The organism is Bartonella sp. CM86QHHN, from assembly GCF_042194695.1.
Classification (GTDB): Bacteria; Pseudomonadota; Alphaproteobacteria; order Rhizobiales; family Rhizobiaceae; genus Bartonella.
On sequence record NZ_JBHIND010000081.1, the window covers coordinates 1 to 85,398 of the forward strand.

Below are 85,398 nucleotides of genomic sequence, written 5' to 3' on the forward strand. Positions count from 1 at the left end.
CCCCCCCCGTCTCTTTGAGGCCCCTACCTCTGTTGAGAGAAATATTTGAGGGCTTAGTGCTCATGTGTTGACAATATAAAAGCAGACGTGCCGTCTTCGTTTCTCTTTCTTCAGATGATGATCCCAAGCCTTCTGGCGATCTCTTAAAATAAAGCCTCACATCATAATCACTCCACGTTTTTCAAAGAAAAACATGTGTTTCAAGGTGCCATGGATTTTAAAAACTATGGATTTATTAAAACTTATGGGTTTTAAAAAAAAGGCTTTAAAAGGAAATGACTAAAAAAGAAAGCCACTTAAAAAAGCTTTTCCAGTGATTTAAGATGATACCGGGGAAGGTTTTCCGGTTTATCCCGGAGGGCTTGTAGCTCAGTTGGTTAGAGCGCGCGCTTGATAAGCGTGAGGTCGGAGGTTCAAGTCCTCCCAGGCCCACCAATTACTCTATCAATCTATAAGCGCTTGTGAAACGTGCTCAGAGGAAGCTTTCTTTATTAATTTATAAGAACCTTATCAGTTTATAGGAATATTACCGGTGCATAAAAATTTTACTGGTACAAAGAAAAGTGCTTTCTTTGGTTTTAATATCCAAAATTGCAGTGGTCTTAAGGTAAATTTAAGTGATCTTGAGATATAAGGTAAAAAAATGTTTCGAGAAAAGGCAATAAAGCGTAGCAATTTTGAGAAAATAGCAATTTTAAGTGATCTTGAATTTTAAGCGTTTCGAAGGCGTTATATTGTTTTAGGGGCCGTAGCTCAGCTGGGAGAGCACCTGCTTTGCAAGCAGGGGGTCGTCGGTTCGATCCCGTCCGGCTCCACCACTTTAATCGGTCATCATCATGTTGTAAGAACACGGTTTAGTAAGAGGTTTTTAGCCTTTTGCTTGTTCTATTGAAATTGTGAAGAGAAGATATATTCAGACATGTTCCTTTTTAAGGTTCCTTCTGAGGTGCAAGTTTTTTGTTAAGAAAAATACTTTCTTGGGAAAATGCTTGTTGTCGAAAAAAGGTTTTGGAAAACAGATTTTAAAAAAGATCTTGAAAGAAAAACCTTTCTTCCGAAGAGGAAATCTTAATTTAGAAGGAAATCTTAATTTAGAAAAAGAGACATGTGTCGCAAGGGAATGCTCAAAGCCCTTGCTTATGATTGGAAGCTTAACCGCGCCATTGAATATATCTCGAGAAGCTGGTCTTTTCTGCTGATATTTGGTTTGTTTTGCGCTTTATTTTGCACAAGATAAAGAGAAGCAGACAAACCGTGAATGAATATTGGCAATGAGAACGATCAAGTGTCTTAAGGGCATTTGGTGGATGCCTTGGCATGCACAGGCGATGAAGGACGTGATACGCTGCGATAAGCTACGGGGAGGTGCGAATACCCTTTGATCCGTAGATTTCCGAATGGGGCAACCCACCTTTGATGGCTAGAAAAATTAAGCTGTTTTTGTAAAAGGACAGTTTAGTTTTCTAGTCATCTCATAAAGGTATCTACACCTGAATAAAATAGGGTGTAAGAAGCAAACGCAGGGAACTGAAACATCTAAGTACCTGTAGGAAAGGACATCAAACGAGACTCCGTTAGTAGTGGCGAGCGAACGCGGACCAGGCCAGTGGCTTGAATTAAGAAAAGTAGAAACGACTGGAAAGTCGTACCAAAGTGGGTGATAGTCCCGTATACGTAAATCTGATTTAAGTCCTAGAGTAGGGCGGGACACGTGAAATCCTGTCTGAACATGGGTCGACCACGATCCAAGCCTAAGTACTCGTGCATGACCGATAGCGCACCAGTACCGTGAGGGAAAGGTGAAAAGTACCCCGACAAGGGGAGTGAAATAGTACCTGAAACCGAATGCCTACAAACAGTCGGAGCCCAAGATTCGTTCTGGGTGACGGCGTACCTTTTGTATAATGGGTCAGCGACTTAGTCTAACGAGCAAGCTTAAGCCGGTAGGTGTAGGCGTAGCGAAAGCGAGTCTGAATAGGGCGTTCAGTTCGTTGGATTAGACCCGAAACCGAGTGATCTAGCCATGAGCAGGCTGAAGGTAAGGTAACACTTACTGAAGGGCCGAACCCGTATCTGTTGCAATAGATTGGGATGACTTGTGGCTAGGGGTGAAAGGCCAATCAAACTCGGAAATAGCTGGTTCTCCGCGAAATCTATTTAGGTAGAGCGTTAGTCGAATTCTCCAGGGGGTAGAGCACTGGATGGGCTAGGGGTCCTCACCGGATTACCAAACCTAACCAAACTCCGAATACCTGGAAGAACTAACTAGCAGACACACGGCGGGTGCTAACGTCCGTCGTGGAGAGGGAAACAACCCTGACCACCATCTAAGGTCCCCAAGTTATGGCTAAGTGGGAAAGGATGTGAGGATCCCAAAACAACCAGGATGTTGGCTTAGAAGCAGCCACCATTTAAAGAAAGCGTAACAGCTCACTGGTCTAAATAAGGGTCCCTGCGCCGAAAATGTAACGGGGCTAAAGCCATACACCGAAGCTGTGGATTTACTCCTTATGGAGTAAGTGGTAGCGGAGCGTTCCGTAAGCCTGTGAAGGGAGACTCGTGAGAGCTCCTGGAGGTATCGGAAGTGAGAATGCTGACATGAGTAACGATAAAGGGAGTGAGAGACTCCCTCGCCGAAAGTCCAAGGGTTCCTGCTTAAAGTTAATCTGAGCAGGGTGAGTCGGCCCCTAAGGCGAGGCCGAAAGGCGTAGTCGATGGGAACCACGTTAATATTCGTGGACCTGTGGGTAGTGACGGATTGCGTATATTGTAAGATCTTATTGGATTGATCTTGCAGTGAAGCAGTTCCAGGAAATAGCTCCCACATATAGACCGTACCCCAAACCGACACAGGTGGACTGGTAGAGAATACTAAGGCGCTTGAGAGAACTACGTTGAAGGAACTCGGCAAATTGCACGCGTAACTTTGGAAGAAGCGTGACCCTTTAGCGGGCAACCGTTAGAGGGTGGCACAGACCAGGGGGTAGCGACTGTTTACCAAAAACACAGGGCTCTGCGAAGTCGCAAGACGACGTATAGGGTCTGACGCCTGCCCGGTGCTGGAAGGTTAAGAGGAGATGTGCAAGCATTGAATTGAAGCCCCAGTAAACGGCGGCCGTAACTATAACGGTCCTAAGGTAGCGAAATTCCTTGTCGGGTAAGTTCCGACCTGCACGAATGGCGTAACGACTTCCCCGCTGTCTCCAACGTAGACTCAGTGAAATTGAATTCCCCGTGAAGATGCGGGGTTCCTGCGGTTAGACGGAAAGACCCCGTGCACCTTTACTATAGCTTTACACTGGCATTTGTGTCTGTATGTGTAGGATAGGTGGTAGACTTTGAAGCAGGGGCGCTAGCCTTTGTGGAGTCATCCTTGAAATACCACCCTTACCGATATGGATGTCTAACCGCAGTCCGTTATCCGGATTCGGGACCGTGTATGGTGGGTAGTTTGACTGGGGCGGTCGCCTCCTAAAGAGTAACGGAGGCGCGCGATGGTAGGCTCAAAACGGTCGGAAATCGTTTGTTGAGTGCAATGGCATAAGCCTGCCTGACTGTGAGACTGACAAGTCGAGCAGAGTCGAAAGACGGTCATAGTGATCCGGTGGTCCCGTGTGGAAGGGCCATCGCTCAACGGATAAAAGGTACGCCGGGGATAACAGGCTGATGACCCCCAAGAGTCCATATCGACGGGGTTGTTTGGCACCTCGATGTCGACTCATCGCATCCTGGGGCTGGAGCAGGTCCCAAGGGTATGGCTGTTCGCCATTTAAAGCGGTACGTGAGTTGGGTTCAGAACGTCGTGAGACAGTTCGGTCCCTATCTGCCGTGGGTGTAGGAATATTGACAGGATCTGTCCCTAGTACGAGAGGACCGGGATGGACGTATCTCTGGTGGACCTGTTGTGGCGCCAGCCGCATAGCAGGGTAGCTATATACGGAAGGGATAACCGCTGAAGGCATCTAAGCGGGAAACCCACCTGAAAACGAGTATTCCCTGAGAACCGTGGTAGACCACCACGTTGATAGGTCAGGTGTGGAAGTGTGGTAACACATGAAGCTTACTGATACTAATCGTTCGATCGACTTGATCGTTCTCATTTCCCATATTCTTTCAAAAATATAAAAATTCCAGCTTCTCATCATTCATGCTTTTTGCTGACTTGGTGGTTATGGCGGAGTGAACGCACCCGATCCCATCCCGAACTCGGCCGTGAAACGCTCCAGCGCTGATGGTACTTTGCCTTAAGGCACGGGAGAGTAAGTCGCCGCCAGGTCTGCTAAAGGCATGATAGATAACAATTCAAAAAAAATATAACGATAAATATCAATACTCAATACTGAGAGTAGACAATAAAAAAATCTTGTCTTAAAATATATGACGCGGGGTGGAGCAGCCCGGTAGCTCGTCAGGCTCATAACCTGAAGGCCGCAGGTTCAAATCCTGCCCCCGCAACCAAAGTTCCAAAACTAATACTCCCATAAAAATCAAATAACCTCTAAACATGACAATACACCCATAGTATTGCGTGAAAATATAATAATGCACGTCATGAAAAATGTTATAGAATAACTCTTTATTCAAAATTCCCCCTATACTAGGAAAAGTCAGTAATTTACCTACATAAGTTCCCCTTTCTGCTACACTTTTCTCATAGAAACTCATCAAAAAAACTAGTGGCCCGTAAACGCACAAAGACCTAGGAGCGGCTTTGGAGCTGGATCGGATGTCTTCTCAGACCGTAAAAGAATGCAATAGGGACTAATAAAGGGCATGCCACTAATGAAGCAGTGGTAGGCAGAGGCAGGGAGAGAATGCTTTCTTCTCTCTAAACGATAAATCTAAAAGCTCTTCTTAGTACTGCAAAACAAAAATATCATCAATCTCTGAAAATAAAAGCAGGAAAAAACAGATGTAGCGTCTAAACGCATGGAGTAAAATGCTAATCACTCAAAACTCTTCCCACGTACAAAACCCAAATAAAAACTAAAAGGGGCATGCCTACTAATCATCATGCACCTTCGGAAAGCAAGGGGGGGTAAAAGCCATTAAGCTACGTAATGCTACGCACTTAAAGGGCGCGCAAGGACTAAATCTAAACTCAGATTCTCTTGGATTTTAATATCATCTCTCCCTTTGTTCTATGTGTACCTGTATATCGTCATCCTCAAAACAATCTGCTAACTTTTTGTAACAAAAAACTGCAAACAATTCCTTGACCTCCAAACTATCTATACCACTAAATACTAAGGGGGGCGCATAGCTGGCCTAAACTCTCTTTACAGAAAACAAAAAAACAAAACGCTGCATAAGAAAAACTCAAATGCTTGAATTTTTTCTTTCAACGTATGCGCTGATATTTGCTTGCATATCGTCTTAAAAATCCATTTTCCACCAAGATTCGTCTTAATCTCGCAAAATCTAAAGTAAAAAGGCTACATATTTTTGATGTTTCCGTTTCGCGATAGTTTTTCCTATTTTAAATGCTTCTGCAATTTTTGTAAGTATATCTTCTGTTTCTAAATGACGATCGCTAAAAATTTCCATATTTCGTACATTTTTATCTTCTAGCGCTTGCCATAATTTATCGATTGCTTGAAATCCCTTTGTTGTGTTTTGAATAAGACCAAGGTTTAAAAGGCGATTAATAGATTTGTGAATGTTTTTGGTCTCTGAATTGATAAGTTTGAGGATATCAGAAAGAATTTTAGCACCAAGTATAATAACAGTATAGACAGCGCGTAGTGTCGGTGAGGTCATGGCAGAAATGAGCGAATTATAAGAAAAATGATTTGGCTGTATTGCACATGGATATCAATAGAATATTATTCGTGCAGAATGTATCTACCTTACGCTTGTCTACCCCATAATCCTTTAAGCTATGAGACAATTTGCAACGGCGTTTACAGAGCAATCTTTAGAGACCGTTTTGAGCTTTTTTGCCGCAGAGTGTGTTCAAAATCATAATTGAGTGATTTATGGCGAAGTGTTTTGAGTGCTCTTGTTGTGCCACCGGTTGCAAAAACTATATGTGACATGGAAGCTGCTTATTTTTTCGTTTGCATGAGGCAAAGGCAAGAAGCAAAGGCGGAGGCACCAACAATCATGCAAAAGGTGAAAGCGATATGATTGTTGAAATGGCTGATAATCCATCCACTTGTCCATGAGCCGGCGGCTTGGCCAATATTTGAAATAACAAGAATATAACTGAAAAGAACACTGGCAGAGAGGGATGGGGTTGTTTTCCCTGCTTGATAGTATATTTCTGGAATCATGACAGATTCATAGACACTGTAGGCAATTAATGCAGTCACAGCGGTAAAGACCCCACCCATGAGGAAAAATGAGGAGAAACTTCCCATAAGCCATAATAGATAGAAAGTTGATTTATCGGAAAGGCTGAGATGTTTATTGATTATTCCTTGCCAGATACAAATACTGATGCCAACAATTGAAAAGAAAATTCCACTATAAGGGGCGAGATTGCTGTCAAATTTACTGAGAAGTGTTGTGGTGGTGATGAAAATTCCCATGAGGAATGCACAAAGCAAAGCCGTGACCAGCAAATAAGCAATAGAACGATTATGTATTATTGTTTTTAAAGAAGAAAGAAGAGCTTTTTTTGTTTTTTTATTCTTTTCAAGAGATAATGTTTTATGCGGGTAATGATAAACAATTTGAATGGATAGAACACAAAGATACAAACCAATGAGTGCAAAAAAAGCCATTAAGAAGGTTGATGCGTTGTATTTTATGGCACTCGTTGCAACAAGAGGGGCGATAACGACAGCAGCATTTTGAAAAAAAGAATAGAGAGTTAATGCGCGTTTAAGAGCATTTTCATTGAGATGTTCTGATAAAATTTCTCTCAAAAATGGCTTTGAAATTGCTTTCGAAAAAGCCATTAAGGTAAAAAAGATCAACCATGCAGAAGGTGTGAGCGATAGGATAATGCACACAAAAGCGCTACTCCTTAAAATAAAGGCGGTAGCCATTAAGAGTTTACGGGAAAATCTTTCTAATAAACCTGTTGTGGTTACCATGAGAATGCTTTCAAGGATTACCGATCCAGCGAGATAAAAAGCAACATTGGCAGCAGTTATGAGAGAAGAGTTTCCAAGCAGAGGGAGTACAAAGAAAAAGGAAAATTCAGAAAGAAAAACTGTGCTATAGATGAAAAAAGGAATTTTATTTTTGCCCATGGAATTTCCATAGAAGTGTTGTTAAATGATCAAAGACATTTTGTTGTATCTTTTGAGGAAGTTTTGCCAGCCCTATTTCTGCTGTGCACATTTCGTTGAAATAGTATCTTTCTTGATTCACTAGCCAGTCCAATGCAAGAATATTGTTTTTTCTACGATGTTTTTAGAAATATCGAGCATGATTTGGATTGAGCAACAACACTGTGCCCGGATGTTCGTACAACAATCGTAAGGTCATTGAGACCTTGATCCTATATCTTCTCCTGATGGTTTTGACTATTTCTAATTCTTTTTGATAACCACCCAATCCTTTTTGATAACCAATTGGCATCCCGCACTCTTGTTCCTCCCCATTGCATCTCTTGCGAAGAGAGCACGCTAATCTCATCTCCATAGATTGTCAACATATGAATGGGATGAATGATTTTGTAACCTTTTAATGAAATTATATTTTTTTAGTGGAAGGTTATTCATTCTCTTGAAATAGAGAAGAAAAACGATAGAGTTCGCTAATCATTTTTCAATTCTCTTTTAGCGCATGCGTTGATATTTGCCTTCATGGCGTTGTAAAAAACCTCTCTCAACAAGAGTGCGTCGTAATCGGGCAAAGTCTATCGTAAAGAGGTTGCATATCTTGGAAACTTCCGTTTCGCTATAGATTTTTTCCTTCTGAAAGGCTTCACCAATTTTTGATAGCATCTCTTCTGTTTCTAAATGGCGGTCGCTTAAATTTTCCCTATTCCGCTCATGTTTATTTTCTAGCATTTTCCACACTGTCTCTTCGGCTTGAAATCCTTCTGTTGTGTTGTGAATAAGTCCGAGATTCAAAAGGCGATTGATGGATTTGTGAATGTTTTTGGCATCTGAATCGACATGTTTGAGGATATCAGTAAGATTTTTTGCACCAAGGATAATGGCGGCATAAACAGCGCGCAGTGTCGGTGACGTCATGGCAGAGATCAGTGAATTGCGGGTATTGCGTTTGTGAAGGGTTTCTTTCCCCATGGGCAAAAGATCATTGCGAATGGGAATTTCATTGATTTCTATGAGTTCTGCTTGTAGCGATTGTGCGCGTACAATTTGTTCGGCAAAGGTGCGTTTGCGAATAATCCCCAGACCACCCTGGCGATATTTGTGGTTTTCGGGGAGTGTTAAAGCTTCATAGGAGCCATCAAGCCGGTAGAGAATTTCTTCCCAGATGGGAGTTCTGACACGTCGCACCCGCTGTGCCCCATTGAGAGCAACCGTTGTTGTCATTGTTGGTTCATGCAGACATAGATAACCACCCGCGGTGATGTGTTCCCAAAGGGTTATAACAAATCGCACATTATCTGCTGGGGTTCCAGCATCAAGCCAAGCAAAATCTATTGGTCCCCAAGATTTGAGGGTGCTTTCATCGAGAGAGAAGAAATTCTCATGGATAAATGTTACAGTATCTTTTTCAATACCGCTTTGAAGCAGTTCTTGCCATGCTTCTTCGGCTGATTGACCTTCGACTGTAAAATCATCAATGGTGATAAGCCGAGGTTCGTAATTCTCAAGGATTCCTGAAGGATCAAGCAAAGCTGTGCGCTCTTCCCAGGTGGAAGATTCTAAAAGTTTTTTATCTTGTTGCCATGATAATTTCGCTTTTTGAAGTGCTTTTGCGATAAAGCACGTACTATCACCAGCACCGATTTCAATGACTGTGCGTGGTCTTGCCATTTGAATAAGCGCATAAATGAGCTGTGCACTATTTTCTGTTCCCATGCCAGGTCTTATCAGCTGCATCTTTTTATCCTTATAATTTTACCAATCGTAGCATTCCTGCTTTTATAAAAAACTTTATTGAATCCTCTAGCGGATATTGAATACGTATTGGTGTGGTGGCTTGCTTCAAGAGATGTTTTGTTTTTTCATGAAGCCGGATTGTACGCCCATTGAGTTGATTAATGGCAAGACTGCCAAGAGAAGAATCTATGATAATACATGTTGGCTCTCGTAAAAGAGCGGTTGCATCATTTTCTGAAAATGCTTTTTGATCTGTTTCGATGAGACCGTGTTGTAAAAGTGATATCAAAAGACTTCCAGAGGCAAGAAGAGTATCATTGAATTGTATTTCCCTCAGTGATTGGACAAGGCAGCCTTCACGAAGTGCTTCAAATGTGGGAAAGTCGAATCCGCCAAATGCCGCTCCTTTTATAGAAACAATGGTGATGGGTTGTATTTGCCGTTTGCCAATGAGTGCTGGTTTGTTTTTTATTATTTGTACATCTTTTGCCCATTGAACGTGTGATAAAGGATTAAGTTCACTTGGGTAGACAGCGAAAGAATTGATGGCTATGGGCGGCGTTGGTTTTTGCAATTCAAGTATGTGGGAGCTCTCATGACAATCATGTCGCATATAGTTTGCCAGTTGCCACACGTAGCCGCCTGTTCCATTGTAAAAGTTTAAGCCTATAGGGTCTTGTTGCATGATGTTATCGTTTTTTTTTTACTTTAAAATATCAAGCTTTGGGGAGGGTTGTTAGTTGCTCTACATTAAAGAGTGGTTTATCAAAGTCCTATTGGGTTGGTATGGGGTTGCATGGGATACAACGATTTGATAGGGATTTTATTGAAATTTGATTGGGTGGTGATTGTCATGTCCTTTTGGGGTGTATGGTTTGCTTGAGAAAAACGCCACGTCCACTAACCATTATCAAATTCTCTCTGTTTTTTTTGTACGGCACTGTTCACAATAAAACCTAAGATGCCTGTGATCATTGTGGCTATGCCAATGATAAACAGTGTACTTTGGGTGTGATGCACTTTTACAAAACCGGCTCCTAGAAAGCCAAGGCACACCCCTGTTTGTATGATAAAGATATAGGCAGGCATTTGGTTGTTTCGGTGTTCTTTCTGAATGGCTTTCATCATAAAACTTGCCATTAGAGCATTTTGTACGCCGTTTGCACCCCCAAGGATGAAAAATGACAGCATCATCAACCATACAATATGTGTTAAGGAAAAGCAGAAAATTGCAAAACCAATTATTGTAGCGGCAAGTGATGCACCAGCGGCATTGCCAAAGCGATGAAAAAGGCTGGAGAAACAGAGTGGACCAACCACGAGGCCAAGACTTAACATGCTTGTGATTATCCCATAGGTTTCTGCACTGAAGTACAGCTCAGTGCGGATGCGGACAATCGATAAGACGTTGAGAGCAGAGGTGAGGATGATGGTAATGATGAGGGGAGAAAGAGCATAGACAACATTTTTTTTACGCAAGAGACCCGTTAAATCTAGCCCTTTTTTGCTGTTTTGCGTTGTGTTTGTCGTTTGTGTATGAATTTTTAAACTTTTAAAACAGAAGAGAGTGATAAAGGTAGCAAAAAGAACCATGATGGATAGTGCAAAGAGCCCTTTTTGCCCGTTTGAAAGACCATATAGTACACCTCCTAACAGTGGTCCTGCAATGTAGCCGAGATTACGGACTGTTTGGATAATGCGGTTGTTACGGTCTAATTGATGATCATTGGTTGCAAATTCTGGGACGGAAACGAGGATAGCGGACCAAAAAAGTGAACCAGCACAACCTAGTGCGAAAGAAAGTGCAATATAAACCCAAAATTGGTTGGCGATTGCGGCAACAGCTATGAAGAGTGCTTCAAACAATAAAACAATGGGTACTGTTCGCGCTGGTTGGAAGCGATGTAAGAGACGTGGTGCAATGGGGCCTGCACAAATTGCCCCGACAAGCCCTGCAAACAGCAGCATTGAAATAGATGCTGTGCTTTCTGCTAAGTGGAGAGCAAATGTAACTTGTGCTGTTTCATCGGCAAAGCTGCTAAAGCCCAAAACAAGGAAAAGCCCCATTTGGGTGACAATCATGGATTTTTTCTTTGTCACAATGCTCCTCCCCAAGAGGTTATAAGGTACAATTTTCTTCTACGTGTTTATGGTATATCCCATGCTTTGTATAGTTTTTCTTGATGATCAGTTGAGAAAGGAAGTTTTCAGAGCTCTTTTCCAAAACAAGCACAATGCCTATTGGCAGCGATGAGCAACTCCTTATGTTTTTTTTAAGGGGAGTATTAAGGATGATGGGCTGGTGAAGTTGTCTGATATGAGAGACAATGATACAAAAAGACAATCAGAAAATTTTGCAAAAAAGCTGCACTATGCGTGCAGCTTTTTATGTATTTGCTTTAAAGGTAGACGTTTTAAAGCATGAAAGTGTCCTTACGGCTTCTATAACCATAATAGCCAAAAACACTGGAAATAATGGCGCCTACCAGACTTCCTAAAAAGCCCCACCACCCCATATTGGAGGCTGTTTTTGTGGCTTTAGTTGCAGTGTTTTTTGCTCCCTTGATCGTATCCTCAAGATTGTCTGAGAGTGTTTCTGCCCGTTCTTCAAGGACTTTGATGGCTTTTTCGGTTTTTTCCTCTGCGCTTTGATAGAGTTGAACAGCATGGTTGGCTGCTGTTTGTGCATCCGAACGGGACATGCCATCTTTTATGAGCGCGTTGATGATATCACTTCGATCAAATTTTGTCGTGAGATCTTCTACACGATCAGACAGACGCTCACCAAGATTTTTTAAAGTGGTGCGATAGTAAGAAGGATCATTTTTGAAAGCTGTTATCGCAGAACCAATATCATTGAGTGCAGCTTGATAGGTTTGTTTTAAGCGATCAGGGTTGAGAGCAGGAATGTCGCTTTTATTGAGAAGGGTGCGCAATTCACTCGAAAGTTGGTCAAAATTGATGCCATTGTCACTGTTTTTTGCAAAAAACTGTTCAAGACTTTCGCTGTTTAAGTTTGCAAGTATAGGGGAAATATTGTTTTTTAGGCTGTCTACGGTTTGTTGGACCATGGAGCTGTTTTCTAGAGCCGTTTTAGCTCCTATCTTTGCTGTACTAGAAACCACGTGGATGGCTTGGAGGGTCATCAGCAATGTTATGAGAGCCCAGGTGAGAAAGCCATGAAGAATCCCTGAGGTTTCAGCAAAACGTCCAGCTACAAAGCCTCCCAAGGCTAGGCTAATCAGTGTAACGATAACAGAACCCACGCCAAAGGAGAGGAAAGAGCCTTCAAATGGGGTTGAAGAAGTAAAATCCATTTGGCTTAAGCCTAAAGCGGCGACCAGAAAAGAGAGGCAGATTGAGGTGGCAAGAGCCGTCACCAGTCCCGCAAAGATTGCGGACCATGAAATGGGTGTGTGAAAGAGTGAATATTTTTCTTCTAGAGATGTTTCTCCTAGAAAATTCGTCTCAAATGGTGTGTTTTCAGGAATGCGAGTTTCCATGTTTTATCTCCTTGAATATGCTGGAGATACAATGCCTTTTTGCTAATTATGTTCCAAAAGGGATATAGAGCCGCTAAAAAGGAATAGGAAAATACTTTAAACAAATGTTTGTTATGAGAAGTAAAATGTGGCTATACAATCCAAAAGACCTCACTTATGTCTGAAAAAAGGCGGTCTATCCGTATACTATTATCATATTATCATAGAATTTCTCATGAGAGAGAATAATTTAAAAAAACTGGATACTATCGTTTATTGGTTTCTAGCTTATAAAGTAGGGGGTATATCTGCTTATTTTTATAAAAGTGTTACTGTTTTTATGGGAAGAATATTTATAAAATGAGATTAGAAGGCGCATTTGAAGATAAAAATAAATATCAGTAATGTTCAATTCATAGTGTTATAAAAGATCATGGATTAAGTTAAATAAAAAGCTTATTGAATTGTTATGACATCATATTTGTTAATATGTTACACGATAATTTTTTGATATTTATCTTAGATGAAGAGTTTTATGAAATGAGTAAGATATATTTGGTTGTGAGTTGGTTTGCAGAGAAAGCATTATATTTTATGGTATAGGGGATAGATCAAGATTTTTTACACAATTATTTGTGTTGATAGGGGTTTCAAGCTATTGTTGTGTTATGCGCCGTGTTTATACCATAGTGATTTTGGGGTAGAGACGTTAGAGATTGTTTTTCTGCTTTGCGTTTTGTCGATCAACTTTGATGGATATTGTATAGAAAGTGGGACTGTTGCCGTGGAGAGAGAGATTATGCTTTTGCTTATAATATCAATGAAAAAAGCAGCGGAAGATTACGGCAAAGTATTTGTACAGGAGAGCTTAGTTAGGGAATAACTTTTTAGCTCGTGAAGTTTGTAAAATAAAATGCTTTCTATAAGAAAAATAATATTTTTATAAAGTAAAATAATAACACTTTTAATAATTATTATTTGCATATATAAGCATAAAATATAATTATATTTAATTAAATACTATTTAATAACTACCTAAAAAGTGTGACTTTCCTGATGAAACATAAATATACATTACCATTCATTATACTTATCGTATGTTTATCAACAGGAGGGCTGATTTCTACCGATATTTTTTTACCGGCACTGGGCGATATGCGTCAATATTATCAAGTGACACAATCTCAAATTCAAAGTGCAGTGGCGGTTTTTTTGTTGGCATTGGCACTTGGGCAGCTCATTTATGGGCCGCTGAGTGATAATTTTGGGCGTAAAAAAACACTTCTATTGGGCTTATTCTTGTGGTTATTTACGACACTTGGTGTAATTTATACGGTTCATATTCACGCTTTTCTTGTGTTACGTTTTTTGCAAGGTCTTGGTGCTTGTGCGGGACTTGTCTTAAGTCGTGCAATTATCAATGATTTGTTGGATAAAAAAGCGGCTGGAAAACTTTATTTGATTGTTTTCCCTTTTATTGGAATGTCACCAGCGCTTGCACCTTTCATTGGTGGACTTTTGATACAAGCTTTTCATTGGCAGGCAACTTTTATCTTTTTAAGCTTTTTTATATTTTTGACCATTTTGCTATGTTGTTTTGTGCTAAGCGAAACTCTACCCCCTCAAAAACGGCAGCATTTTTCTCCGGTAGGATTGATGAAGGCATATTTAGGTGTTTTCAGAAATAAACAATTTATTTTTTATGCACTTATTCCGTGTTTTTCTTACGCTGCCTATTTTGCTTATATTGTGGAGTCGCCTTTTTTACTCACGACTTTGGGGTTATCACCGATACACATTAGTTATAGCTATATTGGTGTTTCGTTTCCCTATATTCTGGGAAATCTTTTGGCGCGATGGTTTTTTGAACGCGAGTCTATGGAAAAGACTGTGGGCAGAGGGTACATTATTTTTGTGATAGGTGGTGTGCTGTTTGCTTTGCAAATGTATCTAAGCCCATGGCCTCTTGTGACAAGTTTTATGGCTATTGCTGTTCTTACTTTTGGAAATGGTTTTTTATTGCCGTTAGGAACAGCGTTGGCTATTTCATCGCATCCGAAAGCTGCGGGAGCGGCTTCTGGTGTTATGGGATCTTTGCAATTAGGAAGTGCGGCACTCAGTGCAGCGGTTATCGGAAAAATCTCTGGTCATAGCCCACGGGCTATGGCAGCTTTATTAGCTGTGTGTTGTATGATTGGTTTTATCATTTATATTCAGAAAGCGCGTCATTTTATGACTTCAGAAATAAGCTGAGTGAAATGATAAAAAGAAAGCATTATGCGGAAATGCTTTTGATGTTTTACATAAATGGTATATAAAAAGCAAGTAAAATAAAATAGTTATGTCTAATATGGGGGAATAGGTGAATCTTGATTCTATTGAGTNATCTAAAGCTAAGATCGAGATCATCATGGTGGGGCATTTTCTTTTGAAACTTTTGTTTAAAGCGCGTTCATAGAGAGTTTTTGTGGATCATAAAAAAGGGGGGTGAAAACGACAAGGCATGCCTATAGGGCTTTATGAGGTCATTATAATATAGATGCTGTTTTGTTTATATTCTTTCATAAATTTGAATTTTTATCTCATGACAACGTCTTGGTCGATAAACATATGATAAGCGTTACGAATGGGAATATATTTATGTTTCATAAATAAAAGCACATTTTGTATAGAGAGCTCTTTCTTTGTGTTTTCGCTATTGTATTCTTTTGACAAATGCTTTTCTTTTTGATTGTATCAAAAAGTTTAAAGAGAGACCTTGTTAGGATATAAAATGTTTCGTTCAACTTTTTTTAAAAATCGTGAAATCTATGGACCTCTTTGTATTGGATTTGATCCGAGCCATAAAGTTTTGCAATCGTGGAAACTAAGCTTTGATTATAAAGGTCTAAAAGATTTTTGTGATATTCTCTTAACAGCAGTTGTTGGTAAAGTAGGTATTATAAAGCCGCAAGTCGCATTTTTTGAATTATATGGTGTGGAAGGTCTTCAAGCTCTCAAAGAACTGATTGAAAATGCACACGAACAAGGCATATTGGTTCTGGCGGATGCAAAAAGGGGGGATATTGGCTCTACTGCTGAAGCCTATGGTAAGGCTTGGCTTGGTCCAAGTAGTGCGTTCAAGGTGGATGCCATGACAGTTAATCCTTTTTTGGGTTTTGATGCTCTTATTCCTCTGATAAAGGTTGCAGAAGAAACAGGAGCAGGGGTTTTTGTGGTTGTTCAGTCTTCTAATCCAGAGGGGAAACAAATACGAAATGCCCTTATTGGTGACCAGACACTCTCTCTTCATCTTGCACAGTGTATTTGTGATTATAATAGTCAGTCTTCGGTTATTCATCATAATATTGGCCCCATAGGTGCGGTTATAGGAGCGACATTAGGATCTGAATCAAAAGACACAATCGAGCAGTTAAAAAATAGTCTGTTTCTCGTTCCGGGTATTGGCGCTCAAGGTGGAACAATGACACAACTAGCAAATCAATTTCCACAAAGACTTTGGCAGAATGTTATTCCCTCTGTATCACGCTCTATTACAGATGCTGGACGAAATATTGTTGATTTAAAAAATGTTATCAATCATTTTGCAGAACAAGCGCAAAGCACACTGATGTCTTGAGGATTTTTGCATCTGTAATAAATCTGAAGAATTCTGAAAGGGAGGGGTTTTGAGGGGGATGCTTCCGATTTATCAAGAATCAACTGTCGCTTTGAGGTTTCTTTCAACAAGCACAGATGTCTTTTCATTGAATGTTAAGCGGGCATTTCATGTTGAGCGGGAGGCTATGTTCCTATTGAAAGTACAAATATTTTCAGTAGATTGCCTTAAGGGTAAAGGTTTGCATCTTTTAAAAGCAAAAGCTTATGCATATTGTTACCAGTTTTCAGTTGATAAAGTTATTGCAGCGTTTGTTTCTATAAGATAGACACACGTTATCGGTGAATATATATTGTTGTTAGAGAAAAATATGTTATCAAAACAAGAAAAAACCAAAGCCCGTTTACCCCGTGGGTTTGTTGATCGTACAAGTGCACAGTTGTATGCAACTGAAACAATGATTGCGCAAATTCGTGAAGTTTATGAACTTTATGGTTTTGAAGCACTGGAAACACCAATTTTTGAATATACAGATGTGCTGGGTAAGTTTTTACCGGATTCAGATCGTCCAAATGCGGGCGTTTTTTCGCTACAAGATGATGATGAGCAATGGATGTCTTTGCGCTATGATCTTACCGCGCCTCTTGCTCGTTATTTTGCCGAGAATTTTGAAGTTTTGCCAAAGCCTTATCGCAGTTATCGTCTTGGCTTTGTTTTTCGCAATGAAAAACCAGGTCCAGGGCGGTTTCGGCAATTTATGCAGTTTGATGCGGATATTGTTGGAACACCAACGGTAGCGGCTGATGCCGAAATTTGCATGATGGCAGCCGATAGTTTGGAAAAATTAGGGTTTCAGCATCATGAATATGCCATTCGTCTGAATAACCGAAAAATTCTCGATTGCGTTTTAGAGAAAATTGGTTTGGGGGGAAATGAGCAGGCTGAAAAGCGCTTAACTGTCTTAAGAGCAATTGATAAACTGGATAAATTTGGTTCTGAAGGGGTGCGTTTGCTTTTGGGAAAAGGGCGTTTGGATGAAAGTGGTGACTTTACAAAAGGGGCGGAGCTTAAGGAAAAAGAGATTGAGTGTATTCTTACCTTAACTGCTGTTGGAGCTGAAACAGCAGAAGAAACGCTTGAGGCTCTTAAAGAAGTGGTTGGTGATCATGTTCAAGGGCGTGAGGGAATTCGTGAGCTTGAGGAAATGCAAGCAATTTTTGCCGCAAATGGCTTTCAGAATCGTATCAAGATTGATCTATCGGTGGTGCGTGGACTGGATTATTATACAGGTCCTGTCTTTGAGGCTACGTTGCTGTTTGATGTTTTCAATGATGATGGGCAGAAAGTTGTTTTTGGCTCCGTTGGTGGTGGTGGGCGCTATGATGGATTGGTGGCACGCTTTCGTGGTGAAAATATTCCGGCAACAGGTTTTTCAATCGGGGTCTCACGCTTGATCGCTGCTTTGCAAAATCTTGAAAAGTTGCCTATGAAGGAGACAACAGGGCCGGTTGTGGTGCTGATGATGGATAAAGAGCCAGAGGCGGTTGCTGGTTATCAAAAAATGGTGATGCAGTTGCGTGGTGCGGGAATTCGTGCTGAGCTCTATTTGGGGGCATCGGGGATAAAAGCGCAGATGAAATATGCAGATCGACGCCAAGCGCCTTGTGTGGTTATCCAAGGTTCACAAGAACGTGAGAGCGGAAAAATACAGATTAAAGATTTGATTGAAGGGGCGCGTTTGTCTCATGAAATTAAGGATAATCAAACATGGCGTGAAAGTCGACCAGCACAAGTGACGGTTGATGAAGATCAATTGGTCAAAACAGTACAGGATATTTTAGCCGCCCAAAAATGATAATGGTAAAAGTCTTTATCGAAGTGATTGTTCGAAATATTTTGGAAATTTGAAATTCAATTTTTAAAATTTGTGCTTTGCTCGTTTATACGTGTTGGTGCACGCGTTCAAAAGCGGGGTTTTGAAGTGCGTGCGGCATAAAAGAGAGATTTTTTAAGAGATAAATAAGCGCTATTTGCTATAAAACGTGCCCTTCTGAGGATGCGATGATAATGCGTTAAAATGAGCAAAAAAATTGTAACGAACAAAAACTCTGAGAAAATTAAAAGGTTTCACGCAACGCTTTCCCAAAAGTTTATAAAAATATTGACAAGTTCATATTGGCTTCATCTTTGAATTCTCATCTATGAGTATCAAATCCTTTGATGTTCTCTTCTTGGACATTACAAAATTTAGCCTTATTGCAAAAGGAGGGAGAACTAGAGCGTTTTATCCTAAAAGACTTTTTAAGCTTCAAAAAACAATGGAATGACTTAAATCGAACAATTTTTTACAGGAGCATGTTTGGATTAATTGTAAGCTGCCATAATGGTAACTTACTGATAATATGCATTTTTCATAAAGTCAATTCTTTAACGGAGAAATGAAAATGGTCCGATATGATTTTACTCTGCTCTATGAACGAAATCCCTTTATTCTTGAAAGACCTGAGAATATTGGAAAATCATTTAAACTTCCTCCTTCAAATTTCGGATTTGAAGATCTTCCGCAAATTACCTTTTCAGGCGCCTCGTCGTGTCGGCGTATGATTTTTGGGTTATCATTTAGTGGTATGAAAGCATTTTTTGTGATGTTGTGGCAGGTAGGGAAAATGTTAGATGAGGGGGATGATGTGGATTTATGGTTTGATCAGATAACATTGGATCATGATATTCTTGAAGAATTTTTGACTTGCGATCTTTCAATTCAAGAACCAGAATATCTTAATTTTGAAAGTTTTAAAGAAGGTATCAAAGAATTAGAAACAAATAAAATTGTAGCGAAGGGGACAAAAAAAGATTGTTATTTCATCAATCCAGATATTTTTGGTCTTCCTGAATGTGATGAAGATTTTGAGTTCGATGAAGAGGAAGAGATAGAAGCACACTTTACGGTAGAATACCCGAATAAACAACTCCTTTAACCGTTTTTCTCTTAGAGAAAATAAAAGCTTAGAATAAATGGCTATGAGAACAGCAATGAGTCTGTTTATGGTATGTGAATTGGAATGTTTGCGGGATCTGTTTTGATTTAATATTCTCCATGAATGGTTCTTTATGCAGAGCGGTTTTTATGCCATATTTTCTTCTTTTTATGAGACATAAGTTAATTTGAACTGTGCACCTCTTCAAACAAATGTTTGATCTGTATTTTCTTTCTTGGTACTTTTGTGAACTTTGCAGTAATGATGTTCATAGCTCTTGTATTTTGGCGCGTTTACGAGAGGTATTTTTACTCTTTTTAATCGTTTATTCATATGCCAATCCCACTTGCTAATGAGCAAGAAAATAGTTTTAAGGGATTCAATATAAGAAGGGATAAAATGAGACACTCTTATGATATTCGGCTCCTCTCATTCAATATGCAAAATTATAAATTATCTTTATAAATCAAAGTATTGTTCAATACAAAGTTTTTCTCAGTATGAGAAATTTAGCATTGATCTTGCATATTTCATCAATACGTTAGTTCTTGATGTTTCTGAGAGAGTTTTGCATGAATTTGCGCATTTGGCAATTGCATCCCCATTTTTTGATAGCGTGCAACAGCTTTTAACTCTTTGATTTTTTAGCTCCACAACGGGTCCAGATTTTTCATCAGCAATTTTTCAAGTTTTTTCAAAGCAGTTAAAACATAAAATATTTATTGAAAAAATTATTGCTGTAATCTTTTTTCACAGAAGGCGTACACTCAACTTATCGTGTCTGCTTTCACGAATAGATGTTGTAAAAAGTAAACGACACAAATTTTCCTGCTCAGGAAATTTGTGTCGTAAAATTTTGTTTAAATAGACGATTGGGAGAATTAGCTTTTCAAGGCTTTTAAAACATGTTGTGGTGAAGAAACTTCGTAAGGATCTGTTGCACAATTATCTGAAAAACCTGCTTCTTCAAACCATTTCTCAACCACACCATCATTAATAACAGCTGCATAGCGCCATGATCGCATGCCGAAACCAACATTGTCTTTTGCAACCAGCATACCCATTTTGCGTGTGAATTCACCAGAGCCATCGGGAATTAATTTCACGTTTTTGATATTTTGTGCTTTTCCCCAAGCATTCATGACAAAAGCATCATTGACGGAAAGACAATAAATTTCATCAATACCCGCTTGTTTAAATTCATCATAGAGTTTTTCAAAATCAGGCAGCTGAAAGGTTGAGCAAGTAGGGGTAAAAGCTCCAGGAAGAGAAAAAAGAATAACACGCTTTCCTTTAAAGTAAGCATCGCTGTTAACTTCTTGCCACCGATAAGGATTGTCTCCATCCACTGATTCATCGCGTAGGCGTGTGTGGAATGTTACATTGGGAACTGTTTTTTTCATCATCATGATGCTCCTGTATTCTTTTACGAAAATTTTGTTTTAAAACAGCCTTCGTATTTAAAAACATATGGCAAAAAGCGTTTTAAATAAAAGGGCTTCTTTAAAAATTCTTACTTCTAACGAGTGTGCAAATATTTCACACTTCCGTCAAGTAGAATTAATGGTCGACTTTGGATACTCTTCACCTTAAAATTATAGGAAAGAATATAAAGGTATTGATATGACCATAAAGACAGTTTTAACCACGGCTTTTGAGGGGCAAAAACCGGGAACGTCTGGTTTGCGCAAAAAAGTGTCTGTTTTTCAACAACCCCATTATGTAGAAAACTTTATACAATCTCTTTTTGATAATATTGGACCTCTTGAAGGAAAAATGTTGATTCTGGGGGGGGATGGGCGCACTTTTAATCGTACTATCCTTCAGATTGTGTTGAAGATGGCAGCGGCGCATGGTGTCTCTCTTATTAAAATGGGAAGGGGCGGTATTCTTTCTACACCTGCTGTTTCGCATCTTATTCGTAAAACTCATGCCCATGGTGGACTTATTCTTTCTGCAAGCCATAATCCTGGTGGTCCAGAGGGAGATTGTGGTATCAAATACAATGTTTCCAATGGTGGACCGGCTCCTAATTCTTTATGTGATGCTATTTTTGCAACATCGCAACGTCTTTCCTTTTATAAAATTCTTGAAGCACCAGATATTGATTTAGATAGGCAAGGTACGGTCTTTATGGGAGCCATGCGGATTGATATTATCGATCCTGTCGCTGATTATGTTGCTTTGATGCAGGAGCTTTTTGATTTTGACTGTATTGCCAAGGCTGTTGCTCGAGGTCTTACTTTACGGTTTGATGCCATGCATGCGGTAACAGGGCCTTATGCCCATGAAATTTTTGAAAAATGCTTAGGATTTTCTGAAGGGACGGTGGTTAATGGTATTCCTTTGCCAGATTTTGGAGGCGGTCATCCAGATCCCAATTTGGTTTATGCTAAGGATCTTTATGATTTATTGATGTCAGAGCAAGGACCAGATCTTGGCGCCGCCTCTGATGGTGATGGAGATCGTAATCTCATTATTGGACGTCAACAATTTGTCTCGCCTTCGGATTCTTTGGCTATTATGGCTGAACATGCACACCTCATTAAAGGATATCGAAAAGGTGTTGTGGGGATAGCACGTTCTATGCCAACGGGGCGTGCTGCTGATCTGGTTGCGGAAAAACACGGATTAAATTTTTTTGAAACGCCAACGGGATGGAAGTTTTTTGGAACCCTTTTGGATGCGGGAAAAGTAACCTTTTGTGGTGAAGAAAGCTTTGGAACGGGCTCTCATCACATCCGCGAAAAAGATGGTTTATGGGCTGTCCTATTTTGGTTAAATCTTTTAGCGGTAACAGAAAAAACTGTCGCACAGATTGTTCAACAGCATTGGTCCACCTATGGGCGTTTTTACACGTTACGGCATGATTATGAAGAAGTCGAAGCAGATAAAGCTTTGGAAATTATAGAGTATTTGCGTGCGCACTTACCACATGCAGGAACTGAAATTTCTGGATTTTTCGTCAAAAAAGCAGATGATTTTACATATCATGATCCCGTTGATCAGAGCGTTAGCACGCGGCAAGGTATACGTATTTTTTTCGAGAATGGAGCACGGTTGGTGGTTCGTTTGTCGGGAACAGGGACGCTAGGTGCTACTTTACGACTTTATTTTGAACAGTATGAAAGTGATCCGCGCAAACACAATTTTAATCCGCAAGAAGTTCTCCAACCTTTGCAACAGGTGGCATTAAAACTGTTAAACATACAACAAGCATTGGGGCGAGATCGTCCTGATATTATCACCTAAGATCATTGGAATGTTTTTTTGTAAAGGTATGATGATTGATCACATGGATGTGATTTTAGGGGTGTGATTTTATGTGCATAAGGGAGAGCTTAACTCTATTTTTAGGCGAGACTTGTTTTTTCCACCTTTCCATATCAATCGGATTCCTAAAACTGCGGGATTCTTAAAACTAAATGCTGTAGGAAATTATAATCGAGCATAATCGGATCATTTATGTCCAATGGGTTTGCTCAATGGCTTGATAGAAATTTTTGTTTAATAGGGGAATGTTTCTCATACAAAACAAAATACGATCATTGTTGCACATTTCATATGTTTGTTTTAAAGAAGCTTCTCTCTCAAGACGCTAAAAACGCATCTTATGCGTGTTGCTTTGAAAGGTATAACCGGCCATCCATTGAACAGCAGCATTTTTACGCTTATGAGAGAGTAAGACGGCACCATCATTCACTTTGCCCGCTTTCAATGTTGGCTCTTATATTTGAGAGTGTTTAGTATTTTGGATAATCGTTTTACACGGATTTTCCTACTTGTAACATGCAAACAAAAGGCTTTGGTTGTTTCAATGTAAAAGGGGTTGAGAGAATCTCAGCTTATTTATCGGCTCTCATTCAATATACAAAACCATTAACTATGATTATAAATCAGTCTGTTCTCTAACATTATGACTGTTATCTTTACTTAAATAAAAGGTTAAGTTGGGGACATCATTTTCTTGTTTCTCAATGCTGCAATAGTTTTTAGCTCTCTGAGAACGTTTTATTCAAAGATGTTCCTTTTCTAATTGTTTTGTTATCCATTCGTTAATTGCATTGGTGATGTATAAGAAAATGATTTTGATTAATTTATTAGAGAGAATGAAGTGCGTAAATTTTATGATATACGGGGGGGTTATTTGAGTTGTATAATGATCAATCATTTTTATAAACTTGTGTATAGTATGTGATGATAGCATTCATGAACACAGTTGGCAGATGAGGATTGAAACAAAGGGAAACATTTTTCTAAAATAATGGACAATAAGCACTTCTTGCTTTATGACCAGTCATAATGAATGTTTTTTCTAAAAAAGGGGAATTTATGACCCAATATCCCAAATGTTCTCGTTGTGATTGTCTTTATACTTATGAAGATGGTGAAAATTTTGTGTGTCCTGAATGCGCACATGAATGGCCGCAAAAAAACGATGATACGGTTCTTGTCAATACTGTTTATGATGCCAATGGTCAGATTTTAACAAACGGAGATACCGTTATGGTGATAAAAGATCTGAAAGTAAAAGGCGCTTCATCTGTTTTAAAAGGGGGGACGAAGGTAAAGAATATTCGCTTGGTGGATGGGGATCATAATATCGATTGCAAAATTCCTGGGATCGGTCAGATGAGTTTAAAGTCGGAGTTTGTGAAAAAAGTTTAGGCATTTATCTTCTTGCAATTGTTTTTGCATTTCGTTGGTTTTCTATTTTTACATTCTTCTCTAATTGGGCATATTTTTCTCCAATGGGCTTCTTTTCTTGTTTCATAGATTGCACCAATCAGATAGGAGCAATATGTTTTCCTTTATTGCAAAGCCATGTATCGCAGAGAAATAGCGACTCTTTCTTTTCTTTTAATATGGGGTTATGAGGGGACTGGATGTTGACTCATAAGCAACAATAAAAGTGTGCGCTTTATGAGAAAAACAACGCCGTAAAGTAGACAAACTTATTTCTGCTGAATTGAAAAAATATTCTCATTTTTTTATCAGATAATTTCTCAAACAACCATAATAGATCTGGCTTCAATGTATTTATTTTTTATGGGTAGTTACACCTTTTGCGTCATATTTATGGAAATGAGATTGAAAATGATAGAGGAAATTCTTGATTTTAAGAATGGAAAAAGGACGCTATGACCTTGACAAGATCGTACTGTCATTCATTTTCCAGCTCTTAGTGCTGCAACAGTTTCTTATAAAAGTGTACATAAGAGCTATTAAAAATAGTTTTTGTTATTATCCAGTTTGTGCTGTGTAAGCGGACGATTTTGATTGATGCAATAAAAACAGAATTGAAATAAGAAAAATGTCAGAATTCTCATTCAAGTTGGAAAATATGATCTTTGTCGAGTGGCTGAAACAACATATTGATTTATAATAATAAATTAGCGTTATTCATATTGAATTAGAACTCCGAATAACGTGGGATTCTCTCATTTCAAATCTGTTCCATGTTGAATCAATTAAAATCACTTGCTTGCACACCACAAGCGGGGCTGGCGTGTGGGTAAAAATGAGGAAAGAAAGGATTAAAAATGACTCTTATGAATCGTCTTAATGAAAGAGCTGTCGCATCATTAGGGGCTGGCAGATATGATGATGGTGCCGGCTTGCTACAAGAAGTATTTTGCGTGATTTGTCGTTGGAAGCACTGAGAAAGATGAAGCAAATGGGCACTCTATCTTACGATGTTTTCTTTTTTGGGTTTTCTTTTTTGTAACGAGGTCGTGTTTTCCTCGTTAAAATTGCATGACAAGATTATAAAACAAAATAAATTTAAAATGTACGCCCATGCGTTGTACTTCTGTGTACGTAAATTGGTTTGTTGAAACAACGTATGTTTCCTAAAGGGAGCTTTGAAAGCTTTTTAAGGTATATGTGGAGGTGAAAGGTGAGTGAAGGTATCATTATTGGACAGATTTTTTTAACAGTACTCTATTTTTATGGCTGCATAGCTTACTTCTAAAATTTCAGGAATAAAATGACGTAAGATCTTTACATTCCATGTTTGAGCGCTGTTGAAGAGGGGCAATCGGTGTGGTTATTTTACCTATTGAGGTCAATATTTATTGTGGCATGGCTTCAACGCCTAAAACTTCAGGGATAAAATGGCGTAAAAGGTTTTCAATACCATGTTTGAGGGTTGCCGTTGAAGAGGGACATCCAGCGCAGGAGCCGCGCATATTGAGATAAACAATACCATTTTCAAATCCACGAAAAGTAATATCTCCACCATCGTTGGCAACTGCGGGGCGGATACGCGTTTCAAGGAGCTCTTTAATGGTTAAAACAATATCAGCATCTTTTTCGTCATAAAATTCTTCGTTAAGGGCATGGGTTTGTGCTTGTGTTGTAGCGTTGGTGGTGATCACTGGCTCATTGGATAGAAAATGTTCCATAATTGTGCCTAAAATGACGGGCTTAAGATGTTGCCATTCCCCTTCTTTTTTGCTTACGGTGATAAAATCATAACCTAAAAAGACACCATTGATATTGGGAATATTAAACAGTTTAGCCGCTAAAGGTGAGTTTTTAGCTGCTTCTTCACGGTCACGAAATTCTAATACGCCCTCAGAAAGAACCACGCGTCCTGGCAGGAATTTAAGTGTTGCAGGGTTTGGGGTGGTTTCAGTTTGAATAAACATAGATTCTCCTTTTATAATGAAGGCTTGGGAAGATCTTACATTGTAGAATATTATATTTTTTAGGCAATAGATCTAATATCTTCATCGGCAAGATTGCTAGGAATAACAATGACAGGGATTGAAAAAGCTGTTCCTTTATTCCCGATTAATTGAACAAGGGGTCCTGGTCCTTCTGTATGTCCACTGGCTGCTAAAACAATCAGTGCAATCCTTTTATCTTCGTCGATCAGTTTAGAAATCTCATCAATTTTTTTTCCTTCACGCACTACTATTTCTGTTTCAAGCGCATGGGTGGTGCGGACTTCACTGGCAATGTCTCCTAATATTTTATGAGCACTTTGCTTTGATTCTGTACGCATAACGTTGTTTACACCCAGAAAATGTTGAAATTCTACACTATCAACGACACAAAGTAATACCAATGTTCTACTGGTATTTTGGGCATGCTGTGCGGCAAACGCAACGGCACGCCGACACTCTGGTGTTTCATCGATAATAACTAAGTTTTTTTTCTTTGGTTCTTTTTTCGGATTTTGGGGTTTGGAAATCATGCACTTTCTCTATTTTGTACAAACGATTTTTTTGCTCTCTACAGTTTTTAGTTTTATTATTTTTATGTATCGTGCAAAAATCCAATAATTTCACGAATTTTTTTCATATTTTCTTCTGCGAGCATACTAGCACGTTTAGCGCCATCATGCAAAACAGAGTCGATATAACCGCTTTCTTGATGAAGGCGACGTAATTCTTCTGTTATAGGGGCAAGCTTATGGACAACAAGGTCGGCTAGAGCTGTTTTAAAATGCGAAAATTGTTGACCAGAAAATTCTAAAAGAATCTTTTCTTTGCTAACTTTGGCAAAGGCGGCATAAATACCAAGCAGGTTATCTACTTCTGGTCGTTCTTTTAAAGTGGCAAGGGTATCGGGAAGTGGAGCCGAATCCGTTTTGGCTTTGCGTATTTTTTTTGCGATAAGATCAGCGTCATCGGTCAAATTAATGCGTGAAAAATCTGAAGGATCTGATTTTGACATTTTTTTCGTCCCATCGCGCAAAGACATAACGCGTGTGGCTGTTGTTCCAATCAGTGCTTCTGGAAGAGGAAAAAAGCCTTGTCTTTTTTCTTCATCTGTTTGCATAGAGATGCCAAAATTTAATTCGGCAATACGCTGTGCATAGTCGTTGTTAAATTTTTGTGCAATATCGCGTGTGAGTTCAACATGCTGTTTTTGATCTTCGCCTACTGGAACATGCGTTGCACGATAGACTAAAATATCAGCAGCCATCAAAGTAGGATAAGCAAAAAGCCCGATGGATGCTTTTTCACGATCTTTTCCCGCTTTATCTTTAAATTGTGTCATGCGTTGAAGCCAGCCAATGCGGGCAACACAATTAAAAATCCAGGCGAGTTCAGCATGTTGAAAAACACGTGATTGATTAAAAATAATATGTTTTTGAGGATCAATACCGGCGGCTAAAAAGGCTGCTGTCACTGTTCTGGTGGATTCGCGTAAAGTAAGGGGATCTGGGTTGACGGTGAGCGCATGCATATCCACAACACAATAGAGACAGTGATGAGAGTTTTGCAGTTCAACCCAATGCTGAATGGCTCCAAGATAATTGCCAAGATGTAAATGACCACTCGGTTGTACGCCGGAAAATACAAGTGGTGTGAAGGTATCCATAGGAGTGCTCTTTCTTCAATTAAGGTTATTCATTTTATTGTTTTTGACAAAGTATAGATATTATGAGCGTTTTTTCAAATTTTTAAGCGTGTGAAAAAAGGAACGGGTGTTGAATAAAAAATAGGCACTAAAATAGATCAAAAATATGCCAATCATGATCCCAGCTAAGGTGATCGCGCGCAAGAAAAATGATGCTTGTGAGGATAAAGGAAAAGACAAAAAACCAAACACATTCAATCCGTAATAGAGGGCTAGTGCACTCAAAAGAGTTGCCATCATGAGACATAATATTCGCTTTATCAGTTGGAAGTCGTATTTCCAATAACCGCGTTTGATAAGGACACTCCACAGCAAAAGGGTGTTGGCCCATCCAGAGGTAATTTCAGCAATAACAATGCCTCGTGCAGATAGAATAGGAAATAATGTTAAGGCGAGACTGATATTGATGAAAACGCAAATACCTGTAAAAATCATCGGTGTTTTGGTATCTTCATGGGCAAAAAAATTAGGAATAAAGACCTTAATAAGAACAAAAGCTGGAAGTCCTAATCCATAAAGTTCTAGTAATTGTGCAACATGGTGTGTTGATTGACTGGTAAATTGTCCTCGCTCAAAGAGCAAACTGACAATGGGAGTGGAGAGCAGCAAAAAAGCAATGGATGCTGGAAGTGTTAACAACAATGTTAATTCAATAGAGCGATTTTGTAAATGGTGGGTTTCTTTATGCTTTTTGCTCCGCAAAGCGCGTGTTAACTCTGGTAAAAGAACGGTTGCAACGGCAATGGCGATTACGCCTAAAGGCAATTGATAAAGACGATCAGCATACATCAAAGAAGAGACAGCACCCGATTGACTAGAAGCAATGTTGGTATTAATAAGCAAATTAATTTGCGTGATGCCACCTGTGATGGCTGCGGGGAATGCTAAAGTTAATAGCTTACGAACATTAGGACTTAAATGGGGCTGGCGGAAGGAAATTTTCATTCCACTTTGACGCAAAGCAAGGGCAATTAAGGTGAGCTGAAGAAGCCCTGCTGCCAATACACCCCAAGAGAGATTTAAGCCGATATGCCAAGCGTCAAGTTTATAGATCCAAGCATAGGCAAGCACACCAATCAGAATAATGTTTAAAAAGAGTGGGGCAATGGCGGCAATAAAATAGCGTCGCAGTGCATTAAGCATGCCCCCCATCATGGCAGCAAGCGACATGCAGGTTAAATAGGGAAACATGATTGCAGTAAAGTGAATGGTAGCGTTAAATTTTGTTGCATCTTCGGTAAAACCTGGGGCAATAATGGTTCGTACCAAAAAAGGCATACTCAGTTCCATCGCAATCGTTAACAGTAAGAGCAGCGAAAAGAGAACGCCAAAGACTTCTTCTGCAAATTTGCATGCCGTTTCGTGACCTTCTTCAGTGATTTTTTTTGCAAAAAGAGGAATGAAAGCAGCGTTAAAGGCACCTTCAGCAAAAAAACGACGAAATGTGTTGGGAAAACGAAAAGCAGCGTTAAAGGCATCAGAAACAGGACCTGTCCCTAGGGCTGCGGCCATAAGCATTTCGCGTACGAAGCCAAAAATACGGCTCATGAGGGTTCCGGAAGCAACTGTTGCAATTTTTTTAATCAATGTCATAAAGATATATCAGCTTTGTTGTAAAAGAGAAGCGATGACAGGAGAAATAAAGCGTTTTAAATCGTAAAATCTGAACTCTATCCTAATCAAGGATACTTTTTGAAAGCGTTTTACGACGGTGTTTATCTTTCTGTCAACAATGGTGCTTGAAGACTTTTTTATGCTCCTTGTTTACTGTTGTATTAAAATTTTTATTGTTGCCATAAAATAATTAAAATTTCTTTTTCAAACTGAAATATGCGAGTGATATCATAACAGTTTGAAGGGATATATAATGATAATTTCTCTTTATGGGTGATGTCGTGAATAGTGCAACCCAATACCGTTCTGTTTTATGTGAGGGGTGTGACCCTATTAAAGAACGCAAATAAAATAAAAGCGTGGAGCAATACGCAATTTCCATTATTTATTCATTATTAAAAAAAACAGCGCTTTAGATGTTTTAAAAAGTCGTAAGGCTGAGCTAAAAGGTGATGGTAAAGCTGGTGATTGGTTTTTACTTTTACGACTTTATGTTCTCCCCAAATGTGGCAGCCTTCCCGTTTTAGAGATTACATAAAAAAGAGGATAGAAAGACATGATCTTTCAACAGCATTTTTCCTGTTCAGGTTTCTTTTCACAGTTGATGAGGATAAAATCTGAGGAAATAAGATAAAATTACTCTCTCATGGTTTCCATTCTCGTTGAGGTGCAATTGATTTGCCGATGAAGGCAGAGGGGGGGGTAAAGGCTATCATTTTTACCAGAGGGGGCAAAAAAGTTAAAGTTTATGAACCTTTTAGATATTCATTGCCATTGCTTTTATGTGCTCCGTTTTGTGAGGTTGAATATTTTCTTGTCTTTTGGGACTCTGATTGACGATTTCTATCATTTTTTGCACTTTAATTGCTTCTTTATCAAGGGTGTTGGAACATTTTTTTTCATTATTTTTCTTTATAGATTGATGCTGGATAGATTGATACTGGTTTGGTGCGAAGCGCTCATCGAATTTATGGTTATAAAAATACATGGGTTGTATATGCGGTTCTATCTCTTTTATCTGCTTGACTATTTCCATAATCTCTTTTGCTTTGATGGTTGATGTGCCAAGACTCTTCGCAAGTCTTTCAGGATTATTTTCTTTTATAACTTCATGCTCGTTTGAAGATAAGCGCTCATTGATTTTTTTGATATAAGTCCTTATCTCCCCCCTTAATTCAGGAGAGTTTGATAACATTTCTTGCTGTTGTGCTTTTGACAAGGAAAGGAGATTTTTCATCCAAGCCTTAGGCATTTCTACCGACTGTTCACACCGCCTTTGTTTTACATGATGGGTATGGAGAATGTTTCTTTCTGTTTGTTTAGAAATATTGATATAACGATCAATGGCTCTACAGAGGGGCAAAATATTTTCTTCAGCATTGGCGCGCGCGTTGTTTTTTATGCCAAATACATTGCTACCAGAAAGCTTCGAAATCGATTGGGGAGAGGTGGTAATTTGATAGGTGAGCTGTTCTCCCACAGTATGATTTTCATGGATCATCTCAATTCTTTCCCGCAAAATATGACGATTGCCATAAATGATTTGGCACAAAGTTTCTATTTCTTTTCTTCTTGCTTGAATGGATGCGTTGTGTTTTATCCTTGTGGCAATTTCATTGTTGGTAAGGGGGGCTATTGTTTGTGCGGGGATAAGCACTTCTTGCTGGTTTTGAATTTTTGGTGCTGTAAAGGAGAGGGCGTCACCAATTTTTAATGTCTGTATTTGCTCTGGGGTGAGATCTTTTTTATTTCCCAAGATGAAAATTCCGTTAGCATCAAGCATAAAGCCATTGGGTCCACTGCCTCTGTAAAAGCCTTTATAGGTATGACCTTCTTTTGCTGTTATAATAAGATGATGATGAATACTCTCAAGCCCGATATGTTTCATACTGTCCATGAATTCTTTTAAAATAAGTATTTTTTCTGGATTTGAGATATCTTCAAGCAGATGTTTCATTTCTTCTTTATCGTTATGTTTTAGCGATGCAATGCTGGCAAGATTCATACGTTTTTCTGTTACAAGAGAAAAGTCGAGTGTGTGGCCAGCAACTTGCCCAAGTTTTTCAAAAAACATTCGTTGCGTGCGTCCATTGCCTTCTCTGAAAGGATGTGTATAGTTGAGCTGTATCAACATTTCAGTGACATGTTCAACAAATGTTTCGCGGGTTAAGCCTTTTAAACTATTCGTTTCAGCAAGTATTTTATCTAAATTTTCTAGTCTCTCTTGTATCTGTTTTGCTGAGGCAAAAGAAATCCCAGCTTTTTTCATCATTGGCATATAAGCAACGGTACCATCTTCAAATGTAAATGGTTTTTCGCGTGTTTGTCCGGCCCATTCAAAAGTATTTTTAAATAGGGTGTGATGAATATATTGGAGATATGTGGAAGTTAGTTTTTGCGGTGGCGCTTCTTGGCGTAGATGAATGATTGCTTTTGTTGTATCATGGGCACATTGCACTTTTAATTTTTTATAGTCTTTTATACCATATTTATTTTTTAAGGTGATACTATTAGGGCAAAAGAAATTACGGTACATTGTCTTATTTTCTTCGGTTTCAGGCGGTGATGATAATTTCTCCTGTAAGGTGAGAGGGACGGTGTTCGTTTTTCTTGTACCAGTATCCCAGTATGCCATTGCTTTTTTGGGGGGCTGTTTTTCTATTTCTTGATGATCAGAGCGTGTTTCCTTTGTTATTTTGACAGATATTGGATCATTTGTCGCTGTATTACTGCTCTGTAAAATGTTTTTTTGAAAATCTTTTTGCATTTGCCTCATAGCGGAAGCAGATTGAGCAATTGGTTGTGCCATTTGTTCTTTTTCTTGTTCTTGCAAACTTTTGGGCATAGCTTCAACGCTGTCATGTAAAGTATGAGGGGCAATCCATGGTGAAAAATAGGATTTTCCCTTTTTCTTTGTTTGAATGGATGCGTTGTCTTTGCTCTTTTCAGTTATTTCATCGTTTTTAAGAGTGGCTCTTTTTTCTTCTGGAAGCAATGTTTTTTGCTGGGTTTTTTCTGGGTTTTGAATTTTTGGTGCTGTAAAGGAGAGGGCGTCACCGATTTTTAATGTCTGTATTTGCTCTGGGGTGAGATCTTTTTTATTTCCCAAGATGAAAATGCCGTTGGCATCAAGCATAAAGCCATTGGGTCCACTGCCTCTATAGGTACCATGATAGGTTTCTCTTTCTTTTGCAACGACAGCGAGATAATAATTTTTTTCATCCAATCCAAGCTCTCTCATAGAGTTGGTGAATTCTCGTAAGAGGAGCAATTTTTCTGGATTTGAGATATCCTCAAGCAGATGCTTCATAGGCTCTGGGTTACCATGTTCCATGGCAGCGGCGCGGACAAAGTCTTTACGCTTTTTGCTCACAAGAGAAAAGTCTAGCTCATGTCCTGCTGCTTGAGAGAGTTTTTCAACAAACAGTCTCTTTGTGCGCCTATTGCCCTCTCTGAAAGGATGCAAGTGGTGCAAATCTATCATTATACCAGCTGCTTGTTCAACGAATTCTTCGTGCGTTAAGCCTTGTAAATTATTCTTTTCAGCAAGCGTTTTATCTAACTTTTCTAGTCCCTCCTGTATTTTTCTGCCAATCGCAAAAGGTTTTGTAAATTCTTTTCTTTTCAAAATGGGCATAGAAGCAACAGAGCCATCTTCAAATGTAAAAGGCTTTTCGCGTGTTTGTCCGGCCCATTCAAATGTACGGGAAAAGAGGCGTTGATGAAGGTATTTTAGATAAGAGGCATTAAACTGCTCTGGTAGAGGTTCTTGATGCAGTTTTATCATTTCTTTTTTTACATCATTAGAACAGCATTCTTTTAATATTTCTTTATCTTTGATGCGGTATTTATTTTTAAGCACTTTGCTATTGGGGTAGAAAAAATTTTGCGCTTCTTCATTGATTTGCTTTGAAATGGCTGCATTAATTACAGAGTGTTGTTCTTGCAATTCTTCCTGTGTAGAGGAGGCACAATGTTCTGTGTTTTCTTTCATGCATATTTCCTTTCAAATGGTAACATTATTTTTTGAAATCTTCTTTGTTTACATTTTTTGCCTTATATTATTTTCATAGCGTTTTCTTCAAAGAAGAATGCCTATTTGAATGATTGAAAAAATTGACCTTATTCGCATGGAACAAAGTTAAAGTTTATAATTTTGAAGTATTATCGTGAAATTTTATCAATGAATTCTGTAAAATAATGGGGTGCCTTATTCAAAGTTTTCTGTATTTCATACACCGTCTTTGGTGCAATCTTGGTAAGATGATTGCACCAAAGACGGTGTATGAAAAGTCAACGATGATTATACTGTCACGACAAAGCCATTGCTTTTGATGTTTCGGCTCTGCGCGGTCGAACATGCGGTTGATTTTCTTGTCTAGAAGTTTCTGCAACTTCTTGATGTTGCTTTATTGTTGAGCGCTCAGGTAGCTTCGGGGACTGCGATAAGTTTTGCTGCTGTTGCAATTTTTTATCGAGATCGTTAAGCGGTTGATGACGTTTTTGTTGTTCTGCCTGATGGTTTTGCACAATGGCTTCTCTTAACTGTTTTATCGTATCAGCATAATCCTTAATGGCGGTACAAAGGGTAGGAAGATTTTCTTCAGCAGCTTTTCGTGCTCCGTTTTTTAAGCCAAGGACTTGCTTACCAGCAAGAGGAGCAAAAGATGTACAATCCTTTTCAATTTGAAATACAATTTCTTCTCCTATCTCTGGAATTTTGTGCATATCTTCCATTCTATATTGCAAAATAAATGGATCCTTATAAACAATTTGGCACCAATATTGGATCTCTCTTTGACCATATTGAACCGATGGATCTTGTTGAACTCTGCGAGCAATTTCCTGATTTGAGAGAGGTTTTATTTTCTTTTCTGAATTGAGCGGATTTTGTAAATGTTGATTTGTTAGCTCTTCCTCCTGTGCTTGTCGCTGATGTTGTTGTTCCGTGTGAGGACCTTGAGAAATATTTTCACTTTTTGTATATTTTGAAGTATACACATAACCGTTAATAGCAGCACATAGGGTGGGAAGAGTTTCTTCAGCTTGTTTGCGCGCATGATTTTTTATGCCAAGAACTTTTCTACCAGCAAGCTTAGAAATAGACTTAGGCCGTTCTGTAACATCCCATAAGAGCTGTTCTCCCATATCGGGGTTTTCTTTGATTGCTTCTATTCTTTCACTTAAAATAAGCCGTTCGCCATAAACCTTTTCGCTCAAAAATCGTATTTCTTCTTGATATGCTACGAGCAATAGCTCTCTTTCCATTGTATTAATAGATGGTTTTTGTTCGTGAGACGGTTTTGGTTGTTCAATTGCTGTGTGTGGAGAGGAAGTTTTTGGGACGACAGTATCGCTTTGTTTTCTGTTTTGTATACGGTGCGTTTTTCTTGAAGGCGGGACGGCATATGTTCCACTGTCTTGTGATGATGAACTGCTTTGCTGCCTGACTTTCATATGTGATGATGTTTTGGGTCTAACACTTGGTTCGTGTGTTTCAGGATTTTGAATTTTTGTGCCGTTTTGTGCTCTTTCTCTCATGCGTGGGGGAAGGGGCGGAGCCACTTTTGTCTGTAGAGAAGGGGATTCTTGAGCAGTTGGTTTATTTTGTTCTCTATCTTTTGCACGCGGTGGTCTTTGTGGGGCCATTTTTATGCGCGTGGAGGGGCTTTCTTGGGTTTCATGCTTTTGGATTTTTGCGTTGGCTTGTGTTTTTTCTCTCATACGTGGGGGCGGGGGCGGAGCCATTTTTTTTTGCGGGGAAGGGGACTCTTGAACTGTTGGTTTATGTTGTTGCCTCTCTTTTGCACGTGGAGGTCTTTGTGGAGCTGTTTTTGTGTGCGGAGAGGAGTTTTCTTGGATTTTTGAGTTGTAGATTGTTGTGCTGGTTTGTGTTTTTTCTCTCATGCGTGGAGGAGGGGGTGGAGCCACTTTTGTCTGTAGGAAGGGGGACTCTTGAACTGTCGGTTTATGTTGTTGTCTCTCTTTTACACGCGGAGGTTTTGGCGGAACTGCTTTTTTTTGTGGGGGAGGTGTCTCTTGGTTTTTGGCGTTAGGAGGCATTGTGCTGGTTTGTACTGGGCTTTTCATACGTGGGGGAGGTGGTGGAGCAACTTTTGGGTGGTGGGATAAATTTTCTGGGCGTTTTTCTACAGTTGCTTTTGGCAAACTTTGAGAAACTTGGGAAGGAGGGGTTCTGGTGGGGGATTGTTCAGCCTGTTGTTGAAATTTTTCCATCATTTCGGTGATAAAAGGGGAGGGATTTCTTTTTTTCATGCATGTTCCTTTCAAACTCTTCCAATATTGTTTTTAAATACTATTTAAAAATGTACGTTGGTTTTTATTCTGTTTTATGCTTTTTCATTTGCTTTTATGAGAGAGGATATGAAACTGAATGGTTTCGTATGATTTGACTCTCTTGGCTCAGATCATATTCATTCTCTAAAGATTGTTTTCTCCAGTGTTTGGGTTAAGGGACGGAAAAATAAATTTTGTTTCAATTTTCTCTCTTTCTTGGCGCAAACACCTCTTTCCTGTGTTGCGCCAAGACGTTAGATTTAATGTGAAAACTTATGTCTGTTTAGCTGGCAAAAGCCATCGCTTTTGGGGCGGCAGTTTTGCGAGGACGAATATCTGTTTCTCTTTGTTGCGTAGAGATTGTTGCTCCTTCATGCGTTACTATTGAAGGCTCAGGGCGTTGAGCAGACTGTGAGACGCTTTGTTGTTGATGCAAGTTTTGCGCTCTGTCAGAAGATGCTTCATTGTGTTCTTGTTTTGCCTGCTGAGTTTTTGAAAGGCTCTCTCTTACTTGTGTTACAGCTGTTGCATAATTGTCAGCGGCGTCAATGAGGTGAGAAAGACCCGCTTCAGCATGTCTGCGTGCTTTATTTTTAAAGCCACAAAAGTTACGACCAGTGTATTTGTTAAAAGACTGAGGATTTCCGGCAAGTTGCTGTGCCAGCTGTTCTATTGTTTCAGGGTTTTGGAAAAGCTCTTCTGTTTGTGATTGCAAAATGTTTGCGTTACCAAAAACAACAGTGCACCAATATTTGATTTGGGCATGGTGTCTTCTGACTTTTGAATGTTGGTGAATTTTGGTAGAAATTTCTGTCTCTGAAAGCGTTTCTTTTTCGCGTTGATCTGGTTTTTGCAGAAGTTTAGCGACGGCTTCCTTCCCCATGAAGCGTTCATAGTTTTTGAGTTCTTGCTCTGGAGATTGTAAGAGGCTCTCTCTTGCCTGTTTTACAGCTTCTGTATAACAATCAACGGTGACACATAGGGCGGAATAACTCTCTTCCGCGTGTCTACGTACTCGACTTTTGAAGCCCAGCGCGCTGGTGCCGGAAAGTTTAGCAAAACTTTCAGGATATGCTGCCATGCGCCATGAGAGCTCTTCTCCTGCAGCGGGATTTCTTTGAATTTCCTGCATTTTTTCTTGCAAAATGTTTGGGTTACCATAGGCACTTGCGGATAAATGTTGGATTTCTTCTTGATATGTTCTAATTAATGAATGGTGTGGAAGCAATAGAATGATTTCTTCCTCTGAGAGAACTCTTGTTGTCCTTTGGGTAACTTGTGAAGTAACTGTTGCGTGTGTCGTTTCAGGTTTTCTCTGCCTTTTGGTAGAGCCGCCTCTTGTTAACGAAGCTGTTGGATTTGTTGATGCATATACAGTTTCTTCTCTTAAAAGAGATTGTCTTTCCTCATCTTCTTCCGGTATGGATGACAGTCTTTTGCTTTTTGAAGGCGTTTCTTTAGGAAGGGGGGCTGCTGCGCCTGAGACTTCTGCCGCTGCTTGTTCATAGAGCTTTATAAGTTCTTGTATTGAAGAGGATGGAAAAGGATGAGGGTGGTTTTTTTTCATGCATGTTTCCTTTCAAAAATTGTTTTAGAAAACCTCTTTGGTGCATTCTTGCCTTTTATGCTTGGATCGCTTTGAGACAAAAGAAATATCGAGCTGAATGAGCTTCCAAAGATCTGCGCTATTTGCAATCAGCTTAATGGACATTTGTGTCTTTTATACAGTTTTTTTGTGAAATATTATCAATAAGTTATCAATAGTTATCGTGAATTACAGGCGCCATTTTTAGGACTATCTTTTGTAACATTCTAAAACAATTCTTGGCGCAATCGCGATGAAACGATTTGCGCCAAGAAACTCACTGAAAAAAAGATTACATGAAAAACAAAAACTATCTGTTTTTATGTTTATGCCCCCTTACATGGCAAAAGCCATTCCTTTTTCTCCATGTCTTTGTCGTTGAGGGCTGTGCTCTGGACTATTGTGTTCTTGTCCTCTTGTGTGATGATGACGATGATGGTGTCTCTCAACTTGCTGAGAATTTTCTTGACGACGTCTTTGTTCTGCCATAGGGGTTTGCGATAGTCTTGTTGTTGCGTCTTGTACAGCTTTTGTATAACCATCAATGGCATCAATGAGCGGTTTAAAACCGTCTTCAGCTGCTTTGCGTGCTTGACTTTTTATGCCAAGTGCGGAATGGCCAGCGAGCTTATGCATAGATTCAGGATTTTCAGCAAGTCGATCTGAAAGCTCTTTTCCTTTACTGGGATCTGTAAGTATTCCTTGCAAGTGTTCTTGGAAAAGCTTGTCATTGCCATAAACAATCTTACCCCAATGCATGATCTCTTCTGCATGTGCTTGGATGTGTGGATTTTTTAAAAGCATGACACTTATTTGTTCCGTTGTGAGGGAAGATGAAGATCTTCCTCTTTGTTGTGGAGAAGCAACCGTTGTATAGTCAGTTTCAGGATCTTCTGTCCTTTGATGTTTACCTCTTAAAGAAGGGGTAACGCTGCTAACTGATGCGTATAGAACATCAGTTTCGTGTCTTGGAGAAGCAACCGTTGTATAGTCGGTTTCAGGATCTTCTGTCCTTTGATGTTTACCTCTTGAAGAAGGGGTAACGCTGCTAACTGATGCGTATAGAACATCAGTTTCATGTCTTGGAGAAGCAACCGTTGTATAGTCGGTTTCAGGATCTTCACTCCTTTGAGCATGATGTCTGTCTCTTGAAAGAGGGGAAGAGGTGCTAACTGATGCGTATAGAACTTCCTCTTCTGGGGTTGGACCGCGCTGGTTTCCTCTGGTTGGTTTATTAACTTTTGCATAGAGGGCTTCTGGATTTGCAGAAGAGCTTGGATGATGTTTTTTCATACATGTTTCCTTTCAATATTTTTAGAAAACCTCTTTGGTGCATTCCCCACTTTTAGTTTTGATAACTTTTATATAAGGAAGATATCCAACCGAATGACCTCCAAAGATTTTGCGCTATTCATATTGATATGTAATGAACATTTATGTCTTTTATACAGTTTTTTTATGAAATATTATCAATAAGTTATAATAAATTACAGAATCCATTTTTAGGACTATTTTTTGTAATATTTTAAAACAATTCTTGGTGCAATCACGATAAAATGATTTGCACCAAGAAACTCACTGAAAAAAAATTACATGAAAAACAAAAACCTATCTGTTTTTATGTTTATGTCCACTTACATGGCAAAAGCCATTCCTTTTTCTCCATGTCTTTGTCGTTGTGGGCTGGGCTCTGGACTATTGTATTCTCGTCCTCTTGCGTGATGATGATGGTGGTGATGTCTGTGTTCTGGGTCTCTTTCTGGACTTTCGTGTCTTTGACTTCTTTCTCTTTCCTGCTCCCGTGTAAACTGTTTATGGAGCTTTTGTGTATTATGTATATGTCTCTCAAGAGCTGAGCAAAGGTGGGTAAACTCATCTTCAGCTTCTCTGCGGCTTGGAGATTTTACACCAAGTATTTTGTGACCTGCAAGCTTACCAGCGCTTTCAGGATTTTCTGCAAGCTCCAATAAGACTTTTTCTGCACCCTGAGGATCATCAAGGATCTTCGCAAGTGGTCCATTCAAAGCATGTTCGTTTTTATAAACAACTCTGCATCGCTCTTGGATTTCTCTTACACCATATTGAAAGTCTACGTTTTTTAAAAGCTTTGTTGTAACCACATCTTTTGGGGTTCTGGGAGGGGAGATTCTGCCTCCGCCAACGCCTTGATAGATGGGATTTTCTAGTTGTTCAGATTCTTGCCCGCCTTCAGCTCCCATGCCAACCGTTGCATAGACGGATTCGAGTGGTCTTTGGGGAGAGCGTCCACCATTTGCACCAAAATCAAGCTCTGCATAGAGATGTTCTGGTTCTTGGGGATGTCGTCCACCCTGTGCACCTCCACCAACTGTGTCGTAGGGTGTTTGCCAACCTTGCGACGCCAGATCCGTTATTGAATAGGGGTTTACGAGTCTGTCGGTGCGTCGCCCATCACTCGGTCTCCCACCAAGTCTGTCATAGGAATTTCCTAGTGGCTTTTGGGGAGCATAGGCCGTTTCTGATGATTGTTGAAGTGTATATTGAGGTGAGGTGCGCTGTTCTTTGGGTGGCTTATTAACCCTTGCGTAGAGGTCTTCTACATTAGAAGCTCCTAGGTTTTGTTGGTCAAGTGGCTTTTGGGGAGCAAAGACCGTTTTTGGTGGTTGTTGAAGTGTATATTGAGGTGAGGTGCGCTGTTCTTTGGGTGGCTTATTAACCCTTGCGTAGAGGTCTTCTACATTAGAAGCTCCTAGGTTTTGTTGGTCAAGTGGCTTTTGGGGAGCAAAGACCGTTTCTGGTGGTTGTTGAAGTGTATATTGAGGTGAGGTGCGCTGTTCTTTAGGTGGTTTATTAACCTTTGCGTAGAGGTCTTCTACATTAGAAGCACCTAGATTTTGTTGGTCAACTTGTCGTCTTAGTTCCTCTACATTGGTAGAAGGGCTTGGGTGATTTTTTTTCATGGCTGTTTCCTTTCAATATTTTTAGAAAACCTCTTTGGCGCATTTCCCACTTTTTGATATTTTTTAAGACAAAAGAAGAATATCAAACTGAATGGTCTCCAAAGACTTCGCGCTATTCATATTGATATGTAATGGACATTTATGTCTTTTATACAGTTTTTTTATGAAATATTATCAATAAGTTATAGTAAATTATAGGATTCATTTTTAGGACTATCTTTTGTAACATTTTAAAACAATAGGTGGGCGCAATGGAGATAAAATGATTGGCGCTAAGAGTTAGTTGGAAGGCAAAAGTTCACGCGTTTTTAGCCGGTAAGAGCAAGCGATGAAGAGCGACTAACTTTCAAGCTGCGGGCTTGACATTGTGCTTCTTGGGTGTTCTTTACAGTATTCGCAATTTCTTTTGCTTTGCTTTCCGATGTCCCAAGGAGGCACGCTAGTCTGGTATGGTCTTTTTCTTGTATGGCTTTACGATCTTCTGAGGATAGACGATTGTGTAGTTGTCGTGAAAAGGTATGGAGTTCTTGTCGCAGTGAACGAGAATGCAATAAAGCTTCCCTTTGTTGTTCTTCTGATAAGGAAAAAAGGTTTTGTAAATTTTTTCCAGGTTTTTCGACAGCGTGACTCAATCGATTTTGTTCTCTTTGGTGTTGCTCTAAAATTTCTTCTTTTGTTTGTTGTGTTATTGTGGCATAATTTTTAAAGGCTTGGCTGAGTTGTGGAACAGTCTGTTCGGCTTGTCTGCGATTTGAACTTTTCATGCCAAGTATTTTACTTCCTGCAAATTTAGAAATTGATTGAGGGTTTTCTAAAATTTCATCGGCAAATTGATTTCCCAAGTTTGGAGCTGCCGTTACGATACCTAATGTTGTCTTTAAGGCGTGGGTTTTACCATAAACAGTCTTTGATAAATTTTCGATTTCTTTTCGGCATGCTTCAACATAAGCGTCATTTGAAATCCTTTCAAATAACTCTTCATGGGTAAGAGGGGCTAATGTTTCTTTTGGGATCAGTATTTCTTTTAAGCTTTGAACGTTGGTTTTTTGAAAACAGAGGCGAGCACCGTTTTGTAATGTTTTGACTTGTTCTGGGGGAAGATCATCTTTGTGTCCGACGACGAAAGCTCCCTCTACTTCCATGACAAAACCTTCTGCTGAAAAACCTCTAAAGATGCCTTCATAGGTTACATCTTCTTTTGCAGCAACAACAACACGATTGTTAATTTCATCCAATCCAGCGTTTCTCATTTGGGAGATGAATTCTTTTAAAACAAGGGATTTTTGCGGATGCGTGATATCTTCAAAAAGATCTTTCATCGGTTGAGGATTGCCATATTGCATGGCTTCAATACAAGCTGCTGTCATGCGTCCTTTTGTGATGAAAGAAAAGTCAATGGTATGCCCTGCTGCTTGTCCAAGTTTTTCCATAAACATTCGATTGACGCGCCCATTGCCTTTTCTAAAAGGATGTGCGTGCTCGAGCGCCATAAAAACTTCAGCGGCACTTTCAGCAAATTCTTGGCGCGATAAACCTTTTAAATTGTTCTTTTCATTAAGTGTTTTTTCGAGTTGTGTGAGTTCTTTTTTAATCTGCGGTCCAATAGCAAAAGGAATTTCATAACCTTTGGGACGCATCGCTGGCATATGGGCAGAGGTGCCGTCTTCAAATGTAAAGGATGTATCACGGGTGTGGCCGGCCCATTCAAAAGTTTCGTGGAAGAGGCTCCAATGGATTAGTTTTAGATAGGAAGCATCAAATTTTTGTGGGGGTGGTTCATGGCGAAAATTGACCGCTTCTCTGGCTGTATCATGAGCACAGCGTTGATACAGTTTTTTAGGGTTTTTGATGCCATATTTATTTTTGAGTGTTTTGGTTCCTTTATATAGATAATTTTGCTCTAACATGTAATCTCTCCTAAGTAGGTAGGGTGGTGGTTGATGAGCGTCTTAAACGCTGCATGTGAAAAATTCCCCTTCGCGTATTCTTTTGAGATTTTGGTTGTTATGAGAGGAAGCACTTTTCCCTCCAGTGTATGGGGTGTATCAATCGTTTTGTGATGCTTTTGAAAAGCTTTTCTGATGTTTCCTTTGTTTATTATCTTGTGCTGTAAAATGCTGGTATTTAGGACGCTGATATGAATCCCATAAGTAGTCAGAAAATGGATTTTCTATAAATTGACTCTGGGTAAAATCTTCGTTCTTTGAGGTGTAAGGAAGAGGTCAAAAAGAAAAATGTTGCTTAAAATTGTTGTTTTTTCCTTTAACAAAGTTGTTTGCAAGAGCGCTTTGATGAGGGGCGTGGATATCGCGGGTGTAATCGCTCTTGGTTAGTGGATGGTGCTGATACTTTTCATACACAGCTCTCAGATTGGTGAATCTATGGGCAAAAGCAGTCATCAAAAATTTTTCTCCATTATGTTTTTCTTATTGCTCCATATGAATATCTTGCCATACGAACATCTTTTTTGTGTATTTTTGCAACAAAATGTTTTTTATTTTTGTATTGTTGCTCTTATTATATTGCGCTGCTTTAAGATCCATAAGAGAGGAAACCCTTTCTTTGGTTGGGGAGAAAAGCCTTTTTCAGCGCTTTATCATTAAAATAGAACACTTTATGATATCGTAAAGGGGGAAAAGCTTGTATAAGAATGATTTATTCATTTTGATGTATATCTTAAATATTTTTTTGGAAAAAATCGATGTTCTTGAGTGTAGGTGTTTTGAGAGTTGTTGTCTCAAAGATCAACCGTTTTTTTTTCTTAAGTCTTGATATTGATGATTAGCGTTGTGAAATGTTTTTGCTTGTTTGTAGGGGATAAATTATAAACAAAAAGCTTTGTAGGAATGTATTTGCAGGACGCTCTCAAGTGGAAATGTTGGTTTGGTTATAGGTGATTTGAGGGGGGGACTTTCTTGTAAAGACGATGGGTATTGGTAAAACGATACACAAAATACAAAAAGGAAAAAACACGGATTTTTTATCATGTTTTCCTTATGTATGAAGAAGCGGTCAAAAACTTTTTGTTAACGGGTTTTTAAAAAATAGAAATGTATGTTGTTTTTGTGGTTGGTCTTTTCATAGTCAAGATCTCATAATAAGAAGTTAGTTTTTCTTTTGTGGAGCAAAGCGGTTTTTTGCAGCTGCGGCTAACATTTCTTTCCTTCTGAAATAGATGGCGCAACCACATCGCGAAGGGGAGCCTTGCATCAGAATAATTTGTTCATCTTGACGCATTTCTCGAATAACTTCGTGGGGTAAAATGAGTGCTCTTTTTAAAATATTCATATAACCACGAAAATCGACTCCATCTAAGACAAATAAAATAGGCTTTTGTAGCTTTCGTCAGTAGTAATCATGACGTTTAAAAGGAATTAACAATTATCCTGTCCAATTGCTTTGGATATGGTGTATATGCTATGTGCAAAATTGGTGGTAGGGCGCTTAAGTAGTCTGTTTTTTGCATGTATGATAAGAATATTAAAATATCTCTTTCACATAGGTGTTTAAATCAAAAAAACAAAGTTTCATATTTTTTAGTTGGCCATAGCAAGTGTATTTGAACGATTTTGTGTGCGTGTGTAGAATTGGCTATGAGTGTTCCTTGCTTTTTGAACAATGTCGGTAATTTCTCGTGCTTTCTGTTCTGATATACCAATACTTTGTGCAAGTGTTTCATAATCTTTGTTTGTGATCGCACTACATTCGTTTGATGAGAGACGATGTTCTAAACTGTTTATAAAAGTACGGAGCTCTTGGTGTAATTGAGGAGATTGAGACAAGATTTCTCTTTGTTTTTCCGGTGATAAAGCAAAAATAATTTGCAAGTTTTGACTGGGATTCTCTACCGCTTTTCCAAGGCGTTCTTGTTTAATTTTATGGTCTCGAGTGACTATATTATAGGTAGCTTCCACAGTATACACATAATTCTCAATTGCAAGAGAGAGCACATCAAGATAATTTCGAGCGTGTACACGTGCCGGATTTTGTAGACCGCATATACTAAAACCTGCAAGAGGAGAAACAGAGTGCGGTGCCTGTTTAATCTGATTAGCAAACTGTCTGCCTAATTCTGGATTTTTAATAATCTCTTCTATCTGTTCGTTTAATACGTTTGCGTCACCATAAACAGCTTTTGCGTAAGCTCGGACTTGCTTTTGAGCTTTGAGAACGTAACTATCTAGCGCAACTGTTTTGGCACATTCACTTTTTGTGAGAGGCGCTAATGTTTCTTTTGGAATAAGCGTGTTTTCAAGCTCTTTGCTGTTGGGGGCGGTAAAGGTAATGATATCACCAGGTTTTAATGTTTTTAATCGTTCTGGTGTGAGATCATCTTTGCTACCAATGATGTAAGTTCCTTGCATATCGAGTATAAAACTTTCTGAATAACAACCTTTATAAGTTCCTATATAGGTTTCTCCTGCCTTTGTTGCTATAACAAGGCGATCATCCACGTTGCGTCCCGTATTGTTTATGTGGTCCATAAATTCTTTTAAAAGACGTATTTTGGGGGGATTGGAGATATCCTCAAAAAGATCTTTCAACAGTTGTGTATTGCTATATTGCATTGCTTCGCTACAGGCAGCCATCATACGTTTTTGTGTGACAAGCGAAAAGTCAAGCTGATGTCCTGCAGCTTTGGCAAGATTTTCAAAAAAGACTTGTTCTGTGTGCTCATTGCCATCTATGAATGGGTGGATTTTGTGAAGAGAATAAAATAGACTCGTTGCTTCCTTGACAAATTCTTCGCGTGTTAAGCCTTGCAAATTGTCTTTTTCGGCAAGCGTTTGATCTAATTTTTGTAAGAGTTCAGGGATTTCTTCACCGGTTGCAAAATTATTGCCCCATTCCATTCTTTTCATTTCTGGCATGGCGGCAATGCTATCGTCTGTAAATGCGAAGGGGATATGGCGCAGATGTCCAGCCCATACAAAGGTATTTTTAAACAATTGTTGGTGGATATGGCATAGATAAGTTGAATTAAAATATTCTGGCAGGGGTTCTGCACGCAGATTGATCATGGCTTTTTGCCTATCATGTGAGCATTTTTCCAGAAAACGTTTTAAATCTGTTTCTCCATATCTATTTTTGAGAATTTGGGTACCAAGATAGATATAATTATGGGGTGAGGGAATTCCTTTTGTTTTTTCTTTTGCTTTGGGCATTGTTACATTCCTTATAATGTTACATTGTCTATGAGAGTGTGTTAAACTTTTTGTTTGAAAATCCCCCACGCATATTGTTTTGAGATGTTGAGACTTGGGTGAGGAAAAAATCCCTCAAATTCGTAGGTGTTTTTGAGTGTATCAATCTTTATCTTGGCACTTTTTTCTTTTACTGAGAGAGAATGGTTCATTTGGGTTGTTTTCATGCATATTGTCTTTTAATTTTTTTGTAGAAAAATTTCTCTATAAAAACGGTGCCTTCAAAAGTTTCCTGATAGGATTCTCAAGGCATAGATATGATTGGTATTTATTATTTGGAGATGAGGAGAGTGCTTTATAAAGAAAATTGGCATTGGTAAGCACAGGTATAATACCATCATTTAAAGACTTTTCCCCATATTTTTCTTGTTGTATCAAGCGGGAATTCCTTCTTTATAGGCTTTTATGAGATAGAATCTCTGCTTTTATCCTTTGATGTTTTTGTTTTGATGCATGGCCTCCATTAGAGGGTGTTTTTTAGTTTTTCTTTTGTGGAGCAAAGCGGTTTTTTGCAGCTGCGGCTAACATTTCTTTTCTTCTGAAATAGATGGCGCGTCCACAACGTAAAGGGGGTTGTCCTTGCATAAGAATAATTTGTTCATCTTGACGCATTTCTTGAATAACTTCGTGGGGTAAAATCAGGGCTCTTTGTTGGTAATTGACGTTGTATGAACTCTTTCCTAAAGATAAACCTCTTGATTTGTTTGTTCCGGTTACTTCAACGGTCATTTGGCCACAGCGTTCTGAAATGTCTTTGGCAGTTTGGAGATCTTTAATGGCAGCATAGCTGACAAAGGAACAACTTTCAAACCATGAACGTGCTCCTGCTTCTCCAAAGTGGTTGACCAACTGGCCAGAGGATTGATAGAAGAGCATCAAGGATGTACCGTATTTACGTCCACGGTCGCGGGCTTCTTCTAAAATATTCATATAGCCTAAAAGATCAACTTCATCTAAGACAAATAAAACACGCTTTTTATAGTTACCGTCTGCTGTAACCATGGCATTGAGAAAGGCGCCAATAATCACACGTCCAATAGCTGGATAACTGTTTAAAATGCTTGCGGGGAGATTGAGAAAAACATCTGTATTGCCATTGGTAATATCTGAGGAAAAAAAATCATCTCCGCAGACAAGATCTGCATAATTGGATAAAGAAAGCCATTGGGTGTCTTTTGAGGCGGTTGTATAGACTCCTGAAAAGGTTTGTTCTGCCATTTCTGTAAAAATACCAACCATTTCACGAATAAAAGGAGAAGGTGTTGTTTCTTGAATCATGCGTAATTGATTAACAACAGCTGTTTCTGATTGAGAGAGAATGCCACGCAATGTTTTTAAATTGCGTTCGCTGTCTTCATATTCATCAGAAAATACAACGTGAGCAAGAAGAGCTGTTAATAAATTATGGGCTTGTGTCGAGAAATATTCTGCTGAAGAATTGTCTGATTTTTTATCTGTAAGAAGCAACTTTGAAAAGCTTACAATATTCGCTTCGCGTTGCGTGCGTGGTACGCTGTCGTCTAAAAGCCAATCGATGACATTAAAGTTTTTTGTTAACAATGAGTTGGGATCGAGAACAATGACATTTCTATTTCCCATTTTTTGACGCGCAAATTTGACCATTGGGGCAACTTCTGTTGAAGGATCAAGACAAATAATAGACCCTGGATAGGTTAAACACGTAGGAACTACTGTACTTGTTGTTTTATAGCCACCAGAACCAGCAAAAAAGATCATATGAGTTGAACCAAAATCAAGATTAAAGGTTAGCAAAGGGGCTGTTCCACCCTTTCCCCATGTTGTTTTATTGCCAGGTGCAAAGGGAATGTTGCACACATTATCTTGATCGACACGGTATCTTTCACCCACAACAATTTGCCCATTGGCAGGAAAGATTTTTGCTGCCTCTCTTAAATTCATCCATGATGCTTCACCAAAAACACCTTTTTTTGCACGCTTGACCTTATTTTTAGGTGGAGAGGTTGTTATGAATTGAATGAGGGACAAAAAAACACCAATGATGATGCCAAAGACAACCATGGGATCCATAAATTGAAGAGCGTAGCTCCACGTTATTCCTTGTTGGCCAACATAGGGACTTAAGCGTTTTATTTCACCACCAATATAGTAAAGAGCGGTTGTTCCAAAAAAAACAACGGAGACAAAAGTGATCATTTTACGTAAGTGCAGTTTTTGCGAGAGACTATACAACAATGAAACAGCAGCTGTTAGTGCTAAGACTAATAAAGGTTCTGAACGAAGAGTCCAATAAATTTGATCGCTCTTTAGTCCATTTGTTATAAACAACAAAAAGTGAGGGACAAGGAATATCGTTAAAGCACCTAAAGCGATAGGGGTTAAAATGAGTACCATTTGTGTTTTGGTATATTTCATTATATTTTACTTTCAATTCTATCAGAATATGCTGCGAAATGTTCTTTTTAGGTGTGTGATATTAACACTCTTTCTTTTTTGCAAAGGTGCAGATAACGCTCCAAACAGTTTTCGTTTATGAGCCTTTCTCATTAAGGAGGAAGCTTTTGTCTATTCTTAGCAGGCCATAGCGAATGCTTTGGAACGGTGCATTGTGCATATTTGTGCTCGTTGATGTACTTCTTTGGTTTGCTTAATAATTTCTGTAATTTGCCTAGCTTTACTTTCTGATACACCAATGCTTTGAGCTAGTGTTTCATACTCATTATTTTGGACTGCTTTATGTTCATTTGGTGAGAGACGGGTATTGATCTTTTTTACAAAGTTGCTGAGCTCTTTTTGACATAAAGGATTTTTTGCTAAAGCTTCTTGCTGTAATTCTTTTGGCAAGGCAAAGAGGTTTTGCAAGCTTTGACTTGGCATTTCTACCATTTTTGCAAGGCGACTTTGTTCTGTTGCATGTTCTTGCGTAATTTCCTTTTCAGCATATTTTACAGCATGCGTGAAATTTGCAACGGCAGTACAGAGCATCTCAAGATGATTTTTAGCGTTTGCGCGTGCCTGATTTTGTAGTCCACATAAACTGAAACCTGCAAGATGAGAAATAGAGTACGGTGCTCTTTCAATCTGGTTGGCGAGCTGCTGGCCTAAGTTTGGATTGTTGATGATTTCTACCATCTGTTTGTCTAATGTTTTTGTACTACCATAAACAATTTTTGACAATAGCTGGACCTGTTTTAGGCTTGCGTGGACACAAGAATCTTCTGCAACCATTTGGGCCGTTTCATTTTTTGTCAAAGGGGCTAATCTCTCTTGTGGAATGAGAATGCTTTCAAGCTCTTTTGTTTTGGGAACGGTAAAGGTAAATCTATCACCGGGTTTTAATGTTTTGAGTTGTTCTGGTGTGAGTTGTTCTTTATTACCGATGATGTAAGCGCCTTTTACATTGAAAGCAAAGCTATCATAACCAGCACCTCTATAGGTGCCCGTGTAGGTTTCACCTTCCTTTGTGACCATAACAGGGCGATCATTCACACTACGCCCAAGTTCTTTCATGTTGCTCATGAATTCCTTTAAAAGAAGTATTTTATTGGGATTAGAGATATCTTCAAACAGATGTTGCATTGGTTCTAGATCACCATTTTCTGCTACAGCAACACTGGCGAGCATCATGCGTTCTTTTGTAACAAGTGAAAAGTCAAGCTGATGCCCTGCTGCTTGAGCAAGCTTTTCAAAAAAGACCCGTTGTGTACGTCCATTTCCTTTTCTAAAAGGATGAAGTTGGTTAAGGGCGTTAAATAAGCTTATTGCTTCAGCGTTAAATTTCTCGCGCGTTAAGCCTTGCAAATTATCTTTTTCGTCAAGCGTTTGATCTAATTTTTGTAAACCGTCTTGGATTTCATCACCGAGTGCAAAAGGATTTTCCCATCCTGTTCTTTTCATTTCGGGCATAGCGGCTATGGTGCCATCTTCAAATGTAAAGGGGAGATGGCGCAGATATCCAGCCCATTCAAAGGTATTTTTAAATAAGTGGTGATGAATAGAGCATAGATAGGAGCTATCAAAATTTTCTGGTAAGGGGGCTTCACGCAGATTAACCATTGCTTCTGCTGTATCATGTGAGCATTTCTCCAGAAAGGATTTTAAATCTTTTATTCCATATTTATTTTTGAGTGTTGTGGTGTTTGGGTAAACATAATGATGGGGAGAAACTGTCTGTATATTTTTTGTCTTTGCTTTTGCTTTTGGCATCGTAGCTTCCTTATAATTTTACGTTATCCATAAGAGTGTTAAATTCCTCGAGTGAAATATTCCCCTTTGCGTATTCTTCTAAAATTTTGAGTGTTGTAGGATGAAGCGCTATTCCCTCTATCGCATGGGTGCTGATGGCTGCTTCAACGGCTTCACGGCGTTTTTTTAATTCTTCTTCTGTCATCGATAAAAGATTTTCTCTATTTTCTGTTTCGTTGGTTTTCATGCATTTTTTCTCTTATTTGCAATCGTTGCTTTAAAAGAGCCTTTGGCAGCCGGTGTGATCTTCTTTTAGTCACCTCCAAAGATGTTTCGTTGTTTGAAGGGATCGTAATAAATTTCTGTGACCTTAAATTTTCCTTCAATCCGTTTGCATTGGATGATGATATCAATCATTGAAATCAACAGGCCTCGAATATCATCACGCTCTAAATCACCACCGCCTTCACTTTCTTTGACCAAAAGGGTCATCTGCTCAAAGGCTGCAAGTGCTGTTGATGCGTGAACCGTCGTAATGGAACCTGGATGGCCTGAATTGACATTGCGGATATAATAAAAGGCTGTACCATCTCGAAGTTCTTGCAAAAGAATACGATCAGGACGCATCCGTAAAGATGATTCAAGTAACTCTTTGGGGCCAACGGAGGCTAAGCCTTGTCCATCTTTTGAATAGAACATTGAGACATGGTTAGGGTGTGGTATCACCAATTCTTGCGTGTCTTCAATGGTGATAATACGCTCTTCTTGAGGGATTTTGGCGATTAATGCTTTTGATAATGTTGTTTTACCCGAACCGGTTTTTCCCGCAATTAAAATATTTTTCTGGCATTCTACAGCTTGATTTAAAAAAGAGACAAAGTCTTTATTACAGTAGGCATTGGCTAATTTATGCTCGATGATTTTGAGTTCGTTAAAACGAGAATGATAGTCATTCAAGGGTGTGAAAGAGATCTGTTCACAGAGCGAGAAGAGGCCCTTATTTGCGAGCTCTTCGAGAGAAAAACTCTGCGATGACGGTTTACGAATTGTCATACTAATCGTGTCTTTTTCGACAGCGGGCGGAATGACAATTTGAATACGCTCATTGCCTGGTAGCGTTGCAGATAATATTGGGTTTTTGTCCGATATGTTTTGCTTGGAATAGGATGCGACAACTTTCGCAATCCCCATAAGCTCATTAAAAGAGAGCCCCGGTGCTTCTATTGTTTTCCATCCATCAAATCCTTCAGTCATGACTTGATAGGGACGATTGATAACAATTTCAAAGAGTCTATCATCTTTCAAAAAAGCACTGATGGGTTCAAGTTTTGTGAGAACAATCGCAACGGTTTCATCGCTCATGGTATGTAAGTTTGAGTTCATTCTAAAGTTACCGCCGAATTTTTGTAAAAGTTTCTTGAAACAGCTCGATTGATAATCTGTTTTTTGTTTTCGATGACTTTCAATTTATAAACGCTGGAAAAATCTAAATCGCGGGCAACAAAGATATTCACCATTTCCCCTTGGTTTTTGGATAATGTTGGAGGAATATTGGCGTAATTTTCTACGAGAATGTTTGCGATGTTTTGTCCTGAAGAGATTGTTTCAGTTTCTTCTTTTTCCTGTTTTTTTGATAAACGTTTATTGGCATAGTGTGTTGCATCTTTTATTAGTGAGACAAGAAGCGCAGACCCAATCCTCTCGAGCCAATGGTTATCAATATCTCCATCCATACCAGAACGCCCTAAAGCATCCGTTGCCGGTGAAGCTAAAGATATAATGATACCATTGGGGGTTTTTGCTCTATTCCATAGTACAAAGAGACGTGTTTGGCCTTTTTTCAATCCGGCGCGATATTCACCAACAATTTGGGTGCCTTTATCAAGAAGCACAACACGACCATTGTCTGATAAGATATCTCTGGAGATGATACAACTGGCAAAACCTTGTTGATCACTGTTGATGGCTGTTTCTAAAATACAAGGAATAGAAGTTCCCATCGCGATGATGTAGTTTCGATTGCCAAGGGTTGAAGCACGAATACCTTCAAGCACTGTGGGTTTGAGAAGATGATTAAAACGTTGTGTCGTTTCATCAGGTTTGCTTTCAAGTTGGTGAGGCAAAGCACCATTATTTGTTTGTGAATCTATTTTGCCTTGTTGTGTACTTGCATAAGCTAATACAGGAGCACGTTGTGCTGCTTCCAGCAGTGAGTTATCAGAATTTAATTGATTGATGTTTGGTGTTGGTAGCTCGACTTTTGGTAATAGAGCGTTATTTCGTTGAGGCTGTTCAAAGGGGGGAGGGGTAGGCTTTGCAGGACGAAAAAGCTCTGTTTGTTTTATAACTTTTCCTTCTTTTGAAGATTCAATTGGTTGCTTTTTGTCTGTAACAAGTGTTGAATAGGCTAAATAAAGACAGACACTGAAAAGAATAATAAGAGCAATAGCTTTCCCCACATTGTTCTGTTGACTTTTCCCTTGAGCATTTTTTATTGTATCGCGATCATTAATGCTTTTTTCATCCACGGTGTTATTCATGGCTGCTTCCTAGGTTCACTTTACGTTGTACAGATGGTGATGTCGTACCTGTTTCAGGATTAATTCCTTTTGGCACGAACCTTTTGTTAAAGATGCACAATACTTCATTCCCACGTCGTAGCGTGAATTGTGCAGCTGTTGCATGAACAATAACCTTGTTGCCTTTAATCGATTTGGGAATAAGCGCTTCTTGCCCATCAGGCGATACAATGTAAATGGCAGGGATTTCAATGTTGCCTAAAAAGGTAAAGGTTGTTGTTTTCCCATTATCATAGACAGAAGCAGGTTCAATAAGAGATGAGCCTTGAGCTTCATAAGCCCAATTGCGTGGTCCAAAATCTTCATGGATATTTAGAATATCATTGACAAAGTTTTCTTCACGTTGTTTTTCTTTTTCTGCTTCGGCTAATTTTTTACGTAAGGCTTCATCTTCTGGATAACGAAACTTTACCAAGAAATACGTCTCATTGCCGGCTGAAACATCGCCTTCACGGACTTGTAGCTCGAATTGATAAGAGCGTTGTGTTCCATCTTGGCGGCTTGTGACAATTTGTAAATTTGTCACAGGCTGAACTTCACGTGGTTTGAGAAAAACAAAGTGTCCAGCCGGTGCAACTTGCCAAGCAACCGAATTTCCAATTCCTACATAGGTTACTTCTTCATCAACGGCAAATTCTAGTTGAACCGAAGAGCGAATGGAGCCAATGATTTGTACGACGTTGTAGGGGTCATAATTGACAAATCTGATGCGGTTATCTTTACGTGCACTGACAGGCGCTGTTTCCGCAAGTGAGAGAGCTGTGTGAAAGCTGACAGTGATCGTAAAAATTAAAGAGATTGTTTGTAAAAGTCTGATCATTTTATCACCTCTGGATCAGATCTATATTCCGATACTTGAAAACCAAGAGGGTTGATAAGACGATCAGACGTTGAAATGTGTGCGTTCACGTAGGAAAAATTTAAGATTGAAATCCAATGGGAAATATTTTCTTTTTCATTCAAGTCTCTGATCGTTTTATAGTAACGAACTTGGATAAGATCTTTACTTATAAAAGAGATTGATTTGATTGTGATCGTAGCAATCATGTTATGATAAATATTTTGCGGACTTTCTGGATTATTGCCCGCGTACCATTTTGCAAAACGGTTTTGTTCTTTTGGAGAAGATAAAAGAGAGACTAAGCGAAAATTGTTTTCTGCTTCTGATGCTTGAAAACCTTCACGAGCGCGAACATATTGGCTGGCAAAATAACGCGTTATCGCTTCATCATAGTCGTTAGGGGATTCTTTTAGGGCGCTTACAGTATCAATAATGCCTGTTGAGTTATCAACGCGGATAACAAAAGGCTCTACCGTTTTCAAAGGTGTCAAAGCTGCGACAGCTAAAGCCAGCGCAATTGTCATCAATCCAAAAAGCACTGTTAAAGCCATGGAGATTTTCATCCGCACGCGCATGCTATGCATGCGATCAATGTCAAATGAGCGCGCTTCTTTTATATATTCTTCAAGGGCATCACTTTTCACGCATAACCTCCACAGTTTTATCAGATCGTGCTTCATGAATAACCGGCTTTAATAAAGCTGAATTGGCTGTTACTTTTTCACTTTCCAAAGTATTGAGAATGATGGGAGTGGTAACAGGCTTTACACTCTTTTCTGGGTAGACAATGTTTTTATTGTCCCAATTCCACTTATCTTTATTTAAAGCGCGTGTATGTTTGCCATTACAGCGTGGTGGTTTTTTAGGGCCACTCAAAGAGGCACAACCAGTAAGAGCGATTGTTAGGACCATAACAAAAGTTATTTTTCGTTTCATTTTTTGAACTCACAAATATCTTGGAATACAATGCATGAGAGCCTTTGTTCTGAACATTTTTACAAGTTTATGTGATGCAAGGTTTTGATTGGTTTTATTGTTAGACCCAAGATGTTAGATCTTATCTGGAACAGGATCATGGCGTGTACGCCAAAGGGCGCACACAAGGCAAAAACAAAAATGCTTATTCTTTTAAAGAGGTGCTTTATCTTAAAATCGACCACGACCGCCTCCAGATTTACCTGCTTTTGCTGCCGCCCCTGCCGCACTTCTAACAGCGTTACCGGCAGCTCCTGAGATTTGTGAAGTGGCACTTTTTACTGCATTGCCACTCGCTCTTGCACCATTGGAAAGCATTGTAAAAATCTGTCCTCCTGAAGAGACACCAGCGTTAAAGTATGGTCCGCCAGAGGCCAGCGCTGTTGCAATACCAGGAAGCGCACGGAAGATAATAACTCCTATGATCGAAATGACGATGACAGGGGGAAAAAGAACATAAATTGATTCATATGAAACTTTGAGAACCTGTAGGATAACTTGACATATAATGGTTCCAAGCATGATTACGAGAACTTGTAAAATGGTAAAATTGATCAAAGTTGTAATCCATGCATCGGAGTATTTTCGCGTTGCATTGAACAAATACAAACTAATGAATAGAGGCCCAAGACCTATAATCATGACGAGTGCAACTTGTGCAAACATTTGCACAATAAAACCACCTATACAAAAAAGAATAACCGCGAGAAGCATGATAGAACCAAGAAGACCCACAATGATCTTTTCAAAAAACCAAGCATTGTATAAGACTTCTTGATAACGCGAACTTGCCTTTAACAAAATATAATCAAAAACATTGGAGCTTGCAGGATTACTGTTAAGCGCATTCCCAATAGCATTGGATAAATCATTGAAGAAAATATCCTTGACATAAGTATTAAATGTATCCGCATTTGTTGCCATTGTTGTAACAACAACGATTTTAACAACATTATTGAGAAGACTATGCATGGAAAGCGCAACGCGACCTGTCATAACATTATAGCCATAAAGAAAGATAAAAATGATTGCGGCGAGATTTAAGGGCGCTGAAATAGCAGAAGATAGCCCACTCACCGTTGTGTCCATCACATTATCAAGGGGTTTTAAAATATACCCAGAAACGCTTTCAAAGGGAGAAAAACTAAAGTCTGACATCTGTACGCGCACTTTCAAGTTTTTCTTTTAATTGTTTTTCTTTTTCTTTTAACTGTTTTTCAATATGTTTATGCTTTTGTTGTTCCTTTTCTTCACGCAATTCGTCTTTTGTTTTCGTATCTCTTGCTTGAATCATATCAAGAGACTGAAGTTTTAAAGAATTCACTTGAAGATCGGCTTGAAGAAGAGAAAGTTTTATTTGAAGCTCTTGTTGAAGGGCTTGCAATTCTTCAGGCTTAGTGTCTTTTTTTGATTGAATATTTTCAAATTGATGATTTATTTCTTTGATTTTATTTGCAGTGTCAGTTGCTGTTTTATAAATAGTTTCAGCTGTTTCTGATTTTGCAGCATTTAATTTTTGTGTGTTCTCGAGTGCTTGTTTATAATATTCATCTACATCGGGTGTCGTTTGTGATATTGCATGAGAAATAAAAGAAAAAGATAACAGTGTAACTAAGCCATATTTTTTCATTGATTTTTTCTCCTTTGATAAAATATGGGCAGCCATTTGTCAGGGTCAGCTCCATATTCGTTGATAATTTCATTCATGAGTTCAATGTTTTTTGTTGTGCCGCTTAAAACGGCGATCTCATCATTCATTCCACGTAAGTTAAGTTCTGCAACGACGGAACTTTGTCCTTGTTTGATGAGAAAACGACGGGATTCTCTGCTTAACTCTGACTGTATCAGTTCAAATTCACGCTCAGTAAGTTTGAAAGCTTCGACATAATCATTGTAATTTGCTTTTTGATTTGGAAAAAATATTTGGGTGGGGCATTGCTCAATGATTGTGTGCGCGATTGTTGAGTTCAAAGCATCTTTAGGGCTTTGTGTTGCAAAGAGCATCATGCCATTTTGTTTACGAATTGTTTTTAGCCGATCTTGCGCAAAAGCTTTAAATGAATCATCTTCTAAAGCTTTCCAGAATTCATCAACGACGATAATGATGCGCCGCCCATCAATCAGATCAAGAATGCGGTGAAAGAGATACATCATTAAGGGGCGCCGAATTTCTTCATTATCTAAGAAATCGGTCATGTCATAGCCAATGAACTGCGCATTTAAATTGAGATCATCTTGGTCATTATCAAAAACCCATCCTAAATCATTGCCTCTAATCCAGCGTTGCAGCCGTATGGCAATTCCTTCTTTGGATGTGTTGTCAAAAAACAGTTGAAGGGCACCAAGAGAGCGCTGGGTTGGGGGTAAGTTTTCCAAGGAATCAATGGCTTTGGCGATATCTTGTCGCTCTTCTTCTGTTACGATTTGCCCTTCAGCGGTCACCAGCTTTAAGATCCAATTACGAAGAAAGATTTTATTTTTTTCGGTGTATTCCATGCCCTTTAAGGGAGCAATACCCGTGGGCTGCCCATTTTTTAAAGGTTTGTATTTCCCTCCTCCAGCCCGTACAAAAATCTCTGCTCCTTGATCTTTATCAAAAAAAACCATTGTTGGATTGTGTTTTTGTAATTGTGCAAGAAGAAAATTAACAATCACTGTTTTACCAGATCCTGATGGACCACAAACAAATGTGTTTCCAAGATCGCCATAATGAAAATTAAAATAGTAAGGTGAACCAGCCTGTGTTTTTAGCAATGCGACAGCAGCTCCCCAAACATTATCGTTCAGTTTGCCAACAGGGAAAGAATGGAAGGGCGATAAAGCGGCAAAATTTCTGCTGGTAATGGCGCCTGAACGCGCACGATAGCTAAAGTTTCCAGGAAGCTGTGCCCACCATGCTGCTTCCAATCCTAAATCTTCTCTGGCAATCACGGCTCCTCCATTGGTTAAATGGGAACGTGCTTTTGATAAGTTTTCAGACAATATTTTAGGATGATCAGCAAAAACAGCTAAAGAAATGTGGTGTTCTCCCAAAACAAAACGGTTTGATTCTAAATCATCTAGCGCTTCATCCAGTGCATCGATTTGTGAGCTAGCACGGTCAGCTGCATTGATCATTTGATTTTGTTTGCGGCTCATAATCGCACTGGCGGCTGCCTTACTTTTAAAGACAAAGGATTGTGTTAAGATGAATTCAAATGGCACCGTAAGCAGACCATCAGTCATACCTGGGCGTGTTTTAGAAGGATACTCTTTCCATCCAAACATGCCCACAAAGCGTTCATTGCTTTCATGGCGAATTTCGATAATTTCTTTCCCAAAAATAACACGATCCGAGTAAATTGTTGAAGCAATAGTTCCAAATGTGAGAGGAATACGCTCACGTCTTCCCCCTACTAGCTGGTGGAGAAATTCACTTTGTTCGGCAAATAAAAGTCCTTCATGTTCATAGATGGATAGCAGACGGACTTCATACTCTTCCAAACCTTGCATAAGATCTTGACTTAACTCTTCGAGTTTACGAATAGCTTCCTCGTCGGGCTCAGATTGTGTTTTCTTGGCTTTGCTCAAGCGCTGAAAAAATGAAACCAGCTTTTCTGTTTTATCCGCGGCCGGATTCCAAAGCAGTGAAATAAATAGATCATTTCTATACAGTTCTTGCGAAACCATTTTCTTTTTATATTTTTCATCTAATGTTGTTGCAAAAGATGAAAGAAAATGACCCTCTGGGTATATCGTTTCACGGCGGCGGATGATGTGAGAATATAAAGCAAGCCGCTCATCTGCGATATTTTTTAAAAGGGTGTTTAATTGGTTGTGTAAAGAATTTAATTGATCAATATCCGCAGTGTCGAAATTTATACCTTCAACAGCCATCACAACCATTAAACAGCGTGAATTTAAAGCAACGACATGTTGGTTGATGTAGCGTATATAGGGAATATATTCTTCAGGCAAAGTTTCCCGTTTCATTATTGACATCTGTTTCACCAGTTTCGTTCCTTCAGCTTAGTTCCTTATACGTGCGGATAAGGCGTAAAGGGGAGGTAGAACCTCCTCCCCATCTGTTGAGGTTTTTTTGTTTTCCTCGGGTATTGAGCCATGCAAATAATACGCGAAATTGATTGTGATCGTACTTTGTCACTTCTCGCAAAATAAAGTGCATCCCAATACCAAGACCAAACATGGTAAAATCACTGCTCAAAATGAAAAGAATGGATGTCGCCATGACATTGAGCGCCATCGCTTCCATTGTAACACCAGCAAACATGGCCGGGCGCGTACAGGCAAGGAAAAGAGTATCTTCGTTCATTTATGTTGTGCCCGCTAATTTGCCGACGAGAGTGGGGGCACCAAAAACAATAGCAATCCCCAGAACACAGTAAGCTGCTTTGCGTAAATCAATAAAGCCGTACATCCAACCAATCCCCACAGCAGCAACACATATAATAGCAATAAGCCTTGCCGTTGGACCCGTCATCATTGTGACAATGTTGTCTAAAACACCATCAAGCTTCCCGAAACCACCTCCACCAGCAGTAGAAGCAGCATAAGAAGGATCTGATACAAGCAATGCTGTAAAAAGCAGCATGGTCACGATAAAAATGATGTTTTGGAATCTATTATCTGTCATTTTACCTCTCTTTAACAAATAATATTTGTTTATATGTCGACATTCCATCGCCTCTAACAAACTGGAGAGTGTTGTCATTTGATGACAGTTTAATTCTTCTCATTTGTTTGTTTTAAAAGCCTTGATCGTGGATCTGTTCACTCTCAAGCTCTTCTTCGTAAAGAGACAGAAGTCTTTTCAAATTGAGATTGTGTTATATGAAAATGGCAATTTTAAGTTGTGTATATTGGTAAAAATAACAATATTAAAATAATGAAAGAAAGAATATCATTCTTTACAAAATGTAGTTAATCTGCAACACTTATATTTGGATTTTTTCTTTAAAAACAAGGGGATTGCTGATCAATAATCTGACATGATAGGAAAAAAACGAATTTTTTGAGCGAGCGTGTTAAGAGATGCTATTTAAATTGATTGTTATTATTTACATTATGGGGGCTACGGTGTGGGGATTAAGCCAATATAAAGATAAAATGGATTTCAGCATTCTTAAAACATTTGAGACGCAAGATATCCAAGATATTGTCGATCTCTATCGAGAAGAAAAAAAGTTGGGTAGATCTATCACCAAACAGCAATTAGAAAAAAATGAACCAGCTCTCGATTTGCAGAAGAGTGTTTCATTAAATGATGTTGCAAATAATGCTGTTGTTTTTCATGGTAAGGCTTCTGTTACAAGTGGGGTTACATTTAAATTACTGACGCCTGCTGCACAATCTTGGCGCTCACATATCTCCCGTGATATTCATCTTTATGGTGTGGACACATGTGCACCCCGTCAAAAAGCAAGATTAAATGATCAAGAATGGCCCTGTGGTGCGGTTACAACGGCTTGGCTTGTCACCAAAACACTTGGGCAGGATTTATCCTGTAAACAGGCTTTGATGCACAATGGTGTTTATTATGCGCAATGTTTTGTTCAAGGGGTTGATTTAGCTGAGGAAGGTCTTAAAGAAGGTATGTTGGTACTCTCAAAAGAGGGGAAAAATCCTATTCCAGCCCAGTATCATCATGCGGAAGAAAAAGCACGTGGCAATAAGATTGGTCTTTGGTCGAGTGATTTCACTGAACCTTTAAAATGGCGGCGAGATAATGGATCCTATAACCCCTTTGCTAGTCCATGATTGGTTTTAACGAACATATTTACTTAAATTTTTATAGAGAAAACTTTATCAATAAAATTGTACCAAATCGTAGAGCAAATTTGAATAAACGGTGAGATTATTTTCGTTTAGGAAGTAAATGGATGGTAATTCCCTTTTCAAGGGAGGGTTGCTTTCAAAATCACTTCTCTATTTTTACTTATGTGTTTTATAAAAGCAGGAAAATGTCATTGTTGGTTGCAAAGCATTTTTGAGTATTTGTGTTTGAAGGAGAAGTGAGGCGATAAAAAACGCTCAAGAAACGGATTTCTAGAGCGGTGTTGATAAAAGTAAAAAATAAACAGACCCAAAAATGGTGTAACGTTTGATATAATGGATAAAATCTTTCACAATGCCTTAAAAGAATTCATAGCAAAAGTTTTTTCATCAGAATTTTGTCTTCAGGATTGGATCACGTTTTTTACTTCTTTAAAAGTGATCAATCTGTTGCATTCCTTGAAAAGCTTTCATAATTATCTGCTTTTAAATTCAGACTTCCAAATGATGGATGGATTTCAAATAGACTCTACACGAAGAAATCTTCGTAAAATGATTTGCATTGCTGATTGTTTTCTATATATCACAAAACGTTTCTATTTAGGCCTCGATGGAGGAACAATAATCAACATACAAATAGGTAAAAAGAGTTCATACTTTTTTGTTATGGCTGCATAGTCCATTGATCGTGAGATTTAAGTATTATAATGCTCATAGGCTTTCTATAGGGTTAGGGGCGATGCCTATTGCAATGTAACTATTTGAAATCAGTTGGACAAAAGCATTAATGCGTCTTCTGATTTCATCATTTGTATTCAGTTTGGGCTCTTTCCCTTCTCATTGTATTTTATGACAAACTCATACGATGGCTATTGTGAGCTCTTCTTGCGTTATTTTACTCAGAGTATTCACTTTAAAAGCAAGCAAGTGATAGTGAGGCTGTATTCTCATACAGTGTGAAAATTCAACCCTCATTTGGGGGGATGATATTAACAGATAAGGTATTTAAAGAGGAGTAAAATGAAAAAAATTATTTATTATGCATGACTCTATTATTCGTCGTGGGGTGTGAAAAACCTATAGCGTAGAAGATTTAAAAAAAGATGCAAAATTAAGAGAAGAATGGGGAACGAAGTGTTCTCTTTCAGGACAAGCTGTTAAGGAATCTAAAAACTGTCAAAATGTTTTACAAGCAGATACTGAAATGTTTTTCTCGCCAAAGCTTGATGTTACAGACCGTGGTCATGCATCTCAACAGTAAAGTGTGATATAAAAATTCTAAAATAAAGAAGTTACGGCTCAACGAATGCTCGCTTCTTCAATTGTTATAGCGGATTTTTTATCATTTTTTATCTTTCAGATGAGCTCCCCAAATCATATTCGCAATCCTATTGTTTGTTTCATCTTTGTTAGATTGAGGATTATGATCATGAGAAAACAGGATAGCATTGTCTTATAGAAATATCTCTCAAGGTATCCAAGCCTATTTTGCGACGCTGTTCGTAAAGGGTATAAGGGTAAATCCATTGAGCCCCCCATCTTTACGCTTCATAACGGAGTAAGCCTTGCACCATCACACAGTTTGTCAGCTTGTGGGTGTTGCTTACAGCTCTTGGTAATTGAGAAGGTTCATTAGAGGCATTTTTAATTCTTACTTAATAGTTTTTATCCATACGCCTCTTCCCACTTGTAAGCTGCAAGAGATATAGTTTTGGTTGATTCAACATGGAACAAGTCTGAAATGAAAGAATCTTACGATATTCTGGATTCTCATTCAACATGTAAAACAATAAATTGTCTTTATAAATCAATGTGTCGCCTTATGATAGAGTTGCTGTAGCATTGAGATTTTAAAGGAAAAATACGCCTTTAAGACTTTATAACAGATATTAAGTCTTTAATAGCAGGTATATTAAATGTACATCATTTAAAATAAATAGAGCGTCCATAGCGAAAAGGGGGCCACTCTTTAAATACGGATAAATACTTATTCTGTTGTGCTGTAAAACGCTATTGTTTGCGGGTGTGGTGATATAAGACATAAAACTTTATACATGGGGTGTTTTGATAAGAGAGTGTGATGAATATTCAAGGGAGGGCTTGTTTATATAATTTTGTGAAAGGAACCATATGAAATGGGAAGCTGAGAAGGAGCTATTTTTGAAAAGGCGGATCGTTTATCAACCGGTTTGAGGAGGGGGGCATCCTTTTGGGGTATGGGGAGAAAGACAAGAATAGGGTGTGTAGCACTTTATAGCTATGCTTTTAAAGCGTTTTAATTTTGATCACAAATTAAGTTTAAAATCGCTTTCTGCTTGACAGATGTGAGGACTCTAAAACTTTTTAAAAGCAAATATTCCTCTTTGCTCGAGGCGATTTCATCATAATGGTACGGGGTGTTGTCTTTTTTGATGATATCAGTGTAAAAAAAGGCAAGTGGAACATTCAAAATATCGGAAATTTCCTTTAAACGTCCTGCGCTCACGCGATTTAAGCCTTTTTCATACTTTTGGATTTGTTGAAAAGTGACACCTAAATGATGCCCTAATGTTTTTTGAGACATTTTTAGCACTTTTCGCCTAAAGCGAATTTTTTTGCCTACAAAAAGATCAATATTAAGATTTTGAGCTTGCATTTTCCCCCTCCAAGTGCGAGCGCCCTCGCATTGGTATTCCGGGAGCTTGAAAACACTGAACCCTAGTCAGCATTTTGCTTTTAGTGCTTGGAGCACCTGGACATAGCAAAATCTCCCGGAATTCCGGGATACCCACATAGTGGGTTTATTTTTACGCTAGGGTTTCGGGTTTTCAAGACCCCTTTTGATCGTTGCGTATGCGATCAAAACATTTTTCGATTCATAAAGTAATTTTAGGAGATTGGCAATAAAAATAGTTTTTCTTGAGACGGATAGATTTTTTTAAATAGGAGGTTGTTTGCCTTTCAAAGTTTTAAGGTTTGCTTACTCAACTCATGACATCAGATATGCATTTTACGAAGGTAAACCTTGGTTTTTAAGCTCAAGTCACCGCTTACGGTGCTGTCCTTAACCAATAATCAAAATGACTTGTTTTGATGCGTCTGAGATATCATGATGATAGGGGAAAGCTTTTATGAGTAAAGAGCCCTCATGCAAAATAAACTCAAAACATTATAGATCTTATTGTTGTATATTCACATGTTTGTTTTAGAAGATATTTCTCAATGTTAGCGCCTATTTTACAATGGTGCTTCGTAAAGTATGTAGCGTAAAAGCCTCTATGAATGGGATAAAAGCTATATTGCTATCGTTACTGAAAAAAAGATGCTCGGACGGCACATACTCTCTGCCAGTTCAAAATATTACGACAGTTTTTGCCTTGAAAGGGAGCATAAGAGCTATTTTTTCTTTCTTCACGTGTTTTTATCTGTACGCTCTCTGCTTATAATGTGTAAGCGAATAGGTTTTGATTGACTCAATATAAACAAATTTGAAATGAGAAAATATATTGGGCTTTCTCATGATGCATGTTTTTAAGAGGGGGATACGTTTATTTTCTCAGTGAAGAATTTGAGTATTTTAGATAAAAAACTCTATCAACGTCGTTGTTGTTAGAATTAAAATTTTTATGAGAAAAATAGCATTGGGGAATGATAAGCTTTTGCTATCAAGCATTTTAGAATTTTGCACAACTTAATGATAACTTAGTTATTTTATCATTTCTTATGATCTCTATAGACGATAAAAAGTTGGGATATGGTTTGAGAAAGCAGATGACACAAGTATTATCTTTCGGTAAGTAGTTTTGAAGTAAAAGACAGCTTTAAATGACAAATAGAGATAGGTGCTCCATGAATGAACTTACCCATATTGAGACTATTATAGCGCATTATGATGCTGTTTTTTGTGATGTGTGGGGTGTTGTGCATAACGGTGTACATGCATTTGAACCAGCGTTGAAGGCGTTGTATAAAATCCGACAAATGGGAAAAACTGTCATTTTATTAACTAATTCTCCTCGGCTACGGGAAGATGTTGCTGCTCAATTACAAAGCATGAACGTTCATAGCGACTATTATGATGCCATTATCACTTCAGGGGATGTAACGCGCGATCTCATTCAGACTGCTCCACGTAAAGTTTTTTTCATTGGTTCACAACGTGATTTGGTGCTGTTTGAAGGGTTAGAGTGTGAATTTGTTGAAGAATGGGAGGCTTCTGTTGTCGTCTGTAGCGGTTTTCTTGAAGATTTTGACGAAGAACCCTCTGCTTATGAGGAGATGTTTCGTCGCATGCGGTCGCGGAATTTACCTTTTATTTGTGCGAACCCAGATGTGATTGTCCATTATGGAAATAAAGAATTTTGGTGCGCTGGTGCATTGGCTCGTCTTTATCAACAATTAGGGGGGGAAGTGCGCATTGCTGGAAAACCTCACGCGCCTATTTATGAATGTGCCTTTGAAAAACTTCAAAAAATACGGGGAACAGTAGAAAAAAGTCAAGTTTTAGCTATTGGTGATGGTCTTTTAACGGATATTAAGGGGGCGGCTCACTTTGGTCTTGATGCCCTTTATATTATGGGGGGGATTCATCATTATGATTATACGCAAAAGGGTGTGGTTGATAAGCAAGCTTTGCATTCTTTTCTTGAACATCATGGTTATAAACCACAAGCAATCATGTGGGCACTTCAGTAATGACTAATTTTTTGCGTCTTCAGGGAATTCATATGTTTCCCTCGGCTTGGCGGGGAGCAGTGTTGGCACTTGGAAATTTTGATGGTGTTCATTGTGGGCATCAGGTGGTGTTGCAAAAAGCACTTGATTTCGCGCGTATAAAAAAGAAACCAGCTGTTGTTTTAACTTTTGAACCCCATCCAAGAAGTTTTTTTCAACATTCAGCTCCTGTCTATCGTTTGACAGAGGCAGTTGAAAAAGCTGAAATTTTTAAAACCCTTGGTTTTGACGGCGTGATTGAACAGCCCTTTGATGCACAGTTTGCCGCTCTTTCAGCGGACGAATTTATTAAGTCGTTTTTAAAGGAAGTTTTTGATGTTTCAGTTGTGGTGACAGGCGAAAATTTTCAATTTGGTCATCAGAAAAGTGGAAATGTACATCTTCTTTGCCAAAGGGGAGAGAAATATGGATTTGAGGTTGTGCAAGTTCCTTGCGTTGCTCGTCCTCAAGAGTCACAATCTTTGATCATTTCCTCGAGTTTTATTCGGCAACTTCTCTCACAAGGAAAAGTGGACAAAGCAGCCCATTTGTTAGGGTATCACTATCGGATACGCTCCAATATTATTCAAGGTGAAAAACTTGGACGTCTTTTGGGATTTCCTACCGCTAATCAAATGTTGCCTCCCCAAGTTCGTTTGGCTCATGGTGTTTATGCGGTACGTTTGCGTCGTGCGAACGGTGTTTTGTATGATGGTGTTGCAAGCTTTGGTTGTCGTCCAACGGTTGTTAAGGATGGGGCGCCCCTTTTGGAAACCTATTTGTTTGACTTTAACGACGACCTTTATGGGGAAAGCTGTATCGTTTCTTTTTTCCAGTTTTTGCGAGGACAAGAAAAATTTGATGGGCTTGAACCTTTGATTGCGCAAATGCATCGTGATGAAAAAAAAGCAAAAGAAATTTTAAAGACAGTACAACCATTATCAACGTTGGATAGGTTGCTTACTTTTAAAAATATGTCCTAAACTGATCTGAAAAAGAGAGAAGAGCTGTAAAAATAGCACTTAAAGTGATTATAATCACAAACATATATTCCAAAACATCGTGGAATATATGTTTTTTCCGTTGTTGAGAGGGAGAATCGAATATCTGAAGATCTGATTTTGGCATCATTTTTTTCAAAGTTAACTTTATGGTTTTTGTTGTCATTCAAAACTTTACTGCTTGTTTCTTTCTGATCCGTTAAAACTCGTCATAAAAGATGCAGTAAAGAATAAGCAACCAGCCTATTTAGCAATAATAGACGTGAAGAAGGAGAAAGGCTGTTTTTAAAATTTCTTGCGATTTTAAGCTTATAGTTTGATAAAATTTAATTGATGACTTTTTTTATTTTAAAAGGTTATTGTTTCTTTTTTCTAATTTGGCTTATTATGTCATTTATGCCGTATCATCGTTTATGATGAGAGTTGGTTCGTGTAACCTTACGCATGTGATATTTTGTATTATGTAATGAATATTTTTACAAAAGTTTTGTTTGTCGAGTCTTGTGAAGAAGATTAGTGGTCAGCAGCAGTTTTCGTGCTAACCAATCACGTAAACGAGAATGAAGCTGCTGGAAAATGCTTTAAGTTTCGTTTCTCTTGTATATTGTGATGGGGAATGCATATTAAGGAGACTGCGATTGATTGTAGATAAAAGAAATCATTGCGAGAAAGCAGGTGTATTGTTTCAAAATTTCTAATGCTTTTGATGGATAAAGGCACAATTTTGTTGTCGTAACACGTCAATCTTTCAGATTTTCAAGTTAAAAACTATCCATATATTTCCTTTGTCTTTCACAAATGTAACGCCTATAATGCAAAGGAAAGACAGTCTTGTAAGGATATGAAAACACAAAGCCAATAATGTTTTGTTGTTTTTTGATAGAAATATTGGATAAAAGTTAGAACATCTTTCCAATCTATGTTCGGTCTATTCATGACTTTATGGTGTTGTTTTTCTCATAAAACTTTTTGTTTAGCGATTCTCAACGCGAGCAGTATGTTTGAGATAAGGATTAAGGCGCTTTAGTGCTCTCTCTACTGTTACAGCTTTTGTATACCAGATGGGGAGAGTCTATTGCTATATTCATTTGGATAATCTCTGAAATCAATCTACAGCCTTATTGGGGAAAAATATGAAGTTATCAAGGGGAAAATCAGTCCAGATGACAGTCTTTTTACATTCGGGTTTGCCACTTTCAAAAGGGTCCAGAGCAATATCTCTTAAATCATGAAAATAACAGCTTCAGGCTTTTGTTGTTCTTTGCATAGGATATCAGGTCCCACAGGTAAAATAAAATGCTGGAATATCCTTGTTTTGCTAATTTATGCACTTCTTTTAAAGAAATATCTCTCAACGCTTCTCATATTCATTTTCATGATGGCTCTCATGAATGGTATCTTGAAAGCTCCGTTGAGCGCTATCATCTTTATGCCTAATAAAAGAGCAATCCGACACCATCCGTTATATTGACAAGCCTTTAGTGTTGTACAGTCTTAGCTATTTGAGAGCGTTTATGAGAGTTTGTTCTTAACTCGTTTTATTTCACACGAATATTTCTTGCTTGTGACATGCAAGAAACACGCTTTTGATTGATTCACTATAAATAGACTTGAGAGAATCTTACGGTATTAGGATTTATCACTCAACGTGCAAAATAATTAATTGTTATAAATCAATATGTCGCAGTTAATCATAGATTATGGCTTACAGCTTTTTTTATAAAATACTCTGCATGCCTTTTATCCGGAATATGGGGTTTCCTTAGTGGTTTTACTATCGTTTTAGGTGTCTGTAGCGTACGAATGAGCTCGTACTGGTAAAGGGAGAGAAAAAGAAGGTGGAGCAGTGATAAAAGGTGAGGTAAAAATAAATTTTCTTGATCATCATATGAATTTTCACGCATTTTTATGGCTTCGGGTGTGTATGCTTGTTGTATATTGAGGAGCAAAGCTTGCTCATAGAGTTTTATGAAATGTGAAGCCTGAGTGGAAAGGTGCAAGACAAAGATTATTGACTGATTATTTTTTTACAGATCGATGTATATTTAAGAATCTTCGTCTTTTAAGACGAGGCGGAAGTGTGCGAACCCTCTGTTTAAAGACGCGCTAAGCGATAAAGATGCAGCGAGCGTGATCCGTGATGACAATAGGCAAGAAGAGGCAGAGAGGCTGTTTTTAAAATTGTTTGCATGGCTTCAACAGCTGACTTTTCTATAGTTGGAGGAGAAATGGGAATGTGATAGGCTTTTATGCCATATTCATTTGCGACCGTTTTAATGCTAGAAAAGTCAGGTTGATGGAGCTCTTCGTGATCGGGGCGGTTACAGATAATTGTTTTAAAACCAGCTTGTGCCAATGTTTTGATATTTTCTATGCTAAGTTGGGCGCTGATAAAAATATCAGGTTCAATTTGTTGTAAATTCATTTTTGTTTATTCCCAATTGCATGATCTTCACGATACCCTCTGGTCTGGTATATAGAAAGAACATAATGAAGGTAAGTTTTTCAGTGGCATCTTAACAAAAATATTCTTTTTGTCGAGAAAATCTATTTGGGAAAAATGAGCTATAAGATGCAAAATATCTCACTCCGCAACATGTTCGTTATGCGATTTATGAAAGACGGATGTTTGGTCTTTATGGATAATCTATAGTGTTTACTAAACATAGACATTTCATTGTGTTGCTTGTTTACGCGCTTGCTAGAGGCCCCCTTATTTCTCTTAAGCCCATTTTACTCTGTCGAGCGTCAAAGAGTATAAAATTCATGGATCACCACCCTTTTTACGCTTATGAAGAAGGAAGTCGGTACCATTGTTATATTTGCCAACCCCCAATATTGTAATAGTTCTTGATACTTGAGATTCTGCATAAGAAGCATTTTAAATCCTTTCTTGTACAGTTTTTACCCACACGCCAGCCCTGATTGTACGTACAAGAGATATGATTTTGATTAATTTAATATAAGAGGCATGAAATGAGAGAATCTTCCTGATTTCGGCTCTCTCATTCAACGTGCAAAACAATGAATTCTCCTTATAGTTTGTTGTATATTCAGAGTGGAGCTTGTTTGTAGAGTTGCATTAAGTGGATTGCATGAAGGGAGAATCCCAAAAGGCCGGTGCAAAATAAGAAGCTGGATCATTTACAGCGCATTGTTTACAGATCGACATGGATTTAAGAATCTTCGTTTTAGGGTGGGGGGGAAGAAGAGCATGCCTCTTTTAAATTTATTTTGTTATTTTCAAGAATATCATCTTCATAATGTTTTTGCTCATGCTAAAAGAATATTATAAAAAATTGCGGGCTATTGTTATTTATCCTAAAAATAGGAGAGATGGTTATTTTGCACGTATTGGATGCTTGTTTCTTTTATTACTTTCTGTATAATCGTAAAAACGATAATACTGAAAGGCGTAATGGATGATCATTGGACTTTTGAATCAAAAGGGAGGTGTCGGAAAAACGACGTTGAGTGTTAATCTTGCTGCCAGTTTTGCACGTACTGGTACACGGGTATTGCTTATTGATGTTGACCCACAGGGAAGCGCATTGGATTGGGCTGCTGTACGTGAAGATGCACCTTTGTTTTCAGTTATTGGTTTACCGCGTGCAACGGTTCACAAAGAGATTACACAGATTGGTCATGGTTATGATCATATTATTATCGATGGTCCTCCGCGTGTGACGGATCTTGCTCGTAGTGCTCTTATGGCTTCGGATTTGGTGCTTATCCCTGTTTTGCCTAGTCCCTATGATATTTGGGCAGCGGATGGAATTGTAAAGCTGATTGATGAAGCACGCGTTTATAAAGAAAATCTCAAATCTGCTTTTGTTATTAATCGTAAAATCGTCAATACAGCGATAGGGCGCGATGTGAACGAAGCTCTTGGCATATACCCTGTGCATGTTCTTTCTTCTAGTGTTGCGCAGCGCGTGATTTTTGCAGAAGCAGCAGCACAGGGGAAGGCCGTTTATGAAGTTGATAAGCAAGGACCCGCAGCGGCAGAGATTGAAGCGGTTGCAGCGGAAATCAAGGAGTTAGCACGATGAGTAAAAAAATTAAAATTGGCACAAAACCAACCAATAAATCAATTCCTTTAACAGCGGATGCATGGATAGGAAGCCACAAAGGGAGCATGAGTGGAGGTATGAAGCGCCTCACGATTGATATACCAGAAAGTTTGCATCGGTTGATTAAGGTCAGTTGTGCAAGTCGTGGAACTAAAATAGCTGATGAGGTCCGCGAATTGCTTTCACAAAAATACGGAAAAGTGTAAAAAATGATACGATAATTTCATTGGTTTGAGTGCTTTTTCTAGAGATGATATCGATTGTTTTTATACGAAGTTAATAATAAAAGTGCTCTTCCTTTTTCACGATGGTTGCTTCATTCAAGTTGTTTTTCATAAGGTTCTGTATCATCGCATGAAAGAGCTATGAGTTTGCGAAAAATTCTCCGTTTCAAACTTTTCCCTATAAATGTGATAATCATCATACTACTTGTGATCTTATCCGCTAGATGAGTAGATAAGTTTATTCTTCCATAAAAATTATCTTGATAATGATTTTAAACATCAGGTTATTTTTTTGTTTATTGTACTTAATACATGCGTAAATAATGTAATTAAGAGTAGCCTTGATTATTTTTTTCTGTTATGCAGCAATCCGTTTTATTAAATTATATTCATTGTTTATAAGGGGGGGATAAAAATAAGTAAAATTTACTGATATTGACGCGCTATAATTTTTCCTAATAAACAAAAGAAGTCATTGAGTATATTATAGAAAATATTTCTTACATTTATATGATTTTATAGTCTTAAATATTTAATGCCAGTTGTAATGGTACGCAAGGCAATAGGCTTTTTTCTGCAATTGGAATGTATAAGATCGCTTTTTTAGCATTTCTATTGGCTTTTAAAAAGTACAGGGGGACTTAAAGCTTTCTTTCTTTTCCGGTGGTTTAGAAATGATAAGAGCGCAATTAGTTGATTAAAAGCTGTATTCTTTCGTTTGCAGAGAATTTGCAATGGGTATAGGCATGACGAATTTTGGGTAAGATATCGTGCTGCTTCTCGTTACCAAAAGGTTCTTGAAGGAAAAGAAATGATTAAAAAGCTTTTTGAGAATGTCAAGATATCAGAATTTTTGCTGAAGTTTTAACACTTCAAATACAAAGAGCTGCCGTGCAGATAATGTTACAAATGCAAGTCTGATAAATGAAAGGCAGTTTTCATGATTTAACATGTTTGCGTTGGAAGTGTACGTATTTGCAAAGGAAAGTAGACGCAAGGTCACAATATAGGAGGGGATGTGAACCCAAAGATATTGTTAATAAAATATTCGCGTACAGAAGTGGATTTTAAAATTTTTGAAAATGCACAATGAACCGAATGTACAATTTTAATCGGGTGCTAAATTATGTCCTAAACTTTGTAAATTTGAAAAAGGGGAATTTATTGATGAATAAAGCCATTATTATAGCATTGCTGGTTTGTACTGGACTTTTCGTTGCTGGTTGCGAAAAAACTTACAGCGTAACGGAATTTAAGAAAGATCCCAAATTACTCAATCAGTGGTTAGAGAAATGTTTTATTGCAGGAAGTTTTGATTCAAAAAATTGTAAAAACGCAGAACAAGCTGAATTAGAAACTCGTAAAAAATGGGGAATTTTTGGCTCTGGAAAGGACGACCAAGAAAAAACTGAAGATAAAAAGGAAGGGAATTAAATTATGAATAAAGTCATTATTACAGCATTGCTGCTTTGTACTGGACTTGCTGTTACTGGTTGTGAAAAAACTTATAGTGTAAAAGAATTTAAAACAAATGAAAAATTATACGAGGAATGGGCAAAGAAATGTGAGAACGATGATTCACCGCTCAAATCCTCTCAAAATTGTAAAAACCTTCGACAAGCATATGTAGAACTTTTTTTAAGGCCCTAAATTGTGTCCTAAACTTTGTAAATTTGAAAAAGGGGAATTTATTGATGAATAAAGCCATTATTACAGCATTGCTGGTTTGTGCTGGACTTGTCGTTTCTGGTTGTGAAAAAACTTATAGCGTAGCGGAATTTAAGAAGGATCCCAAATTACTCGAGCAATGGGCAATGAAATGCATGATATCAGAGGATTTAGATTCTCAAAATTGTAAAAACGCAGATAAAGCGTATCGTGAAGTTCATGCCCGAGATTGGCCTGGTTCAAGCTTTGTACATGATGACGAGAAAAAAACTGAAGAGAAAAAGGAAGGAAATTAAATCATGAATAAAGTTATTATTACAGCATTGCTGCTTTGTACTGGACTTGTCGTTGCTGGTTGCGAAAAAAACTACAGCGTAGCGGAATTTAAGAAAGATAAAACATTACTCGAAGAGTGGGCAAAAAAATGTGAAAAGCTGGATCAATCTTCTATGGAGAAATCTAAAAATTGCCAACATGCCAGACAAGCATATATGGAACTTATGTTTGGCATTAATTAAAAACATACAGTTCAATAAATAAGGAATTTTTTAGTTCTTGATTCTATTGCGTTTTTAGGCTCTCTCTAACTTTTAGAGAGTCTTTTTATGGCTTCAAGAATTAGTCGTTTACGATCAGTACTCTTTGTGTAAACGTATGCTATACTGTCATTTGTTCAGCTCAAAAGTGCTTTCAATTGTAGATAGTATTGCCTCCCAATGAGTTGTTACGTGTTACTGCTAATTTTTTAATGTTTTGGTTACATGTATTTAAAATATGAGATTAAATCTATCTTTGGGGTGTTTTTTTGCGTTTATCACAAATAAATGTTTCATCACACTAAGATCGTCTTTAAGTGTTGCGGCTAATTTCGGAAAAATTAGGAGGAAACATTTGTTTGGAAATTACGTTCTCTGTTTTAATAAAGAGAAAAACATTCTGAATAGAATTATTATCGTTTCATACTCAAATGTTTTTCTCAAACTATTTTTAAAAAATTTCTTTTGATTTGAGAATATTATAACATTAGTTAAGTTGTGAGACAGTTTTGCTAGGACGGTTTTGCTGGATGTGTGAGGAATTGAGCGCTCTCCACATCTTTTCATTTTTCTCCTCTCTTTTCTGAGTTTGCAAGGTTTTTCCTTGTTATTTTTTTATCTTAATTGTGTCGTGATATTATCATGTTGAGCGGTGGAGCGCATATAAAACTTTACGTATGAGGTGTTTTTTGTTCTCGAGTGTGTGATGAATGTTTTTCTGAATAACACTTTGATTTATAAAAATAATTTAATTATTTTATACTGAATAAGGATCTCGAATAACGTAAGATTCTCTTATTCCAAATCTGTTCTCGGTTGAATTAATTAAAACCATCTTCTTGCATGGTACAAGCGGGGAGAGCCGTGTGGATAAAAACTGTTGAAGAAAGACGTAAAAATGCCTTTTATGAATTATCTCAAGTGCTAAAGGTTTGTTGGCAACATTTGGGGCTGGAAAAGTGTGTGATGCTGCTGGTTTATTCTCTCATAAGGGTAAAGATGGTGTTCAATAGATTATCATAAGCTTCATGAAATATTATTCTTTAGAATTGTGATATGCCCTGAAGGGGAAATTTACTCAATAAAGAGACAAATTATTTACAGATCATATCTGATAGAAAATTTCGTTTTTTAAGGTGGGAGTGAAGTTGAGATTCAAGATAGCGTGAAAAGACGGACACTGATGGTTAAAAATGCATACAAAAAGCAGAGTTTATACTCAAATAGTTGCAAGCGATGTTTGAAATTGGGTGTGTGGTTTATCTGTAGAATTAAAATTTTGCTTTGCTCTTATGTGAAATTAAGATGCTCATTTGCACAGATTATAAAAAGCCAAAAGAGTATGCTTAGTATATTTCTATTACGAGAACTAAAATAACAACAAAAGCATTGATGGTGATAATCAAGGTTGAATAAAGCATAGCGGCTTTTACGAGATCAGCCATAAAAACCTCTTTCTGTTCTTTTTGAGGTGATTTTATGAATAACAATATGTTACAATCTGTAATATATGCTGATACAACATATTCGGCAAGCTTAAAATCGTTCCTTTTTTTATAAAAGCTTAAGGAGTTGGAGTATTGTGAATCCTAAAAAAGAAAGCTTTAAAAGGACTATTGATTGATTTTGTAAGTTTTGTGTTGCTGGAAACTTTTTTTATCCTGTTATGCTATAAAGCACTGTCATTTATAACGGTAATATAAGACATATAAGTTTTCTTGGAACGTTTAAGTATTTTTTAGTGTACGATGAATATTCGTAGGTTTATTTGTTGAGTCTTTCGTTTAAGTGAAGCAGATGAGGGGAAAGTCAGGAGAAGATCGTTTGACAAAAATTCGGACTGCGTACAGAGCCGATTGAGTTAAGATCTTAGTCCTTTAAGGTGAGCGGCGGAAGATAAAAATGTTTTCTGATCGTTTATCTCATAGCAAGATTGGTTAATGCTGCTCTAATGGGGCATGTTTTGCACAAAAGTAAAGAACGCTCCAAAAGAAATATACTTATGTTGTATATTAGTATATTTGTATTGCATATTTATGTACTTGTTTTAAAGAAATATCTCTTAACGCACACGAAAGACATTTTACGATGACATTCGTAAATGGTATAACGGTAAATGTGAATAGTATAACAGTAAAGCTCTCATGAAATAATATAAACTTTGAATAATATAAAAATCTATAAAATGCTATCATCTTTATACTTATGAAAGAGCAAGTCACAATCATCGTACGCTTGCTTCCAATGTTTATTATAGTTCTTGGCATTTGCTAAGGTTCATAAGAAGTCTTTTTCTTTCAGCGTATTTTATCAACACATCAGGGCGTTGTTTGTGATGTGCAAGCAAGTGATTTTAATTTATTCAACATGGAATAGATTTGAAATGTGATGATTATGAAAGAGAAGAGCTGCATTTAAAAGGTTGAAAACGAGAGAAAGATCGTAAACAAAAATTGTACCTTGATTATAAAATGATTGTTTCTCTGTTTTTATACCAGTAGCGCATGTAAAGTTGCGATATTAAGAGCAAACTGTGTTATGGAATGAAATAATCTGTAAGAAGATGCTGTGAAAATTCTGAAAATATCAATGGGGGGAGCGTTAAGCATTATGCATTGGATAATATTTTGATTTATAGATGATAATCTATCGTTATTCAACTTGAATTAGATCCCTTAATACTGGAAATTTTTTCATTCCAAATCTGTTTCGTGGTGAATTAACCAAAACAATGTCTTTTGCAGTTACAAGCAGGGAGCTCCCATGCGCAGAGAAATTGTACAAGAAAGGCCATGCTTTATGAACCGTCTCAAGTGCCAAGGGTATCAGAACATAAGGGGTTAGAAAAATATGTGATGGTGCTGGCTTGCTTCTTTTATTAAGCGTAAAGATGGAAAGTGCTCAATGGATTTTATACATGTCATGGAAGATTTATCATTATACCATTGATGGGCCGCGGTGCGAAATAGGCTTGGGTGCACTTAAGAGATATTTCTTTAAAACAAGCGCGTAAATATGCGATTGAAGACGTATCGAACTGATTGGCTAAGAAACTCTTGAAAAGGTTCAAAAAATCTTATATAGTCGTTCATTGCAAAGAAAAGCGAATGATAATTTAAAAAAGGAAGATTGATGGCTGTTTAGCTATTTGAAGATGTCTTTTTTTATATTGCTGTATGGCTGATCTGTTCAAAAGAACATTCTTTTTGTGTTTTATGCAAAATACTGCATGTGTGCAGAAAGAGCATGGGAGAGGGGGGTGTCCTTTTGAATGGGTGCAAACTGATCTTGTCTGGCGCCATCTTATGGGGCGCAGGAAGGTATACAAGTTTAAGTGCAGAGAGAGCCATAAGGTTATGGAGGGTAAAGTGCTTCTATCAGTAAAATGCTGAAATTTTTAATGGGCTTACGTCTTTATATGCTGCAAGATAGGCTGCGGTTTTTTGTCGGCAGATATTTTTTGTGGCTGAAGTTGTCGTGAAAGCATTGTTATTTTCTGTTGAAGATGAGCTCGTGATAAAATCGGCAAAGATAAAATCGGCAAGGCGAAATAGACAGAGCAAATATGGAAATTTCGATATTGCTGTAAGGTTTAAGTCTATAGCGTTTTTATGGATTAGTATAGCCGCAATGATGGTTTTGGAGCAAAGCAAGAAAAATATTTGAGAGAACGCGTTGAAAGTTGAAGTGGTATACGCTTTGAAGGATTGTCGTGCTGTTGTTTGAGCAATGTTTGCACCACGAGCTTGGTTGAGTGTATCAGCATTGAAGAGAACCTGTTTAGTCTCCCTCATTTGAAAGTAAGATTGAACAATAGTGTTGAAGGGGAAGTAAAAATGTCTGTAGTGCAATATGGTGATGATAGTTTTGCGGCAAAAGCAAAAGTTCTTGATAACAACCTTATTGATCGTGATTGGGCGATGACAAAATTTGTTGCTGCTGTTAAAGGATTAGCTCAAGTTGTTGATTATGAAAGCAATATGCTAGAGAGCAGTGGTGTTCCAGATTACGAAGAAATAAATTTGCGTAAAATACGTGGTTTGCGTGATCTTAATAAATCCATGAGTGATGTGAAGCGCTATATGAATCAAGATATTGAGCATGAGGTTGAAAGTTTGTTGTCTGATTTACAAGAAAAATTACAGCGTAATAGTGAATTACTTCAAACACATTTAAATGCAGTTAATGATCTTTCTAGAGCTATACAACTATCTGGACGTGCAAAAGAAATAGAGGAATGATCAAATCTGCTTAATACGGGCTGTTCTAAGTCATGACAATGATTAGGTAGGGCAGTTGATTTGGATAAATAGTGCGTTTAGTGAGTAGACGTGTTTTAAGTGCATTTTGGTATTTAAATTATTATCCTGATGTACTGTAAAACGCTGTTCTTAAAACAATGTCTTTTAAGGTGTCGTGATGTGAACCGCATGCGGTGAGAAGCTGGCTAGAAGAGAATTCAGAGAAGGCGGATTATTTACAGAGAATTGTTTGCAGACTAAGTCAGTAGGGAGCTTCATTTTTTAGTTTAGGGAGAGGCGCGATCAAGAGAATATTTAGACCAGCCTGTGATGCCTTAAAAACAGCTTCCTTGGGGCTGTGGTAATGTAAGGTTTATAATTGAGTCTTTTGCTTGCATTTAGCAGATCTGGCGGCGACTTACTCTTCCTTGCTTTAAGGCAAAGTACTATCAGCGCTGGAGTGTTTCACGGCCGAGTTCGGGATGGGATCTGGTGCGTTCACTCCGCCATAACCACCAAGTCAGCAAAAAGCATGAATGATGAAGAGTATGTGATGAATATTGCCTATAAGCTTCATGGAAATATTGTCCTTTAAAGTGTGGTGATATGACGCGGTTCGTTGTTTAAATCTATATGCTTGAGATAAAAATTAAAGCGGTTTATTATTTCCTTCTGCTGTTTTTAGTTTTTGTATGTCAGATTGGAGAGAGCATCCAGATCTGAGTGGATATAGTGCGTATATCTTTGTTGGCGTAATATTTGAAATGGGGAGGCAATCTCATTGGGAAAGAATAAAGAGGTAGAAATCAGCTTCCCTCTGTTCCGCCGTTCTTTAATTTAGCTTTATGTCTTTCAAAAGTATCTAAAGCACTATCTGTTAAATAATGAAGATTCCGCATTGTTTCACGCTTTTTTTATTGTGTTTTTTACTGCGGGCATGTCCTTCATGCACGACAAAATACTCAAAATAGAATGGATTTGTTATTCCTAATTCACGGCCTTGTTTTAAAGAGATATCTAAGCTCTCAAGTCTATTTCGTGATGGTGTTTGTGGGGCGGCGCAACGACATCTTTGATGCAACGGTGCTTGTGAATGGTATAATAAGAAAGTTCCCATGGAAATAATATAAAATCTATAGGGCGCGACCATCTTTATGCTTAATAAAAGAGCAAGTTGATATTGTTATATTTTTCAACACTGTCATATTCTTTGTTTGATCCCAATGTTGCTACAGCCCTTGGCACTTGAGATAGTTCATTAGAGGCATTTTTAATCCTTTCTTAATAGTTTTTTATCCCTATGGCTCTTCCCCCTTGTCACTTGTAAGAGATATGGTTTTTGTTGATTCAACATGGAACAGGTCTAAAATGAAAGAATCTGACGATATTCTGGATTCTCATTTAACATGGAAAACAATTAATTGTCTTTATAAATCAATATCTTGTCTTATAATGGAGCTGCTGTAGCATTGAGATTTTAGAGGAAAAACTTGCCTTTAAGAATTTATACCAGATACTAGTCTTTATAGCAGGTATATTAAATGTACATCATCTAAAATAAATGGAGCGTCCACAGCGAAGAAGGGGCTGACTTTTTTTAAATCGGCATAAATGCTTATTCTGTTGTGCTGTAAAAACATCATCGCTTGAGGTGTGGTGATAATATAAGACATAAAATTTTATGCATGGGGTATTTTGATGAGAGAATGTTATGGTATTTAGTTTTTTATTCAATATGCAAAAGAAATATTATAAGTCAAAATCTTCTTTGATGTGATAATGATTTTTGAGAATTAAAAAAATATATAAATTTAAATAAAAAAGCAGCACTTTGTGCTACCTTTTTTATTTAAGTTAAAATTAACTTCTGCTTTAGAAACGATAACGTATTCCGCCAGACAAATTGGTGCCAGATACACCGGCTTTTTGCAGTTTTTGCCGATAGCTGATATCGGCGTTTAGTACGATATTTTGAGAAAGATATGCATTCACCCCCATGCCTCCCTCAACTGAAGAGCCGGTAGGATCAACATGAAAGGTATCAGCAATTTTTATTGTTTTACCATCGCCAAAAGTTCTGATAACATTCATTTTACCATAGAAGGAAACAGCCTTGTTTTCTTCAACAGCCATTATCGTTTTTGTTAAACGTCCACCAAAACGGATCAACCATTGATGTGGATTGCCCATGTCTACTTTTAAGCCATTGGTATCTGAGAAAATATCAAACATGAGATTTTGATAAATGAATTGAGCTTGTGGTTCAAAGACAAGCCCTTTTGTATCGGTTGCTAATTTCTGACCAATGGTTGCAGATATATTAAGCATCTTGGTACCATCTAATTTTGCGGCATTCCCAACAAGAGCTGTGGTAATATTTCCTTTTAAGGTTCCGTAAGAAAGAAGAGCGTTGACATATATACCATTGCTATGCTGGATGCCGCTATAAGCGGTAAGTGACCATTTATCAAGCGTTGTCTTTTCAGAATCTTGCATCTCTTTTGGCGTAAAGGCAAGCTTTCCGTACGTTCCTAAAAGACCAAAATATGCGCTTATGTCTTTGCTTTCTAAGGCGGCTAATATGCCTCCTAATTGTAAGGCAGTATAGTTTACATCAGCACCATAACCATAGTGCAGTGGATCGCGGTTGGAAGATAGGGTGACCTTCTCGCCGTAGGAAGAGAAAAAGATACCATTCTTTTTATTGTCTTTTGCCCCAAATACTGTTGTTTGCATATTGTCTAACAACGTGTTTTGATTGTTTACATCAGTAAATCCAGCAGAAAATAAAGTATTAGATATGGTTAAATAGTTTGCTACCTGTGGTAAAAGGGCCCGAACTTTTTTGTCTTTATCAATGTAGGCATTCTGTAAGCGGAAATCCCAGAAATCACTATTCTTCTTGCCAAAAAGATTTTGGCTCTCATGAGATGTTCCAGGCTTATAGCCTGTGAGTACATATTTATAAGGTTGTTTCCCTATTGTCATATAGTTTCCTGCTAACGTGAAGGAATTTTCGTTTGCTTGTCCGGAAACTTGAATGATTGAAATTCCATGTGTCCCTAAAGGAAGAGAAGCCATCTTCTCTTCCCAAACAGCAGAGCTATCGGTTTGGAGATTGATGTGAACAACAGTACTTCCTGAGACATCACCATTAATCACAATGCGATCAGTTTGTTGTTCCGTGATAGGAGAATGTTTATCCCATTGAGTGTTTACATAAATCTCTGCAAGACCCGCTGTACTATAAATCGCTGCTGTGTGAGTTGTTTCGTCTTCTTGCGAAAGATTAGGTCCTATAAACAGAGTTTGATAATGTCCCTCAATGGGCTTGTCAAACATAATGGCACTGTTTGTAAGGTGCAATTCAGAAAGATTAGAGTATGATTTTTCATCAACACCAAACTGTCTATAGTCATTTAAAATATTATCATTATTTGTGGCATTTTTATTCGCCTTTACAAGCCATTTCGTCCTCTCTTTTAGATCAAAAACTGTTCTATTATCTTTAGAAGTTCTTACCCGACCTTCTAAAGAAGAGTGGTCTGCAACTAATGTAATGGTGTTTGTGGAGGCACTTTCGTTCTTGATATTTTTTAATAAAATATCGGCATGAACTTCTGAATTTTTAAGGTTGACTTCCCCGTTTACGCCTGTTCCATAAAGGTTGATACCGCTACCATGTTCAACGAAAAGCTTTGTATTCTCTAGGGTTACTTTATCAGCAATATTGGCTACATCTTGTTCTTGAACGGCATTGGTGTTCCTTTCAGCATTGCGTGTATATCGTTTTCTAGGGGCATTATACGGATTGTTGCGGAAAATAATACCGTCTGCTTCATAATTTCCCGTGACATGGACGCTTGAATCCTTAAGTTTGATTGTGCCCTCCATGTTTACCAAACCAGCTGTTTCTGCTGTTACAGTAATGCCTGTAGCATCAATTTCTCCACCATCTGATACGCTTAGTGCAATAAAACGCGCATCAACTGTTCCCCCTATCATGTTGACTTTTGAATTATTTCCCTCTGCATGTACAGCAAAACCATTGTCTTGAATTTTTTTGTTATGTAGCGTTATGATCTTACCGTTTTTAGCTTCAACTCCAGCGCTTATATCCTCAATTTGTGTAGACTTTTCAGGTTGTTTTATTGGTGATATTGGTTTTTCAATCTCTGATTTTTCAGATATTTTTTGTGCAGATGAAGATTGCACTGGCGCTGGTTTTGCAGATTTTGGTGGTACCAGTAATGTTGGTTTTTCAGTTTCTACTCTTAAAGATATTGGCTGTGCGAGTTCTGGTTCATTAGATGTTGGTATTTGCTCTGTTGTTGGTTTTGTAGGTTCCGTTCTTGTAGGTTCAGACTTTGTAAGTGCTGGTTGTAAATTCGGTGAAGGTTGTGTAGGTTCTGGCTGTGAAGACACAGCAGAATTCGATAGTGTTTTTTCGCTGGAAGAGTCTGCAGAAGAGGAGGGCGCCCCTGAACGTCTTCTAGATTTTGCTTCCATTCCTGTTGTTGAAGATTGTATAATAGGAGTGTTTTGTGTTGTAGGGTTAGATTGTACACCTTCTGTAACTTTAGTCTTTGGTGTTTGTGTACTTCCTTGACTAAGATCAGAGTTTTGTTTTGAAGAAGAAATTATATTTCCAGCTGAATTTCCTTCAAGTTGTGTTTTGGGAGGTAGAGTGCTTGTAGAAGTAGGCGTTGTAAGTTTACTTCCTGTAGAAATAGGGCTTGCGCTCGTTCTTGTGGAGCTAGGTGCTGTAGGGGGAAGGAGGCCATTAGGGGTTGAAGATGGATATGATGGCATAACTTGTCCGATTCCATCATATAGATCTTTATACGGATCAAAAACTCCGGATAGATTTATTTGTGACTTGACACGAGCAGGTTGTAGAGAAGAAGAATCTATCGTTGTTGATGGATTTGTACTATGAATAGCATAAGACATACTGGTGAAAGAACAAAACAGAACTCCAGAAACTGTGTATAGTAAGAAGCTTTTTTTCATATGGATGTATTCCTAAAATATTTCTCCCCTCTCTCATAAAAAATAAAACTTTGGCCTCATTATGTCTCTTTTGTAAGAGACAAAACGAAACATAATGAGAGCGCGTTATATTTCAAGATAGGAATACAAGTATTTTTAAAAGTGATAGCGCATTCCAGCGGCAATATTTATTGCAGAGATGCCAGCTTTTTTGAATTTATGTTGATAGCTGATATCACTATGAAGCTCTATATTTTGCGATAAGTGCGCCTGAATACCAAAACCACCTTCAATTAAAGATTCCATAGCAGCAAGCGAAAAGTTTTCACTAAAAGTTTTGATCATGTTCAGTTTTCCGTAGAAGGAAAGGGCATGGCCTTTGTTTTGTGTCAAACGTCCACCAATACGGAGCAACCATTGATGAGGTTTGCTTATGTCTATTTTAGAGTTATCGTCATCTGAGAAAGAGCTCTTATCTGATAAAGAACCAAGCATGAGACGTTGATAAACAAGTTGTGCTTGCGGTTCTAGGATTACACCTTCAAAACTGGTTGACAGTTTTTGACCAACAGTTGCAGCGGCTCCTAATGTTTTACTATTCTTCACTTTTGAGGTATGTTTGATGAGAGCTGTAGCGTGATTTTCTTTGAAAATTCCATAAGAGAGAAAGGCACTTGCATAGATGCCACTGTCATGCTGAATATTTCCATATGCGGTGAGTGACCATTTATCAAACATATTTTTTTGAAAGCTCTCCTTGTTTTTAGGAGTAAAAGACAATTTCCCATATGTTCCGAAAAGACCAAAGTTGCTGCTGATATTTTGATCTTTTAGCGCTATTAGTGTTGCTCCTGCTTGCAATGCAGCATAGCGAATATCTGCTTGGATACCATCTTGTTTTGCTTGAACCTTAGAAGAAAAGGTGCTTTTATTGCCATAAGAGGATAAGAAAACGCCTCTCTCTGGATGATCTTTGGGTTCAAACATTGTTATTTGCATATTGTCTAACAAGATATTTTGATTGTTGACATCACTAAACCCAACAGCAAACATCGCGATAGGCATGACTAAAGAGCTTTCTTCTTGTGGTGTAAGAATTGTGCTTTTTGCTGTCCCATTAAGAGAAGTAGAAGTTGCAGTTGCTTTATCATCATCTGTAAGTTTAGAGGTGCTCTCTGTAGCCGCGGTAGCAGTATTTCCAACCTTTGGGAGCAAATTCATATGCGCTTTTGCTGATGTATTAAGAGTTGTTTTTGATTCCGAGGAAGTGGTGTTTGTTTGGGGATCAATATCAGATTGCGAATTTTCATTTATTGTAGGCCGTGTAATTCCATGCTTTGTTCTTGTGGATGAAGTGCTCTTTGGAGGAGGGGATGTTTTTTCTTTTCTCTCCACGTTGGTTATTCCATCCGCGTTCAAAGTCTCTAATACTGCTTTGCGTAAAGCATCAGAAAGTTCTTTGTTTTGTCCTTGTAAGGCAGTATCCACTTGTGCCGCCTTATGTAATATTTCTGCTGTATTTTGCAGTTTGTGCCAATCACGATTGTCTTGGCTTACCCATTGTTGGTGTGCAGCATTAACACGCTGTTGGTTATCAGCTTCAAGGATTGCTGCCGCCTTTACGGCATCGGAAACTGCTTTGTCGTAGCCACGTAATAAATTTTCTCTTGTTTTTAATCGATTCTGACGTAATTGTTCAAGTTTTGCTCTGGCTTGCATCATGATTTGCATATCTTGATGGTGTTTGTTTGCCATGGCTTGGGCACGTATATTATCCATTTCACGGTTCACCACGTTTATATGAGCACCAGAACCATAACGACCTGCACCTGCAAAAGAGCTGTTAATCGTATCTCTTACACGATCCATATGATTTTCAAGTGCTTGGTTGAAGTGCGCATTATCTTCCATCATGGCGCCAGAGGCTATCTTCTCAAGATTCTTTTCTGCTTGTGTTGGTGTGTTTATTAAATCAATGGCATGGCGATATTGTTCAGGTAATTTCATAATCCCTTCAATGGCATGGCGTTCCTGGGGGCTTAGAGCAGAGGCGGTGCTGGTAGATGTGAAATTAAAAGAAGAAAAAAATAAAGCACAAGCGGCTGTACATAACAAAAGATTCTTATGCATAGAGATGTTCCTTAAGATATTTTCTTTATTTTGCTAAAAATGAACCACTTTTTGACACATTACGGTTTTTTGTAATGTAGTTAAGCAGCACTGTTTTCATCTCAGCGCTGCTTATGCGTCAAAATAGAGAGCTAAGATTTCTAAAAGCGATAACGCATTCCTCCGGAAAAATTAATTCCAGAGAACCCAGCTTTTTGAAGTTTATGTTGGTAATTAACGTCAGCATGAAGTGCGATATTTTTAGAAAGCTGCGCGTTAATGCCAAGCCCACCTTCAAGGGAAGAGCCCATAGAATCGAGATGGAAAGATTCCATAACATCGATAGTGCGCTCCTCACCAAAAGCTTTGATGACATTCAATTTACCATAAAAAGAAAGAACACGATCTTTTTCAATAGGAAGCATTGTTTTTGTTAAACGCCCTCCAATACGGACCAACCATTGATAAGGGGGCTTTATATTAACTTGGAAGCCATCAATATCTGAAAGAGTGCCAAAGGCAATATGTTGATAAATAAGTTGTGCTTGTGGTTCAAAAGACAACCCTTCAACACCAGTTGCTAGTTTTTGTCCAACGGTAGCTGATATATTTAATGTATCCGTATTGTTTAATTCTGTGGTGTTGCCGATAAGGGCTGTTGTAATATGTCCGTTTAAAATGCCGTAGGAGAAAAGTGCATTAATATAGAGACCATTGTCATGGTGGAGATTCCCATATACCGTAAAGGACCATTTATCCAATATGCTTTTGTCAGAACCTTCCATGTCCTTTGGCGTAAAAGCGAGCTTTCCATATGTGCCTAAAAGACCAAGATTCGCGGTTATATTTTGATTTTCTAACGTTGTTAATGTCATGCCTGCTTGTATAGCAGCATAGTGAACATTAGCACCATAACCATATTCCAATGGACTACGGCTGGAAGATAACGTCATCTTGTTGCCATAAGTCGATAAAAATATCCCTTTTTGTTTATGACCTTCTAATCCAAAAACTGTTGAGTGCATATTATCTAACAGTGTATTTTGATTGTTTATATCAGCCAAGCCAGAGGAGAATATTGCATTATGCATAACCAAATAGCTTGCCATTTGAGGAACAAGAGCTTTGATTTTTCCTTCATCATCAAGAGTCGCATTTTGTAGACGGAAATCCCAAAACTCTTCACTTTCTTGCAAGAGACTTTGCTGTTTGTCAGCTCTCCCACGGCTGGATGTTGGTCCATAGCCATTTAATACATATTTATAGGGCAATCCACCCATTGTAGTGTAGCCATTTGCCAGCGTGAAGGCGGCTTCCTCTGCTTTTCCAGACACCTGAACAAGTGAGAGACCACGCGCATTCAAAGGAATTGAAACTTCATCATTATCGAATGGTTCTGCACGCTTTGAAAGATTGTTGAAATAGATCGTTGTGGTGCCTGAGACATTACCATGAACGAGAACACGGTCAGTTTTTTGTTGTTCTTTTATAAGACCATTACTCCATTCGGTATTAAAGTAAATCCTTGCGTTGCCCAATGCATTGTAAACCGTTGTTGCATCGGAGCTTCTGTTTTGCTCTGCTTTCGCAGCTTCAGCTGTTGGCTGTTTTCCCACATGCAAGGTTTGATATTGATTGTCTGCTAGTTTATGCGGCGCATTAAATATAATAGAGCTATTATTAAGGTTCAATACTGAGACAATAGACTGTGCACGTTGTTTAATATCAGTGAGCAAGTATCCTTTAGAGCTGTCAAATTCTTTGTCTACTTCAAATTGACTAATCTTTAGGGACCACTTGCTGTTATTGTTGAGAGTAAAAATCGTTGTATTTTGAGGTAAAGTCTTTGCTCGTCCTTCTATAATCGAATTGTCAGCGCTTAATATAAAAGTGCGAGGATCGATATCTTTTGAGTTTTCTGGGATTTTATTTTTTAATAATATATCAGAACGAATTTCTGAACTTTTAAGTTCTACCTCAGCAACAGATTTTGCATAATCTGGTCCTAGAATACCAATACCATTTTCAACAAGAAGTTTTGTGTTGGTAAGAATTGCTTTATTGATAACTTTTTCGCCCTCTTTTACTTGGGAACTTGGGATGTAATCAAAAAGGATACCACGACTTTTGTGATGTCCGGAAACATTTATGATTGAATCTTCAATATGGATGATGCCGTTTGAAATTTCTAAACCACGGGAATTTGATTTTCCTACAGTTTTTTTAGCATGAATACGTCCACCTGTTGTTGCGGTAAATAAATTTGAGTCTGAACGCATTGTTGAATTTGTAATGGTGATAAAGGCTTTGTCATCAGCAACCACTGTTGTATATGCGCTGCGGATAAAAACGTTATTAAAGGTTTTTTCTTCTCCTGCTTTATCCGCACGAGCCATAACCATTGTAGGAGCTGATGTATTTGCATAAGTTGAACCGAAATGAGAAAAAATCAAAGTTCCAGCAATTGTACATAACAAAAAATTTTT

General features: G+C 38.3%; 57 protein-coding genes, 3 tRNA genes, 3 rRNA genes and 4 pseudogenes. 25 read left to right on the forward strand and 42 right to left on the reverse strand.

Translation table 11 applies throughout. The annotated features are described in order from the left end of the window. Positions 1-358 precede the first annotated feature (358 nt). The 5 genes from ACFIKX_RS09025 (at position 359) to ACFIKX_RS09045 (ending at position 4,458) form a co-directional block, all read left to right on the forward strand. Positions 359-435 (forward strand) — tRNA-Ile (locus tag ACFIKX_RS09025). A gap of 307 nt (positions 436-742) precedes the next feature. Next, positions 743-818, forward strand: a tRNA-Ala gene (locus ACFIKX_RS09030). A gap of 461 nt (positions 819-1,279) precedes the next feature. Continuing rightward, a 23S ribosomal RNA gene (locus ACFIKX_RS09035) occupies positions 1,280-4,094 on the forward strand. A gap of 67 nt (positions 4,095-4,161) precedes the next feature. Further along, positions 4,162-4,276: ribosomal RNA gene (gene rrf / locus ACFIKX_RS09040) — 5S ribosomal RNA — on the forward strand. 105 nt (positions 4,277-4,381) lie between these two features. Continuing rightward, positions 4,382-4,458 (forward strand) — tRNA-Met (locus ACFIKX_RS09045). Between the two features lie 883 nt (positions 4,459-5,341). Here the strand turns inward: ACFIKX_RS09045 and ACFIKX_RS09050 are convergent. The 8 genes from ACFIKX_RS09050 to ACFIKX_RS09085 all read right to left on the reverse strand — a co-directional run bounded on the left by ACFIKX_RS09050 (position 5,342) and on the right by ACFIKX_RS09085 (position 12,475). Then, the gene (locus ACFIKX_RS09050; RefSeq protein WP_375612583.1) at positions 5,342-5,443 is read right to left on the reverse strand and encodes a DUF2087 domain-containing protein; all 102 of its coding nucleotides are present in this window, start codon (positions 5,441-5,443) and stop codon (positions 5,342-5,344) included. After that, positions 5,422-5,760 carry a hypothetical protein gene (locus tag ACFIKX_RS09055; protein ID WP_375627876.1) on the reverse strand — a complete coding sequence of 113 codons (339 nt, stop codon included), beginning with the start codon at positions 5,758-5,760 and terminating at the stop codon, positions 5,422-5,424. Before ACFIKX_RS09055 ends, ACFIKX_RS09050 begins: the two co-directional genes overlap by 22 nt. Before the next feature lie 143 nt (positions 5,761-5,903). Further along, the gene (locus ACFIKX_RS09060) at positions 5,904-6,038 is read right to left on the reverse strand and encodes a hypothetical protein (RefSeq protein WP_375627877.1); all 135 of its coding nucleotides are present in this window, start codon (positions 6,036-6,038) and stop codon (positions 5,904-5,906) included. Positions 6,039-6,047: 9 nt separating this feature from the next. Then, positions 6,048-7,202 carry an MFS transporter gene (locus ACFIKX_RS09065; protein ID WP_375627878.1) on the reverse strand — a complete coding sequence of 385 codons (1,155 nt, stop codon included), beginning with the start codon at positions 7,200-7,202 and terminating at the stop codon, positions 6,048-6,050. Between the two features lie 531 nt (positions 7,203-7,733). After that, positions 7,734-8,972 carry a DUF2087 domain-containing protein gene (locus tag ACFIKX_RS09070; RefSeq protein ID WP_375627879.1) on the reverse strand — a complete coding sequence of 413 codons (1,239 nt, stop codon included), beginning with the start codon at positions 8,970-8,972 and terminating at the stop codon, positions 7,734-7,736. A gap of 10 nt (positions 8,973-8,982) precedes the next feature. Then, positions 8,983-9,657 carry a hypothetical protein gene (locus ACFIKX_RS09075; RefSeq protein WP_375627880.1) on the reverse strand — a complete coding sequence of 225 codons (675 nt, stop codon included), beginning with the start codon at positions 9,655-9,657 and terminating at the stop codon, positions 8,983-8,985. A gap of 215 nt (positions 9,658-9,872) precedes the next feature. Further along, positions 9,873-11,072 (reverse strand): MFS transporter, encoded by a 1,200-nt coding sequence (locus ACFIKX_RS09080; RefSeq protein ID WP_375627881.1) that lies wholly within the window; start codon positions 11,070-11,072, stop codon positions 9,873-9,875. A 314-nt stretch (positions 11,073-11,386) separates the two neighbouring features. Continuing rightward, the gene (locus ACFIKX_RS09085; RefSeq protein ID WP_375627882.1) at positions 11,387-12,475 is read right to left on the reverse strand and encodes a DUF3792 domain-containing protein; all 1,089 of its coding nucleotides are present in this window, start codon (positions 12,473-12,475) and stop codon (positions 11,387-11,389) included. Between the two features lie 1,035 nt (positions 12,476-13,510). Between ACFIKX_RS09085 and ACFIKX_RS09090 the strand changes: the two genes are divergently transcribed. From ACFIKX_RS09090 to ACFIKX_RS09110, 5 genes are all read left to right on the forward strand, one after another. Next, positions 13,511-14,707, forward strand: coding sequence for a multidrug effflux MFS transporter (locus ACFIKX_RS09090; protein ID WP_375627883.1), 1,197 nt, complete (start codon positions 13,511-13,513; stop codon positions 14,705-14,707). A gap of 520 nt (positions 14,708-15,227) precedes the next feature. After that, positions 15,228-16,073: an orotidine-5'-phosphate decarboxylase gene (pyrF, locus tag ACFIKX_RS09095; RefSeq protein ID WP_375627884.1), complete on the forward strand. Its 846-nt coding sequence runs from the start codon at positions 15,228-15,230 to the stop codon at positions 16,071-16,073. A 49-nt stretch (positions 16,074-16,122) separates the two neighbouring features. Further along, the gene (locus ACFIKX_RS09100) at positions 16,123-16,380 is read left to right on the forward strand and encodes a hypothetical protein (protein ID WP_375627885.1); all 258 of its coding nucleotides are present in this window, start codon (positions 16,123-16,125) and stop codon (positions 16,378-16,380) included. Positions 16,381-16,422: 42 nt separating this feature from the next. Next, a complete protein-coding gene (hisS, locus tag ACFIKX_RS09105; protein WP_375627886.1) occupies positions 16,423-17,907 on the forward strand; it encodes a histidine--tRNA ligase in 1,485 nt (494 codons plus the stop codon). Between the two features lie 589 nt (positions 17,908-18,496). Beyond that, entirely contained in the window at positions 18,497-19,030 is a 534-nt protein-coding gene (locus ACFIKX_RS09110) for a replication protein (protein WP_375627887.1), read from the forward strand. A gap of 881 nt (positions 19,031-19,911) precedes the next feature. Here the strand turns inward: ACFIKX_RS09110 and ACFIKX_RS09115 are convergent. Next, complete coding sequence (locus ACFIKX_RS09115) at positions 19,912-20,436, reverse strand: peroxiredoxin (protein ID WP_375627931.1); 525 nt, start codon at positions 20,434-20,436, stop codon at positions 19,912-19,914. A 217-nt stretch (positions 20,437-20,653) separates the two neighbouring features. Here ACFIKX_RS09115 and ACFIKX_RS09120 point away from each other — a divergent pair, with 217 nt between their 5' ends. The 3 genes and pseudogenes from ACFIKX_RS09120 to ACFIKX_RS09130 all read left to right on the forward strand — a co-directional run. Next, positions 20,654-22,282, forward strand: coding sequence for an alpha-D-glucose phosphate-specific phosphoglucomutase (locus ACFIKX_RS09120; RefSeq protein WP_375627888.1), 1,629 nt, complete (start codon positions 20,654-20,656; stop codon positions 22,280-22,282). A gap of 1,080 nt (positions 22,283-23,362) precedes the next feature. Next, positions 23,363-23,698, forward strand: a complete 336-nt coding sequence (locus ACFIKX_RS09125; protein ID WP_375627889.1) for a zinc ribbon domain-containing protein YjdM — start codon at positions 23,363-23,365, stop codon at positions 23,696-23,698. Between the two features lie 875 nt (positions 23,699-24,573). Continuing rightward, positions 24,574-24,654: pseudogene (locus ACFIKX_RS09130) on the forward strand (DUF4102 domain-containing protein); the annotation flags it as partial. 450 nt (positions 24,655-25,104) lie between these two features. On the opposite strand, the gene ACFIKX_RS09135 reads toward ACFIKX_RS09130, so the two are convergent. The 4 genes from ACFIKX_RS09135 to murJ all read right to left on the reverse strand — a co-directional run bounded on the left by ACFIKX_RS09135 (position 25,105) and on the right by murJ (position 28,999). Further along, a complete protein-coding gene (locus tag ACFIKX_RS09135) occupies positions 25,105-25,683 on the reverse strand; it encodes a NifU family protein (protein WP_375612176.1) in 579 nt (192 codons plus the stop codon). Between the two features lie 59 nt (positions 25,684-25,742). Further along, positions 25,743-26,234, reverse strand: coding sequence for a universal stress protein (locus tag ACFIKX_RS09140; RefSeq protein ID WP_375612177.1), 492 nt, complete (start codon positions 26,232-26,234; stop codon positions 25,743-25,745). Between the two features lie 62 nt (positions 26,235-26,296). Continuing rightward, positions 26,297-27,367, reverse strand: a complete 1,071-nt coding sequence (gene trpS, locus ACFIKX_RS09145; protein WP_375627890.1) for a tryptophan--tRNA ligase — start codon at positions 27,365-27,367, stop codon at positions 26,297-26,299. A 60-nt stretch (positions 27,368-27,427) separates the two neighbouring features. Continuing rightward, positions 27,428-28,999, reverse strand: coding sequence for a murein biosynthesis integral membrane protein MurJ (gene murJ, locus ACFIKX_RS09150; RefSeq protein ID WP_273790944.1), 1,572 nt, complete (start codon positions 28,997-28,999; stop codon positions 27,428-27,430). 311 nt (positions 29,000-29,310) lie between these two features. On the opposite strand from murJ, the pseudogene ACFIKX_RS09155 reads away from it, so the two are divergent. Continuing rightward, positions 29,311-29,555 (forward strand): annotated as a pseudogene (locus tag ACFIKX_RS09155) (integrase); the annotation flags it as partial. A 222-nt stretch (positions 29,556-29,777) separates the two neighbouring features. On the opposite strand, the gene ACFIKX_RS09160 reads toward ACFIKX_RS09155, so the two are convergent. The 22 genes and pseudogenes from ACFIKX_RS09160 to ACFIKX_RS09265 all read right to left on the reverse strand — a co-directional run bounded on the left by ACFIKX_RS09160 (position 29,778) and on the right by ACFIKX_RS09265 (position 58,237). Next, on the reverse strand, positions 29,778-33,014 hold the full coding sequence (locus ACFIKX_RS09160; RefSeq protein WP_375627891.1) for a BID domain-containing T4SS effector: 3,237 nt from the start codon (positions 33,012-33,014) through the stop codon (positions 29,778-29,780). A 317-nt stretch (positions 33,015-33,331) separates the two neighbouring features. After that, the gene (locus ACFIKX_RS09165) at positions 33,332-35,296 is read right to left on the reverse strand and encodes a BID domain-containing T4SS effector (RefSeq protein WP_375627892.1); all 1,965 of its coding nucleotides are present in this window, start codon (positions 35,294-35,296) and stop codon (positions 33,332-33,334) included. A gap of 304 nt (positions 35,297-35,600) precedes the next feature. Then, entirely contained in the window at positions 35,601-36,884 is a 1,284-nt protein-coding gene (locus ACFIKX_RS09170; protein WP_375627893.1) for a BID domain-containing T4SS effector, read from the reverse strand. A gap of 354 nt (positions 36,885-37,238) precedes the next feature. Further along, positions 37,239-38,195 carry a BID domain-containing T4SS effector gene (locus tag ACFIKX_RS09175; RefSeq protein ID WP_375627894.1) on the reverse strand — a complete coding sequence of 319 codons (957 nt, stop codon included), beginning with the start codon at positions 38,193-38,195 and terminating at the stop codon, positions 37,239-37,241. Between the two features lie 341 nt (positions 38,196-38,536). Continuing rightward, complete coding sequence (locus ACFIKX_RS09180) at positions 38,537-39,841, reverse strand: BID domain-containing T4SS effector (protein ID WP_375627895.1); 1,305 nt, start codon at positions 39,839-39,841, stop codon at positions 38,537-38,539. A 308-nt stretch (positions 39,842-40,149) separates the two neighbouring features. Then, the gene (locus ACFIKX_RS09185) at positions 40,150-41,748 is read right to left on the reverse strand and encodes a BID domain-containing T4SS effector (RefSeq protein ID WP_375627896.1); all 1,599 of its coding nucleotides are present in this window, start codon (positions 41,746-41,748) and stop codon (positions 40,150-40,152) included. Positions 41,749-42,063: 315 nt separating this feature from the next. Further along, positions 42,064-42,240, reverse strand: coding sequence for a hypothetical protein (locus ACFIKX_RS09190; protein WP_375627897.1), 177 nt, complete (start codon positions 42,238-42,240; stop codon positions 42,064-42,066). 706 nt (positions 42,241-42,946) lie between these two features. Then, positions 42,947-43,129 (reverse strand): annotated as a pseudogene (locus tag ACFIKX_RS09195) (type IV secretory system conjugative DNA transfer family protein); the annotation flags it as partial. Positions 43,130-43,377: 248 nt separating this feature from the next. Continuing rightward, on the reverse strand, positions 43,378-45,006 hold the full coding sequence (locus ACFIKX_RS09200; protein WP_375627899.1) for a BID domain-containing T4SS effector: 1,629 nt from the start codon (positions 45,004-45,006) through the stop codon (positions 43,378-43,380). 516 nt (positions 45,007-45,522) lie between these two features. Further along, positions 45,523-47,439, reverse strand: coding sequence for a Ti-type conjugative transfer system protein TraG (gene traG, locus ACFIKX_RS09205; RefSeq protein ID WP_375627901.1), 1,917 nt, complete (start codon positions 47,437-47,439; stop codon positions 45,523-45,525). 156 nt (positions 47,440-47,595) lie between these two features. Next, on the reverse strand, positions 47,596-49,230 hold the full coding sequence (locus ACFIKX_RS09210; RefSeq protein WP_375627903.1) for a BID domain-containing T4SS effector: 1,635 nt from the start codon (positions 49,228-49,230) through the stop codon (positions 47,596-47,598). Positions 49,231-49,240: 10 nt separating this feature from the next. Next, positions 49,241-49,456, reverse strand: a complete 216-nt coding sequence (locus ACFIKX_RS09215; RefSeq protein ID WP_375610603.1) for an antitoxin VbhA family protein — start codon at positions 49,454-49,456, stop codon at positions 49,241-49,243. 65 nt (positions 49,457-49,521) lie between these two features. Further along, positions 49,522-50,592: a P-type DNA transfer ATPase VirB11 gene (virB11, locus tag ACFIKX_RS09220; protein ID WP_375627906.1), complete on the reverse strand. Its 1,071-nt coding sequence runs from the start codon at positions 50,590-50,592 to the stop codon at positions 49,522-49,524. Further along, positions 50,589-51,749 carry a type IV secretion system protein VirB10 gene (virB10, locus tag ACFIKX_RS09225; protein WP_375627908.1) on the reverse strand — a complete coding sequence of 387 codons (1,161 nt, stop codon included), beginning with the start codon at positions 51,747-51,749 and terminating at the stop codon, positions 50,589-50,591. The genes virB11 and virB10 overlap by 4 nt, the downstream gene beginning before the upstream one ends. Beyond that, entirely contained in the window at positions 51,742-52,608 is an 867-nt protein-coding gene (virB9, locus tag ACFIKX_RS09230; RefSeq protein WP_375612192.1) for a P-type conjugative transfer protein VirB9, read from the reverse strand. The genes virB10 and virB9 overlap by 8 nt, the downstream gene beginning before the upstream one ends. Beyond that, positions 52,605-53,309: a virB8 family protein gene (locus ACFIKX_RS09235; RefSeq protein ID WP_375610599.1), complete on the reverse strand. Its 705-nt coding sequence runs from the start codon at positions 53,307-53,309 to the stop codon at positions 52,605-52,607. The genes virB9 and ACFIKX_RS09235 overlap by 4 nt, the downstream gene beginning before the upstream one ends. Next, a complete protein-coding gene (locus tag ACFIKX_RS09240) occupies positions 53,263-53,565 on the reverse strand; it encodes a type IV secretion system protein VirB7 (protein WP_375610598.1) in 303 nt (100 codons plus the stop codon). The genes ACFIKX_RS09235 and ACFIKX_RS09240 overlap by 47 nt, the downstream gene beginning before the upstream one ends. 210 nt (positions 53,566-53,775) lie before the next feature. Then, the gene (locus ACFIKX_RS09245; protein WP_375610597.1) at positions 53,776-54,762 is read right to left on the reverse strand and encodes a type IV secretion system protein; all 987 of its coding nucleotides are present in this window, start codon (positions 54,760-54,762) and stop codon (positions 53,776-53,778) included. After that, positions 54,749-55,234 (reverse strand): type IV secretion system protein VirB5, encoded by a 486-nt coding sequence (locus ACFIKX_RS09250; protein ID WP_375610596.1) that lies wholly within the window; start codon positions 55,232-55,234, stop codon positions 54,749-54,751. Before ACFIKX_RS09250 ends, ACFIKX_RS09245 begins: the two co-directional genes overlap by 14 nt. Continuing rightward, positions 55,231-57,585 carry a VirB4 family type IV secretion/conjugal transfer ATPase gene (locus ACFIKX_RS09255; RefSeq protein ID WP_375653204.1) on the reverse strand — a complete coding sequence of 785 codons (2,355 nt, stop codon included), beginning with the start codon at positions 57,583-57,585 and terminating at the stop codon, positions 55,231-55,233. The genes ACFIKX_RS09250 and ACFIKX_RS09255 overlap by 4 nt, the downstream gene beginning before the upstream one ends. Positions 57,586-57,607: 22 nt before the next feature. After that, complete coding sequence (locus ACFIKX_RS09260) at positions 57,608-57,916, reverse strand: type IV secretion system protein VirB3 (RefSeq protein WP_375661244.1); 309 nt, start codon at positions 57,914-57,916, stop codon at positions 57,608-57,610. Then, positions 57,917-58,237 (reverse strand): TrbC/VirB2 family protein, encoded by a 321-nt coding sequence (locus ACFIKX_RS09265; protein WP_375661245.1) that lies wholly within the window; start codon positions 58,235-58,237, stop codon positions 57,917-57,919. 398 nt (positions 58,238-58,635) lie between these two features. Here ACFIKX_RS09265 and ACFIKX_RS09270 point away from each other — a divergent pair, with 398 nt between their 5' ends. Next, a complete protein-coding gene (locus ACFIKX_RS09270; protein ID WP_375638527.1) occupies positions 58,636-59,361 on the forward strand; it encodes a hypothetical protein in 726 nt (241 codons plus the stop codon). Positions 59,362-60,508: 1,147 nt separating this feature from the next. Beyond that, a pseudogene (locus tag ACFIKX_RS09275) lies at positions 60,509-60,637 on the forward strand (hypothetical protein); the annotation flags it as partial. Positions 60,638-61,651: 1,014 nt separating this feature from the next. Here the strand turns inward: ACFIKX_RS09275 and ACFIKX_RS09280 are convergent. Further along, the gene (locus tag ACFIKX_RS09280) at positions 61,652-62,011 is read right to left on the reverse strand and encodes a helix-turn-helix domain-containing protein (protein ID WP_375613566.1); all 360 of its coding nucleotides are present in this window, start codon (positions 62,009-62,011) and stop codon (positions 61,652-61,654) included. Positions 62,012-63,204: 1,193 nt separating this feature from the next. Here ACFIKX_RS09280 and ACFIKX_RS09285 point away from each other — a divergent pair. Continuing rightward, complete coding sequence (locus ACFIKX_RS09285) at positions 63,205-64,050, forward strand: TIGR01459 family HAD-type hydrolase (RefSeq protein ID WP_375612197.1); 846 nt, start codon at positions 63,205-63,207, stop codon at positions 64,048-64,050. Next, a complete protein-coding gene (locus ACFIKX_RS09290) occupies positions 64,050-65,051 on the forward strand; it encodes a bifunctional riboflavin kinase/FAD synthetase (protein WP_375627916.1) in 1,002 nt (333 codons plus the stop codon). Before ACFIKX_RS09285 ends, ACFIKX_RS09290 begins: the two co-directional genes overlap by 1 nt. A gap of 2,113 nt (positions 65,052-67,164) precedes the next feature. Here ACFIKX_RS09290 and ACFIKX_RS09295 read toward each other — a convergent pair. Further along, positions 67,165-67,494, reverse strand: a complete 330-nt coding sequence (locus ACFIKX_RS09295; RefSeq protein WP_375610590.1) for a TIGR01244 family sulfur transferase — start codon at positions 67,492-67,494, stop codon at positions 67,165-67,167. A gap of 997 nt (positions 67,495-68,491) precedes the next feature. Here ACFIKX_RS09295 and parA point away from each other — a divergent pair. From parA to ACFIKX_RS09325, 6 genes are all read left to right on the forward strand, one after another. Further along, complete coding sequence (gene parA / locus ACFIKX_RS09300) at positions 68,492-69,121, forward strand: ParA family partition ATPase (protein WP_375613562.1); 630 nt, start codon at positions 68,492-68,494, stop codon at positions 69,119-69,121. Next, positions 69,118-69,348: a plasmid partition protein ParG gene (locus ACFIKX_RS09305; RefSeq protein WP_375613561.1), complete on the forward strand. Its 231-nt coding sequence runs from the start codon at positions 69,118-69,120 to the stop codon at positions 69,346-69,348. The genes parA and ACFIKX_RS09305 overlap by 4 nt, the downstream gene beginning before the upstream one ends. A 1,185-nt stretch (positions 69,349-70,533) precedes the next feature. Further along, positions 70,534-70,800 carry an EexN family lipoprotein gene (locus ACFIKX_RS09310; protein WP_375627920.1) on the forward strand — a complete coding sequence of 89 codons (267 nt, stop codon included), beginning with the start codon at positions 70,534-70,536 and terminating at the stop codon, positions 70,798-70,800. A gap of 3 nt (positions 70,801-70,803) precedes the next feature. Next, a complete protein-coding gene (locus ACFIKX_RS09315) occupies positions 70,804-71,016 on the forward strand; it encodes an EexN family lipoprotein (protein ID WP_375621543.1) in 213 nt (70 codons plus the stop codon). A 44-nt stretch (positions 71,017-71,060) separates the two neighbouring features. Beyond that, complete coding sequence (locus tag ACFIKX_RS09320) at positions 71,061-71,330, forward strand: EexN family lipoprotein (protein ID WP_375627922.1); 270 nt, start codon at positions 71,061-71,063, stop codon at positions 71,328-71,330. A gap of 3 nt (positions 71,331-71,333) precedes the next feature. Then, positions 71,334-71,552 (forward strand): EexN family lipoprotein, encoded by a 219-nt coding sequence (locus tag ACFIKX_RS09325; protein ID WP_375613558.1) that lies wholly within the window; start codon positions 71,334-71,336, stop codon positions 71,550-71,552. A gap of 3,395 nt (positions 71,553-74,947) precedes the next feature. Here ACFIKX_RS09325 and ACFIKX_RS09330 read toward each other — a convergent pair. Next, positions 74,948-75,364 (reverse strand): hypothetical protein, encoded by a 417-nt coding sequence (locus tag ACFIKX_RS09330; protein ID WP_375621546.1) that lies wholly within the window; start codon positions 75,362-75,364, stop codon positions 74,948-74,950. Positions 75,365-75,406: 42 nt separating this feature from the next. On the opposite strand from ACFIKX_RS09330, the gene ACFIKX_RS09335 reads away from it, so the two are divergent. Beyond that, complete coding sequence (locus ACFIKX_RS09335; RefSeq protein ID WP_273790974.1) at positions 75,407-75,811, forward strand: flagellar protein FlgN; 405 nt, start codon at positions 75,407-75,409, stop codon at positions 75,809-75,811. A gap of 405 nt (positions 75,812-76,216) precedes the next feature. Here the strand turns inward: ACFIKX_RS09335 and rrf (ACFIKX_RS09340) are convergent. From rrf (ACFIKX_RS09340) to ACFIKX_RS09355, 4 genes are all read right to left on the reverse strand, one after another. After that, positions 76,217-76,331: ribosomal RNA gene (gene rrf, locus ACFIKX_RS09340) — 5S ribosomal RNA — on the reverse strand. Positions 76,332-77,683: 1,352 nt separating this feature from the next. Continuing rightward, on the reverse strand, positions 77,684-80,824 hold the full coding sequence (locus ACFIKX_RS09345) for an autotransporter outer membrane beta-barrel domain-containing protein (protein WP_375627925.1): 3,141 nt from the start codon (positions 80,822-80,824) through the stop codon (positions 77,684-77,686). 135 nt (positions 80,825-80,959) lie between these two features. Next, on the reverse strand, positions 80,960-82,933 hold the full coding sequence (locus tag ACFIKX_RS09350; protein WP_375627927.1) for an autotransporter outer membrane beta-barrel domain-containing protein: 1,974 nt from the start codon (positions 82,931-82,933) through the stop codon (positions 80,960-80,962). A 140-nt stretch (positions 82,934-83,073) separates the two neighbouring features. Continuing rightward, positions 83,074-85,398: autotransporter outer membrane beta-barrel domain-containing protein (locus ACFIKX_RS09355; RefSeq protein WP_375627929.1), on the reverse strand; the 2,325-nt coding region annotated here is incomplete at its 5' end.

Coding starts and splice junctions, on each gene's coding strand:
- virB10 (WP_375627908.1), bottom strand. CDS start 51,749: ATGAATAACACCGTGGATGAAAAAAGCATTAATGATCGCGATACAATA.
- ACFIKX_RS09320 (WP_375627922.1), top strand. CDS start 71,061: ATGAATAAAGCCATTATTACAGCATTGCTGGTTTGTGCTGGACTTGTC.
- ACFIKX_RS09240 (WP_375610598.1), bottom strand. CDS start 53,565: ATGAAACGAAAAATAACTTTTGTTATGGTCCTAACAATCGCTCTTACT.
- ACFIKX_RS09115 (WP_375627931.1), bottom strand. CDS start 20,436: ATGATGAAAAAAACAGTTCCCAATGTAACATTCCACACACGCCTACGC.
- ACFIKX_RS09325 (WP_375613558.1), top strand. CDS start 71,334: ATGAATAAAGTTATTATTACAGCATTGCTGCTTTGTACTGGACTTGTC.
- ACFIKX_RS09330 (WP_375621546.1), bottom strand. CDS start 75,364: ATGAGGGAGACTAAACAGGTTCTCTTCAATGCTGATACACTCAACCAA.
- ACFIKX_RS09235 (WP_375610599.1), bottom strand. CDS start 53,309: ATGAAGCACGATCTGATAAAACTGTGGAGGTTATGCGTGAAAAGTGAT.
- ACFIKX_RS09110 (WP_375627887.1), top strand. CDS start 18,497: ATGGTCCGATATGATTTTACTCTGCTCTATGAACGAAATCCCTTTATT.
- ACFIKX_RS09185 (WP_375627896.1), bottom strand. CDS start 41,748: ATGTTAGAGCAAAATTATCTATATAAAGGAACCAAAACACTCAAAAAT.
- ACFIKX_RS09210 (WP_375627903.1), bottom strand. CDS start 49,230: ATGCCAAAAGCAAAAGCAAAGACAAAAAATATACAGACAGTTTCTCCC.
- ACFIKX_RS09120 (WP_375627888.1), top strand. CDS start 20,654: ATGACCATAAAGACAGTTTTAACCACGGCTTTTGAGGGGCAAAAACCG.
- ACFIKX_RS09290 (WP_375627916.1), top strand. CDS start 64,050: ATGACTAATTTTTTGCGTCTTCAGGGAATTCATATGTTTCCCTCGGCT.
- hisS (WP_375627886.1), top strand. CDS start 16,423: ATGTTATCAAAACAAGAAAAAACCAAAGCCCGTTTACCCCGTGGGTTT.
- ACFIKX_RS09090 (WP_375627883.1), top strand. CDS start 13,511: ATGAAACATAAATATACATTACCATTCATTATACTTATCGTATGTTTA.
- ACFIKX_RS09065 (WP_375627878.1), bottom strand. CDS start 7,202: ATGGGCAAAAATAAAATTCCTTTTTTCATCTATAGCACAGTTTTTCTT.
- ACFIKX_RS09335 (WP_273790974.1), top strand. CDS start 75,407: ATGTCTGTAGTGCAATATGGTGATGATAGTTTTGCGGCAAAAGCAAAA.
- ACFIKX_RS09200 (WP_375627899.1), bottom strand. CDS start 45,006: ATGCCCAAAGCAAAAGAAAAAACAAAAGGAATTCCCTCACCCCATAAT.
- ACFIKX_RS09280 (WP_375613566.1), bottom strand. CDS start 62,011: ATGCAAGCTCAAAATCTTAATATTGATCTTTTTGTAGGCAAAAAAATT.
- virB11 (WP_375627906.1), bottom strand. CDS start 50,592: ATGAACTCAAACTTACATACCATGAGCGATGAAACCGTTGCGATTGTT.
- ACFIKX_RS09165 (WP_375627892.1), bottom strand. CDS start 35,296: ATGAAAAAAAGAAATCCCTCCCCTTTTATCACCGAAATGATGGAAAAA.
- ACFIKX_RS09305 (WP_375613561.1), top strand. CDS start 69,118: ATGAGTAAAAAAATTAAAATTGGCACAAAACCAACCAATAAATCAATT.
- ACFIKX_RS09350 (WP_375627927.1), bottom strand. CDS start 82,933: ATGCATAAGAATCTTTTGTTATGTACAGCCGCTTGTGCTTTATTTTTT.
- ACFIKX_RS09310 (WP_375627920.1), top strand. CDS start 70,534: ATGAATAAAGCCATTATTATAGCATTGCTGGTTTGTACTGGACTTTTC.
- ACFIKX_RS09215 (WP_375610603.1), bottom strand. CDS start 49,456: ATGAAAACCAACGAAACAGAAAATAGAGAAAATCTTTTATCGATGACA.
- ACFIKX_RS09075 (WP_375627880.1), bottom strand. CDS start 9,657: ATGCAACAAGACCCTATAGGCTTAAACTTTTACAATGGAACAGGCGGC.
- ACFIKX_RS09070 (WP_375627879.1), bottom strand. CDS start 8,972: ATGCAGCTGATAAGACCTGGCATGGGAACAGAAAATAGTGCACAGCTC.
- murJ (WP_273790944.1), bottom strand. CDS start 28,999: ATGACATTGATTAAAAAAATTGCAACAGTTGCTTCCGGAACCCTCATG.
- ACFIKX_RS09245 (WP_375610597.1), bottom strand. CDS start 54,762: ATGTCAGACTTTAGTTTTTCTCCCTTTGAAAGCGTTTCTGGGTATATT.
- ACFIKX_RS09170 (WP_375627893.1), bottom strand. CDS start 36,884: ATGAAAAAAAACCACCCTCATCCTTTTCCATCCTCTTCAATACAAGAA.
- ACFIKX_RS09125 (WP_375627889.1), top strand. CDS start 23,363: ATGACCCAATATCCCAAATGTTCTCGTTGTGATTGTCTTTATACTTAT.
- ACFIKX_RS09265 (WP_375661245.1), bottom strand. CDS start 58,237: ATGACAGATAATAGATTCCAAAACATCATTTTTATCGTGACCATGCTG.
- ACFIKX_RS09060 (WP_375627877.1), bottom strand. CDS start 6,038: ATGTCACATATAGTTTTTGCAACCGGTGGCACAACAAGAGCACTCAAA.
- ACFIKX_RS09295 (WP_375610590.1), bottom strand. CDS start 67,494: ATGAATTTACAACAAATTGAACCTGATATTTTTATCAGCGCCCAACTT.
- ACFIKX_RS09190 (WP_375627897.1), bottom strand. CDS start 42,240: ATGACTGCTTTTGCCCATAGATTCACCAATCTGAGAGCTGTGTATGAA.
- ACFIKX_RS09085 (WP_375627882.1), bottom strand. CDS start 12,475: ATGGAAACTCGCATTCCTGAAAACACACCATTTGAGACGAATTTTCTA.
- ACFIKX_RS09250 (WP_375610596.1), bottom strand. CDS start 55,234: ATGAAAAAATATGGCTTAGTTACACTGTTATCTTTTTCTTTTATTTCT.
- traG (WP_375627901.1), bottom strand. CDS start 47,439: ATGAAATATACCAAAACACAAATGGTACTCATTTTAACCCCTATCGCT.
- parA (WP_375613562.1), top strand. CDS start 68,492: ATGATCATTGGACTTTTGAATCAAAAGGGAGGTGTCGGAAAAACGACG.
- pyrF (WP_375627884.1), top strand. CDS start 15,228: ATGTTTCGTTCAACTTTTTTTAAAAATCGTGAAATCTATGGACCTCTT.
- ACFIKX_RS09160 (WP_375627891.1), bottom strand. CDS start 33,014: ATGAAAGAAAACACAGAACATTGTGCCTCCTCTACACAGGAAGAATTG.
- ACFIKX_RS09255 (WP_375653204.1), bottom strand. CDS start 57,585: ATGTCAATAATGAAACGGGAAACTTTGCCTGAAGAATATATTCCCTAT.
- ACFIKX_RS09180 (WP_375627895.1), bottom strand. CDS start 39,841: ATGAAAAAAAATCACCCAAGCCCTTCTACCAATGTAGAGGAACTAAGA.
- ACFIKX_RS09140 (WP_375612177.1), bottom strand. CDS start 26,234: ATGATTTCCAAACCCCAAAATCCGAAAAAAGAACCAAAGAAAAAAAAC.
- ACFIKX_RS09055 (WP_375627876.1), bottom strand. CDS start 5,760: ATGACCTCACCGACACTACGCGCTGTCTATACTGTTATTATACTTGGT.
- ACFIKX_RS09135 (WP_375612176.1), bottom strand. CDS start 25,683: ATGTTTATTCAAACTGAAACCACCCCAAACCCTGCAACACTTAAATTC.
- ACFIKX_RS09315 (WP_375621543.1), top strand. CDS start 70,804: ATGAATAAAGTCATTATTACAGCATTGCTGCTTTGTACTGGACTTGCT.
- ACFIKX_RS09345 (WP_375627925.1), bottom strand. CDS start 80,824: ATGAAAAAAAGCTTCTTACTATACACAGTTTCTGGAGTTCTGTTTTGT.
- ACFIKX_RS09285 (WP_375612197.1), top strand. CDS start 63,205: ATGAATGAACTTACCCATATTGAGACTATTATAGCGCATTATGATGCT.
- ACFIKX_RS09175 (WP_375627894.1), bottom strand. CDS start 38,195: ATGAAAAAACATCATCCAAGCTCTTCTGCAAATCCAGAAGCCCTCTAT.
- ACFIKX_RS09270 (WP_375638527.1), top strand. CDS start 58,636: ATGCTATTTAAATTGATTGTTATTATTTACATTATGGGGGCTACGGTG.
- trpS (WP_375627890.1), bottom strand. CDS start 27,367: ATGGATACCTTCACACCACTTGTATTTTCCGGCGTACAACCGAGTGGT.
- ACFIKX_RS09260 (WP_375661244.1), bottom strand. CDS start 57,916: ATGAACGAAGATACTCTTTTCCTTGCCTGTACGCGCCCGGCCATGTTT.
- virB9 (WP_375612192.1), bottom strand. CDS start 52,608: ATGATCAGACTTTTACAAACAATCTCTTTAATTTTTACGATCACTGTC.